111 protein-coding genes and 1 pseudogene (1 of these 112 cut by a window edge) are annotated in these 109,980 nt (G+C 66.4%); 59 read left to right on the top strand and 53 right to left on the bottom strand.

Annotated features, from left to right (window positions below; translation table 11 throughout):
• Positions 1-22 precede the first annotated feature (22 nt).
• The 3 genes from BPET_RS14920 (at position 23) to BPET_RS14930 (ending at position 2,624) form a co-directional block, all read left to right on the top strand.
• The gene (locus BPET_RS14920; protein ID WP_012249852.1) at positions 23-427 is read left to right on the top strand and encodes a DUF4168 domain-containing protein; all 405 of its coding nucleotides are present in this window, start codon (positions 23-25) and stop codon (positions 425-427) included.
• Positions 428-717: 290 nt separating this feature from the next.
• Entirely contained in the window at positions 718-1,623 is a 906-nt protein-coding gene (locus tag BPET_RS14925) for a motility protein A (protein WP_012249853.1), read from the top strand.
• Complete coding sequence (locus BPET_RS14930) at positions 1,620-2,624, top strand: OmpA family protein (RefSeq protein ID WP_012249854.1); 1,005 nt, start codon at positions 1,620-1,622, stop codon at positions 2,622-2,624. The genes BPET_RS14925 and BPET_RS14930 overlap by 4 nt, the downstream gene beginning before the upstream one ends.
• Here the strand turns inward: BPET_RS14930 and BPET_RS27335 are convergent.
• Entirely contained in the window at positions 2,621-3,829 is a 1,209-nt protein-coding gene (locus BPET_RS27335; RefSeq protein ID WP_012249855.1) for an ABA4-like family protein, read from the bottom strand. The genes BPET_RS14930 and BPET_RS27335 overlap by 4 nt on opposite strands.
• Before the next feature lie 69 nt (positions 3,830-3,898).
• Between BPET_RS27335 and BPET_RS14940 the strand changes: the two genes are divergently transcribed.
• The 3 genes from BPET_RS14940 (at position 3,899) to BPET_RS14950 (ending at position 6,443) form a co-directional block, all read left to right on the top strand.
• Positions 3,899-4,522: a TetR/AcrR family transcriptional regulator gene (locus tag BPET_RS14940; protein ID WP_012249856.1), complete on the top strand. Its 624-nt coding sequence runs from the start codon at positions 3,899-3,901 to the stop codon at positions 4,520-4,522.
• A 17-nt stretch (positions 4,523-4,539) separates the two neighbouring features.
• Positions 4,540-5,364: an AraC family transcriptional regulator gene (locus tag BPET_RS14945; protein ID WP_012249857.1), complete on the top strand. Its 825-nt coding sequence runs from the start codon at positions 4,540-4,542 to the stop codon at positions 5,362-5,364.
• A 110-nt stretch (positions 5,365-5,474) separates the two neighbouring features.
• Positions 5,475-6,443: a DMT family transporter gene (locus BPET_RS14950; protein WP_012249858.1), complete on the top strand. Its 969-nt coding sequence runs from the start codon at positions 5,475-5,477 to the stop codon at positions 6,441-6,443.
• Between the two features lies 1 nt (position 6,444).
• Here the strand turns inward: BPET_RS14950 and BPET_RS14955 are convergent, their stop codons facing one another.
• The 4 genes from BPET_RS14955 to garD are packed head-to-tail and all read right to left on the bottom strand — an operon-like array spanning position 6,445 to position 10,698.
• Positions 6,445-8,205, bottom strand: coding sequence for an ABC transporter ATP-binding protein (locus BPET_RS14955; protein ID WP_012249859.1), 1,761 nt, complete (start codon positions 8,203-8,205; stop codon positions 6,445-6,447).
• A 5-nt stretch (positions 8,206-8,210) separates the two neighbouring features.
• On the bottom strand, positions 8,211-8,429 hold the full coding sequence (locus tag BPET_RS14960; protein ID WP_041862951.1) for a SlyX family protein: 219 nt from the start codon (positions 8,427-8,429) through the stop codon (positions 8,211-8,213).
• A 23-nt stretch (positions 8,430-8,452) separates the two neighbouring features.
• Complete coding sequence (locus BPET_RS14965; protein WP_197535827.1) at positions 8,453-9,103, bottom strand: GNAT family N-acetyltransferase; 651 nt, start codon at positions 9,101-9,103, stop codon at positions 8,453-8,455.
• A 32-nt stretch (positions 9,104-9,135) separates the two neighbouring features.
• On the bottom strand, positions 9,136-10,698 hold the full coding sequence (garD, locus tag BPET_RS14970; RefSeq protein WP_012249862.1) for a galactarate dehydratase: 1,563 nt from the start codon (positions 10,696-10,698) through the stop codon (positions 9,136-9,138).
• Between the two features lie 131 nt (positions 10,699-10,829).
• Here garD and BPET_RS14975 point away from each other — a divergent pair, with 131 nt between their 5' ends.
• Complete coding sequence (locus tag BPET_RS14975; RefSeq protein ID WP_012249863.1) at positions 10,830-12,086, top strand: MFS transporter; 1,257 nt, start codon at positions 10,830-10,832, stop codon at positions 12,084-12,086.
• Here the strand turns inward: BPET_RS14975 and BPET_RS27450 are convergent.
• The 3 genes from BPET_RS27450 to BPET_RS14985 form a co-directional block, all read right to left on the bottom strand.
• Positions 12,083-12,217 (bottom strand): hypothetical protein, encoded by a 135-nt coding sequence (locus BPET_RS27450; protein WP_269446918.1) that lies wholly within the window; start codon positions 12,215-12,217, stop codon positions 12,083-12,085. The genes BPET_RS14975 and BPET_RS27450 overlap by 4 nt on opposite strands.
• Before the next feature lie 104 nt (positions 12,218-12,321).
• The gene (locus tag BPET_RS14980; RefSeq protein ID WP_231852601.1) at positions 12,322-13,560 is read right to left on the bottom strand and encodes an MFS transporter; all 1,239 of its coding nucleotides are present in this window, start codon (positions 13,558-13,560) and stop codon (positions 12,322-12,324) included.
• 138 nt (positions 13,561-13,698) lie between these two features.
• Complete coding sequence (locus BPET_RS14985) at positions 13,699-14,049, bottom strand: GFA family protein (protein WP_012249866.1); 351 nt, start codon at positions 14,047-14,049, stop codon at positions 13,699-13,701.
• A 165-nt stretch (positions 14,050-14,214) separates the two neighbouring features.
• Between BPET_RS14985 and BPET_RS14990 the strand changes: the two genes are divergently transcribed.
• Positions 14,215-15,480 (top strand): allantoate amidohydrolase, encoded by a 1,266-nt coding sequence (locus BPET_RS14990; RefSeq protein WP_012249867.1) that lies wholly within the window; start codon positions 14,215-14,217, stop codon positions 15,478-15,480.
• A 78-nt stretch (positions 15,481-15,558) separates the two neighbouring features.
• Here the strand turns inward: BPET_RS14990 and BPET_RS14995 are convergent, their stop codons facing one another.
• On the bottom strand, positions 15,559-16,482 hold the full coding sequence (locus BPET_RS14995; protein WP_012249868.1) for a LysR family transcriptional regulator: 924 nt from the start codon (positions 16,480-16,482) through the stop codon (positions 15,559-15,561).
• A gap of 141 nt (positions 16,483-16,623) precedes the next feature.
• Here BPET_RS14995 and BPET_RS15000 point away from each other — a divergent pair, with 141 nt between their 5' ends.
• The 8 genes from BPET_RS15000 to BPET_RS15035 all read left to right on the top strand — a co-directional run bounded on the left by BPET_RS15000 (position 16,624) and on the right by BPET_RS15035 (position 26,792).
• Positions 16,624-18,741: a 3-hydroxyacyl-CoA dehydrogenase NAD-binding domain-containing protein gene (locus BPET_RS15000; RefSeq protein WP_012249869.1), complete on the top strand. Its 2,118-nt coding sequence runs from the start codon at positions 16,624-16,626 to the stop codon at positions 18,739-18,741.
• 48 nt (positions 18,742-18,789) lie between these two features.
• A complete protein-coding gene (locus tag BPET_RS15005) occupies positions 18,790-19,971 on the top strand; it encodes an acetyl-CoA C-acyltransferase (RefSeq protein WP_012249870.1) in 1,182 nt (393 codons plus the stop codon).
• 14 nt (positions 19,972-19,985) lie between these two features.
• Complete coding sequence (locus BPET_RS15010) at positions 19,986-21,182, top strand: acyl-CoA dehydrogenase family protein (protein WP_012249871.1); 1,197 nt, start codon at positions 19,986-19,988, stop codon at positions 21,180-21,182.
• A 12-nt stretch (positions 21,183-21,194) separates the two neighbouring features.
• A complete protein-coding gene (locus BPET_RS15015; protein ID WP_012249872.1) occupies positions 21,195-22,331 on the top strand; it encodes an acyl-CoA dehydrogenase family protein in 1,137 nt (378 codons plus the stop codon).
• A 4-nt stretch (positions 22,332-22,335) separates the two neighbouring features.
• Positions 22,336-23,580: a CaiB/BaiF CoA transferase family protein gene (locus tag BPET_RS15020; RefSeq protein ID WP_012249873.1), complete on the top strand. Its 1,245-nt coding sequence runs from the start codon at positions 22,336-22,338 to the stop codon at positions 23,578-23,580.
• Between the two features lie 34 nt (positions 23,581-23,614).
• Positions 23,615-24,616, top strand: coding sequence for a Bug family tripartite tricarboxylate transporter substrate binding protein (locus BPET_RS15025; RefSeq protein WP_012249874.1), 1,002 nt, complete (start codon positions 23,615-23,617; stop codon positions 24,614-24,616).
• A 41-nt stretch (positions 24,617-24,657) separates the two neighbouring features.
• Positions 24,658-25,659 (top strand): Bug family tripartite tricarboxylate transporter substrate binding protein, encoded by a 1,002-nt coding sequence (locus BPET_RS15030; RefSeq protein ID WP_050978248.1) that lies wholly within the window; start codon positions 24,658-24,660, stop codon positions 25,657-25,659.
• Positions 25,660-25,805: 146 nt separating this feature from the next.
• Positions 25,806-26,792 carry a tripartite tricarboxylate transporter substrate binding protein gene (locus BPET_RS15035; RefSeq protein WP_012249876.1) on the top strand — a complete coding sequence of 329 codons (987 nt, stop codon included), beginning with the start codon at positions 25,806-25,808 and terminating at the stop codon, positions 26,790-26,792.
• 99 nt (positions 26,793-26,891) lie between these two features.
• Here the strand turns inward: BPET_RS15035 and BPET_RS15040 are convergent, their stop codons facing one another.
• Positions 26,892-27,137: a hypothetical protein gene (locus tag BPET_RS15040; protein WP_041862954.1), complete on the bottom strand. Its 246-nt coding sequence runs from the start codon at positions 27,135-27,137 to the stop codon at positions 26,892-26,894.
• 95 nt (positions 27,138-27,232) lie between these two features.
• Between BPET_RS15040 and BPET_RS15045 the strand changes: the two genes are divergently transcribed.
• Positions 27,233-28,051, top strand: coding sequence for a helix-turn-helix domain-containing protein (locus BPET_RS15045; protein ID WP_041862956.1), 819 nt, complete (start codon positions 27,233-27,235; stop codon positions 28,049-28,051).
• Positions 28,048-28,950: a DMT family transporter gene (locus BPET_RS15050; RefSeq protein ID WP_012249878.1), complete on the top strand. Its 903-nt coding sequence runs from the start codon at positions 28,048-28,050 to the stop codon at positions 28,948-28,950. The genes BPET_RS15045 and BPET_RS15050 overlap by 4 nt, the downstream gene beginning before the upstream one ends.
• A gap of 57 nt (positions 28,951-29,007) precedes the next feature.
• On the opposite strand, the gene BPET_RS15055 is transcribed toward BPET_RS15050, so the two are convergent.
• The 3 genes from BPET_RS15055 to BPET_RS15065 all read right to left on the bottom strand — a co-directional run bounded on the left by BPET_RS15055 (position 29,008) and on the right by BPET_RS15065 (position 31,390).
• A complete protein-coding gene (locus BPET_RS15055) occupies positions 29,008-30,234 on the bottom strand; it encodes a multidrug effflux MFS transporter (RefSeq protein ID WP_012249879.1) in 1,227 nt (408 codons plus the stop codon).
• On the bottom strand, positions 30,231-30,683 hold the full coding sequence (locus BPET_RS15060; protein ID WP_012249880.1) for a MarR family winged helix-turn-helix transcriptional regulator: 453 nt from the start codon (positions 30,681-30,683) through the stop codon (positions 30,231-30,233). Before BPET_RS15060 ends, BPET_RS15055 begins: the two co-directional genes overlap by 4 nt.
• Before the next feature lie 92 nt (positions 30,684-30,775).
• Entirely contained in the window at positions 30,776-31,390 is a 615-nt protein-coding gene (locus tag BPET_RS15065; RefSeq protein ID WP_012249881.1) for a UdgX family uracil-DNA binding protein, read from the bottom strand.
• A gap of 235 nt (positions 31,391-31,625) precedes the next feature.
• Between BPET_RS15065 and BPET_RS15070 the strand changes: the two genes are divergently transcribed.
• Both BPET_RS15070 and BPET_RS15075 read left to right on the top strand, forming a co-directional pair.
• Positions 31,626-31,829 carry a hypothetical protein gene (locus tag BPET_RS15070; RefSeq protein ID WP_041862958.1) on the top strand — a complete coding sequence of 68 codons (204 nt, stop codon included), beginning with the start codon at positions 31,626-31,628 and terminating at the stop codon, positions 31,827-31,829.
• A gap of 93 nt (positions 31,830-31,922) precedes the next feature.
• Positions 31,923-32,630: a glutathione S-transferase N-terminal domain-containing protein gene (locus BPET_RS15075; protein WP_012249883.1), complete on the top strand. Its 708-nt coding sequence runs from the start codon at positions 31,923-31,925 to the stop codon at positions 32,628-32,630.
• 5 nt (positions 32,631-32,635) lie between these two features.
• Here the strand turns inward: BPET_RS15075 and BPET_RS15080 are convergent, their stop codons facing one another.
• Positions 32,636-33,259 (bottom strand): hypothetical protein, encoded by a 624-nt coding sequence (locus BPET_RS15080; protein WP_050978249.1) that lies wholly within the window; start codon positions 33,257-33,259, stop codon positions 32,636-32,638.
• A gap of 133 nt (positions 33,260-33,392) precedes the next feature.
• Here BPET_RS15080 and BPET_RS15085 point away from each other — a divergent pair, with 133 nt between their 5' ends.
• The 3 genes from BPET_RS15085 (at position 33,393) to BPET_RS15095 (ending at position 34,916) form a co-directional block, all read left to right on the top strand.
• Positions 33,393-33,848 carry a MarR family winged helix-turn-helix transcriptional regulator gene (locus BPET_RS15085; protein WP_012249885.1) on the top strand — a complete coding sequence of 152 codons (456 nt, stop codon included), beginning with the start codon at positions 33,393-33,395 and terminating at the stop codon, positions 33,846-33,848.
• A 101-nt stretch (positions 33,849-33,949) separates the two neighbouring features.
• On the top strand, positions 33,950-34,591 hold the full coding sequence (locus BPET_RS15090; protein WP_012249886.1) for a glutathione S-transferase family protein: 642 nt from the start codon (positions 33,950-33,952) through the stop codon (positions 34,589-34,591).
• 1 nt (position 34,592) lies between these two features.
• On the top strand, positions 34,593-34,916 hold the full coding sequence (locus BPET_RS15095; protein ID WP_012249887.1) for a DMT family transporter: 324 nt from the start codon (positions 34,593-34,595) through the stop codon (positions 34,914-34,916).
• A gap of 58 nt (positions 34,917-34,974) precedes the next feature.
• Here BPET_RS15095 and BPET_RS15100 read toward each other — a convergent pair whose 3' ends face one another.
• Positions 34,975-35,379 (bottom strand): YbaN family protein, encoded by a 405-nt coding sequence (locus BPET_RS15100; RefSeq protein WP_012249888.1) that lies wholly within the window; start codon positions 35,377-35,379, stop codon positions 34,975-34,977.
• A 150-nt stretch (positions 35,380-35,529) separates the two neighbouring features.
• Between BPET_RS15100 and BPET_RS15105 the strand changes: the two genes are divergently transcribed.
• From BPET_RS15105 to BPET_RS15115, 3 genes are read left to right on the top strand one after another with little or no spacing between them, the layout of a single operon-like run.
• Positions 35,530-35,880, top strand: coding sequence for an ArsR/SmtB family transcription factor (locus BPET_RS15105; protein ID WP_041862959.1), 351 nt, complete (start codon positions 35,530-35,532; stop codon positions 35,878-35,880).
• Positions 35,877-36,302: an SRPBCC family protein gene (locus BPET_RS15110; protein ID WP_012249890.1), complete on the top strand. Its 426-nt coding sequence runs from the start codon at positions 35,877-35,879 to the stop codon at positions 36,300-36,302. Before BPET_RS15105 ends, BPET_RS15110 begins: the two co-directional genes overlap by 4 nt.
• Positions 36,303-36,314: 12 nt before the next feature.
• Positions 36,315-36,977 carry a glutathione S-transferase family protein gene (locus tag BPET_RS15115; protein WP_012249891.1) on the top strand — a complete coding sequence of 221 codons (663 nt, stop codon included), beginning with the start codon at positions 36,315-36,317 and terminating at the stop codon, positions 36,975-36,977.
• A 19-nt stretch (positions 36,978-36,996) separates the two neighbouring features.
• Here BPET_RS15115 and BPET_RS15120 read toward each other — a convergent pair whose 3' ends face one another.
• The 4 genes from BPET_RS15120 to BPET_RS15135 all read right to left on the bottom strand — a co-directional run bounded on the left by BPET_RS15120 (position 36,997) and on the right by BPET_RS15135 (position 42,968).
• Positions 36,997-37,884, bottom strand: coding sequence for an NAD(P)/FAD-dependent oxidoreductase (locus tag BPET_RS15120; RefSeq protein WP_012249892.1), 888 nt, complete (start codon positions 37,882-37,884; stop codon positions 36,997-36,999).
• Positions 37,885-38,002: 118 nt separating this feature from the next.
• Complete coding sequence (locus BPET_RS15125) at positions 38,003-38,449, bottom strand: Rrf2 family transcriptional regulator (RefSeq protein ID WP_012249893.1); 447 nt, start codon at positions 38,447-38,449, stop codon at positions 38,003-38,005.
• Positions 38,450-38,516: 67 nt separating this feature from the next.
• The gene (locus BPET_RS15130) at positions 38,517-41,858 is read right to left on the bottom strand and encodes an acetate--CoA ligase family protein (protein WP_012249894.1); all 3,342 of its coding nucleotides are present in this window, start codon (positions 41,856-41,858) and stop codon (positions 38,517-38,519) included.
• A gap of 144 nt (positions 41,859-42,002) precedes the next feature.
• Positions 42,003-42,968: a LysR family transcriptional regulator gene (locus BPET_RS15135; RefSeq protein ID WP_012249895.1), complete on the bottom strand. Its 966-nt coding sequence runs from the start codon at positions 42,966-42,968 to the stop codon at positions 42,003-42,005.
• A 192-nt stretch (positions 42,969-43,160) separates the two neighbouring features.
• On the opposite strand from BPET_RS15135, the gene BPET_RS15140 reads away from it, so the two are divergent.
• A complete protein-coding gene (locus tag BPET_RS15140) occupies positions 43,161-44,141 on the top strand; it encodes a Bug family tripartite tricarboxylate transporter substrate binding protein (protein ID WP_012249896.1) in 981 nt (326 codons plus the stop codon).
• A gap of 27 nt (positions 44,142-44,168) precedes the next feature.
• On the opposite strand, the gene BPET_RS15145 is transcribed toward BPET_RS15140, so the two are convergent.
• Positions 44,169-45,407, bottom strand: coding sequence for a YbfB/YjiJ family MFS transporter (locus tag BPET_RS15145; RefSeq protein ID WP_012249897.1), 1,239 nt, complete (start codon positions 45,405-45,407; stop codon positions 44,169-44,171).
• Between the two features lie 161 nt (positions 45,408-45,568).
• On the opposite strand from BPET_RS15145, the gene BPET_RS15150 reads away from it, so the two are divergent.
• Positions 45,569-46,153: a TetR/AcrR family transcriptional regulator gene (locus BPET_RS15150; protein ID WP_012249898.1), complete on the top strand. Its 585-nt coding sequence runs from the start codon at positions 45,569-45,571 to the stop codon at positions 46,151-46,153.
• Positions 46,154-46,205: 52 nt separating this feature from the next.
• Here BPET_RS15150 and BPET_RS15155 read toward each other — a convergent pair whose 3' ends face one another.
• From BPET_RS15155 to BPET_RS15175, 5 genes are all read right to left on the bottom strand, one after another.
• Positions 46,206-46,685 carry a nuclear transport factor 2 family protein gene (locus BPET_RS15155; protein ID WP_012249899.1) on the bottom strand — a complete coding sequence of 160 codons (480 nt, stop codon included), beginning with the start codon at positions 46,683-46,685 and terminating at the stop codon, positions 46,206-46,208.
• Positions 46,686-46,757: 72 nt separating this feature from the next.
• On the bottom strand, positions 46,758-47,741 hold the full coding sequence (locus tag BPET_RS15160) for a Bug family tripartite tricarboxylate transporter substrate binding protein (RefSeq protein WP_041862960.1): 984 nt from the start codon (positions 47,739-47,741) through the stop codon (positions 46,758-46,760).
• Between the two features lie 123 nt (positions 47,742-47,864).
• Positions 47,865-48,275 carry a MarR family winged helix-turn-helix transcriptional regulator gene (locus tag BPET_RS15165; RefSeq protein WP_012249901.1) on the bottom strand — a complete coding sequence of 137 codons (411 nt, stop codon included), beginning with the start codon at positions 48,273-48,275 and terminating at the stop codon, positions 47,865-47,867.
• A gap of 80 nt (positions 48,276-48,355) precedes the next feature.
• A complete protein-coding gene (locus tag BPET_RS15170) occupies positions 48,356-48,745 on the bottom strand; it encodes a DMT family transporter (RefSeq protein ID WP_012249902.1) in 390 nt (129 codons plus the stop codon).
• Positions 48,746-48,802: 57 nt separating this feature from the next.
• A complete protein-coding gene (locus tag BPET_RS15175) occupies positions 48,803-49,123 on the bottom strand; it encodes a DMT family transporter (protein ID WP_012249903.1) in 321 nt (106 codons plus the stop codon).
• Between the two features lie 258 nt (positions 49,124-49,381).
• On the opposite strand from BPET_RS15175, the gene BPET_RS15180 reads away from it, so the two are divergent.
• From BPET_RS15180 to BPET_RS15200, 5 genes are all read left to right on the top strand, one after another.
• A complete protein-coding gene (locus tag BPET_RS15180; RefSeq protein ID WP_012249904.1) occupies positions 49,382-50,317 on the top strand; it encodes a DnaJ C-terminal domain-containing protein in 936 nt (311 codons plus the stop codon).
• A 2-nt stretch (positions 50,318-50,319) separates the two neighbouring features.
• A complete protein-coding gene (locus BPET_RS15185; protein WP_012249905.1) occupies positions 50,320-50,640 on the top strand; it encodes a chaperone modulator CbpM in 321 nt (106 codons plus the stop codon).
• Positions 50,641-50,872: 232 nt separating this feature from the next.
• A complete protein-coding gene (locus BPET_RS15190) occupies positions 50,873-51,190 on the top strand; it encodes a DUF4148 domain-containing protein (RefSeq protein WP_012249906.1) in 318 nt (105 codons plus the stop codon).
• 108 nt (positions 51,191-51,298) lie between these two features.
• Entirely contained in the window at positions 51,299-51,637 is a 339-nt protein-coding gene (locus BPET_RS15195) for a DUF4148 domain-containing protein (protein WP_012249907.1), read from the top strand.
• A gap of 123 nt (positions 51,638-51,760) precedes the next feature.
• Positions 51,761-52,333, top strand: coding sequence for a TetR/AcrR family transcriptional regulator (locus BPET_RS15200; protein ID WP_012249908.1), 573 nt, complete (start codon positions 51,761-51,763; stop codon positions 52,331-52,333).
• 84 nt (positions 52,334-52,417) lie between these two features.
• On the opposite strand, the gene pdxR is transcribed toward BPET_RS15200, so the two are convergent.
• Complete coding sequence (pdxR, locus tag BPET_RS15205; RefSeq protein WP_012249909.1) at positions 52,418-53,851, bottom strand: MocR-like pyridoxine biosynthesis transcription factor PdxR; 1,434 nt, start codon at positions 53,849-53,851, stop codon at positions 52,418-52,420.
• Between the two features lie 80 nt (positions 53,852-53,931).
• Here pdxR and BPET_RS15210 point away from each other — a divergent pair, with 80 nt between their 5' ends.
• Genes BPET_RS15210 through BPET_RS15220 form a run of 3 tightly spaced genes read left to right on the top strand, consistent with a single transcriptional unit; the run spans position 53,932 to position 55,496 of the window.
• Complete coding sequence (locus BPET_RS15210; RefSeq protein ID WP_012249910.1) at positions 53,932-54,351, top strand: cupin domain-containing protein; 420 nt, start codon at positions 53,932-53,934, stop codon at positions 54,349-54,351.
• Between the two features lie 16 nt (positions 54,352-54,367).
• Positions 54,368-54,823 (top strand): carboxymuconolactone decarboxylase family protein, encoded by a 456-nt coding sequence (locus BPET_RS15215; RefSeq protein ID WP_012249911.1) that lies wholly within the window; start codon positions 54,368-54,370, stop codon positions 54,821-54,823.
• A gap of 13 nt (positions 54,824-54,836) precedes the next feature.
• Entirely contained in the window at positions 54,837-55,496 is a 660-nt protein-coding gene (locus BPET_RS15220; RefSeq protein WP_012249912.1) for an HD domain-containing protein, read from the top strand.
• 37 nt (positions 55,497-55,533) lie between these two features.
• Here the strand turns inward: BPET_RS15220 and BPET_RS15225 are convergent, their stop codons facing one another.
• The gene (locus tag BPET_RS15225) at positions 55,534-56,016 is read right to left on the bottom strand and encodes a winged helix-turn-helix transcriptional regulator (protein WP_012249913.1); all 483 of its coding nucleotides are present in this window, start codon (positions 56,014-56,016) and stop codon (positions 55,534-55,536) included.
• 86 nt (positions 56,017-56,102) lie between these two features.
• Between BPET_RS15225 and BPET_RS15230 the strand changes: the two genes are divergently transcribed.
• The gene (locus BPET_RS15230) at positions 56,103-56,552 is read left to right on the top strand and encodes a PaaI family thioesterase (protein WP_012249914.1); all 450 of its coding nucleotides are present in this window, start codon (positions 56,103-56,105) and stop codon (positions 56,550-56,552) included.
• Between the two features lie 135 nt (positions 56,553-56,687).
• Here the strand turns inward: BPET_RS15230 and BPET_RS15235 are convergent, their stop codons facing one another.
• Positions 56,688-57,545 carry a LysR substrate-binding domain-containing protein gene (locus BPET_RS15235; RefSeq protein WP_012249915.1) on the bottom strand — a complete coding sequence of 286 codons (858 nt, stop codon included), beginning with the start codon at positions 57,543-57,545 and terminating at the stop codon, positions 56,688-56,690.
• Between the two features lie 97 nt (positions 57,546-57,642).
• Here BPET_RS15235 and BPET_RS15240 point away from each other — a divergent pair, with 97 nt between their 5' ends.
• On the top strand, positions 57,643-58,023 hold the full coding sequence (locus tag BPET_RS15240; RefSeq protein WP_012249916.1) for a tautomerase family protein: 381 nt from the start codon (positions 57,643-57,645) through the stop codon (positions 58,021-58,023).
• A gap of 59 nt (positions 58,024-58,082) precedes the next feature.
• Here the strand turns inward: BPET_RS15240 and BPET_RS15245 are convergent, their stop codons facing one another.
• From BPET_RS15245 to BPET_RS15255, 3 genes are all read right to left on the bottom strand, one after another.
• Positions 58,083-58,538, bottom strand: a complete 456-nt coding sequence (locus BPET_RS15245; RefSeq protein WP_012249917.1) for a hypothetical protein — start codon at positions 58,536-58,538, stop codon at positions 58,083-58,085.
• 93 nt (positions 58,539-58,631) lie between these two features.
• Entirely contained in the window at positions 58,632-58,856 is a 225-nt protein-coding gene (locus BPET_RS15250; RefSeq protein WP_012249918.1) for a tautomerase family protein, read from the bottom strand.
• Between the two features lie 25 nt (positions 58,857-58,881).
• Positions 58,882-59,595 (bottom strand): SDR family NAD(P)-dependent oxidoreductase, encoded by a 714-nt coding sequence (locus tag BPET_RS15255; RefSeq protein ID WP_012249919.1) that lies wholly within the window; start codon positions 59,593-59,595, stop codon positions 58,882-58,884.
• Positions 59,596-59,791: 196 nt separating this feature from the next.
• Here BPET_RS15255 and BPET_RS15260 point away from each other — a divergent pair.
• The 3 genes and pseudogenes from BPET_RS15260 to BPET_RS15280 form a co-directional block, all read left to right on the top strand.
• Positions 59,792-60,022: pseudogene (locus BPET_RS15260) on the top strand (transposase); the annotation flags it as partial.
• 66 nt (positions 60,023-60,088) lie between these two features.
• Positions 60,089-61,263 (top strand): IS3 family transposase gene (locus tag BPET_RS15270; RefSeq protein ID WP_085970191.1). Its coding sequence is split into 2 segments (ribosomal slippage): positions 60,089-60,338 and positions 60,338-61,263, totalling 1,176 coding nucleotides; the frame shifts between segments, so codons are not numbered across the junction.
• A gap of 78 nt (positions 61,264-61,341) precedes the next feature.
• Positions 61,342-64,743, top strand: a complete 3,402-nt coding sequence (locus BPET_RS15280; protein WP_012249921.1) for an O-linked N-acetylglucosamine transferase family protein — start codon at positions 61,342-61,344, stop codon at positions 64,741-64,743.
• 89 nt (positions 64,744-64,832) lie between these two features.
• Here the strand turns inward: BPET_RS15280 and lpdA are convergent, their stop codons facing one another.
• The 3 genes from lpdA to aceE are packed head-to-tail and all read right to left on the bottom strand — an operon-like array spanning position 64,833 to position 71,047.
• Positions 64,833-66,623, bottom strand: a complete 1,791-nt coding sequence (gene lpdA / locus BPET_RS15285; RefSeq protein WP_012249922.1) for a dihydrolipoyl dehydrogenase — start codon at positions 66,621-66,623, stop codon at positions 64,833-64,835.
• An 11-nt stretch (positions 66,624-66,634) separates the two neighbouring features.
• Entirely contained in the window at positions 66,635-68,326 is a 1,692-nt protein-coding gene (gene aceF / locus BPET_RS15290; RefSeq protein ID WP_012249923.1) for a dihydrolipoyllysine-residue acetyltransferase, read from the bottom strand.
• Positions 68,327-68,338: 12 nt separating this feature from the next.
• Positions 68,339-71,047 (bottom strand): pyruvate dehydrogenase (acetyl-transferring), homodimeric type, encoded by a 2,709-nt coding sequence (gene aceE / locus BPET_RS15295; RefSeq protein ID WP_012249924.1) that lies wholly within the window; start codon positions 71,045-71,047, stop codon positions 68,339-68,341.
• 309 nt (positions 71,048-71,356) lie between these two features.
• Between aceE and BPET_RS15300 the strand changes: the two genes are divergently transcribed.
• From BPET_RS15300 to BPET_RS15325, 6 genes are all read left to right on the top strand, one after another.
• On the top strand, positions 71,357-73,111 hold the full coding sequence (locus BPET_RS15300) for a PAS domain-containing sensor histidine kinase (RefSeq protein WP_012249925.1): 1,755 nt from the start codon (positions 71,357-71,359) through the stop codon (positions 73,109-73,111).
• The gene (locus BPET_RS15305) at positions 73,108-73,734 is read left to right on the top strand and encodes a response regulator transcription factor (protein ID WP_012249926.1); all 627 of its coding nucleotides are present in this window, start codon (positions 73,108-73,110) and stop codon (positions 73,732-73,734) included. Before BPET_RS15300 ends, BPET_RS15305 begins: the two co-directional genes overlap by 4 nt.
• Positions 73,731-74,615 (top strand): bifunctional methylenetetrahydrofolate dehydrogenase/methenyltetrahydrofolate cyclohydrolase FolD, encoded by an 885-nt coding sequence (gene folD / locus BPET_RS15310; protein ID WP_012249927.1) that lies wholly within the window; start codon positions 73,731-73,733, stop codon positions 74,613-74,615. The genes BPET_RS15305 and folD overlap by 4 nt, the downstream gene beginning before the upstream one ends.
• 451 nt (positions 74,616-75,066) lie before the next feature.
• On the top strand, positions 75,067-77,124 hold the full coding sequence (locus BPET_RS15315) for a M3 family metallopeptidase (protein ID WP_012249928.1): 2,058 nt from the start codon (positions 75,067-75,069) through the stop codon (positions 77,122-77,124).
• Positions 77,125-77,750: 626 nt separating this feature from the next.
• Positions 77,751-78,365, top strand: a complete 615-nt coding sequence (locus BPET_RS15320; protein ID WP_012249929.1) for an SCO family protein — start codon at positions 77,751-77,753, stop codon at positions 78,363-78,365.
• Between the two features lie 149 nt (positions 78,366-78,514).
• Positions 78,515-78,766, top strand: a complete 252-nt coding sequence (locus BPET_RS15325) for a GlsB/YeaQ/YmgE family stress response membrane protein (protein ID WP_012249930.1) — start codon at positions 78,515-78,517, stop codon at positions 78,764-78,766.
• Between the two features lie 70 nt (positions 78,767-78,836).
• Here the strand turns inward: BPET_RS15325 and adeC are convergent, their stop codons facing one another.
• The 3 genes from adeC to BPET_RS15340 are packed head-to-tail and all read right to left on the bottom strand — an operon-like array spanning position 78,837 to position 84,709.
• The gene (gene adeC, locus BPET_RS15330) at positions 78,837-80,294 is read right to left on the bottom strand and encodes an AdeC/AdeK/OprM family multidrug efflux complex outer membrane factor (RefSeq protein ID WP_012249931.1); all 1,458 of its coding nucleotides are present in this window, start codon (positions 80,292-80,294) and stop codon (positions 78,837-78,839) included.
• Positions 80,291-83,509 (bottom strand): efflux RND transporter permease subunit, encoded by a 3,219-nt coding sequence (locus BPET_RS15335; protein WP_012249932.1) that lies wholly within the window; start codon positions 83,507-83,509, stop codon positions 80,291-80,293. Before BPET_RS15335 ends, adeC begins: the two co-directional genes overlap by 4 nt.
• A gap of 9 nt (positions 83,510-83,518) precedes the next feature.
• Positions 83,519-84,709 carry an efflux RND transporter periplasmic adaptor subunit gene (locus tag BPET_RS15340; protein ID WP_012249933.1) on the bottom strand — a complete coding sequence of 397 codons (1,191 nt, stop codon included), beginning with the start codon at positions 84,707-84,709 and terminating at the stop codon, positions 83,519-83,521.
• 224 nt (positions 84,710-84,933) lie between these two features.
• Here BPET_RS15340 and BPET_RS15345 point away from each other — a divergent pair, with 224 nt between their 5' ends.
• The gene (locus tag BPET_RS15345; protein WP_012249934.1) at positions 84,934-85,863 is read left to right on the top strand and encodes a LysR family transcriptional regulator; all 930 of its coding nucleotides are present in this window, start codon (positions 84,934-84,936) and stop codon (positions 85,861-85,863) included.
• Between the two features lie 55 nt (positions 85,864-85,918).
• Here the strand turns inward: BPET_RS15345 and BPET_RS15350 are convergent, their stop codons facing one another.
• Entirely contained in the window at positions 85,919-86,650 is a 732-nt protein-coding gene (locus tag BPET_RS15350; RefSeq protein ID WP_012249935.1) for a pseudouridine synthase, read from the bottom strand.
• 105 nt (positions 86,651-86,755) lie between these two features.
• Here BPET_RS15350 and BPET_RS15355 point away from each other — a divergent pair, with 105 nt between their 5' ends.
• On the top strand, positions 86,756-87,322 hold the full coding sequence (locus BPET_RS15355) for a chorismate--pyruvate lyase family protein (protein WP_012249936.1): 567 nt from the start codon (positions 86,756-86,758) through the stop codon (positions 87,320-87,322).
• 34 nt (positions 87,323-87,356) lie between these two features.
• On the opposite strand, the gene BPET_RS15360 is transcribed toward BPET_RS15355, so the two are convergent.
• Positions 87,357-87,893 (bottom strand): YaeQ family protein, encoded by a 537-nt coding sequence (locus tag BPET_RS15360; RefSeq protein ID WP_012249937.1) that lies wholly within the window; start codon positions 87,891-87,893, stop codon positions 87,357-87,359.
• Positions 87,894-87,999: 106 nt separating this feature from the next.
• Here BPET_RS15360 and BPET_RS27340 point away from each other — a divergent pair, with 106 nt between their 5' ends.
• Together BPET_RS27340 and BPET_RS27345 are read left to right on the top strand one after the other, a co-directional pair.
• Positions 88,000-88,248, top strand: a complete 249-nt coding sequence (locus BPET_RS27340; RefSeq protein ID WP_012249938.1) for a LysE family translocator — start codon at positions 88,000-88,002, stop codon at positions 88,246-88,248.
• Between the two features lie 45 nt (positions 88,249-88,293).
• Positions 88,294-88,713 (top strand): LysE family translocator, encoded by a 420-nt coding sequence (locus BPET_RS27345; RefSeq protein ID WP_012249939.1) that lies wholly within the window; start codon positions 88,294-88,296, stop codon positions 88,711-88,713.
• Between the two features lie 64 nt (positions 88,714-88,777).
• Here BPET_RS27345 and leuB read toward each other — a convergent pair whose 3' ends face one another.
• The 7 genes from leuB to BPET_RS15400 form a co-directional block, all read right to left on the bottom strand.
• Positions 88,778-89,854 (bottom strand): 3-isopropylmalate dehydrogenase, encoded by a 1,077-nt coding sequence (gene leuB, locus BPET_RS15370; RefSeq protein ID WP_012249940.1) that lies wholly within the window; start codon positions 89,852-89,854, stop codon positions 88,778-88,780.
• A gap of 39 nt (positions 89,855-89,893) precedes the next feature.
• A complete protein-coding gene (gene leuD, locus BPET_RS15375) occupies positions 89,894-90,544 on the bottom strand; it encodes a 3-isopropylmalate dehydratase small subunit (RefSeq protein ID WP_012249941.1) in 651 nt (216 codons plus the stop codon).
• A gap of 11 nt (positions 90,545-90,555) precedes the next feature.
• Positions 90,556-91,959 carry a 3-isopropylmalate dehydratase large subunit gene (gene leuC, locus BPET_RS15380; protein ID WP_012249942.1) on the bottom strand — a complete coding sequence of 468 codons (1,404 nt, stop codon included), beginning with the start codon at positions 91,957-91,959 and terminating at the stop codon, positions 90,556-90,558.
• A 151-nt stretch (positions 91,960-92,110) separates the two neighbouring features.
• A complete protein-coding gene (locus BPET_RS15385; protein ID WP_012249943.1) occupies positions 92,111-92,953 on the bottom strand; it encodes a M48 family metallopeptidase in 843 nt (280 codons plus the stop codon).
• A gap of 74 nt (positions 92,954-93,027) precedes the next feature.
• A complete protein-coding gene (gene aroC, locus BPET_RS15390) occupies positions 93,028-94,086 on the bottom strand; it encodes a chorismate synthase (protein WP_012249944.1) in 1,059 nt (352 codons plus the stop codon).
• A gap of 84 nt (positions 94,087-94,170) precedes the next feature.
• Positions 94,171-95,664 carry a protein adenylyltransferase SelO gene (locus tag BPET_RS15395; protein WP_012249945.1) on the bottom strand — a complete coding sequence of 498 codons (1,494 nt, stop codon included), beginning with the start codon at positions 95,662-95,664 and terminating at the stop codon, positions 94,171-94,173.
• Complete coding sequence (locus tag BPET_RS15400; RefSeq protein ID WP_012249946.1) at positions 95,661-96,044, bottom strand: DUF2069 domain-containing protein; 384 nt, start codon at positions 96,042-96,044, stop codon at positions 95,661-95,663. Before BPET_RS15400 ends, BPET_RS15395 begins: the two co-directional genes overlap by 4 nt.
• 17 nt (positions 96,045-96,061) lie before the next feature.
• Between BPET_RS15400 and BPET_RS15405 the strand changes: the two genes are divergently transcribed.
• Both BPET_RS15405 and BPET_RS15410 read left to right on the top strand, forming a co-directional pair.
• A complete protein-coding gene (locus BPET_RS15405; protein ID WP_012249947.1) occupies positions 96,062-97,420 on the top strand; it encodes a YihY family inner membrane protein in 1,359 nt (452 codons plus the stop codon).
• The gene (locus BPET_RS15410; RefSeq protein ID WP_012249948.1) at positions 97,414-97,872 is read left to right on the top strand and encodes a CBS domain-containing protein; all 459 of its coding nucleotides are present in this window, start codon (positions 97,414-97,416) and stop codon (positions 97,870-97,872) included. The genes BPET_RS15405 and BPET_RS15410 overlap by 7 nt, the downstream gene beginning before the upstream one ends.
• Before the next feature lie 33 nt (positions 97,873-97,905).
• Here the strand turns inward: BPET_RS15410 and dusA are convergent, their stop codons facing one another.
• Positions 97,906-98,883, bottom strand: coding sequence for a tRNA dihydrouridine(20/20a) synthase DusA (gene dusA, locus BPET_RS15415; protein WP_041862963.1), 978 nt, complete (start codon positions 98,881-98,883; stop codon positions 97,906-97,908).
• A 199-nt stretch (positions 98,884-99,082) separates the two neighbouring features.
• Between dusA and BPET_RS15420 the strand changes: the two genes are divergently transcribed.
• Together BPET_RS15420 and BPET_RS15425 are read left to right on the top strand one after the other, a co-directional pair.
• Positions 99,083-100,051, top strand: coding sequence for a homoserine kinase (locus BPET_RS15420; RefSeq protein ID WP_012249950.1), 969 nt, complete (start codon positions 99,083-99,085; stop codon positions 100,049-100,051).
• A gap of 56 nt (positions 100,052-100,107) precedes the next feature.
• Positions 100,108-100,923 carry a BPSS1780 family membrane protein gene (locus BPET_RS15425; protein WP_012249951.1) on the top strand — a complete coding sequence of 272 codons (816 nt, stop codon included), beginning with the start codon at positions 100,108-100,110 and terminating at the stop codon, positions 100,921-100,923.
• Between the two features lies 1 nt (position 100,924).
• Here the strand turns inward: BPET_RS15425 and BPET_RS15430 are convergent, their stop codons facing one another.
• Positions 100,925-101,812, bottom strand: coding sequence for a LysR family transcriptional regulator (locus BPET_RS15430; RefSeq protein ID WP_012249952.1), 888 nt, complete (start codon positions 101,810-101,812; stop codon positions 100,925-100,927).
• 197 nt (positions 101,813-102,009) lie between these two features.
• Here BPET_RS15430 and BPET_RS15435 point away from each other — a divergent pair, with 197 nt between their 5' ends.
• From BPET_RS15435 to BPET_RS15450, 4 genes are read left to right on the top strand one after another with little or no spacing between them, the layout of a single operon-like run.
• Positions 102,010-103,857, top strand: a complete 1,848-nt coding sequence (locus BPET_RS15435; protein ID WP_012249953.1) for an assimilatory sulfite reductase (NADPH) flavoprotein subunit — start codon at positions 102,010-102,012, stop codon at positions 103,855-103,857.
• Positions 103,858-103,909: 52 nt separating this feature from the next.
• Positions 103,910-105,673 (top strand): NADPH-dependent assimilatory sulfite reductase hemoprotein subunit, encoded by a 1,764-nt coding sequence (locus BPET_RS15440; protein WP_012249954.1) that lies wholly within the window; start codon positions 103,910-103,912, stop codon positions 105,671-105,673.
• A gap of 12 nt (positions 105,674-105,685) precedes the next feature.
• Positions 105,686-106,132 carry a DUF6306 domain-containing protein gene (locus tag BPET_RS15445; RefSeq protein WP_012249955.1) on the top strand — a complete coding sequence of 149 codons (447 nt, stop codon included), beginning with the start codon at positions 105,686-105,688 and terminating at the stop codon, positions 106,130-106,132.
• A 48-nt stretch (positions 106,133-106,180) separates the two neighbouring features.
• Entirely contained in the window at positions 106,181-106,822 is a 642-nt protein-coding gene (locus BPET_RS15450; protein ID WP_012249956.1) for a peroxiredoxin, read from the top strand.
• Between the two features lie 36 nt (positions 106,823-106,858).
• Here the strand turns inward: BPET_RS15450 and BPET_RS15455 are convergent, their stop codons facing one another.
• The 5 genes from BPET_RS15455 to priB form a co-directional block, all read right to left on the bottom strand.
• Positions 106,859-108,232 (bottom strand): replicative DNA helicase, encoded by a 1,374-nt coding sequence (locus BPET_RS15455; RefSeq protein ID WP_012249957.1) that lies wholly within the window; start codon positions 108,230-108,232, stop codon positions 106,859-106,861.
• An 8-nt stretch (positions 108,233-108,240) separates the two neighbouring features.
• Entirely contained in the window at positions 108,241-109,071 is an 831-nt protein-coding gene (locus BPET_RS15460) for a BUD32 family EKC/KEOPS complex subunit (protein ID WP_012249958.1), read from the bottom strand.
• Between the two features lie 88 nt (positions 109,072-109,159).
• Positions 109,160-109,615, bottom strand: coding sequence for a 50S ribosomal protein L9 (rplI, locus tag BPET_RS15465; RefSeq protein WP_012249959.1), 456 nt, complete (start codon positions 109,613-109,615; stop codon positions 109,160-109,162).
• Between the two features lie 15 nt (positions 109,616-109,630).
• Entirely contained in the window at positions 109,631-109,903 is a 273-nt protein-coding gene (gene rpsR / locus BPET_RS15470) for a 30S ribosomal protein S18 (RefSeq protein WP_012249960.1), read from the bottom strand.
• Between the two features lie 75 nt (positions 109,904-109,978).
• Positions 109,979-109,980: a 2-nt sliver of a primosomal replication protein N gene (gene priB, locus BPET_RS15475; RefSeq protein ID WP_012249961.1), read on the bottom strand. Its footprint extends 322 nt past the window's final position; a 2-nt sliver of its 324-nt coding sequence is all that appears in the window; the start codon falls outside the window, past its right edge; the stop codon is cut by the window's right edge — 2 of its three bases fall inside, at positions 109,979-109,980.

Here is a 109,980-nt window from a genome sequence, read left to right on the forward strand (position 1 = left end):
CAATTCGATTCAAGGAGGCCACATGCCGCGTTCGACCCATGCTTTCTTTGCCGCCGCCCTGCTGGCCGCGAGCCTGTCGCCCGTTGCGGCGCTGGCGCAGGCGGCTCCGGCCGCGCAACCCCCAACCCAGGCCCAGCCGGCCATCCAGCCGTCTGAAGAGCAATTGCAGAAATTTGCCAGCGCTTCGCAGAAGGTCGCCATGGTGGCCGACGAATACCGGCCCAAGCTGCAGGCCGCCAAAGACGACGCCGCGCGCGAACAGGTGTACCGCGAAGCCGATGAAAAAATGGTGCGCATGGTCAACGCCGACGGGCTGACCGTGGACGAATTCAACGGCATAGGCCAGGCGGTCGACCAAGACCCGCAACTGCGCCAGCGCGTCATCGCCATGGTGCAGAAAAAGGCCCCGGCGGCCCCGAAGCAGTAAGCGCGCGCCCCGACACAGACTTCAGGTCGGCGCCCCGCCACGCCGCCCGAGGCGTCCCCAGGTGTCTGACTCCCTCCAGGGTGTCAGACACCAAGGCGCGCAGAAGCGGTTTCCCAGTTGCCCGCCCCGTCTCAGTGGGTCAGACACCTGCCTGCCCCCTTCCCCCCCCATGTAACATCTTCCCACGCGCCGCAAACCGCCCTTTTTCGTCCCGTTCTCCGGCGATTGGGCGCGCGACCCGCTTTCTAGAATGAGCCATTACGCACCGGTTCCACGCGCAAGGCTCATTCATGAATCCATCCACCCTCATCGGCATCGTGGTCGCGCTCGCCACGCTGGCGACCGCGCTGGCTTTTTCCGCCACGGACCTGGCCCTGTACGTCAATCTGCCAGGGTTGGTGGTGGTGCTGGGGGGCACCTGCGCGGCGCTGTTCATCAGCTACCCGCTGCGCGAAGTCGTGCGCGTGTTCGCCCTGGTGCGCACGGTATTCCGTAGCGAACAACTCGATTCGCGCCGCGACATCGACGAGCTGGTCGCCATGGCGCAGCTCTGGATGAACGACGACGTGCACAAAGTCGAGCAGGCTTTACACAAGGTGTCGAACCCGTTCCTGCGCACCGGCGTGCAACTGGTCATCGACCACACGCCTGAAGACCAGATCATCGAACTGCTGCAATGGCGCATCGCCCGCCTGCGCGCCCGCGAACACGCCGAAGCGCAGATGTTCCGCATCATGGCCGGCTTCGCGCCGGCCTTCGGCATGCTGGGCACGCTGGTCGGGCTCATCAACCTGATGACGGTGCTGGGCAGCGGCGACATGGCGCTGATCGGCCAGCAACTCGCGGTAGCGCTGATGACCACGTTCTACGGCATCCTGCTGGCCAACCTGGTATGCAAGCCCATCGCCGTCAAGCTGGAACGCCGCACCGAACAGCGCCTGATGCTGATGAACATGGTGCTGCAGGGTATTGCGATGATGTGCGCGCGGCGCGGGCCGGCCGTGGTGCGCGAGACGCTGAACTCGTTCATGATGCACTTCGAAGACGAGGTCTATGACGGCGGCCCGGCTGCCAAGCCGACCAAGTCCGCTAAACCCGCCAAATCCGCCAAGCCGGCCGCGCCCAAGACTGCGGGCGGCGCCGGCAAGCCCGCCCCGGCCACGGCGCTGGGCCGCACCGCCGCCGCGCGCTCATGAGCCTGGCCGATCGCATCGACGCCCTGCGCAAGCAGCACGCGCAGCGCCGGCCCGGTCCGCGCGCCGCGCTGCCCGCGCGCCCGGCGCTGCACGCCGGCGGCCGCTTCGCGCGCTGGCACGTCGAGCCCACGGTCGAGCCGGAATCCGAAAGCTGGCTGCTCACCTACCTGGACCTGATCACCCTGCTGCTGGCCATGCTGGTGGTGCTGCTGGGCGTATCCCACTTGCCGCGCGCGTCGCAGGCGGCCGACCTGCCGGTAGAGCTGGTGGGTTCCATCGCGCGGGCCGGCGCGGCGCCCGCCGGACAAGCACCCGCGCATGCGTTGCTGGCCGCCCTGCTGCCGATGCCGGAGCTACCCGAGCAGGCCGAGCTGCCCGGCCTGGCGGCGGCCTTGCCGGTGCCGGCCACTGCACTGGCGCCCGCCGGCGACAGCCCCGCCGCACCTGCGGCGAACCTGCGGCAGACGTCCGACGACGCGGCCGGCGGCGAGCCACCCTCCGCCCCGAAGATCGAACCCGAACCCGAGCCAACACAACCCGAACCGCCCTCGATCGCCGAACTCGGCCTGGACGACCTGGGCGACGGCGTGGACGTGATCGTCAACGAGAAGTCCATCAGCTTTCGCATCAGCAACGAATTGCTGTTTCCCTCGGGCCAGGCCGTGCTCAGTCCCGCCGGCCTGGGCCTGATCAGCCGCATGGCCAAGGTCATCAACCGCAGCCAGGGCTACCCTGTCTCGGTCGAGGGGCACAGCGACCCCGTGCCGATCCAGACGCGCCAGTTCCCGTCGAACTGGGAGTTGTCGGCCGGCCGCGCCACCAGCGTCTTGCGCGAACTGGTGCGCGACGGCGTAGACCCGGGCCGGCTGCGCGCCGTGGGCTATGCAGACACGCACCCGATCGCCTCGAACGACACGCCGCAAGGCCGTGCCGCCAACCGTCGCGTGGAACTCATCATGGAAATCACGCCGGGACGCCTGGCGCCTGAAGACGGCGCCTAGTACAGCGGCAGCAGCGGCACGCCCGCATATGCCTGCGCCAGCGCCAGCGCCACCAGCCCGGCATAGGCCACGCAACCCAGCGCCATCGCCGGCACGGCGCCGCGCCAGCCAGTGCGCGCCAACAGGTAGCCGGCCAGCGGCAGCATCTGCTGCGCGTGTACCCCCAGGAAATGCGCCACCCGCAGGTCGCCGCCGGTGGCCGACCACCCCACCACCGGCAGGCCCTGCCCCGCCACGCCGCCCACCAGCGGCCCGCCGTGCATGCTGATGGCCACGCCCGCGCCGGCGCCCGCCACGAAGGTCAGCGCGAGGCCCGCGATGGCGCCCAGCCGGTAGGCAGGCGCCATGCCATGCGCGTGGCGCCACAACTGATGCGCCACCGGCAGCGCCGTGCCGGTGAACAGCAGCGCGGCGATGCCCATCAGGACGAACATTGCGGCATGGAACGGCGTGTCGGTGTTGAAGTGCGAGGCCTGCCCCAGCGCCCCCTGCCACGTGATGTAAACGGCCTCGAATCCGCCGGTTGCCAGCGCCGTCCATACCGTGGCGCGCAGCAGCCGGCTCTGGCGCCGCGCCTGCGGCAGTTCGCCGATCAACCAGGCCAGCGTCAGCGCGAACAAGCCAATGGCCGCCATGAACTTCATGGGCTTGGCCCATACGTCCACGCCAGCCAGCGTGCGCGGGTCCAGCCAGGCAGCCACGGCGGCCGGCAACAACGCGGCCAGCAGCGCCATGCCGAACATGGCCAGCAGCCGCTGGCGGTGCAACAGCAGGCGCGCGGCCCGCACCCCCCAGGGCGCGGCGCGCAGGCCGCAAAACGCCAGCAATCCCGCCGGACCGAACCAGAAAGCAAGCGCCAGGCACGGCGCCAGCAAGGGCCTGGGCAGGCCCAGGCGCAGCCCTTCGCGCACGATCCAGGTGCCCACGAACAGGTCGAACGCCAGGAAGTGATACCAGCCGGCCGTCAGCATGCCGGGGTGGCCGAACAGCGCCTGCACGGCGCCCAGCGAACCGTAGCCCCCGCCCGGCACGGGCCAGCTGGCCAGCACCAATGCCACATAGACGGCCGCCAACGCCAGGGGGATGGCCCGGCCCGTTGCTACCCAGACAGCCGCGCGCCAGCGGCCCAGCCAGGGCGATGCCGCCAGCGCCACCCAGGCAGGCAAGGCCAGCGCTCCGCCCGCGTCGAAAACTTCCTCGAACATGACCGCCCCTATCTAAACAATGTTTAGATAAAGTAGCATTGCTTTTGAACAGTGTAAAGATTCCACTTCATGCCCAGACAGAAAGCCGCCTCCGCCCACGACGCCTATCACCATGGCGCACTGCGCGACGCCCTGGTCGAGGCCACCGAGGCCATCCTGGCCGAGCGCGGCCTGGAAGGTTTCACCCTGCGCGAAGCCGCGCGCCGCGTCGGTGTGTCCGCGGCCGCGCCGCTGCACCATTTTGGCAGCGCCGCCGGCCTGCTGACCGAAGTGGCGATTCTAGGCTTCGAGGCATTGACCCGGCACCTGCGCGAAGGCGCGCGGTCCGGCGGCAATGATCCCGGCGCGCGGCTACGAGCGCAGGGCATGGGATACGTGCGCTTCGCGCTGGCCCACCCGGCCCGCTTCCAGCTGATGTTCCGCAAAGACCGCCTGACCGACGACGCGCGTCTGGCCGCCGCCAGCCAGGCCGCCTTCGCCGAGCTGGAACAGGCCATCCGCGACTACACCGATTTTCCGGCCGGGCAGCCGCTCGATGCCCCCACGCACGCCCGGCTGCTGGGCGCCTGGTCCACCGTGCATGGCTTTGCCCACCTGGCGCTGGACGGCAAGTTCGCCCCCCCGGACCAGCCGGCCGATCCGCAGGCCATGCAAGACACCTTGCGGCGCATCCTGGAGCAAGGCTGGCCCTAGCGGCCGGCCCGTTCGCCATGCAAGGCGTTCCCGCTCCGTTCGACGACCCGCGCGACCGCGCCGAGTTCCGCCATTGCGCCCAGCGCGCGGGCATCGAGCTCTACCGGGCCCACATCGTGCGCTATGCGTTCGAGCCACACACCCATGCCGCCTTCGGCCTGGGCGCCATCGAGGCCGGCGCCGAACGCTTCCGCTACTGCGGCGCTGAACACGTGGCGCCGCCGGACTCCATCGTGCTGATGAACCCGGACGAACTGCACACCGGGCGCGCGGAGACCACGGGCGGCTGGCGCTATCGCATGATCTACATCGACCCGGACGTGGTCGCCCGCGTCACCGGCGACCAGGGCTGGTGGTTCGATAGCGCCGTGCGCCATGCGCCGCACACCGCCCGCCGCATTGGCTGCCTGCTGGACGCGCTGTGGCAGGCGCGCGAGCCGCTGGCCTTCGACAGCCTGCTGCACACGCTGCTGGCCGAATTCCGCCCGCATGCCCGCATGGTCGCGCCCGCGCGAGCCGGCGCCGCGCCGCGCTTCGCGCCGGTGCTCGACTACCTGCACGCCCACCTGGCGCGCACACTGACGCTCGACGAACTGGCCGGCGTGGCGGGACTCAGCCCTTTTCACTTCTTGCGCAGCTTCCGGGCGCAGTACCACGCCACGCCCCAGCAGATGCTGATGGCATTGCGCCTGCACCGGGCCAAGTGCCTGCTGGCCGCCGGCGAGCCGCCCGCCCAGGTGGCCGCCGCCACCGGCCTGGCCGACCAGGCTCACCTGACGCGCGCCTTTGCGCGCCGCTACGGCGTCACCCCGGCGCGCTACCAGCGCCAGGTCCGCGCCTGAACCACGGGCGCGGACAGCCCGCCGCGCCATCCGCCCGCACACCGCAATCTGGTACAAGACCGCGCGCGGTCGGCCCGCATAGACTGGCCTGCCTTCAAAGCCGACCCGTCATGCTCACCGGAACCCTTTACGCGCTCGCTGCCGGCCTCATGTGGGGCCTGGTGTTCATCGGCCCGCTGTTGCTGCCCGACTACCCCGCCGCATTGCAATCGGTAGGCCGCTATCTGGCCTTCGGCGTGATCGCGCTGCCGCTGGCCTGGCTCGACCGCGGCGCTTTGCGGCAACTGGGCCGCGCCGACTGGCTCGAGGCCGTCAAGCTGGCCGCCATCGGCAACCTGCTGTACTACCTGTGCCTGGCCGGCGCCATCCAGCGCGCCGGCGGGCCGCTGCCCACCATGATCATCGGCACCTTGCCGGTGGTGATCGCCATCTCGGCCAACCTGCGCGACGCGCGGCGCGACGGCCGCCTGCCCTGGCGCCGCCTGGCGCCCTCGCTCGCGCTGATCGCGCTGGGCATCGCCTGCGTCAACCGGGCAGAGCTGCAAGCCCTGCGCGACGACCCGCACGCCGACGTGGCGCGCTACGCCACCGGCGCCGCGCTGGCGCTGGCGGCGGTGGCCTGCTGGACCTGGTATCCGCTGCGCAATGCCGACTGGCTGCGCAACCACCCCGGCCGCCGCCCCCACACCTGGGCCACCGCGCAAGGCCTGGCCACCCTGCCCCTGGCGCTGGCGGGCTACGGCGTGCTGTGGCTGGGCATGGCGCTGCTCGGCAGCCCGTATCCCATGCCGCTGGGGCCGCGCCCCGGCGTGTTCATCGGCCTCATGGCCGCCATCGGCCTGCTGGCCTCGTGGGTGGGCACGCTGTGCTGGAACCAGGCCAGCCAGCGGCTGCCCACTGCGCTGGCCGGCCAGTTGATCGTTTTCGAAACACTGGCCGCCCTGGCCTATGCGTTCATCCTGCGCGGCCAGGCGCCGCAGCCGCTGACGCAACTGGGTATCGCCCTGCTGGTGCTGGGGGTGCTGCGCGCCGCCCGCGTCAAGCCCGAGCCCGCGCCGGGACGACAGGCCGCCGGCTGACCTACGCGGCCGCGGCCGGCGGCGGCCGCTCGCCGATCTGCTGCCGCCACATGGCGTAGTACAGCCCGGTGCGCGCCAGCAGTTCGGCATGCGTGCCGCTTTCCACGATGCGCCCTTTTTCAAGCACGAAGATGGTGTCGGCGTGCATGATGGTCGACAGCCGGTGCGCAATCAGGATGGTGATCTGCGTGCGGCTGGCCGAAATGCGCCGCACCGTATCCGATATCTGTTCTTCGGTCAGCGAATCCAGGGCCGACGTGGCTTCGTCGAAGATCAGCAGGCGCGGCCGGCGTATCAGGGCGCGCGCGATCGACAACCGCTGCTTTTCGCCGCCCGACAGCTTCAGGCCCATTTCGCCGATATGCGTGCCCAGCCCGTCAGGCGACTTCTGCAACAGGTAGCCGCACGCCGCCTGTTCCATGGCCGCCACGATCTCGTCATCGGTAGCGTCGGACTTCACCAGCCGGATGTTGTCGCGCAGCGTGCCGGCGAACAGGTAGGGTTCCTGCGTCACCAGGCCCACCTGCCGGCGCGCGCGGTTGTAGCGCAGCGCCTTGGTGGAAATATCGTTGTAGAACACCTCGCCGACCGCTGGCGTGTACAAGCCCAGCAACAGCTTCACCAGGGTCGACTTGCCCGAGCCCGACGGCCCCACGAAGGCAATGGTGTCGCCCAGCCCCGCCGAAAACGAAACCCCGTCCAGCGCGTTGCTGGCCGCGCCCTTGTGGCGGAACGCCACATTGGCAAAGCGCACGTGCGTAATCGGGCCGCTGTCCTGCGGCGACTCGGGGCGCCGGTCGATGGGCTTTTTCATCAGCGCCTCGAAGCTCGACAGCGATGCATCGGCTTCGCGGTACGCCAGGATGATATTGCCCAGTTCTTGCAACGGCGCGAATATCGCCACCGAAATGAACTGCATGGCAATCAGCTCGCCAGTGCTCAGCACGTCGCGAAAAATCAGCCACAGCAGCGCGAACAGAATCGCCAGCTTCAGCATGCTGAGCGTCACGCCCTGCAGGAATGACAGTAGCCGGATGCGCTTGACCTTCTGCATTTCCAGCTCGAAGATGCGCACCGTCTGGGCCTGCAGCCGGCGGATCTCGGGAAAAGTCAGGCCCAGGCTCTTTATCAGTTCGATATTGCGCAGCGATTCGGCAATGAAACCCGAGCTGCGATTGGTTTCGCGCACGATGGAACGCTGCTGGCTCTTGATCTCGCGGCTCAACAGACCGGTCAGACCGCCCAGCACCAGCACCCCGATCAGGAACACTGGCACCAGCAGCCAGTGCCGCGTCACCGCGTACCAGACCAGGAAGCCCATGCCCACCGCCGCGGCGAACACGGTGTTGATGAACGAATTGATGAAACGCTCGCTGTCGCTGCGCACCTTCTGCAGCAGCGACAGCGTTTCGCCGCTGCGCAGGTCTTCGAATTCCTGGAATTTCAGGCGCAGCGCCTGGCGCAGGCCGTCGTTGAACAGCTGCGTGCCGAACTTCTGCACCACCAGGCGCGTCACGTATTCCTGCAGCGCCTTGGCCAGCCGCGACAGCACGGCAATCAGCACCGCCAGCGCCAGCAGGCCCAATACGCCCGACACCAGCTCGTCGTCGGTCTTGCCGCCGCGATTGATGGCGTATTCATCGATGATCTTGCCGAAAATAATCGGGTCGATCAGCGCCAGCACCTGGCTGGCGCCGGCCAGCAACAGGGCCAGCACGGCCAGCCGGCCATGCGGGCGCAGGTAGGCCCACAGTATCCGCATCGGGCTCAGTAATGCGGCGGCAGCTCGTCGCGCAGGCTGCGAAAGCCCGCGCCGGCGCTGTCCGGCATCTGCTGGCGCAGTTCGGCCAGCTCGCGCAGCAGGCGGTCGATCTGCTGCTGCTGGCGGAACAGCGCCTGGTTCAACTGGTCTAGCATGTCATCGGCCAGGCCCAGCTTGATCTCCAGGTCGGCCAGGCGTCGTTCGGTATCAACAGGTTCGGTCATCGATATGCGCATCCAAAGCGAAGTCAGTCGCGCGCCAGCCGGCTGCGCGGCCGGCCCTGCGCGTCGAAATTGCCGGGCGCCAGCCAGGCCTGCATTGCGGCCCGCCGCGCCGGCCACTCATCGGCCAGCAACGAATGCCAGGCCACGTCGCCGCGCCGGCCCTTCACGTTCACCGCCGAGCGCCACACGCCTTCGGGCTTGAACCCGTAGCGCCGCGCGGCGCCGGCGGAAGGCTGGTTATCGGCCATGCAGCGCCACACCATGCGCTGGTAGCCCAGTTCATCAAAAGCATAGCGCAGCAGCAGGAACACCGCCTCGGTCGCGGCGCGGCTGCGCTGCAGCGCGGGGCTGAACCAGATGCTGCCGATCTCGATGGCTGCGTCTTCGGGGTAGATGTCGCAAAGCGACACCCAGCCCAGCGCCGCCATGCCCGGGCGCGGGCACACCGCCCAAAACGGCTGGTGCGCGCGGCCGGCCAGCTCGCGCACCTGCGCCCGCAAAGCGTCGCGGCTGGCAAAGGGACCATAGCGCAGATAATGCCACGACGCCTCGGCGCCCTGAGCGGCCTGCCACAAGGCATCCACATGGGCGTCGCCCAGCGGCTCCAGCAGCGCCGCGTCGCCCTCGAAGCACAGACGCTCGGGAAACCGCGCGGCGGGCGTCGCAATAAGCACGCCGCCGCCAGGGCAACTTGCCGGCGCGGCGCTCATGTCACCGGGCCCGGGTTGAACAGCGCCAGCGCATTATGCAGCTTCAGCTTCTCGGCACAGGTCTGCCGCCGGCCGCTGGCCACGTCCAGCATCAGACGAAACAATTCCCAGCCCACATCCTCGATCGACGCCGCGCCAGTGGCGATGCGGCCGGCGTCCACATCCATCAGGTCGTGCCAGCGGCGCGCCAGGTCGCTGCGCGTGGCCACCTTGATCACCGGCACCTGCGCCAGGCCATAAGGCGTGCCGCGTCCGGTGGTAAAGACGTGCAGGTTCATGCCGGCCGCCAGTTGCAGCGTGCCGCAGATGAAATCGCTGGCCGGCGTGGCGCAGAACACCAGCCCCTTGCTGCTCAGTTTTTCACCTGGCGACAGCACGGCGGAAATCGGCGCGGAACCCGACTTCACGATCGAGCCCATGGCCTTCTCGACAATATTCGACAGCCCGCCCTTCTTGTTGCCCGGCGAGGTATTGGCGCTGCGGTCGGCCATGCCCAGGCTCAGGTAGCGGTCGTACCAGTCCATTTCGCGCACCAGCGCTTCGGCCACGGCCGGGGTCGCGGCGCGGGCGGTAAGCTGGTCGATGCCATCTCGCACTTCGGTGTTTTCCGAAAACATCACCGTACCGCCGGCGCGCACCACCAGGTCGGCTGCAAAGCCCACCGCCGGGTTGGCGGTCAGCCCCGAAAACGCATCGCTGCCGCCGCACTGCACGCCCACGACCAGGTCCGACACCGGACAGGGCTCGCGCCGCCGGCGATCCAGCACGGCCAGGTGCTTCTCGGCTGTCTGCATGATGGCGCGGATCATCGACTCGAAGCCGACGTTTTCTTCGTCTTGCAGGCAAACGGTATCCACTTCGCCGCCCGTGTCCGCGCCCGCGGCAATGGGTATGGCGCCGGCCGGCATCAGGCGGTCGGGCTGCAGCTTTTCGCAGCCCAGGCTTACCATCATGGCCGTGCCGCCGAAGTTGGGATTGCGGCTGATGTTGCGCAGCGTGCGTATAGGCACCGCCGCGCCCGGCGCGTCGATGGCCACGCCGCAACCGTAGGTGTGTTCCAGGCCCACCACGTCGTCCACATTGGGATAGCGGGGCAGCAGCTCGGCCTTGATGCGCTGCACGGCATGCTCGACCACGCCCTGCACGCATTGCACCGTAGTGGTAATGGCCAGAATGTTGCGCGTGCCCACCGACCCGTCGGCATTGCGATACCCCATGAAGGTATGGCCCTCCAGCGCAGGCATGGGCGGCGCTGCGCGTGTAGCCATGGGCAGGTCGTGCAGCGCGCGGGCCGTGGGCAGCGTGGTAACCCGCTCGTTGACCCAGCTGCCGCGCGGCAACGCCTTGGCCGCATAGCCCACGGTAACGTTGTAGCGCACCACCGGATCGCCCTCGGACAGGTCCGCCAACGCCACCTTGTGGCCCTGCGGAATCGCCTCGCGCAGCACCAGTCCGTCCGGCAGTTCAGCGCCGGCCGGCAGGCCGCCATCGTTGACGATGATGGCGACGTTGTCGGCATCGTGGACTTTGATGTACAGCGGGCGTGCGGCGACTGTCATGCGCGGGATCCTGGAAAACACAAGGCGGCACACGCCGCCAATGGCCCATTATCGCAGTTCCCGCCAGGCGGCCTTGCGGCGTGAATTACAGTGCAACGAACCGGAGGCGTGCCCGTGCGCCGGCCCCTAGCATGGCGGCTTCCCAGCCACCGGCCGCCTTCATGCCCGCGCCCCCGCTCCTGCCTTCCGCCTTCCGCCGCCTGGCGTGGTCCAACCTGTGCGCGCAGTTTTCCGAACAACTGGCCCTGGCGGCCGCGCCCCTGGTGGCCGTACTGGCGCTGGGCGCCAGCGCTGCGCAGACCGGCTACCTGCAAACCGCGCAGACCTTGCCTTTCCTGTTGCTGTCGTTGCCGGCCGGCGTGCTGGCCGACCGCGTTTCGCGGCGCGGCCTGATGACCGCCGCCGAGGCGCTCCGCGCCGCGGCACTGCTGGGCCTGCTGACATTGCTGTGGATGCGGGCGTTGAACCTTGCCTGGCTGGCGGCGCTGGGCTTCGCGGGCGCCATCGGCACCGTGGTCTACAACGTGGCCGCTCCGGCGCTGGTGCCCACGCTGGTGCCGGCCGCACGGCTGGGGGCCGCCAACCGCTGGCTCGAACTGGCGCGCAGCAGCGCCTTCGCCGCCGGCCCCGCGGTGGGCGGCGCATTGGTGGGCACCATGGGCGCGCCGGTCGCCTATATGCTGGCCGCCGCCCTCTCGCTACTAGCTGTCATGTGGCTGGCCGGCCTGCCCGCCAGCTCCGCGCCGGCGCGCCGCCACCAGCATCCACTGCGCGAGCTCGCAGAAGGCGCTCGCTACGTCGCCACGCATGCCTTGCTGCGGCCCATATTGATCACCGCGATCTTCTTCAACACCGCCTGGTTCATCCTGCAGGCCATCTACGTCGCCTACGCCATCGACGCCCTGGCCCTGGACGCTGGCCAGGTCGGGCTGACACTGGGCGTCTACGGCGCCGGCATGGTCGCGGGCGCGCTGGCCGCGCCGTGCCTGGCGCGCCGCCTGCCCTTTGGCGGCGTGATCGCCGCCGGCCCGCTGGCCGCGCTGGTGGCTGCCGCGCTCATGCTGGGCACCCTGGCCTGGCCTTCGGGCCTGCTGGCGGGCGCGGCGTTCTTCCTGTTCGGCGCGGGGCCCATCCTGTGGACCATCGCCACCACCACGCTGCGCCAGGCCGTCACGCCCAACGCCATGCTGGGGCGGGTATCGGCCATCATCGTCACGGCCACCTTCGGCGCCCGCCCGATCGGCGCGGCGCTGGGCGCCCTGCTGGCGGCGCGCTACGGCACTGCCGCCTGCCTATGGGCCATGGCGGCGGGGTTCGTGGTGCAATTCGGCGTGCTGTTCAGCTCGCCAGTGCGGCGCCTGCGGGAAGACGGCCTCCGGCTACGCTAGTCCCGGCTTTCCAGGCCCATGGCGATTCCCAGCGCCACGCCGATGCCGATGCCCATGGCAATGTTGTCCAGGGCGACGCCGATGGCCGCGCCTATGGCAATGCCTACGGCGAGTGACGTGCCTTTCTTCATCAGTGCAGAATAGCATTCGCGCGCGGCCCGACACCGCCCTGCCGCCATCACATTGCGGCGCCCGGCGTGAGCGCTTCCCACCAGCACCGCGGGGCCGTGGGCGCCTATGCTACCGCCTGCGCATGCCGGCGCTGCCGCCCCGCCAGCAGCACCGCCGCCGCGCCCAGCTGCATCAACGCCGCCGCTACGAACAGTAGCCCGTCCTGCCCGAACGCGGCGCCCCATTCGCGCAGCAGGCCAAACAAGGCCGGCGCGAAGGCGTAGCCGGCCTGGCCCGCCGCCGTCACCCAGGCCACCACCCGCGCCACGTCCGCCGGCCGGAAATCGGCCTGCGCAATCAAGGGCGGCAGCGAAGTCACATTGCCCAGACCCATGCCGAACAGGCAGCACCCCAGCACCATGCCGGCGCCCGACGTGCCCGCGCCCAGCAATACCATGGAACCCAGCGCCTGCAAGCCCAGGTTGAATGCCGCGGCCTTGCGGCGGTCCATCTGCGGCGACATCACCCGCCCCAGCACCAGGCGGCCGCCAATGGCGCAGGCGGTAGCCAGGCCCATGGCCGCCCCGGCCGGCCCGCTGCCCAGCACCGGTGCCAGCATCGAGAACAGATGCGCCACCAACCCAACCTGCGCGAACAGCCCCAGCGACGCGCCCAGCGCCAGGGTGCGCAGCCGCCTGTCGCGGCGCGGCGCGTCCAGGGCCGCCGCGTGCGCCACAGGCGCCGGGGTAGCGGCGCGGGCGGACTGCGCGGCATCGCCGTCGGGCGCCACGCCCAGCGCGGCGGGCGTCTGCCGCAGCATGCCCCAGGCCAGCCCGCCAATCACCACCAGCATGGCCGCCGCCACGGCCATCACCGCCGTGCCGAATCCCATGGCGGCGATCAGCGCCACCCATAAAGGCGAGAACACCACCCCGCCCAGGCTGGCGCCATTGAAAGCCATGCTCAGCGCCGCGGGCCGGCGGCGCTCGAACCATGGCGAGACCATGGCGTTGAGCGCCGCACCGCTGGTCATGGCCCAGCCCGCGCCGCTGAACAAGGCCGCCAGATACAGTTGCCAGGGTTCGCGCGCATGCCCCCAGCCCAGCAGGCCCACCGCCGTCAGCAGCGCGCCTGCGCCGGTGACCGCCGCCACGCCGTAGCGGCGATGCAGTGTGCCCAGGCTCGCCACCACGCCGGAACCGCACAGAAAGTGCACCGTAATGGCCGACGACACCAGCGCCACCGACCAGCCGCGCGTCGCATGCAGCACGCCCAGGAAGATGGGCGGCCCATAAAACCCGATACCCCAGGCGAACAGCGCAATGGTGAACGCGGCCGCCACCACCCGCCAGCCAAAGAACATGCGTGGTCGAACAGCCCGCGACATCGCCTGCCTGGATTTCTGCATCATTTTTTCCTGGTCACCCATACCAGGCCTGGAGTCTGCCCGCCCCCGGGCCGCCAATGCTGCGGCCCATGTCGAAACATCGCGCGTCCGGTTCTAGTGGGACGCGCCGTCATATTTCTGCAGCGCCAGGGCATCAAGGTCAATGCCCGGCACACAGCGCAGATTGACCGCCCGCACCGGCGAGCCATCGGGGTTCGCGCCATAAGCCACGGGCTCGGTGCCGCAATGGCGGCAGAACCGGTGGTCGATCTTGTGGGTATTGAACCGGTACGACTGCAGGTCGTCCGCGCCCGCGTCCAGCGTGAAAACGTCGGCCGGAAAAAAGCTCAGCAGAAAGCCTTTGCGGCGGCAGTGCGAACAGTTGCAACTGATGGCCGAACTGGGGAGATCGGCATCGACGGTAAAGCGCACAGCGCCGCAATGGCAGCTACCCTGGAACGGCATTTTGGTCTCCTGGTGTATGAAGAAACGGCCCGGTACTGCTGCCAGCCGCGCGGCGGCTCAAGCAGAAAGACAATCATCGTGCAGTCGCCCTGGCGCGTACCGGTATTCTACGGCGCGCACGCGATGGTATAAGCAAGAACTCATCCACCCACCCCTCGCGCGCCCATGCCCGACTCCACCGCCACCGCCGTATACGGCGACCCCGTCATGGCCCACGCCGACACGCTGGCGCAATGGTCCGATCACCCTGACAACCTGACCTGCACTTACCTCACGCCCGCGCACCGCGCCACCGCGCGCCAGCTGGAAACATGGATGCGCGAAGCCGGGTTCGACACGGTGCGGCAAGACGCGGTGGGCAACGTCATCGGCCGCTATCGCGCCGACCCCGTCGTCTCCGATCCGAAACTGGTGGCCACCGGCAGCCACTACGACACCGTGCGCAACGGCGGCCGGTACGACGGCCGGCTCGGCATCCTGCTGCCCATCGCGGTCGTGGCCGAACTGCACCGCAGCGCCCGGCGCCTGCCGTTCGACATCGAGGTCATCGGCTTTGCCGAAGAAGAAGGCGTGCGATACGGCGGCTCGTTCTTGGGCTCGTCGGCCTACATCGGCGAATTCGACGCGGCCCAGCTCGACCGCCGCGACGCCGACGGCATCACCTTGCGCCAGGCCATGCAGGACGCCGGGCTCGATCCCGCCCAGGCCGCCAGCCAGCGCGCCGATCCGCGCCTGCACCATTACTTCGAAGTGCACATCGAGCAAGGCCCGGTGCTGCACCAGCGCGGCCTGCCGCTGGGGGTGGTCACGTCCATCGCCGGTTGCGTGCGGCGCCAGCTGGTGCTGACCGGCGCGGCCGGCCACGCGGGCACCACGCCGATGGACCTGCGCCGCGACGCGGCCTGCGCGGCCGCCGAAATCGTGCTGGCGGTCGAAACGCGCTGCCGGCAGGAGCCCGGCCTGGTCGGCACAGTGGGCATGCTGCAAGTGCCTGACGGCTCGATCAATGTCATGCCCGGCGCCTGCCACCTGACCCTGGACGTGCGCGCCGCGCGCGACGCCGAGCGCAACCAGGCGCTGGCCGACATCGACGCGCGCATCCAGGAAATCTGCGCCCGCCGCGGCATCGACCATGCCTCGCAGGAACTGATGCGCGTGCCCGCCTCGCCCTGTTCGCCCGCCCACCAAGAACGATGGCGCCAAGCCGTGGCCGCGCAAGACCTGCCTGTGCTGGACCTGCCCTCCGGGGCCGGCCACGACGCCATGCTGCTGGGCCGCAAGGTGCCGGTCAGCATGCTGTTCGTGCGCTGCGGCAACGGCGGCGTCAGCCACAACCCGCAGGAAATCATGACCGCCGCCGACGCCCAGCTGGCCGGCCAGGCCGTCATGGACTTCCTCATCCGCTGCGCGTCCGATATCGAAGCAGCTTAGGTTCACCGCCCGTGGTGCCGCGCGGCCAGCCGCAGGCCGCGGCACCACGCAAGAAACAACCCACCCCGGCCGCCTCGCCTACCGCGGCGGCAACAATCCCGGCCGGCCTTCGTGCGCCGCATGCGCCTTGTCCACGATGAATTCAATCAGCATGGAGATCGCGCGCGGATGGTGGCGGCTGGGCATATACAGCAAATACATGCTGCGCCCGAAAATGCTCAGGCGCCAGTCGTTCAGCGCAGTCAGCAGCCGCCCCTGCGCCACATCTTCGTACACCACGTAATCGGGCACCACCGCCACCCCCAGCCCCGCCAGCGCGGCATCGCGCAGGAACGGGTAGTTGCGTGACGCGATGGTCGGGTCCAGCGTCACCTGCTGGCGCTGGCTGCCCTGGTACGCCGACAGCCGCAACGGGCGGCCGATGACGGCGGCGCTGATCACCGGCGCGCCGCAAAGGGCCTCGGGCCGCTGCGGCAACCCGCGCCGCGCGGCATAGGCGGGCGAGGCGCAAACCACGTAACGCACCCTGCCCAGCTCGCGCGCCACCAGGTGGCCTGGCGGTTCAGACGTGATGCGCACCGCAATGTCCACTTCTTCGCGCAGCAGGTCCTCTACGCTGTTCTCGAACAGCACGTCCAGCACAATGCCCGGGTAATTGCGCTTGAACTCCAGCAACCAGGGCGCCATGACGAACTGCCCGTAGCCGCTGGGCACGCTCAGGCGCACGCGGCCCTGCGGCGTCTTGCCCAGGGTTTCAACGGATTCGTGCGCCGCGGCCAGCTCGTCGCGGATGCTGCAGCCGTGCCGGTACAGCTTCAGGCCGATTTCGGTAGGTTCGACCCGGCGCGTCGTGCGCCGCACCAGCTGCATGCCCACCGCGCGTTCCAGCTGCCCCAGGTGGTAACTGACATTGGCGCGCGTCATTTTCAAACGGCGCGCGGCTTCGCTCAGGTTGCCCGCATCCAGGATTTCGACCAGCAAGGTCAACGCTTTCGTGTCCATAGCGCAAGATTGTCAAATTTTCTTGTACGCAGTGTCAACTCTTGATGCCATTGTCAAGATTAACTTGCTGATCAAGAATAAAGAGCTAATTACGCCCCACACCAGACAGGCCCCGCGGCCTGCATCCCGGAGACAGCATTTATGGCAGAAAGCGCGCCCCACGGCGCCGTTGCCTCGCAACGGCACGACGGCATCCTGGTTCTTACCATCGACCATCCCCCCGTAAATGCGCTCAGCGCCGACGTGCGCCGCGGCCTGGCCGACGCCATCCAGGCCGCGCAGTCCGACGCCGCCATCCAGGCCATCGTGCTGGTGGGCGCCGGACGCAACTTCATCGCCGGCGCCGATATCCGCGAATTCGGCAAGCCGCCCCAACCGCCCGCCCTGCCCGACGTCTGCAACGCCATCGAAGCCAGCGCCAAGCCGGTCATCGCCGCGCTGCATGGCGCCGCGCTCGGCGGCGGCCTGGAAATCGCCCTGGCGGCGCATTATCGCGTAGCCCTGCCGGGCGCCAGGCTCGGCCTGCCCGAGGTCAACCTGGGCCTGCTGCCTGGCGCCGGCGGCACGCAGCGCACGCCCCGCCTGGCCGGCGCCGCGGCTGCGCTCGACCTCATGCTCTCGGGCCGGCACGCCGGCACCGACGAGGCCCTGTCGTGGGGCCTGATCGACCGCATTGGCGCCGGCGCCGATGCGCAGGCCGCCGGCCTGGACTACGCCCGGGAACTGCTCGCCCAAGGCGCCGGCCCGCGCCGCACCCGCGACGCCGCCGGTCTGGCCGACCGCCCGGCCGCGCAGGCCGCCATCGACGCCGCGCGCGCCCAGGTCCAGTCGCGCCAGCGCGGCCTGTTCTCGCCCGCCAAGATCGTCGATGCCGTGCAGGCCGCGCTCGATCAGCCCTTCGACGAAGGTCTGCGCACCGAGCGCGCGCTGTTCCTGCAATGCCTCGACAGCCCGCAGCGCGCGGCGCTGGTCCATGCCTTCTTCGCCGAACGCGAAACCGCCAAGGCCCCCGAAACGCGCCAGGCCCGGCCCCGGCCGCTGGAACGCCTGGGCGTGATCGGCGGCGGCACCATGGGCGCCGGCATCGCGGTTGCCATGCTCGATGCAGGCTTGCCGGTCGTCATGGTCGAACAGAACGACGAAGCCCTGGCGCGCGGCCGCGCCCGGGTCGAGCAGGTGTACGACCTGCTGGTCAAGAAGGGCCGCCTGGACGCCGCCGGCAAGGCCGAGCGCATGGCGCGCTACACGGGCGCCACCCGCTACGAAGCCCTGGCCGACGCCGACCTCATCGTCGAAGCGGTATTCGAAGACATGGACGTCAAGCTGGCGGTATTTGCCGAACTCGACCGCATCGCCAAGCCAGGCGCGGTGCTCGCCACCAACACCTCGTACCTGGACATCAACCGCATTGCCGCCGCCACGAGCCGGCCGGGCGACGTGCTGGGCCTGCATTTCTTCTCGCCGGCCAACATCATGAAGCTGCTCGAGATCGTGGTGGGCGCGAACAGCGCGCCCGACACCGTGGCCACCGGCTTCGAACTGGCGCGCCGCCTGCGCAAGACGCCGGTGCGCGCCGGCGTGTGCGACGGCTTCATCGGCAACCGCATCCTGGCCGTGTACCGCCAGGCCGCCGACCTCATGCTGGAAGACGGCGCCTCGCCCTACCAGATCGACGACGCCGTGCGCGCCTTCGGCTACCCCATGGGGCCGTACCAGGTGGCCGACCTGGCCGGCGGCGACATCGGCTGGGCCACGCGCAAGCGCCGCGCCGCCACGCGCGACCCTCGGCTGCGCTACGTGCAAATTCCCGACCGCCTGTGCGAGCGCGGCTGGTTCGGGCAAAAAACCGGCCGCGGCTACTACCTGTACCCCGATGGCGCGCGCACCGGCACGCCCGACCCCGAAGTGCTGGCCATCATCGACGCCGAACGCCAGCGCGCAGGCGTCACGCCGCGACAGTTCACACAAGAAGACATCCTGCGCCGCTACCTCGCCGCCATGGTCAACGAAGCGGCCAACGTGCTGCGCGAAGGCATCGCACTGCGCCCCCTGGACATCGACGTGGTGTTTTTGTCGGGCTACGGTTTCCCGCGCTTTCGGGGCGGGCCGCTGCACTACGCCGACCAGGTCGGCCTGCCGCGCATCCTGGCCGACATCCGCGAGTTCGCCCAAGAAGACCCGCACTTCTGGCAGCCGTCGCCGCTACTGGTCGAGCTGGCCGATAGCGGTCGCGGCTTCGACAGCCTGAACCGCGCCTGACCCAAGCCTGAAGCGCCGCCCCGTCCTTTTCTTTCTGGAATTCACACCATGCGCGAAGCCGTCATTGTTTCCACCGCCCGCACGCCCATCACCAAGGCCCACCGCGGCGAATTCAACCAGACCCCAGGCCCCACGCTGGCCGCCTACGCCGTGCGCGCCGCCGTCGAGCGCGCCGGCATCGACCCGGCCCAGATCGAAGACGCCATCATCGGCTGCGGCTACCCCGAAGGCACCACCGGTCGCAACATCGGCCGCCAGGCCGTAATCCGCGCCGGCCTGCCCACCAGCGTGGCCGGCGCCACCGTCAACCGCTTCTGCGCGTCGGGCCTGCAGGCCATCGCCAGCGCCGCCGCGCGCATCGTCATGGACGGCGCGCCGGCCATGGTCGCTGGCGGCGTCGAATCGGTCTCGCACATCCGCACGCGCGACGACCCCAACGCCGGCATCGACCCCTGGATCCTGCAAAACAAGCCCGAGCTCTACCTGCCCATGATCGAAACGGCCGACATCGTGGCCGCGCGCTACGGCATCAGCCGCGAAGCCCAGGACCGCTACAGCGTGGAAAGCCAGCGGCGCACCGCCGAAGCCCAGGCGGCCGGGCGCTACCGCGACGAGATCATCGCCGTCACCACCACCATGGCCGTCACCGACAAGGCCACCGGCACGGTCACCCAGCGCGAAGTCACCATCGACGCCGACACCTGCAACCGGCCCGGCACCACCTATGAAAGCCTGGCCAAGCTGGAACCCGTGCGCGGCGCGGGCCAGTTTGTCACGGCCGGCAATGCCTCGCAGCTGTCGGATGGCGCCTCGGCCTGCGTGCTGATGGAAGCGCGCGACGCCGAGCGCGCCGGCCTGCAGCCATTGGGCGCCTTCCGCGGCCTGGCGGTGGCCGGCTGCGAGCCCGACGAAATGGGCATCGGCCCCATCTACGCCGTGCCGCGTCTGCTGGCCCGCCACGGCCTGAAAGTCGACGACATCGATCTCTGGGAACTGAACGAGGCCTTTGCCTCGCAAACGCTGTACTGCCAGCAGACCCTGGGCATTCCGCTGGAAAAGCTCAACGTCAATGGCGGCGCCATTTCACTGGGCCACCCGTTCGGCGTGACGGGCGCGCGGCTGGCCGGCCACATCCTCATCGAAGGCCGCCGGCGCGGCGCGCGCCACGCCGTGGTCACCATGTGCGTGGGCGGCGGCATGGGCGCGGCCGGCCTGTTCGAAATCTATTGAACACGAGAACTCCCATGGACCTGAATTTCACTCCCGAAGAAGAAGCCTTCCGCGCCGAAGTCCGCGCCTTCCTGGCCGCCGAGCTGCCGGCCGACCTGGCGCGCAAGGTGCGCGAGCACCGGCACCTGACCAAGGCCGACATGGAAGCCTGGCATGCCATCCTGAACGCGCGCGGCTGGCTGGCCAGCCATTGGCCGCGCGAATACGGCGGCACCGGCTGGAGCGCCGTACAGAAGTTCATTTTCGAAAACGAATGCGCGCTGGCGCACGCCCCGCGCATCGTGCCGTTTGGCCTCAGCATGCTGGGGCCGGTGCTGATCAAGTACGGCAACGAAGCGCAAAAGCGCTACTGGCTGCCGCGCATCCTGGACGGCTCCGACTGGTGGTGCCAGGGCTATTCCGAGCCCGGCGCCGGGTCCGACCTGGCCTCGCTCAAGACTACCGCGGTGCGCGATGGCGACCACTACATCGTCAATGGCCAGAAAACCTGGACCACGCTGGGCCAGCACGCCAACATGATCTTCTGCCTGGTGCGCACCCGCAGCGAAGGCAAGCCGCAGGAAGGCATCAGCTTCCTGCTCATCGACATGAACACCCCCGGCATCGAGGTGCGCCCCATCATCACCCTGGACGGCGAACACGAAGTCAACGAAGTGTTCTTCTCCGACGTGCGCGTGCCCGCCATCAACCTGGTGGGCGAAGAAAACCGCGGCTGGTCCTGCGCCAAGTACCTGCTGACCTACGAGCGCACCAACATCGCCGGCGTGGGGCTGTCCACCGCCGCGCTGCTGCAGCTCAAGGCCGTGGCCGCGCGCCAGGTCAGAAACGGCAAGCCGCTGGCGCAAGATCCGACCTTCGCGGCGCGGCTGGCGCGCGTGGAAATCGAGCTCGACAACATGCGCATCACCAATCTGCGCGTGCTGGCCGCGGCCGCCAACGGCGGCGCGCCCGGCGCCGAAAGCTCGATGCTGAAAATCCGCGGCACCCAGATCCGCCAGGAAATCACCGCCCTGAACCGCCGCGCCATGGGCGTCTACGCACGGCCGTATATCAAGCAGGCGCTCGAAGACGGCTACGCCGGCCCGCGCATCGGCCCCGAGGGCGCCGACAGCGCGGCCGCCCAGTATTTCAACTTCCGCAAGCTGTCGATCTTCGGCGGCTCGAACGAAATCCAGAAGAACATCATCTCGAAGATGATCCTCGGACTGTAAGGAACAAGCAGCATGAATTTCGACCATACCGAAGACCGGCGCATGCTGTCGGACATGTTGAAGCGCTTCGTGGCCGAGCAGTACGGGTTCGCGGTGCGCGACCGCATCGCCGGCTCGCCCGAAGGCTACAGCGCCGAATTCTGGCAGCGCTACGCTGAACTGGGCGCCATCGCCGCGCTGTTCGACGAGGCCGATGGCGGGCTGGGCGGCACCGGCTTCGATATCGCCGTGGTGTTCGAAGCCCTGGGCCGGGGCCTGGTGGTAGAGCCTTTCCTCGATGCCCTCATGGCGGGCGACGCCATCGCCGCCGCCGGTACGCCAGAGCAAAAACAGGTGCTTGAAGACCTGCTGGCCGGGTCCGTCATCGTGTCCCTGGCCCACGCCGAGCCGCAGGCGGGCTACGAGCTGGCCCATGTCGAGGCGCGCGCGCGGCCCGACGGCGACGGCTGGGTGCTCGACGGCGCCAAGGCCGTGGTCGCGCAGGCCGAACACGCCGGTCTGTTCGTGGTGTCGGCCCGCACCGGCGGCAATGCGGCCGATGCCGACGGCATTTCGTTGTTCATGGTGCCGGCCGGCACGCCCGGCCTGCAAGTGCAGGGCTATCCGCTGATCGATGGCGGCCGCGCCGGCGAACTGACGCTTGCCGGCGTGCGGGTCGGCGCCGATGCGCTGCTGGGCCAACCCGGCGCGGGGCATGCGGTGCTCGAGCGCAGCATCGGCAAGGGGCTGCTGGCGCTGTGCGCCGAAGCGGTCGGCGCCATGGACGCCGCGCGCGACGCCACGCTCGAATACCTGCAGACGCGCAAGCAGTTCGGCGTGCCCATCGGCCGCTTTCAGGCGCTGCAGCACCGCATGGCCGACGTGCTGCTCGAAATCGAACAGGCTCGTTCGGCCGTCATCAACGCCGCCGCGCAGCTCGGCCATGCCGACCGCGTCACCCGCGAACGCGCGCTGTCCGCCGCCAAGGCCACCATCGGCCGCGTGGGCATCCTGGTAGCCGAAGAGTGCATCCAGTTGCATGGCGGCATCGGCATGACCTGGGAGCTGCCCCTGGCGCACTACGCCAAGCGCCTGGTCATGATCGACCACCAGCTGGGCGACGAAGACCACCACCTGGCTCGCTACATCGCACTGGCCCCCCAGGACTGACGCCATGAGCACCGACACCCCGCCCCTGTCCGCCGACAGCCCTGACTTCCCTCTGGAAGGCGTCCGGGTCCTGGACTTGTCCCGCGTGTTCGCCGGCCCGCTGTGCGGCCAGGTGCTGGCCGATTTCGGCGCCGAGGTCGTCAAGGTCGAACATCCCGTGCGCGGCGACGATACGCGCGACTGGGGCATGCGCGTGGGCAAGACCGAAACCACCTACTACAACAGCATGAACCGCAACAAGCGGTCCATCACCCTGGACCTGCAATCCAAGGAAGGCGTGGAAATCGTCTACCGCCTGCTGCCGCAGTTCGACGTGGTCATCCACAACTTCAAGAGCGGCGGCGCGGAAAAACTGGGGCTGGGCTACGAACAGCTCAAGGCCATCAAGCCCGGCCTGATCTACTGCGCCATCTCGGGCTACAGCAGCGCCGGCCCGGAGGCCACGCGGCCGGGCTACGACCTGGTCATACAGGGCGAGTCGGGCATCATGGCGATCAACGGCGAAGCCAGCCAGCCGCCGTTGAAATTCGGCGTGGCCGCGGTCGACATGATGACCGGCATGTACGCCGCGCAGGCGGTGCTGGCCGCGCTGTTCCGCCGCGAACGCACCGGCCGCGGCCGGCTGATCGAAATGGCGCTGTACGACTGCGGCATCATGATCGCCAGCTATTACGGGCTGGACGCCATGCTGCTGGGGCGCGATCCGCAACGCTACGGCAACGCCCACCCTTCCATCGTGCCCTACGGCATGTTCGAGGCCGCCGATGGCCCGCTGATCATCGCCGTGGGCACCAACGCGCAGTTCGACAAGTTCTGCCGCAAGGTGGTCATGCGGCCCGACATCGTCGAAGACCCCCGCTATGCCAGCAACGTCGAGCGCGCCAAGAACCGCCTGACCCTGCTGCCCATGGTGACGGAGCTGCTGCGCGAGTTCCCGCGCGCCTTGCTGCTGCAACGCCTGTCCGACTGCGGCATTCCGTGCGGCGAAGTGCTGGGCCTGCACCAGGCGCTGACCAGCGAACGCACGCGCCAGGGAGGCCTGCTGCGGGAAATGCCCCACCCCGACGCCGGCACCACGCACGTCTATGCGCCACCGTACCGGCTGGACGGCCAGCGCCTGCCCATCCGCCGCCCGCCGCCCACCCTGGGCGAAGGCACGCGCGACGTGCTGCAGCAACTGCTGCAAATGAGCGACGCGCAGCTCGAAGCGCTGCAGGCGCAAGGCGTCCTGACACTGCCCCGAAGTTAAGCCCGCCGATCCCGCATCATTGAAGGAACACACCGTGAAAGCGTCACACATCGACCGCCGCAAAGCCTTGCAGGGTATCGCCGCCGCCGGCGCCTGCCTGCTGAGTGGGCGGATGGCCCTGGCCCAGGCGAACTATCCCGCCCGCCCCATCCGCTTCGTCGTGCCGTTCAATCCTGGCGGCGCCACCGACACCGTGGCGCGCGTGCTGGCCGCATCCATGTCCGCCACGCTCGGGCAGCCCATCCTGGTGGAAAACAAGAGCGGCGCCGCCGGCATGCTCGGAACGGATCATGTCGCCAAGTCCACCCCCGACGGCTACACGCTCACGGTATCGCTCAGCACTTCGCTGCTGATCAACCAGTTCCTGTACACCAAGATGGCCTACAACCCGCAGACCGACCTGCTCATGCTGTCGCAGATCGCCGCGGCGCCGGTCACGCTGGTCGCGCATCCCTCGGTGCCCGCCGCCAACATGCGGGAACTGCTCGCCTGGGTCCGGGCCAACCCCGGCCAAGTGTCGTACGGCAGTTGGGGGGTAGGCTCGTATGCCCACCTGGCCGGCGCCTACATGAGCAAGACCACCAACGCCGACATGGTCCATGTGGCCTACAAGGGCGAAGCGCCCATGATCCAGGACCTGATCGGCGGCCAGCTGCAGGTCTGTTTTTCCAGCGCCCAGAACACCCGGCCCTTCATCGAGAACGGCCGCCTCAAGGCCATCGGCGTCACGGGCACGCAGCGCATGGCCGTGCTGCCGAGCGTGCCCACCATTCATGAACAGGGCGTCACCGACGATGCCTACGCCATTTTCGGCTGGGTAGGCATGGCGGCGCCCGCCGGGACACCACAAGACATCGTCGACATCGTGCATGCCGCCCTGCTGAAGGCATCCCGGGACACGAAGGTGCAAGAGCACATCTCCGGCGCGGGCTTCATCCCCGTGTTCAACACCCCGGCAGAGTTTTCCCAAGCCTATGAGCGCGACATGCCCATATGGCAAGAGCTGATCAAGATCGCGGATGCGCGCATCGATTGATCATTCCAGGCCTACCACCCGCACAACAGACTGAACCACCCATGCGTACCTGCTTGCACTCCGTCCTGCCGGCCATGACCCGCCGCGCCGTACTGGCCCTCGCGGCCAGCCTCCTGGTGGCCGGCGCCGCCACGGCCCAGACTTACCCCAGCCAGCCCATCAGGCTGATCGTGCCCTTCCCGCCGGGCGGTCCCACCGACGTGGCCTCGCGCCTGGTCGGGCAGCAGCTCGAAACCCGCCTGGGCCAGCCCGTCGTCGTGGAAAACCGGCCCGGCGCCTCGGGGTCCATCGCCGCCAACCAGCTCAGGCGCGCGCCGGCCGACGGCCACACGCTGCTGATGCTGGCCACGCCCACCCTGTTCGCGCCCTTCTTCTACAAGAATGCCGGCTACGAAACGCCCAAAGACTTCCAGCCCGTCGCCACGGTGTACGACCTGCCCATCGTGGTGGTGGTCAACCCCCAGAAGCTGCCGGACATCACCAGCCTGACGCAATTGGCCGACTACGCCCGCGCCCACCCCGGCGAACTCAACTATGCCAGCTCGGGCGCCGGCAGCTTCGGCCACATGACCATGGAACTGCTGCAGGACGTGGGCGGCTTCAAGATGCAGCACGTGGCCTATAAAGGCGGCGTGCCGGCCATCACCGACACCATCGGCGGACAGGTACCCATGATGTACGCCGACCTGGTCGCGGCCCTGCCCCACATCCAGTCCGGCAAGCTGCGGGCGCTGGCCGTGGGTTCGCCCTCGCGCGTGTCCGTGCTGCCCGACGTGCCCACCATCGCGGAACAGGGGTTCGCCGGGTTCGACGCGGTGTCCTGGGGCGGCCTGCTGGCCCCGCTGGGCACGCCGGCCCCGGTGATCGAACGCCTGAACCGCGAGCTCGAAGCCGTTCTTGCCGACCCCGCGCTGCAAGAAAAACTGATCAACGCAGGCACCATTGCGCACTTCGAACCTGCGGCAGGCATGGCCAGCCGGATCGCCAACGATTACCAAAAATGGGGCGCGCTCGCGCGCGAAAAAGGCATGACGGCCGAGTAACGGCCGACCCCACCCGGACGCGTCCGCCACCCGCGGCGCGTTCCCACCGGAACCCCGCGCGCGGGACCCGGTTTCGCCGGCAAGGGGCGCCGCAACACAACGCCCCGGTCCCGGCAACCCACAAACCACAAAGGAGACAAACCACCATGCATCAAAAGCACCTCTCGCGCCGCGCCTGCCTGGGTGTGGCGCTGGCCGCCGCGCTGGGCACGGCACTGCCGCTGCCGGCGCTGGCGCAGGACACGTTCCCCACCAAGCCCATTACGCTGATCGTGCCCTTTCCGGCCGGCGGCTCCACCGACCGGCACTTGCGCGCAGTCGCCGAAGACGCCAGCAAGCACCTGGGGCAGAACGTAATCGTGGAAAACCGCCCCGGCGCGGGCGGCACGCTGGGGCCGTCCAACATGGCCAAGACCGCCAGGCCCGACGGTTACACCATCAGCCTGTATCCCCTGGGCATGCTGCGCATGCCCTACATGATGAAGACCGACTGGGACCCCATCAAAGACTTCACCTTCATCGTCGGCCTGTCGGGCTACACCTTCGGCTTCACGGTGCGCTCCGACTCGCCTTTCAAGACATTCAACGACTACATCGAGGCCGCGCGCGCCAAGCCCGGCACCATCGATTACGGCTCGACCGGCGTGGGCTCGTCGCCGCACCTGCTGATGGAAGAAATCGCCATCAACGCCAAGGTCAAGCTGAACCACGTGCCGTTCAAGGGCAACGCCGACATGCAGCAGGCGCTGCTGGGCGGGCACATCATGGCGCAAAGCGATGCCACCGGCTGGGACCAGTTCGTGGACTCGGGCAAGATGCGCCTGCTGGTCACCTTTGGCGAACAGCGCACCAAGCGCTGGCCCGACGTGCCCACCGCCGAGGAACTGGGCTACGGCGTGGTGTCGAGCTCGCCCTACGGGCTGGCCGGTCCCGCGGGCATGGACCCGAAAGTGGTGCGCATTTTGCACGACGCCTTCAAGCAAGCCCTGTTCTCGCCGCGCAGCATGGAAGTCATGCAGCAGCTGAACCAGGAACCCGCCTATCGCAGCAGCGAAGACTACCGCGAATGGGCAATCGCCACGTACGCCAAGGATAAGAAGCTCATCGAGCACCTGGGGCTCATGGCCAAGTAGCGGGCAAATAGCAGCCCCCCTGGAAAGTCCCCGAAAGGCCTCGAGAAGTCCTCGACAGGCCTTCACCCCCGCCCGGCATGCCGCGACATGCCGGGCGGCCTACTCCAGCAGCGTGCGCAGCGCCGGATCGCGCACGGTCAACACCTCGAACAAACCCAGCGCGCGCAGCGCCGGCAGCGCAGCCCTCATGTCGCGCAACGCGGCGTCGCGGGCGGATGCGTCCGCCTGTGGGTCGGCCCAAGCGCGTGCGTTGGCCAGAAACGCCGCCACCGTGCCTTTGCGCACGGGCATGCCGTTCAGGTCGGCCCAATCCTGGCGGCCGGGCAAAATGTCTTCTGCTTGCATATCCTGCTCCACGGAAAATGAGGGATGCGGCTACTGTAGACGGGGCGCGCGGGCCGCACTGCGGTATAACTGCCAATCCATACCGTATTTGCGCCATGCCCGAACCGCTGCTGCCACTTCATCGCGCACAATCACCCTGCGGCCCGCCGCTGATCGCCGTCGCGGCCTCCGGACCGCGGCCGCGCGCCACCGGCATGCATCACCATGCGCGCGGGCAACTGCTGGGCTCGCTGCGCGGCTTGCTGTCGGTGGGCACTGGCGATGGCCTGTGGGTCGTGCCGGCCGCGCAGGCCATCTGGATTCCTCCCGGCATGCCGCACAACCTGCGGTCGCATGGCCCCTTCGCCGGCTGGAGCGCCTACCTCGCGCCGCAGGCCTGCGCAGGCTTGCCCGATGCTGTCTGCGCCATGCCGTGTTCCGAATTGCTGCGCGCCACCGTGCTGCGCGCGGCCGCCGGCAACAGCCGTTCCGAGGCTGCGAACGAACGGCTGGCTGGCGTCATTCTGGATGAAATCCACGCACTGCCGCGCAGCGCGCCCGGGCTGCCCATGCCGCGCGACCCGCGCCTGCTGCGCATCGCCCAGGCGCTGGCCGACGAGCCCGGCAATCCGCGCCGCCTGGAAGACTGGGCACGTTGGGCCGCCATGGCCCCGCGCACGCTGATGCGGCGTCACCAGCAGGAAACCGGGTTGCCGTTCGGCGACTGGCGGCAACGCCTGCGCCTGATGCGCGCGCTGGAAATGCTGGCGGCTGGCCGGCCCGTCACCACCGTGGCGCTGGACCTGGGCTACGACAACGTCAGCGCCTTCATCGCCATGTTCCGGCGCGCCTACGGCACCACCCCGGCGCGCTACTTCGACCAATCCCGGCCGTTGCCGCCAGGCGCATCGGCCCCGGAGGCGGCCGGCGCATGACAAACCGCTCGATGGCCGATGGCGACCACTGCGCGCCCGCCTGGCTGAAATACGCGCCCGCGCTGTTCTTGCTGCTGTGGTCGTGCGGCTTCGTATTCCTGAAGCTCGGCCTGGCCTACGCCGACCCGCTGACTTTCCTGGCCCTGCGCTATGCCTGCGTGGTCGCGCTGGTGGGCGTGGCGTTTCTGTGGCTGCGGCCCGCGCTGCCTGCTACACCGGGCGCCTGGGCGCATCTGGCCATGGTGGGGTTGTTTCTGCAGGCGGGCTACTTTGCCTTCACCTATCTCAGTCTGAAATTCGGCCTGTCGGCCGGCGCAGTGGCCCTGATCACGTCGCAGCAGCCCATCCTGGTCGGCCTGCTGGCGCCGGCGCTGGCCGGCGAACGGGTCGGCCTGCGCCACTGGACCGGCCTGCTGCTGGGCGTAGCGGGCGCCGTGCTGGTGATCCTGGCGAAGTCCTCGATCGGCACGGCGTCGGCCGCGGGCCTGCTGTTCGCGGTGCTGGCGCTGCTGTCCATGGTGGCCGGCACCCTCTGGGAAAAGCGCCACGGCAGCGACACGCACCCGCTCACCGCCAACCTGGTGCAGTATTCCGTCGGCCTGGCCGTATCCGCGCCGCTGGCGCTGGCGCTCGAACCCATGCGCATCGACTGGACGCCCGCGCTGTTCGGTTCGCTGGCCTACCTCGTGCTGTGCAACTCGCTGATCGCCATCACGCTACTGCTGGCCATGATCCGGCACGGCAAGGCCTCGCGTGTGTCGGCGCTGTTCTTCCTGGTGCCGCCCACCACGGCCGTCATCGCGTTCCTGGTGCTGGGCGAGACCATTCCGCCATTGGCCTGGCCGGGCATGCTGTTGGCGGCCGCCGGCATCTACCTGGTAATGCGCAAGCCTTCCTGAAACCTCGCGCCCGCAGCTTGGCCCCGAACCGGCGAGGCGACCTGACGCCGCGCGCCGTCAACCCGCCGCACGGCTCGCGCGCGCAGCCATCCAGAACGACAGCTGGCCCAGCAGCCCCGCGCCGGACAACACCAGCGCGGTGGCGAGCGCGGGCGATGCGCCCAGGCCGGCCAGGGCCGTGCACAAAGCTCCCACCGCCATCTGCACCGCGCCGTACAGGCCCGAAGCGGAGCCGATGACCTGGGGACTCACGCTTACGGCCAGCGTCAACGCGGTGGGGCCGGCCACGCCAGCGCCTAGCGTATAGAAGAACATCGACACGATAATGGGCGCCACCGTGGCGTGGCCCGACAGCACTAGCGCCAGCAATACCAGCGCCGCCGCCGCACTGAGCAGGTTGCCGCCCACCAGCAGCCGCTCCAGCGGCACCTTGCCGATCAGGCGCGTCGTCAGCACGCTGCCCAGCCACACGCCGGACACCAGCACCGCCAGATACAGGCCCACCTCGTCGGCGGGACGATGCAGCTGGTCCACGAAAATGAACGGCGCCGAAGCCACGAACGCGAACATCGAAGTCGTGGCGCAGCCGCCCCCCACCGCATAGCCCAGGAACTGGCGGGACGCCAGCAGCTGACGATAGTGGCGCGCCAGCGCCGCTGCCGTCACGCGCGCCGCGCTCGCCCCGGTCTCGGGCAGCAGGCGCCATGCGAACATGAAATTCACGACGCCCAGCACGCACAACACGAATAGCACGGCCCGCCATCCCAGCGACGCGGCCAGCGCGCCGCCCACGATAGGCGCGACGCCGGGCGCCACCGTCACCATCAGGTTCATCAGCGCCAGGCGCTTGGCCGCCTCGGAGGGCGCTGCGGTATCGCGCACCATGGCGCGGCCCAGCACCAGCCCGGCACAGCCGCCCAGCGCCTGGAACAGGCGCGCGGCAATCAGGGCGTAGACCTGCGGCGCCAGCGCCGCGGCCAGGCCGGCCACGGTGTAGATGGCCAGTCCCACCATCAGCACTCTGCGCCGCCCGTAGCGGTCGGACAACGGGCCGTAGATCAGTTGGCCCACCGCCAGCCCGATGATGTACAGGCTGACTGTCATCTGCATGGCGCCGTTGCCCGCATTCAGGTCATGGCCCGCCATCGCCAGCGCCGGCACGAAGATGTGCATGGCCAGCGTGCCGCTGAAGGTGAACAGGGCCAGCAGCCACAGCGGCACGTGCGGCGGCGGCGCGCCTTCGTCGGAAAAACTGTCGGCCAGGGTCTGGGCGCTGCTCGTCATGGCGCGGCTCCTGCGCCGTCGGATTCCAGCGCCGCGCACAACTGCGTCACCAGGCGCAGCGCGCGCCGCAGTTCGGCATCGGGGATGTCGCTCATGGCGCTATCGCGCACTTCCTTGGCTACCCGCTCTACCTGGGCCACGGTGGACTGCCCGCGCGCGGTCAGCACAATGGCCTTGGCACGCCGGTCCTGGTCTTCCTCCTTGCGCTGCACCAGCCCCGCCGCCTGGAGGGCGTCGATCAGGCGCACCACCGATGAACTGTCCAGGCCCAGCGAGGCGGCCAGGTCTTTCTGCCGCATCGGCACGGCCGAGCGAGACAGGCGCAGCAGGGGCAGCCAGGTGGCTTCGGTCAGGCCATAGGGTTGCAGCCGCCGGTCGACGGCGCGGCGCATGCTGCGCGCCGCCTGCGCCAGGGACGAAGCAAATTCGGCGCGTAGTGAATCGGTCATGAAACGAACAACAAAATAAATGACATATCAATTAATTGTATATCATGTATTCTCGGGACGGCATGGCAGGCCGGCACTAAAGTCCGTCGGACCTACAGCCGGGCGGCCCGCTCCAACGCCTGGACGATGGCCTCGAACGCGCGCCGGCGCGCCTGGGTGTCGGGCGCGCGCAGGGCGAACGACGGATGATAGGCGGCGATCACGGCCATGCCATCGTGCTCCAGCGCGCGGCCCAGCACGGCTTTCAGGGCCGGCGGCTTGGCCTGCATCACGGACCGCAAGGCCGTGGCGCCCAGCGCCACCACGACGCGCGGCCGCACCGCGCGCAACTCGTCTTCCAGCCAGTAATGACAAGCCTCGATTTCGCGTTGCGCGGGCGTCTTGTGCATGCGTCGCTTGCCGCGCGCCTGCCATTTGAAGTGCTTGACCGCGTTGGTGACATACACCGCCTCGCGCGGCACTCCGGCTGCCTGCAAGGCGCGATCCAGCAACGCGCCCGCCGGCCCGACGAAAGGCTGGCCCGCCAGGTCTTCCTTGTCGCCGGGCTGTTCGCCCACCAGCATGATGCGGGCCGACCGCTTGCCTGCGCCCGCCACCGGCTGGGTGGCGTCACGCCATAAGCCGCAGCGGCGGCAGTCCTGCAAGCGCCGGGGCTGCTGGTCGGGATCAATGTCGTCGGACGCCTCGCGCCCGTCAGGTGCCTGCATGCGCGCCCTTGTGTTGCGACGGTCATCACGGCGACCGCCTCGCCTGGAAACGGGCCACTGCGCGCGCAAGCGGCATGCCGGGGCGTGTACAGCCAGCGCGGGCCATTCCCGCCCGGCGTGCCCGGTATTTACAAGTCCGGCAATTACTACCGCCGCGAGTCCTCATGCCCTCTACGCGCCCGGTCTGGCACGCCACATGCTGTCGAGACAGTGCCCTATTCAACAGGAGGTTGTTATGAAGCTCAGCATGCTTGCCCTGCCCGTCGTCGCCGCCAGTCTCGCCCTGGCGGGTTGCGGCGGTCACCGTAGTCACAGCGGCGACGCCACGTACGACCAATCGCAGACCCAGACCACGCCTGCCCCGCCGCCCGCCAGCATGCCCGACAACAACAGCAATACGCCGGGCTCGCAGTATCCCGCCACGGGCGGCAGCCGCTGACCCGCGTAGCGCACCGGCCGCCCGCGCGGCCGGCGCGCGGCGCCAGGTTCTTCAGCTACGATACGCAGGTCTTCCCTCCAACGAAGGACTGCAATGGCTGACCTTGGCGACTTTCCCATCACCCGCAAATGGCCGGCGCGCCATCCCGACCGCATCCAGCTGTATTCGCTGCCCACGCCCAATGGCGTCAAGGTTTCGATCATGCTCGAAGAAACGGGCCTGCCCTACGAGCCGCATCGTGTGTCGTTCGACACCCAGGATCAGCTCTCGACCGAATTCCTGTCTCTGAACCCCAACAACAAGATCCCGGCCATCATCGACCCGCAAGGCCCCGATGGCAAACCCCTGACGCTGTTCGAATCCGGCGCCATCCTGCTGTACCTGGCTGACAAGAGCGGCAAATTCATTCCCCAGGATCCGGCTCGCCGCTACCAGGCCATCCAGTGGCTCATGTTCCAGATGGCCGGCGTGGGCCCCATGTTCGGCCAGGTTGGCTTCTTCAATAAATTCGCCGGCAGAGACTACGAAGACAAGCGCCCGCGCGACCGCTACGTTGCCGAATCGAAACGCCTGCTGAAAGTTCTGGAAGGCCGGCTGGTGGACCGCGCCTGGATCATGGGCGACGACTACAGCATCGTCGATATCGCCACCTTCCCGTGGGTGCGCAATCTTATTGGCTTCTACGAAGCGGGCGACCTGGTAGGCATAGGCGACTATCCCAGCGTGCTGCGCGCGCTGGACGCCTTCCTGGCGCGCCCGGCCGTCAAGCGCGGCCTGGAAATCCCGGCCGCCAACAACTAGCCACCCTACGGCAGCAACTCGAACCCCGCGAGCCAGGCGCGCAGCTGCCGTAGCGCCTCCTCGCGGGTAAAGGGCGCCGTGGCTGGCGGGCTGTATACCTGCGGGTTCACGCCGTACACCATCAGGTCCAGCGCGTAGCAGCGATTGGCATGCACAGTGCGGTAGGCATCTACCACCAGGTAGTGGCTCATGGCCGCATCCTGGGCCTGGAACCGCGCATACGCTATGCCGTTCACCCACACCTTTTCCACCTTGCCCGCCATGCCCTGCGGCGGCTGGGCGCACTGCCGCACTTCCCGCACATCGTCGCTCACGCCGATGCGTAGCTCGGCCGAAGTAATGCGGTTCGACCCCGGCAGCACCAGGGCCAGGCGCGGCACGCCCCGGCTGTCGGGGCTGGCGTACGCTTTCCAACTGGTCGAAGCCAGGTAGCCGCCCGCGAAATCGGGCCGCGCGGTGACCCCCGGCGGTATTCGCATGCGAAAGCCATACTGGTTGTCGGTATGAACCTCGGTGGCAGGCGCGGCGGCGCTGGGCGGTGACTCCGGCGCATCGCGCTGCGCGGCGCAGCCAGCCAGGGCGGCGGCCAGCGCCATCGTCAGCAGGGTGAAAGCGGCACAGCGCGGCACGGCATTCTCCGTTCTAATCGTGTGCTTACAGCATACCGGACCGGTGCCGCGCGCCGGCATGGCTGGCGCCCCTGCCCGCAGGTTTGATACCCTCTTGCGGGCAACCCCGCGCCCGCCACAAGGAACCCCTGCCATGCCCTCCGACGCGCCCGATCTGTGGTTTTCGTTCGTCCGCGCCCATCGCCTGATGGTGCGCGAAGTCGACCGGCGACTGGCCGACGAGGGCCTGCCTACTTACGCCTGGTATGACGCGCTATGGGGCCTGGAGAGCGGCCCGGGCGGACGGCGTCGCATGCACGAACTGGCCGACGTGCTGGCCGTCGAACGCTACAACCTCACTCGCCTGATCGACCGCCTGGAGCAAGAAGGCCTGGTCACCCGCGCCCGCTCGGCGCAAGACGGCCGCGCCGCCTACGCCACCATCACCCGCGAAGGCCGCGCGCTGCGCAAGAAAATGTGGAAGGTCTACCAGGCCGCCGTGGCCGACCTTTTCCTGGCCCGCTTCGACGCCGGCGAACAGGCCCGTTTCGCCACCGCCCTGGACGGCGCCGCGGACGCCGCCCGGCAGTCTGCCCAGGCCGCCCGCTGACGCCTGTCCGCGCTTGCGCGGATTTTCTTTCGGCTATACAGTTGCAATTACAACGATTGCAATTGCAACTCTAATTGCGACCCAAACGAAAGGAATCCACGATGCCTGATCAACACCCGCTCACCTTCTACACTGCCAACACGCCCAACGGCCAGAAAGTCGCCATTTATCTGCACGAAGCGGCCCTGCCCCACCAGCAGATCACGTTGGACCTCGGCCGTGGCGACCAGCACCAGCCCGCTTATCTGGCCATCAACCCCAACGGCAAGATTCCCGCCATCGTCGACCATGCCAACGACATGACGGTGTTCGAATCCGGCGCCATCCTCAGCTATCTGTCGGCGCGCTACGGCCACCTGCATCCCGCCGAGCCGGCCGCGCAATGGCAGGTGCAGCAATGGCTGCACTTCCAGATCGGCGGCATCGGGCCCATGCTGGGGCAACTGTGGTGGTTCCTGCATGCGTCGCCCCAGCGCAACGAGGCCGCCATCGAGCGCTACGCCAAAGAGGCCCGCCGGCTATGCGGTGTCGTCGAGCGGCGCCTGGCCGAATCGGCGCACCTGGCGCTGGATCACTATTCCATCGCCGACATCGCCGCATTTCCCTGGCTGCGCACGCACGACGAGCTACAGCTCGACCTGGCGCCCTATCCGCGGCTGCGGCAATGGCTCGATCGAATCGAGTCGCGGCCCGCCGTGCAGCGGGCGCTGGCCGCCTCGCGCGCAACGCCCACAGGAGCCTGACATGGCCTGGACCTATCTGCTGGCCGCGGCCGCGCTGGAAGTCGTGATGGGACTGGGGCTGAAACTGAACCACGGCTGGACCCGCCCGCTACCCAGCGCGCTGGCCATCGTCGCGGGCCTGGGCAGCATTTACCTGCTGGCCAAGGCGCTGCAGACGCTGCCCGTGGGCACCGCCTATGCCATCTGGACCGGCCTCGGAGCCGTCGGCCTGGTCGTCATCGGCATCGCCGTGTTCGGTGAAAGCGCGCATTGGCCGCGCCTGCTGTTCCTGGCACTGACGGCGGCAGGGCTCATCGGCTTGCGCTACGTGGAAAGCGCCACGTGAAGCGCTGCATGCAAAGCGCGGCATGAAACGCCGCGCCGTCTCGCGCCACCGGCGCGGCTCAGTCTCGCGGCGCGGGGCGGCTGGCCAGCCACACCGCGCAGCTCACCATAAACGCGCTCACGAGCAGGCCCAGCCACAACACCGGGCGCACGGTATACCAGAACACCACCAGCCCCACCGCAATGCCGGCCAGCGCCAGCAGCTTGCCGCGCGCTGAAATGGCGCCCTGTTCCCGCCATGCCACCAGCGGCGGGCCAAAGCGCGGATGCTGCAGCAGGTAGGCTTCCCAGCGCGGCGAGGCACGGCCGAAGCAGGCCGCCGCCAGAATCACGAACACGGTCGTGGGCATGACGGGCAGCAAGGCGCCCACGACCGCCAGCGCCAGCATCAGCATGCCCAGCGCCCAATAGGCTCGGCGCTTCCAGCGCCCTTCCCGTCCGGTGTTGTCCTGCCTATCGGCCATGCGCACGACGATTTCCCTGCCCTCATGTGTCACCTGCCGGCCACGCGCCGGCCGAGCCCGTAGGCAATGGTACCGCGCGGCGCGCCAGCCCTATCGGCGCGTCATCCGCAAGGCTTGACAGGGAATGCTGGCCGGCAGATACTTTACCAAATGGTTAACTATAATCCGTCCCTCGACCAGACTTTCGCGGCCCTTGGCGACCCCACCCGGCGCGCCATCCTGGCGCGGCTCGAACGCGAAGGCAGCGCCACGGTCAGTCAGCTGGCGCAGCCCTTTTCCATCAAGCTGCCAGCCGTCATGAAGCACCTGGACGTCCTCCACAACGCCGGGCTCATTGTGCGCAGCAAGGCCGGGCGCACTGTCACCGTCCGCCTGTCGCCTGCCCCCATGCAGGCAGCCATGGACTGGCTGCGCCGCTACGAACACTTCTGGGCACATAGTCTCGACCGCCTGGCCGCCCACGCCGAAAGCCAGGAATCCCAACGGAGATCTGATCCATGACCAGTCTTACTCTGGTGCGACGCATCCGTGCGCAGCCTGCCACCGTCTTCGATGCCTTGACCACCCCCGATGGCATCGCCTGCTGGTGGGGGCCCGATGGCGGGCCGGTGCTGATTGCCGAGACCGATGTCCGGGTCGGCGGGCGCTTCCGGGTGCGCTTTCGCATGCTGGACGGCAGCGAACACGAAAGCAGCGGCGAGTACCTGCGCGTCGAGCCGCCCCACCACCTGGCCATGAGCTGGCACTGGTCCAACGACGAGGACGGCGGCGAATCGCGGGTCGAGTTCACCCTGCGCGCCATCGACACCGGCACCGAGCTCACGCTTACCCATGCCGGCCTGCAAGACGAAGCCACACAACGCGGCCACGCAGAAGGCTGGGGCGGCGCGCTGGATAAACTCGAGCGGCACTTCGCCGCCTGACCGGAGCCACACATGATCACCGTCACCGCATTCCGCTGGGTACCACCTCTGGCGCAAGGCCTGGTGCGCGACCTGCGCGTACGCTGGGCGCTCGAAGAAGCCGGCCTTCCCTATCGCGAAAAGCTCATCGGCGTGAAAGACCAGGCCAGCGCCGAATACCGCGGCCTGCAGCCCTTTGGCCAGGTGCCGGCCTTCGAGGAAGGCGACCTCAAGTTGTTCGAGTCTGGCGCCATCGTGCTGGAAATCGCCGAACGCAGCCCGGCTTTGCTGCCTGCCGACGCCCAGGGCCGCGCGCGCGCCCGCGCCTGGATGCTGGCGGCCCTGAACACGCTCGAGCCGCCCATTGCGCATTTCGCCGGGCTCGATTTCTTCCATGCCAATGAACCCTGGGCCGCCCAGGCCCGGCCCTCGGCCGAACAGGCGGCATGCAAGCGGCTGGATGAACTGGCGGCCTGGCTGGGAGACCGCGACTACCTGGAAGACCGCTTTACGGCGGGCGACCTGCTCATGACCACCGTGCTGCGCATCTTGCGCAACACGCCGCTGATCAACGACCGGCCCGCGCTGCGCGCCTACCAGGCGCGCTGCGAGGCGCGGCCCGCCTTCCGCAAGGCGCTGGCCGACCAGCTGCGGCCGTTTGCCGAATACGAAGCCGCCCGCGCGGCGCGCCAGTAACAGCGCACGCGGTGGGGCGTCATAGTCCGAACATCAGCGAGCGATGCGCGGCGGCGCCCGCCATGGCGCCATCGCCCACCGCCAGCGCCACTGACCCCGCCGGGCGCGCCAGGTCGCCGCACGCAAAAACCCCGGGCGCCGTAGTGGCCCGGGTAGCGTCGGCTTTCACGTAGGGCCCCATCGGGCCCTCTTCCAGCTCGCATCCCAACTGCGCGGCCAGCCCGCCCACCCGCACGCGCGTGGCCACGAACAACCCCGCCAATGCAAACACGCGCCCGTCTTCCATCACCACATCGATGGCCGCGCCATCCAGCCGAGCCACCCGGCCGGGCTCGACCCGCACACCGCGCGCCCGCAGTTGCGCCTGCTGTTCGGCATCTGGCGTAAAGGCGCCGTTCAAGAACAGCGTCGTCGCGCCCCAATCGGGCAGCATCAACGCCTGGTGCAGCGAAATCGCCGACACCGCCAGTACGCCGACGGGCCCTTGCTGCAATTCATAGCCGTGGCAATAAGGGCAATGAAACACGTGCGTGCCCCAGCGCGGCTCCAGACCGGGCAGGGCCGGCAGCTCATCTTCAACGCCCGCGGCCAGAATAAGGCGCTGCCCGGTGCGCACGCCGCCCTGCCGCAGCGTCACCTCGAACCCGCCGGCCACGGGCCGGGCCTGGTCGACCCGGTCATCGAGCCATTGCACGGTTTCGTAGCGCATGAGTTGCGCGCGGCCTTCGGCGGCGATCTGCGCGGGCGGCTTGCCATCCCGCGTCAGAAAGCCGTGCGAATGCGCCGCGTAGCGGTTGCGGCGTTGCCCCGCATCGACCACCAGTACGCGGCGCCGCGCGCGCGCCAACTGCAAACCGGCCGACATGCCGGCATAGCTGCCGCCGATGATGATCACGTCATGATCCATAGATATTCTCGCTTGGTGAATTTCATGTATCTTTTAATGATACATTAAAGCCGAACACTTAGCGATGCGCGCCAGGCGTCAGTAAAGAAACAGATATCCGCGGTGGCGGCCTGCCCGTTTAACGATGCCCTGCGCCGGCCGCCGCCCGGCACAGGGCGTCGAACTGCCCCGACAGGTCAGCCAGGGTGACCGCGCCCAGCCGCTGCACCAGCAAGGCTTCGGCCTGCCGCAAGGCGTCGGCGATGGCATCGTTGACCACCCGCTCGACAGCACAGTCGGGGTTTTCGCGGTCGGCCCCGATCGCGAAAATGCGCGGGCCGCCCACCGCACGATGCACATCGAGCAGCGTAATGCTGTCCAGCCCGCGCGCCATGCGCCAACCGCCATGATGCCCCTTGTCGGATTGCACATAGCCGACCTTGCGCAGGCCAGCCATCGTGCGGCGTACAACAGCGGCATTGGTGCCCAGCATGCGCGCGATTTCCTCCGACGTCATGGGCTGGTCGGCGCGGGCCATGTGCAGCAGCACATGCAGCATGCGGGAAAGACGGCTATCGGTTCTCATGGGCGCGCATCAGGGCCGAGGCCCAGATTGTCGGTCACCCCGCATTATCGGCCATATCCGCGCGAACTCACTCCACGCGCCGCACCGGCGGGTAATCGAAGCGGCCCTCGAGGTGGTCCGGCTCTGGCTGGTACAACCGCAGCGTCAGGTAGAAACCTTCGCCCGCGGGCGCGGGCAGCCAGTTCTTCGCGGCGCCAGGGTCATCCGCCTGGATCGAGATGCTCAGGCCGCCGTCCGCATCGTATTGCAGGCCCGGCGTGCGATCGCCGATAGAGTGGCGGCCGATGGGGTTGGCGGCCAGCAGGCAGTCGCTGCGGCGGTACAGGGTAATCGACCAGAACGCGCCCACCCGCGGCCCGCCTTGCGGCGGAAAGCGCAGCACGTAGCGCCGCGCCCCCGTCAGGGGTTCGCCCTGGGCGTCGACCTCGGCCATGATGTACATGGCTTCGTCGATTCCCAACGTGCCGATCCAGTTGCGCGCCACGCGCGCCCGCGTCAGGAAGTCGGCGCCGAAGCTGGTGCGCACCGCCACCGCCGTAGTCCAGCCCCCGCCCAGCTCGGAGGGCTGCGCCACATCGCGCAGTTCCGTGTAAACCTCGGCCAGGGCCGTCTGCAGTTCGGCGACGGCGGGCGGCCACCCCGGCAACGCAGCCGCAGGCGGGTTGCGTTCGAGCATGCTGCCCAGCACGCGCAGGTATTCACCAGCGTCCGGCACGCCGGTGTCGCGGTTATCGAGCAGCACGTCGATGCGCGACAGCGCGGGGGTTCCGTCCGGCCGCCGTATGGCGAACTGGTCCTGCAACGCGTGCACGCGCGCCAGGTCGGCCGGGTCGGCGTCCACCAGAATGCGGCCGATGACCCAGACATCGTCGCTGGGCGCAACGATGGGGTGCATGCCGGCCGGCACCGCGCCCCGCCAGCCAGGGCCATGCACGAACAGGCGCTGTGCGGCCCCGCCCGTAGTACGCCGCCCGGCATACGCCCATGGATTCGTCCAGGCATCCAGAAAGCCCAGCACCCAATAACGCGTTCCCATCTCGGGCACGTCGATGACCAGCGGGCCCGCCGACAAATCCAGCCAGGCGTTGGTGAACAGCGTGTCATTGTTCGGCGTGACGACTTCCTTGTCGTCCGGGCCACGCAACCGCCGCGTATGCGTGAACTGGTTCACCCAGCGCATGCGCGAAGCCGGACTATCGCCCGCATAGCCCGCCACGGCATGTTTGCGTGCGGTATTCGAGGCCCGCATGCGCGCCATCTCGAACAACGGCAAGGTGGCAATGACAGCCTGGCGGGCAGCGGACGCCGCCGTGGGCACGGCGCGCGCCAGCAGCACGGCATCCAGCGCAAGCGCGCCCTGGCCTTCGGGCAGCACCGCCAGCGGGTTAAGCTCTACCGAGTCGAGCGTGTCGCCGGCAGCCATGGCAAACCGGGACAGCCGCACGATGGCCTCGGCCAGAGCAGCCACGTCGGCCGCCGGCGCGCCGCGAAAGCCGCGCAGCAGCGCAGCGGCCTTCAATTCGCCGATCATCTCGCGCGCCTGCTCGATGGTCACCGGCGCCAGGCGCAACGCCACGTCCCCCAGCAGTTCGACGTTCACCCCGCCGGCGCCCACCATCACCACCGGTCCCAGCACGGGGTCGCGGCGCGCGCCCAGGATGCATTCCACGCCGCCCCGCACCATCGGCGCGACCAGCACGCCCTGGGTTCGCGCCTGTGGCGCCGCCTTGGCGACGGCCGCCAGGATGCGATCGTAAGCGTGCGCAGCCGCATCTTCGTCGCGGATATCCAGCACCACGCCGCCTACATCGCTCTTGTGCGTAATGTCGGCCGACACGACTTTCATGACCACCGGAAAGCCCAGCGCGCGCGCATGGCGCAACGCCTCGTCGCGCGATTGCGCATGACGCGCCGGCGTCACTGGCAGGCCGCTGTCGCGCAATACCTGCAGCGCCTCGGCTTCGTGGTAGGCACCCGGCCGCAGCGCCACGGGCGGCGCCGCCACTGCAAGTTCGGCGGCCGGCCGCTGCTGCCGGTCATGGAAGAACGCCAGCGCCGCCAGCACGCGAATGGCCCGGGCAGGATCGCCATAGCACAGGCAGCCTTGCGCCTCGAGCGCGCGCTGCTGCGCCGCGTCAGCCAGGGCGCTGAACATCACCAGGCGGCCGGGGAAGTCGCGCCGCAGGTCCCGCGCCAACTGCTGCTGCATCGCCTGCATGGCCGGCGTGCTGCCGAACGCCGCCAGGAAAATCAGCAGGCTGCCGTAGCCGCCCTGCTCCAGCATCGCGCGCGCCGCGGTTTCGAGCAGCGACGGATCGGCCGTCACCTGCCCGGTCAGGTCAACCGGATTCTGCGTGGCGGCAAAAGGCACCCGCGCCCGAATGATTGCTTGCGCGGCCGCCGGCAACTCGGCGACGTCCAGCCCCGCCTCGGCGGCATCGTCGGCCATCATCACGCCGACGCCGCCAGATACCGTCAGCAGGCCGACACGGGTATTGGCTGGCCGGCCCGAAACCGCCAGGCAATGGGCAATGTCAAAAAACTCCTCGATGGTGCGCGCCCGCCATGCGCCGTGTTGGCGAAACAAGGTCTGATAAACGGCGTCGTCCCCGGCCAACGCCGCGGTATGCGACGCGGCCGCCTGCGCGCCCAGCGCCGTGCGGCCCACCTTCACCGCCACCACCGGCTTGCCCGCGGCGCGCGCCAGCTCCAGCGCCTGCCGCAGTTTCGCGCCATCGCGGCATCCTTCCAGGTAGGCCATGATCACCCGCGTGGCAGGGTCGCGCGCCATCCAGGCGATGCAGTCGGCCACATCGATGTCCGACTCGTTTCCGGTCGTGACCCACATCGACAGGCCGACGCCGCGCTCGCGCGCCATAGCGTACGCATACGCACCGAACGCGCCGCTCTGGCTGACCAGCCCGACAGGGCCTGCCTCGACCCGTCCGGTCGACACCACCGGCGAGAATGTGGCATACACCGAACGCGCCACGTTCATGAAACCCAGGCAATTCGGTCCGAGCACCCGGATGCCAGCCGCGCGGGCCTTGGCGGCAAACGCGCTCTGCGCCGCCACGCCCTGCTCTCCCAGTTCCGCGAAGCCGGCCGAAAACATGACGATGTTGCGCACGCCGGCGGCGATTGCGTCATCCAGCGCGGCGTCCGCTCCCGACGCGGGAATGGCGAAAATCGCCAGGTCTATCGGCCGGCCCACGGCGCGCAATGAAGCAAATGCGGCAAGCCCCTGAACCTGCCGCGCACCCGCGTTAATGGGATACACCTCGCCGTGGTAGCCGTGCTCGACCAGATACCGGACGGGCACGGCGCCAACCTTGCCGGGCTGGCTCGAAGCGCCCACGATGGCGATGGAACGCGGCGACAGGAAAGAATCTAGGTCAGACAACATCATGGGCGGCCGGATCACACTTGGAAAGGCCCCTGCGAAACTGCAAGCGGCGTCCGCACGTCGCGAACGCCCGAGGCCGGCCGCCTAAGATACGCGTCCGCTTTTTATCGGACAAGACGAGATTTCTGAAGTTTTTATAAGCTTATCTTATTTATTGGCCATGCGCCGCGCGGACGCGCCGCGCACAGCCGCCGCGCGCCCGCGCGGCGCAGGGCTGTTGCCGTCGGTCTGCGCGGTGGCAAGCACGTAGTCCAGAAAACTCTCCACCGCTGGCGATAACGACGGCCGGCTGCGGGCAAACAGCGCAATGCGCCAGTTCACGGCGGGCTGGCACAGCGGCACGAACACCAGGCCGAACCCCTCGACCAGCGATCGCGCCATGGATGGGCAGATCACATAGCCGGGCCGCACATGCAGCAGCGACAGCGCCGTATTCACCCGGTGCACGGGCACGATCTGTTCGGGATGCAGCCGCGCCGGCACCTGGCCAAGCACATTGCGCGACAGGTTGGGCATGTAGTTGATCAAAGGCCGCTCGCGCAGGGCCTTCCAGCTCACCGACTTGCCCGCCGCCAGCGGATCGTCGGGACGCAGCGCGGCCCACAGCGGATCGACCCGCACCAGATGCGCCTGCACCGCCTCGTCAGCCAGCACGCCGGCGGGGCCGAAGCCGATGTCCGCGCTGCCATTGTGCAAATTCGCCAGCACCTGCTCGATGGGCACGTCATCGAAACGAATATCCACGCCCGGATGGCGTTCTCCATATCCCGCGATCAGTTCCGGCAACAGCGTGCACGACAAGGTCTCGGGCGCGGCCACGCGCACCAGCCCGCGGCGCAGTTCTTTCAGGTTGGTCACGTTCGCCAGGGCCTCGTCCAGGTCTGACAACACGCGTCGCACCATGGGCTCGAACGCTGTTCCCACCACCGATGCGCTGACGCTGCGCGTGTTGCGGTCCAGCAGGCGAACCCCCAGGCGGCTTTCCAGCTCCTTGACCAGCCCGCTCAGCGCCGCCTGCGAAAGATGCATCGTGTCGGCCGCCACCGAAAAGCTGCCGCACTCCAATACCGTGATGAACGCCCGCAACTGCCGCAGCGTGACTTCGATTGCCATGGTTGCCCCTCGCCGTCGCCGGAAGATCAAAATCGACTTATAACCTTAGCCTTTAAGTTATCAATAATTTGAAAATTGTCCTAATAGAACCGGACATCTATCATCGCCTCTCGAGGTTCGCGCGGGCCTGCGGTTTCTGGCGGATGCCCGGGCGAACACTCCTATTCCTATTCGAATATCAGGAGACAAACCATGAAGATGAGCCGAAGGACGCTGTTGAGCGCGGCCGCCGCGGCGGCTTGCGCGGGCGCCGTGCCGCGCGTGTTCGCGCAGCAAGCCTGGCCCGCCCGCACGGTGAAGATCATCGCCCCCTACGGAGCCGGCGGCCCCAGCGACCTGTCGGCGCGGCTGCTCGGCGACTACCTCGCCAAGCATCTGCAACAGTCCTTCGTGGTCGAGAACAAGGCCGGCGCGGGCACGCGGGTGGCCAACGAATACGTTGCCCAGGCGCCTGCCGACGGCTACACCGTCCTGTACGCCGCCGCCCCCTATTCCACCCTGGAAGCCCTGTACGGCAAGCTCGGCTACGACCCCAGGAAAGACCTCCAGCCCGTGGCCATGTCGGCCACGGTTCCGCTGTTCCTGATCGTCAATGCGCAGTCCCCCGCCAAGACCGCGCAGGAACTGATCGCCTACGGCAAATCCCAGGCCAACGGCCTGACCTTCGGTTCGCCCGGCAACGGTTCGCTGCCGCACCTGGCGGCGGAACTGTTCCTGCGCGACGCCGGCGTCAAGGGCCTGACGGTGCAGTATCGCGGCGATGTCATGGCCTACACCGACTTGCTGGCGGGCCGGGTCGACGCCACGCTTACCGCCATTACGGCCGCGCTGCCGCATATCCAGAGCGGCAAGTTGCGCGTGCTGGGCGTTGCGTCGGCCAACCCCAGCGCAATCTACCCAGAGGCTCCCACCCTGCGCAGCCAGGGCCTGCCCAGCGTCGTCGCGTCAGGCTGGTACGGATTCATGGTGCCGGCCGGCGTGCCCGCCGAAATCATCAATCGGCTGGACAAGGAAATCAACCAGGCGCTGGCCGACCCCGACATCAAGCAACGCTTCCTGGCCCAGGGCATGGAACCACACCCCGGCAACGCCGCCGCCTTCGGACAATTCATCGACGCCGAAATGTCCAAGTGGGCCGACGTCATCCAGAAGGCAGGCATACGCGGCTCTTGAGCAGCCGGCGGCCCGGACGGCCTGCGCTCAGCAGTGCCCCCGGGCCGCGCGCGGCGCCGCCGGCTTGCCGGTGGCGACCATGCCGATCACCAATACCGCCCCCAGCATCAGGGCCGCCACCAGGAACAACAGGCGGTAGTCGCCGCCCGTGGCGTTGAACAGCGCCGAAAATCCATAGGCGGCCACCGCCAGGCCGCCTGCCGAAATAAGGCTGGCGCGAGCCCAGGCCACATTCTGGCGCGGCGCGTTGTGGACGACGAGCTCGTGCACCCACGCGAGCGCCAGCGGCACCATGCCCGGCGCGAAGGTGCCGATGATGGCCGTCAGGATACCCAGCACGACCAGATTGTGGCTGGCTGAGAACCCCAGAAAAACCACCGCCATGACCAGTGCAATAGCCCTGGCCGCCCGCCTGGCGCCCAGCCTGTCGCCCAGGTAGCCGTATAGCGGCGGCCCGACAATCGCGCCCACCCCGTAGATCGCCCAGAACATGGCGCCCAGACGCGTGCCCTGCCCCAGGCCGCGAGCAACGAAATCCACCAGGAACACCATGGTCGGCACAGTCGACGCGGCCATGATCACATACTGCACATACAACAGCTTGACGTCCCAGCCGAAGCGCACCGCATGCGCACCGGCTGCGCCCTGGCTGCCGGCAACCGCGCCCAGCTTGCTGGCCGGCCAGGCAAACCAGCTGGCGGAGGTCAGAATCACCGAAATAATGCCCAGGCCCAGCCAGGTCTGCGCCAGCCCCAGCTGCAGCAACAACGGAATGACCGTGCCGGACGCGGCGATGCCCAGGCCCAGGCCAAGAAAAATGGCCCCGCCCGCCGCGCCTTTGCGGGCCGGGGGAACGTGCGGCAATATGGTCGCCGCCACCAGCACCATGACGACGCCGCCGGCAATGCCGGAAACAAAGCGCCAGCCGAAATACCACGAGAACGACAGCGGCACGGCACAGGCGAAGAACGACGCCGAGATCAGCACCATCATCAGGCGCAGCACGTGCTCGTTCGCCACGCGCGCAGCCAGCGGCCGGCCGATGAGGGCGCCAAGGACATAACCCGCCAGGTTGGCCGCGCCCAGGTAAATAACGGCGGACGTGGCGAACCAGTGCTCATGGATCAATTCGGGAAGCAGCGGGGTAAATGCAAAGCGCGCCAGCCCGATGCTGTCGAGGCTGGCGCACATGCCGGCAAATATGTACCGCCACACAAGAGCGCGGTCTATCTTTGCCGGGGTCAATGAAGATGGATGGGTAGCCATCGAAGTTCCATCAATAACAGTTGAAGGGGAACGCTACCGTGGCGGCAGTGTTCTTGACAGCCGTGTCAATGTTGACACTCTAGTCAAACTTGACTTGAGTGTCAATCATGCGCTTCAATGAGGCATCCTCAACATGTCCTGCACACACCGCGGAGCAAGCAATGGCTGGAGTACGCCAATTCGACGAGGCGCAGGCGCTCGACCAGGCGCTGGCGCTCTTTTGGCAACAGGGATATGCCAACACCACCATGCAGGAACTGGCCGAGGCCACCGGCGTTCAGCGCGGCTCGCTATACAACGCCTATGGCGACAAAGAAACCCTGTTCCTGCGGGTGTTCGACGTGTACCGGGAAAGATATATCGTCCAGATGCGGCAAGCCCTGGACAAGCCCGAGCTGGCGGCATCGCTGCGCAGCTTCCTGGGCTTCACGATCAAATCGATGACAACCGGCGCGCCCACGCGCGGCTGTCTCAGCACCAAGACCGCCCTGGGCGCCGAAGCGCACGACGAGCCCATCCGCTCTGCCCTGCGCGGCCTGCTGGATGAAATCGAAACGGTGCTCTACGAACGGCTGTCGCGCCCCGGCAAGCACGAACGGCTGACGATAGAGCCCCGGCAAGCCGCCCGGATGATACTCACCATGACGCGTGGGCTGGTCGTCATCGAGCGCGTCTACCAGGACGACAAGCGCATGCGCGCCACGGCCGATCACCTGGTTGCGCTGCTGGTGGCGCGGGATCAATAAGTCGCGCCCCACCCTCGACAAGCGGCTGAAGCCGCCCCCCAAGCCCGCGGGCTTACAGCCCCAATTCGGAAAGACCGGGATGGTCGTCAGGGCGGCGGCCCAGCGGCCAGCGGAATTTCCGGTCTGCTTCAGAAATGGGCAGGTCATTGATGGACGCATGGCGCGTCTGCATCAGCCCGTCCGGCCCGAATTCCCAGTTCTCGTTGCCGTACGAACGGAACCAGTTGCCCGAATCGTCATGCCACTCATAGGCATAGCGCACCGCGATCCGGTTTTCACCGTATGCCCATAGTTCCTTGATAAGCCGGTAATCGAGTTCCTTGGCCCATTTGCGCTCGAGAAACGCGCGCGCCTGGTCGCGATTGCTGACGAACTCGGCCCGGTTGCGCCACTTGGTGTCCAGGCTGTAGGCCAACGCGACTTTCGCGGGATCGCGGGAATTCCAACCGTCTTCGGCAAGCCGGACTTTCTGGATGGCCGTGGCTTCGGTAAACGGCGGCAGCGGCGGGCGGGGTTCCGTATTGGCAGGCATGAGTAGCTCCTCGGTAAGAAAACAGAACCGGGCCTCGGGCGGCCCGGTTCCGCGCCTGGCGAGCCAGGCGTCTTATTCCAGCTTGATCTTCCGGTCGCGGATAACGCGGCCCCACAAGGCGGATTCCTGGGCGATCTCGTCGGCGAGTTGCTGCCGGGTACCCGGCGCCGGCGGCATGCCATGCTTTTCAAGCGCGGCCACCACGGTAGGCGACTTCAGCGCCTTGACCAGCGCGGCGTTCCAGCCGTCGAGAACGGGCGCCGGCACCTTGGACGATGCCACGAAGGCGTACCAGTTGGTGGCGTTATAGCCCGGATAGGTTTCTGCAATGGTGGGCAGGTTGGGCAAGGCGGCCATGCGCTTGAGGCCCGTGGTCGCCAATGGCACCAGCTTGCCGGCATCGATGCCCGGCTGCGCCGTGTTCAGCGTAGAAAAATAAGATGCCACCCGGCCGCCCATCAGGTCCTGGAAAGCGGGCGCGCCGCCTTTGTATGGGATATGCACGATATCCACCTTGGCCATGTCGATCAGCAGTTCGCCCGCCATGTGCGAGGCCGACCCGTGCCCCGTGGACGCGAAGTCGATCTTGCCCGGATTGGCCTTGGCATACTCGATGAACTGGGCGAAAGTCTTGATGGGCAGGTTGCTGTTCACCACCAGCACATTGGGAAAATTAACCCCCATGGTGATGGGCGCCAGGTCTTTGACGGGATCGTACGGCAGCGACATCAGGTGCGGCGCGATCGCCAGGGGGCCGACCGAGCCGAACAAAATGGTGCTGCCATCGGTGGGACCCTGGTGCGCGGCGTACTGGTGGGCAATATTGCCTCCGGCGCCGGGCTTGTTCTCGACGACGACGCTGATGCCCAGATCTTCAGTAAGCTGCTTGGCGATGATGCGCGCGGCGGCATCCGAGGCGCCGCCAGCCGCGAAACCCACCACGATGGTGGCGGTCTTGAACGGCGGGAAGGCCTGGCCCTGCGCCTGGCCCAGGGCCGGCGCCAGGGCCAGTGCAAGCGTGCCCATGCAGGACATCAGGAATTGGCGTTTTTTCATTGCTGGTTTTCTCCTCATTTTTGTCTCCTGTTCCGGAGAACGACAAGTAAACCACCAATCCGGGCTTTCCGGCACGCCCATGCTCAATGAATGGACGCAATCGCGGACGGTTGCGGGCCCACGCTACCGGGCCTTGCGCCCCAGGGCCGCCAGCAGCTTGTCCCCGCCATGCGCTTTCAGCGCGGTCTCCAGCGCCTGCTCGTAGCCGGACTGGGCGTCCTCCAGGTGCGCCCGCCCCTGTTCCGTCAGTACGGTGTACACCCCGCGCTTGTCGTCCGGGCACAGGTCGCGCACGGTAAAGCCGCTGCGTTCCAGCCGCTCGACCATGCGCGAAACCGAGCTCTGGTTCAGACGCAGATGCGCGGCCAGTTCCTGCATGCGCAGTTCCGAATCGGGCGAGCGCGCCAGAACCTCCAGCGCGCGGTATTCCGACAGGCCCAAGCCATGCTGTGCCTGCAACACCCTGCCCACATCAGCCTCGACGTTGGCGGCCACCTGGATCAGCTTGAGCCATGCATCGCTTTTTTTCGACATGAGGGGCACGAACTCCGTAGGAACAATGGGCCGCGTATTTTCTCATATGCATGCCCATGCAAGTGAGTGCGGGCGCGGGCTCAGCCGTGCGCCGCGCGCGGACCGGCCTGCAACCTGACGCTGTCGGCCAGCTTGAGCCACACCACGCCGGCAATGATCACCGCCAGCCAGAACGCCTGGATCAACGTCAGCGGCTGGTCGAACAAAATGCTGCCGAACACTGCCGCCCCTACCGAACCGATGCCCGCCCAGGCGGCATAGCCGATGCCCACGTCTATCGAACGCAGCGCGACGCTAAGCGCATACAGCGTCAGCAGAAAGAATACCGCCGCGGAGATAGACCAGGCCGGCACGGTAAATGCCCTGCTGCCCGAAACGCTAAGCGCATAGCCGATCTCGAAAGCCCCCGCGAGCAGCAGCATCACCCACGCGCGCCCGTTACCCTGGTTTGTATCGCTAGTCTTGGTCATGTTGAATACCCTTTTGTTGATCAATGAAAGTGAAAGAGAACAACGGCCGCCGCCGCATCAGGCCGCGCCGCTCAAGCGCAAGCCGACCACCCCGCCGATGACCAGCAGGACACCCAGGATCTTCTGCCCGCTCAGCCGCTGGCCGAAAAACAGCGCTCCCAGGATCACGATGCCGACGCCGGCAACAGACGTCCAGATGGCGTAGCCCACGCCCACGTCGAAAGTCAGCAGCGCAAGGCTGAGGAAGAACGTGGCGATAGCGCCGCTGACCAGGGTGGCGACCGTCCACCAAAGCCGCGTGAATCCCTTTGCATTGCCCGCCGAAATAGCAACCGCGATCTCGAAGACCACGGCAACGCCCAAATAAAGCCAGTTCATGATTCAGGTTCCTGTCGTCAATTGGCCCGCATGCGAGCGGGTCGTGTAGAGGTTGGAAAAAGTCCGGGTACATGCATTTGTTTGCATGTGCATGCATATTAATAAGCAGAACCACGCTTGTCAATTTATTTGCATATGCATGCATTTAAGAAACCACGCCGGCCCCGGCGGGCCATCGGCTCTGGCGCTATGATGGAATCAGTCTCACGGGCCGCGCTGCCGTCAACGCCTGGCGCGGCCTACACGCGGGAGGGGTGAATGGAGTTCAAGGACTACTATCAGACGCTGGGCGTCAAGCAGGATGCCTCGGATGAAGACATCAAGCGCGCCTATCGGAAGCTTGCCCGCAAGTACCATCCCGACGTCAGCAAAGAAAGCAATGCCGAGGCGCGCATGCGCGACGTCAACGAGGCTTACGACGTACTGCGCGACGCGGAAAAGCGCCGGGCCTATGACGAGCTCGCCCGCGGTGCATCATCGGGCGAATCGTTCCAGCCGCCTCCGGGCTGGGAGGAAGGCTACGAATTCCGCCGCACCGCCACGCCGGGCGAGGAAGCGCAGTTCAGCGAATTCTTCTCGTCGCTGTTCGGCAGCCGCGGGCAGCGCGCGGCCCGCCCAGACTTCCGCGCACGCGGCGAAGACCACCACGCCGCCATCGAAATCGACCTCGAAGACGCCCTGAAAGGCGCCACGCGCGACATCAGCCTGCGCGCCGTCCACCTCGACGACCAGGGGCACCCGCAAATGCAGTCCCGCACGCTCAGCGTGCGTATTCCCGCGGGCGTGCGCGAAGGCCAGTTCATTCGCCTGGCCGGCCAGGGCATGCCCGGCCACGGAGGCGGCGAAAACGGCGATTTATATCTGGAAGTGCGCTTCAAGCCGCACCCACGCTACCAGGTCGAAGGGCGCGACCTCACCATGACGCTGCCGGTGGCGCCGTGGGAAGCGGCGCTGGGAGCCAACGTCAACGCTCCCACGCCGGCAGGCCCGGTAGAAGTCACCATTCCCCCCGGCTCGCGCGGCGGCCGCAAGCTGCGGCTGCGCGGCCGGGGCATACCCGGCGACCCGCCCGGAGACCTGTATCTGGTGCTTGACGTGGTATTGCCGCCGGCCGATACCGAGGCCGCGCGGGCCGCCTACCGCAAAATGCAGCAAGACCTGCCCTTCAACCCCCGACCCAATATGGAGGTGTGATCATGAAAACCGTAATCATCGCCGCCAGCGGCGCCGTTGCGAGCCAGGCGCAGTCACTCAGTGCCGAAGACCTGGCGCGGGCCTGCGGCGCAGAAGTCGAATGGGTCACACAACTGGTGGAAGTGGGCATCGTCGAAGCGGCCGGCCCCAGTCCGGCGGACTGGCGTTTTCACAGCGGCGACTTGCAACGCGCGCTGGCCACCCGCCGGCTCGAACGCGACTTCGGCGCTTGTCTGGACGCCGCCGCGCTGATCCTGGATCTCAGCCAGGAAGTACGGCAATTGCGCGCGCAGCTACGAGCCTTGGGCGCACACCAGCAATAAATAGCGGGCCTGCCCTTGACTGCGTAACGGTGGGACTCCGCGCAACGATACAAAAAGACACAAAATGCAGTTTGACTCATCTATCTAGTAGTAGATAAGATACGTCCCATGGTTGAGGAACACGCAGTCAGCCCCCAGCCACCCGCGCTACGGCGCGTTTTTATGAACCTCGTTATCTACCTATACATAGATAGTTAATTCCGACCTTCCCTTACCCGATCAGGAACCCATCATGAAAACCCTCGCTTCCCTGCTGCTGATTTCCGCCTCCTTCGCCGCCAACGCCGCCTACGCCCAGGAACCCTCGGGCGAACTCGACTACCCGCCCGCGGTCACCCAGACCAGCTCGCTGACCCGCGCCCAAGTCGTGGCCGAACTGCAAGCCGCCAAGGCCGCCGGCCAAGTCACCTTCGGTGAACTGGAACAGCCCGCCGCCCCCGTGGCCAGCTCCACCCTCACCCGCGCCCAAGTCCGGGCCGAAGCCGCCGCCGCCCGCCAAAACGGCGCCTACGCCTTCGGTGGCCAGGGCTACCCCAACACCGGCGCCTGAGCCGTTGCTTGAGTCGCTGCCTGAGTTGTTGAACCGCTTTTTATTTTATTCGTTCACCTATCTATAAATAGATAGTTAGACCTCACCCCCTATCCCTGGAGCATGACCATGAAGACCCTCGTTTCCGCCCTGATGCTGTCGATGACCGTGATCGGCTCGGCCGCCTACGCCGCCGAACCCTCCGGTGAACTGGACTACCCGCCCGTGCAACACACCGCCAGCACCGTCACCCGCGCCCAAGTGCAAGCCGAACTGCAAGCGGCCAAGGCCGCCGGCCAGGTCACCTTCGGCGAACTGGAGCAGCCCGCCGCCTACGCCGCAGGCTCGGCCCCGACCCGCGCCGAAGTGCGCGCCCAGGCCCAGGCCGCCCGCGACAACGGCGCCGACGCCTTCGGCGAGCTCGACTACCAAGCCAGCTACAACCCCCTGAACGCCTCGCACGGCTAAGGACGGCGCATGGCCCGCCCCGCGGCGCCGCCCTGCCCCCCCGGCACGGCGGCCCGCCTTGTTTCCCTCTTTTGCCTGACAGGAGCCCTTCAGCCCCTTTGACCACCCGGTAGCGTCCCCGCCATGAACACTGAAACCACCCGCACGCAGATCATGCAACACGCCCAGCGCCTGATCCAGGAGCGCGGCTGCAATGGCTTCAGCTACCGCGACCTGGCCGCGCTGATCGGCATCAAGACCTCCAGCATCCACTACTACTTCCCGCAGAAAGAAGACCTGCTGCTGGCCGTCGTGCAGCACTACCACGCCCGCTGGCAGGCCACCATCGCGGCCATCGACCCGGGGCTGCGCGCCGACGCCAAGCTGCGCGCCTATGTCCAGGTCCACCAGCAAGCCTTCTGTGGCACCGCCCGCATCTGCCTGGCCGCCACCCTGGCCGCCGAGCTGGCCTCATTGCCCCAGGCCGTGCGCCAGGCCGTGCAGGACTTCTACCGCGCCAACGAAGACTGGCTGGCCTGCGTGCTCGAACAGGGCGCCCGCGAAGGCAGCCTGCGCGTGCCCGGCGACCTGCGCAGCGCCGCGCAGGCCACCTTCGCCGCCCTGCAGGGCAGCCTGGTCAGCGCCCGCCTGTTCAACAACAGCGAACGCGTGCAAGACCTGTTGCCCGCCACCCTCAGCCTTCACGAATCAGCGTGAAAAAAGGCATCGCGGCCTCGCGGAACGGCGGGTAAAAGCCCGCAACCTCTCTCACGTGGAGCGCCTTTCGCGCCAGCGGCGGCCTCATCGCCGGGCAAGCCTGTCGATAGTCTCAAAAAGCCGCTCGCATGTGCGCGCAAGGTTCCTGGCGGGCACCGTCGCCACGCCCAGCAACAGCCCGGCTTCGGCCTCGCCAGGCGGCATGTACCAGGGCGACAGCGGCGCGGGATACACGCCAAAAGCCAGGGCCTGGCGCACAATGGCCACGTCCGGCGCGCCCTTCGGCAGCCTGATCAGCACGGCCAAGCCGGGAGACTCGACACGCTCCTTGCCAACGAAGCCCTCAATGGCATCCAGGATCGCCTTCCGCTTGGCTACGTAGGCGCGTTTGGTGCGCCGCAGGTGACGCATATAGTGCCCCTCATGAATGAATTCGGCGATCGCCAGCTGCACCGCGGGCCCTGGCGCCGGCGCCAGACACGCCGCCACCTCTGCAAACCGGGAAACAAGCTCGGGCGGCGCAACCAGAAAACCCAGCCGGATAGCCGGGCTGATTGTTTTACTGAATGACCCGATATGCACGACCCGGCCGTCGCGATCGAGCGATGCAAGCGCCGGAGCGGCTCTTCCGGTCAGTTGCAGCTCGCTCAGATAATCATCCTCGATGATCCAGGCGCGGTTTTCGCTTGCCCATTCGAGCAGGCGCAGGCGGCGTTCAAGCGACAAAGGGAATCCCAGCGGCGCCTGCTGGCCCGGCGTCACGACCACGAGTTTTGCATCGGGGTAATGACGCACCCCGTATTCGACATCCATTCCCGCCGCATCCACGGGAACCGGCGCAAGCGACAGATTCGCAAGCTCGAGCGCCTTTCTCGTCCATAAGAAACTCGGATTCTCGATCCATGCGGCATGGCCGCCCACGCCCAGAACCAGAAGCGTCAGGCCAAGCCCTGCGCCAAATCCCGCGGTAATGAAAATCTGTGAGGCCGTGCAATTAATGCCGCGCGCCACGGCAAGATACGCTGCGATCACCCGCCTCAATTCAAGTTCGCCACGGGGGTCCGGATAAAGGGGTGGCGCCCCCGACTCGGCCCGGATCGCGTGCCCGCGTATGCGCGACAACAATGTGGCCGGAAAGGTGTCGCTCGCCGGCACACCCATCTGGAAAAACGCCGGCCCCTGCGTCATTTCCAGATAAGTTTCCAAAAACGATCCCGTGGCCGGCGGCGGCTCGATCTTCATCACGGCGCGCGGGCGTTGGGCAACATGCGTGCCTGCCGACCGCGACGCTTCGATCAATTGAGCCGCGGCGAGCTTTTCGTAGGCCGTTCTTACCGTTCCCCGTGCGACGCCCAGCTGGGCCGCGAGGTCCTGCCACGATGGCAGCCGCGCCCCAGGCGGCAATAAACCCTCTTCAATCGCCTTGGCTACTCCTTTGCGGATCTGGTCCGACAAAGAAACCTTCGCCGAGCGGTCCACATGCAACTTCAGTGGTTTCAGGCTGGTCTTGTAGTACACGATTTTTTCTCGTTTTTGGTGCTTTTTTATGGCTCAGGCAAACGCATAATACCTCTCAAACATTGAAAGGAGAGAAATTCGTGAAGAGCAAAGCCATCCTTCCAGGCCTATGCATCGTGCTCGCCTCGGCCCTCGCCGGACCCGCCATGGCGCATGGCAGCCAAGCCGAAACCGTTACGCCCAAATTCGACCAGGCAATCCCGAATATTGCTGGCAAATCACTGGTAGTGGTAGAAGTCGAGTATGCGCCCGGCGCGGCGTCCCCTTCGCACCGGCATGCCCAATCGGCGTTCATCTACGCCTACGTACTCGCGGGCGCGATCGAATCAAAGGTCAACGACGGCGCGATCCGCGTCTACCAGGCTGGCGAAAGCTGGTCCGAACCTCCCGGCGCAACCCATTCGGTCAGCCGCAATGCAAGCAAGACCAAGCCGGCAAAGTTGCTGGCGGTTTTTGCTGTGGATTCCAACGACAAGCAACTCACCACCCCCATCCAGTGAACCCAGGAGCCCGACGATGAGCAGCAGGATCAACTACAACCAGGTTGCCCCCAACGGCGCAAAGGCGCTGGGCGGCGTGTACGGCTATGTCATGCAGTGCGGCCTGCCCGCCGAACTGATAGACCTCGTCTACCTGCGAATTTCGCAGATCAACAACTGCGCCTATTGTCTCGACATGCATACCCGCGATCTGATCAAGAAAGGGGTGAAAATCGAGAAAATCGCGCTGGTGCAGGCCTGGCAAGAAGGCGGCGCGCTTTTCAACGCAGCCGAACGCGCCGCGCTGGCATGGGCCGAAAACGTGACGCGCGTTGCCGAAACCGGGGTGCCCGATAGCGCGTACCAGGCGGCCCGCGAGGTTTTCGACGAAAAGCAGCTCGTCGATCTCACCATCGCCATTACCGTGATGAACAGCTACAACCGCATGGCCATCAGCTTCCGCAACACGCCGCAGGCCGTCCTGGAACACTAATGGAGCACCGATCATGGCCGCCGACATTTCCGGGGTACGCGTTCCCGACAGCGCACTGGCCCGGCAGGTAACCCAGTTCATCCGTGACACCGAAAGCGAGCTCCTGTATCAGCATTCAGCGCGCGTGTACTTCTGGGGTTCATTAGCCGGGCAACGAAAAGGCCTGAGCTTCGACCCGGAACTCTTCTACACGGCAACGATGTTCCATGACCTGGGCCTGACCTCCGCCTTCAGCGACAGCCGCCTGCGCTTCGAGATCGACGGCGCGAACGCCGCGCGTGACTTCCTGCGCAGCCACGGCATTCCAGAAGACGATATTCAGAAAGTCTGGCTTGCCATCGCGCTGCACACGACGCCGGGCATTTCCGCGCACCTGGATCCGATCGCGGCCCTTACCGCCGAAGGAGTCATGATGGACCTCGCGGGTATTGGATACGATCAATTCACCGAGGCCCAGCGCCAGGATGTAGAAAAAACCTATCCGCATCCTCCGCAGTTTGCCGAGGGCGTACTGCAGGCGCTTTACGATGGCCTTAAACACCGGCCCGAAGTCACCCAGGGCACGGGTCTTGCCGATGTCATGGCGGACAAGGAGCCTCATTTTCATCGCAGGAACTTCTGCAGCTTGATGCGAACCTCCCGCTGGGCCTGCCCCGACTGCGCCAACAGCTGACCGCAGCCAGTCCGCACAACTCTTTTTTATACGCCCGTCAGTCGCCGGACTGGAAACGTTCCTTGAGCACCGCGTCGGCCGCGGGCCCCGCCACCATTGCATGACTGCCCGGCGTGATGGGCTGCCCCGTTTCCAGGTCCACGAGTCCAATGCGCGCCGGGCGTCCACTGGCCTTATCGACCAGTTGAACGGCGCGTCCCGCCGGCGACAGATGCTTGCTGCCCCATTCCACCAGGGCCAGCATGACCGGGTGAAATGACCAGCCGAGTTCGGTCAGCACGTACTGGTAGCGCGGGGGCTTGCTGCTGTACGGGACGCGCTCCAGCAGGCCCGCGGCAACCAGATCGGTAAGCCGCCGGGCGAGCATGTTGGGTGCTATGCCCAGACTGCTTTCGAACTCGTCGAAACGAGTCAGCCCATGCATGGCATCGCGCAAGATCAGAATGCTCCACCATTCGCCCACGCGGCTGAGACTGCGCGCCACGGGACACGCCCAGGCGCTGAGATCAGTGCGTTTCATTTGACGCTTCCACTTCGCCGGAATTGACTTCCCATTGGAAAGCCATCATATACTATCATCTTGCAAGTTACTAATCAGGAGCCCCCATGAGCCTCGTTCAGGAAGTCGGCAAAGACCTTGACGGCCTGTCACAACTCCGCGCGTTAATGGCCTCAGGACGAAAGCCAGGCATACTGGTCTCGCTGGATTTCGACTTTGCCGAAGTCGAGAAAGGCTGGGCGCTCTTTGTGGGCACACCCGGCGAACATGCCTACAACCCCATAGGCACGGTGCATGGCGGCTATGCGGCCACCCTGCTCGACTCGGCATGCGGCTGCGCCGTGCACTCGCAGCTCTCCGCGCAGCAGGCATACACCACCGTGGAATTGAAGGTGGCCTATCACCGGCCAATCATGCGCGACACCGGGCCGCTGCGCGCGGAAGGCCGCGTCGTGTCCATGGGGCGCCGCGTCGCGTTCGCCAGCGCCGAATTGCTGGACGCAAACAAGCGGCTGTACGCCTCGGCAACGTCCACCCTGCTTGTCTTTGACCGATAGCCGTAACGCGCCTGAATCGGTTCCGCGACGGCGCCCCTGAAAGAACGTCGCACTGAAGCGGCCGTCGCCCAAAGTAAAGGCGACGGTTGATTTCCTGATTCAGCGCATCGAGGCAACCACCGGGTGACTTTGCCGCTATTCCCGGACGACGCTTCTGAACGCGGCCGCCAAGGCATCCAGCGCATCGCGCGACCGGCCTGTGCGCGCTCTGGCGTGCAGCAGGATCGGCAAACGGGGCAGTTCCGGAAGCCCAAGCCTGCGGCCGACTTCTTCCGCACCAAGCGGCAACATGCGAGGAGCCAGCGCGGCCACGCCCAGCCCCGCCATGACCGCGGCAGCGACAGCCGCAACCCCGCCGCCGACAAAGACCTCTCTCCAGGGCACGCCTGCCACATCCAGCGCCTGCTCAGCCATCGCTCGCACGCCACAAGGCTCGGCCATCGTGGCCAATGGCAGAGGTTCGCCCGTGCGATGCTGCCAACCGGGTGCGGCGAACCAGCCGAAGGGTTCGTCTACCAGCAATTCTCCATCGTTCCGACCTGTGTCCAGACGCACGATGGCGGCATCCAGCTCGCGCCGGTCAAAGCGCTGCAGCAAGTCTTCCGAGGTGGCGATACGAATTTCGATCAATAGTTGAGGCGCTTGGGCGTTCATGCGCGCGATCAGCGCAGGCAGCTCCGGCCCCGCCACATGGTCGCTGATGCCGAGCGCCAGACGCTGCCGCTGCCCGGCACACACAGCCAATGCTCGATCATGCACTTCCAGCAAGCCCCGGGCTTGCTCCAGAAAGGCGACGCCATGCGCCGAGAGTTGAACGTGCCGGGGGGTGCGCTCGACCAGCCGTACGCCCAATCGTTGCTCCAGCCGCTTGAGCTTCAGGCTGACTGCGGACTGGGTGGTGCGCATGCTATCGGCGGCGTGCGTGAAGCTGCCAAATTCGGCGATACGCACAAAAGCGCGGACAGCATCGATATCCAAAGGCCGCTCAGTCATTTCAAAGGCTCATTGCTGTTATATCTTTCTATATCTTGTTGAAATAGATGATAGACCATAAAGTCCAGGCCATGACACTCACACCGAAGGAATCGTCATGCCATTTGTCCAAATTTCCCTGTGCACTGGAAAGCCTTCCGCTTATCGGCAGGCGCTCTGCGACGGCGTGTATGAAGCAATGCGGGAAACGTTCAACGTGCCCGCGGATGACCAGTTCATGACCGTCTCTGAGCACGACGCTACAAACTTTCGCTATGGCGCGTCATACCTGGATGTGGCGCGCAGCGACAACCTGGTATTCATTCAAATTACTGCAAACGCCACGCGCAGCGCGGACCAGAAAAAGGCGCTGTATCAGTGCATCGCCGAGCGGCTTGGCGCAAACCCCGGTGTACGCCCTGAGGATGTGTTTGTGAACATTGTCGAGGTTGCCCCCGAGAACTGGTCCCTGGGTCATGGACTGGCCCAGTACGCATAATGCGAGACAGCGCAAGCCGTCGCATCAGCCCCAAGCCAGCGGGTCGACCATGGCTGCGACTACGCAGCCCACCAGCAAAGATAGGCGATCAAAATTACGGCAATACCAAGGTCTGAGACCATCGCCGCGATTTCGTGCCGCGTTGAAGCGCCGTTTCTGACGTGCTGTATGCCGGCCAGACCGAAGAAGATTGCGCCGGCCAGCGCCATGCCTGGTATCCACGCGGGAAAATACAGGCTCGCCACCGATGCAATACCGATGGCGAGGTTTCCGAAACCGATCTCCAGAACCAGCTTGCTGGCTTTGGGGTCAGCAATCTCGAAAATGTCTTTCGCGGTAAATGACGGCCTGAGCAATTGGTGCGCCGCAGCGACAGTAAGGCGCCAGCCGACGCCCCAGAAAACGAACCACTTGCCAATGGCCGGCATCAGCTCGGCATGATGAAGGATCACGTCCTGCGCAATGGAGATGATGGGCAGGAAAAGCATGAACAATAGGATGACAAATAGGTGCACGGCTTGCCTCCTGGCGTTGTCGAACCACCGCTCTGCGAAGCATGAAAGTTAACCGCACCTGATCCTCACCAGCAAGTCGCGTTCTTCCCGCACTCAGTCACCGTGCTTGCGGTACTCCGCTACCGTGACTCCCCCGACACCCCAGCTATCCATGTCGACTTCCTCAATCACGACAAAGGTGGAGTTGCGAGGTTTGCCCATGACTTCGAAAAGCAAATCGCTCACCCCCTTGATAAGCGCCTTTTTCTGTTCCGGCGTCGTCGCGCTTGCACCCGGCGCGGTTCCCTCACGGGTGACTTTGATGTTCACATAGGGCATCGCATTTCTCCTTGGCACGAGTCAATTACCAACGGCCAGCCTGTTGACCGCCATCCACGTTGAGCGTTTCGCCAGTAACGAAATCGGCCTCTTCCAGATACATCACTGCCTTCGCAATATCTGCGATTTCACCCATGCGGCCCATCGGATGCATGCCGCCGAGGAAATCATGCGCTTGCGGGTCATGCATTGGCGTGTTGATAATGCCGGGGGCCACCGCGTTGACGCGAATACCTTGCTTCGCATATTCGATCGCCAGGCCGCGCGTCACCGCCTCGAGACCGCCCTTGGTAAGCATGGTAAGGCCGACGTCGAGTCCGGCTATGGCTTGGCGCACCAGCGTGGTGGTGATCTGCACGATGTGTCCGCGCTCTTGTTTCAGCATTTGTTCCAAGGCGAATTGCGTGACGTGGAAAAAGCCGTGCAGGTTCGTTCTGAACACGCGGTCCATGTCTTCAACGGTGTACTGGGTGAACGGCTTGGCGATGAAAATGCCGGCGTTATTGATCAGGGTATCGACGCGGCCGTAGCGGCTGATTGCGGTTTCGACCAGTTGCTTGGCCACGTCGCGGTTGCCAATATCACCGGGAACCGCGACAACATCGGCATCGGACGATGGCTTGAGGTTGCGCGAGTTGGCGATGACGGCGAACCCGCGTTTACGGTAGGACTCGACGATCCCGGCGCCCAAACCTTGCGATGCGCCGGTGACGATGGCGACTTTTTGATCCTTGCTCATGACTTGCTCTCCTGATTGGGTTGAACCACGCAGAGGAAGATACGTCTGTTCGGGCCTGTTAAAAACCCGCTATTCTTTAACAATGGCTGATAAAAAACGCACAGAGGTCGATTGGCAGGATGTACGCGTGTGAGCTTGCCCGCAAAAAATGGATCCCTTGCTGAGTGTGTAAAACTCACGCAAGGAGGGAGGAAAGATGGGTAATCCGAGAGCTCGATATACGCAGGAATTCATGCTGGAAGCCGTGCGCATGGTCCGCGGCGGCCAGAGCATGGCGGCGGTGGCGAAGATACTGGGCATCAGCCCGAAGACGCTGCACAACTGGGTGAAGGCCGATGCCGCTGGGAAGCTGAACGGCGCAGGCAAACAGGTTTCTCCAGAACAGATGGAGATTGCCCGGCTGCGCGCGGAGTTGGCACGCGTGAAGTGAGCTTGCCCGCAAAAAATGGATCCCTTGCTGAGTGTGTAAAACTCACGCAAGGAGGGAGGAAAGATGGGTAATCCGAGAGCTCGATATACGCAGGAATTCATGCTGGAAGCCGTGCGCATGGTCCGCGGCGGCCAGAGCATGGCGGCGGTGGCGAAGATACTGGGCATCAGCCCGAAGACGCTGCACAACTGGGTGAAGGCCGATGCCGCTGGGAAGCTGAACGGCGCAGGCAAACAGGTTTCTCCAGAACAGATGGAGATTGCCCGGCTGCGCGCGGAGTTGGCACGCGTGAAGATGGAGCGCGACATATTGGGAAAAGCCACGGCGTACTTTGCGAAGGTGTCGGCATGAAGTACGCCTGGATCGAGCTTCACAGCCGACAATGGCCGGTGTCCCTGAGCTGCCAGGTGCTGGGTGTCAGCCCCAGCGGTTACCACGCGCGCAAGGTGCGGGATGTCGATACTGACCGACCGCGCCGACGCATCAGCAACGACGCTCTGCTGGTGCACATCAAGGCCGTGCACGCTGAATCCAAAGGCGAGTACGGCTGGCCGCGCGTGTGGAAGCAACTGCTGGTCCAGGGCATTCGCGTCAGCAAGGATCGTGTCCAGCGGCTCATGAAGCTGCACGGCATCAAGGCGAAGACCAAACGCCGGTTCAAGGTCACGACCGACAGCAAACACAGCCTGCCGGTCGCACCGGACCTGCTGCAACGAGACTTCTCTCCCGCGCGTCCCGACCAGGTCTGGACTACGGACATCACGTACATCTGGACGGACGAGGGTTGGCTGTTTCTGACCGTCATTCTCGACCTGTTCAGCCGTCAGGTGGTGGGCTGGTCGATGCAGCCGCACATGCGCACGGAGCTGGTGTCTGATGCGCTGCGTATGGCGTGGTTTCGCCGCCGTCCGCAAGCGGGCCTGATCCTCCACAGTGACCGTGGCAGCCAGTATTGCAGTCATGACTTCCAGGACCTGCTCAAGGGCTACGGCATGCGCAGTTCGATGAGCCGTCGAGGCAATTGCTGGGACAACGCACCGACCGAGAGCCTGTGGGGATCGCTCAAGCGTGCACGCATCCTCGGCCAGCGCTTTGCAACGCGTCGCGAAGCGATGGACGAGGTAATCGACTGGTTGAGCTTCTACAATCATTCGCGCTTGCACTCGACGTTGGGCTACGTCAGCCCGATGCAATTCGAGCGGGACTGGTACGCCGCCCAGAACCAACGGGTGGCATAATCTCGCTCAGTTAAGGGATCCGAAATTCGCGGGCAACGTCAGCCCGCCCTGCCCCCAACTCTGAAACGCACGCCGGCTATGCCGGGCGCAAAACTGCTTACGTTGCCTCAAGCCCAGGCCCGGACCAGGCGATTTCCGCTGGACCTACATGCCTGGAAAGAACTGGGCCGCAACCTGTGCAACGTCGGCGAACTCGATCAGGCGCGCGCCGCCGTTGAAAAGGCCCTTGAACTGGCCCCTGACGATCCGCAGATCTGGATCTTGCTGGGCCAGATCGAAACTCGGGCCGATCAGGACCGGAAGGCACGTGGCCACTTTGAACATGCTATTAGCCTGCAAGAGAAGTTGCCCGGCGCTCATCACGGTCTCGCTGCGGTTCTGCTGCGGCTCAATGATTGCGATGGCGCACTCAAGCACATCGAGCGCGCGCTGGAGTACTCGCCCGGGCAATCGGCCATCAAAGCACAGAAGTCCATCATCCTGAGTCGCAACTACCGTTACGAGGAGGCGGGCGCGCTACTGAAGGAATTGCTGGAGGAAGACCCCAAAAACGCATTCGCTCACTGGACGAACCTGGGTAACATCCAGCGCGACCTGGGAAAACTGGAACACGCTGAAGCGTCTTACCGCCAGGCCGTCGAACTGCAACCCGCCAGCCCCATCGCCCTGTCCAATCGGCTGACGCTCCTGCATTACATGCCCGAACGCACCTTGGCCGATATCAAGCAGGCTTGCATGGAATGGGGCTCGCTCTTCGCGAAGAGTGACGCGGGTCGGCGCCCTCGTCCGGCCAACATGTCGGCCAGTAAAAAGCTGCGTGTCGGGATGTTCTCTGACGGCTTCCGCCAACATCCGGTTGGCGCGATGACGACAACTGTGCTGGAACACTTGGTGAATCTTGGCATCGAGATCTATGCCTACACCACCACCCCCACGGCCGACTACATTACCCAGCGAATCAAGAAGGTTTCCGCCCGTTGGCAATCTATTGGCACGCTCAATGAGGAACAGTTCGCCCAGCGCATCCGCGACGATCAAATCGACATCCTGATCGACTTGGCTGGCCACAGTGCCGGCTCGCGCATGCGCACCATGGCGCTGGAACCCGCGCCGATACTGGTCAAATGGGTAGGTGGGTTGATCAACACCACAGGCGTGGAGAGCATCGACTACCTAATCACAGATAGCATAGAGTCGCCACCCGACAGTGACGGGCTATATACAGAAAAACTGATCCGTATGCCGGACGACTACATCTGCTACATGCCTCCCGCACGCGTGCCGGATGTGGGCCCCCTGCCTGCCCTGAAGAACGGGTACATCACCTTCGGATGCTTCAACAATCCGACCAAGGTAAACGACTTGGTGCTTGCGCAATGGGCCCGCCTGATGCAAGCCGTTCCTGGCTCACGCCTGTACTTGAAGGGCGGCCCCTACGAAAGCGCCGACCTGCGAACCCATATAGGGGAAGTCATGGAGCGGCACGGGATCACGGTAGACCGCATTCGTTTCGAGGGACAGTCGCTGCACTACAAGTTGTTCAAATGCTACAACGACGTCGATGTCGCATTGGACCCTTGGCCCTATTCCGGCGGATTGACAACATGCGAAGCCATGCTGATGGGCGTGCCTGTGGTCAGCCTACCCGGCCCCACGTTTGCGGGACGCCATTCGGCGACCCATCTGATCAATGCGGGAATGCCAGAGCTGGTCGTAGCAGACTGGGATGCGTACCATGCCCGTGCTTTGGAATTAGTGTCGGATCTGGACAGCCTGGCTGCCATTCGGGCCCATCTTCGCACTGTGTTGCTTAAGTCTTCGGTATGCGATGCGCCAAAATTTGCGTCCCATCTCGCCGATGCCTTGAGGGCGATCTGGCAACGCTTCTGCGCAAACAAGGCACCTGCCGCCTTAGCCTTCACGCCTGAAGGTCAGCCCTGGTTCGAAGATGAGCCGGCGCCCATGACGCTCGAGCATCCGGAGTTTGACCTGCCAGCGGACTCGACCAGCAAGACCGCGTTCAACTTCACCTTCGAAGGCAAGGTTATTGCCTTAGACCACGGCGGCTCACTTGTAAACAGTAGCAAGTTTACGGCGCTCGCTACGCTTGGCGCCTTCTCGATGATCGCCCTGGATCCAGCCAGCCGGGTGACAGATGCCAATGCACTAATGGCGCAGCAGCATTTGCAGCACTACCATCCCCTTTTGGCGCTTGGAGATGGCGCGCCGACTCAACTCCACGCATGTCTCGACCCGAAATACTCCGGGACACTCGAACCTCTGCCATCCGACGAGTTGCCGGTCTTTTCACGCCAAGGCGCATGCGTACTGGCGAAGCTGCCCATTGCCACCACCCGCCTGGATGCGATCAACGGCTTGGAGCACATTGACTGGCTGACGTTGGACGACGCCAACGATAACCTGTTAATCCTGGAGGGTGCCGGCGAGCTCCTGGCCAACATGCTGGTACTGCAGATCGGCGTGCGATTCGTCGATATTTACCGACGCCAATCCAGTCTGACTGAAATCAGCGAGAAGCTGGCGCAGTATGGATTCAGGCTGCTACGCCTGGGAAATGCCCAATACCACAGCTACTTTCCCGATACGTCAAGCTTCGCGCATCGCAGCGGCAGTCAACTGCTCTCTGCTACTGCAATCTTCGTGCCGGACGACAATCGCATCAAATTACTGAGTGTAAATCAGCAACGCAAACTTGCCTTCATTCTGGATACGGCATTCGGCTGCGTAGACCTTGCTTTCAACACGCTCAGGCACGTCGACGAAAGCTACGCCAGACAGTACCTGGAAAGCAACAGCAACCTGAATGCGCAGTATGCGACGCGAGAGGCGAGGCCCGCCCCCACGCCCCCGCAAATTGACGCATCAAATATTGACGTCCCGTCTGTTCCACATATGGAACCCGAAGGCCGGGCCCTGCTGATGGAACGTCTGGAGTCGGCGAGGGTCTTTCTAGAATACGGATCGGGAGGGAGCTCGGTTCTCGCCTCGAGAACTGGGATCAGGCGCATTTATTCTGTAGATTCGGACCAGGCCTTTCTGCAGGCCGTATCAAACAAAATACGCGCTAGCGGAGCGGGGGATAACAAGTACACCCCTCTGTACGCGGATATTGGCCCCACCGGCAGTTGGGGCCATCCGCAGTCGAACGAGAAGGCCGTGCTCTGGCCCCGCTACGTCGGCTTGCCCTGGAACGTAATGCTCGATCAGCAGGAAGCGCCGGATCTTATCTTGATCGATGGGCGTTTCCGGGTTGCGTCATTCTTGATCTCGGCTCTGCTCGCGCCGGCGGGTTGCGTCATCCTGTTCGACGATTATTTTGACCGACCTGCCTACCATGTCGTGGAAAAATTCCTCAAACCGAGGCGAGTGGCGGGCCGAATGGCGGAATTCGTTGTCGAGGCAAAGCGCGCGGAGGGCCTGGTCCCCGCCCTACTCAAATATTCGACCGTTCCTGCCTGATCCTGTAGTCGCCCCAGACCGCATCATCCCGGTGTCCGGCCCCATCCCGTGGAGCCGGACACCTACTCTGCGCTGCAGATACAACCGGTCTACTTCTTGCGCACCGGCGGCAAATCCGTGCAGACACCCTCGGCCACTTCCGCGGCCATCCCCACCGATTCTCCCAGCGTGGGATGCGGGTGGATGGTCTTGCCGATGTCGACCATATCGGCCCCCATTTCGATCGCCAGGGCGATCTCGCTGATCAGGTCGCCGGCATGGGTGCCCACGATGCCGCCGCCCAGAATGCGATGGCTTTCGGCGTCGAAAAGCAGCTTGGTGAAGCCTTCATCGCGGCCGTTGGCGATGGCGCGGCCCGAGGCGGCCCAGGGGAACAGGCCCTTCTCGACCTTGATGCCCTGCTTCTTTGCTTCGTCTTCGGTCAGGCCCACCCAGGCGACTTCGGGGTCGGTGTAGGCCACGGCCGGAATGACGCGCGCATCGAAGAACGACTTCTGGCCGGCAGCGGCTTCGGCAGCCACATGGCCTTCATGCACGGCCTTGTGCGCCAGCATGGGCTGGCCGACGATGTCGCCGATGGCGTAGATATGCGGCACATTGGTGCGCATCTGCTTGTCGACTTCGATGAAGCCGCGTTCGGTCACGGCCACGCCGGCCTTGTCGGCGCCGATTTTCTTGCCGTTGGGGCTGCGCCCCACGGCCTGCAGCACCAGGTCGTAGCGTTGCGGCTCTTTAGGCGCGCCCTCGCCTTCAAAACTGACGTAGATGCCGTCTTTCCGCGCCTCGGCGCCCACCGTCTTGGTCTTCAACATAATGTTGTCGAAGCGGCCGGCATTCATCTTCTGCCACACCTTGACCAGGTCGCGGTCGGCGCCCTGCATCAGGCCGTCCAGCATTTCCACCACGTCCAGGCGCGCGCCCAGGGTGGAATACACCGTGCCCATTTCCAGGCCGATGATGCCGCCGCCAATGATCAGCATCTTCTTCGGAATGGCGCGCAGCTGCAGCGCGCCGGTCGAGTCGACGATGCGTTCGTCGTCAGGCAGGAACGGCAGTTTCACCGACTGGCTGCCGGCGGCGATGATGGCGTTCTTGAAGCGGATGGTCTGCGTCTTGCCGTCCGCGCCCTTGACGGCCAGGTGGTGCGGGTCGGCGAACTCGCCCACGCCGGTCACCACCTTGACCTTGCGCGCGCGGGCCATGCCAGCCAGGCCGCCAGTCAGCTTGGCGACCACGCTGTCTTTGTAGCCACGCAGCTTGTCCAGGTCGATCTTGGGTTCGCCGAAGCTGATGCCGTGCGCGGCCAGGGCACGCGCCTCGTCGATGACGGCGGCATTGTGCAACAGGGCCTTGGACGGAATGCAGCCCACGTTCAGGCAGACGCCGCCCAGGGTGTCATAGCGCTCGACCAGCACCGTGGACAGGTCCAGGTCGGCGGCCCGGAAGGCGGCCGAGTAGCCGCCGGGGCCGGCGCCCAGCACCAGCACGTCGCATTCCACGTCGGCGGAGCCGCTGTATTGGGCGGCTGCGTTGACGGGTTGGCCTTTCTGCGGCGCCTTCTCCTTAGTGACGGTGTCTGACACCCGTTGGGAGTCAGACACCTGGGAGGCGGCTGGCGCCGGCTTGGCTTCCTTGGTTTCGCCGGCCTCGACCTGCAGGATCACCTTGCCTTCGGCAACCTTGTCGCCCACCTTCACCTTCACCGACTTCACCACACCACCCGACGACGCCGGAATCTCCATCGACGCCTTGTCGGACTCGACCGTGATCAGGCTTTGCTCGGCCTGGATCGTATCGCCCTCGGACACCAGCACCTCGATGACTTCCACTTCCTTGAAGTCGCCTATGTCCGGAACCTTGATTTCCACGAGTGTGCTCATAAGGCCCCCGGTTACAGCACGATGCGGCGGAAGTCGGCCAGCAGCTGGCCCAGGTATGCGTTAAAGCGCGCGGCGGCGGCGCCGTCGATGACCCGGTGGTCATACGACAGCGACAGCGGCACGATCAGGCGCGGCACGAACTGCTTGCCATCCCACACCGGCTTGTGCGCCGAGCGCGACACGCCCAGGATGGCCACTTCCGGCGCATTGATGATGGGCGTGAAGTGCGTGCCTCCGATGCCGCCCAGCGACGAGATCGAGAAGCAGCCGCCTTGCATTTCGGCGGGCGAGATCTTGCCGTCGCGGGCTTTCTTGGACAGCTCGCCCATTTCCTTGGCGATTTCCAGAATGCCCTTCTTGTCGGCGTCGCGGATCACCGGCACCACCAGCCCGTTGGGCGTGTCGGCCGCGAAGCCGATGTGGTAGTACTGCTTGTAGACCAGCTGGTCGCCATCGAGCGAGGCGTTGAATTCCGGGAACTTCTTCAGCGCCGCCACCACCGCCTTGATCAGGAAGGCCAGCATGGTGACCTTGATCCCGGCCTTCTCGTTCTCTTTGTTGAGCGTGACGCGCAAGGCCTCCAGGTCGGTGATGTCCGCTTCGTCGTTGTTGGTGACGTGCGGGATCATGACCCAGTTGCGGTGCAGGTTGGCGCCCGAAATCTTCTTGATGCGCGACAGCGGCTTGGCTTCGACCGGGCCGAACTTGGTGAAGTCGACCTTGGGCCAGGGCAGCAGCCCCAGCGCGGCGCCATCGGCCCCGCCCGCGGCGGCGGCCGGGGCGGCCAGCGCCTGCTTCACGAAGGCGCGCACATCGTCGGCGGTAATGCGGTCCTTCGGGCCCGAACCCTTGACCTTGCTGAGGTTCACGCCCAGTTCGCGTGCGAATTTGCGCACCGATGGCGAAGCATGCGGCAACTGGCCAGGCTTGAGGCCCGGATCTTCCAGCGCGGCGGCGGGCGCCGGCTTGGCGGCAGGAGCAGGGGCGGCGGCGGAAGCGCTGGCGGCGCCAGACGGCTGCTGTTCCTGCGCCTGGGCGGGCGCCTGGGCCTTTTGCGGTTCGGCCTGAGCGCCACCCTGGCCTTCCACCACGGCAATGGCGGTGCCCTTGGCAACCTTGTCGCCGACCTTGACCTTCACTTCCTTGACCACCCCGCCCGCCGACGCCGGAATTTCCATCGAGGCCTTGTCCGACTCGACCGTGATCAGGCTTTGCTCGGGCTTGATGGTGTCGCCCACGGCGATCATGACTTCAATGACTTCCACTTCCTTGAAGTCGCCAATGTCGGGCACTGTGATTTCGGCAATGCCGCCGGCGCCCTTGCCCGCGTCCGCGGCAGGTTTCACATCGGGGGCTTCCACCGTCTGGCCCTGGGTCTTGGGCGCGTCGCCCGAAGACGGCTGCTTGGCGGCCGCATCGGCTTTGTCTGGCGAGGCAGGCGCCTGGTCCGCGCCGGCGGCTTCGCCGGCCTCGACCTCCAGGATCACCTTGCCTTCGGCAACCTTGTCGCCCACCTTCACCTTTACCGACTTCACCACACCGCCCGACGACGCCGGAATCTCCATCGACGCCTTATCGGACTCGACCGTGATCAGGCTTTGCTCGGCCTGAATCGTATCGCCCTCGGACACCAGCACCTCGATGACTTCCACTTCCTTGAAGTCGCCTATGTCCGGAACCTTGATTTCCACGAGTTTGCTCATGTCTGTTTACCTTCAGGCGTGATGCGGGTTGGCTTTGGCGGGGTTGATGCCGTACTTCTTGATAGCCTCGGCCACCTTGGCCACAGGCACCTTGCCCTCGTCGGCCAGGGCGCGCAAGGCGGCCAGCACCACGAAATGGCGGTCGACCTCGAAATGCTCGCGCAGCTTGTAGCGGAAGTCGGAACGGCCGAAGCCGTCGGTGCCCAGCACGCGGTAGTTGCGGTCTTTCGGAACGAACGGACGGATCTGGTCGGCGAACAGCTTCATGTAGTCGGTCGACGCGATGATCGGGCCTTCGGTCTTTTCGAGTTGCGCAGTCACGTACGGCACCTGCGGCTTTTTCTGCTCCGGGTGCAGCAGGTTGTGGCGCTCGGCGTCCATGCCGTCGCGGCGCAGCTCGGTAAAGCTGGTGACGCTCCAGAGATCGGAGGCCACGCCCCAGTCGGCTTCCAGCAGTTCCTGAGCGGCCATGACTTCGCGCAGAATGGTGCCCGAGCCCATCAACTGCACGCGCAGCTTGCCCTTGCCGTGCGACTTGAGCTTGTACATACCCTTGATGATGCCTTCCTCGTCGCCCTTGGTCAGCCCGGGCTGCGGGTAGTTTTCGTTCATCACGGTCAGGTAGTAGTACACGTTTTCCTGGTCTTCGACCATGCGCTTGAGACCGTGCTGAATGATCACAGCCAGCTCATGCCCGAAGGTGGGGTCGTACGACACGCAATTCGGAATGGTGGAAGCCAGGATGTGGCTGTGGCCGTCTTCGTGCTGCAGGCCTTCGCCGTTGAGCGTGGTGCGCCCCGCCGTGCCGCCCAGCAGGAAGCCGCGCGCCTGCATGTCGCCGGCCGCCCAGGCCAGGTCGCCAACGCGCTGGAACCCGAACATCGAGTAATAGATGTAGAACGGGATCATGATGCGGTTGTTGGTGGAATACGACGTGGCCGCCGCGATCCACGAGCTCATGGCGCCCGCCTCGTTGATGCCTTCCTGCAACAGCTGGCCATCGGCCGATTCTTTGTAGTACATGACCTGGTCTTTATCGACCGGGGTGTACTTCTGCCCTTCGGGCGCATAGATGCCGATCTGGCGGAACAGGCCTTCCATGCCGAAGGTGCGCGATTCGTCGGCCAGGATGGGCACCACGCGCGGACCCAGGTCTTTGTCGCGCAGAATCTGGTTCAGCACGCGCACGAAAGCCTGGGTGGTAGAGATTTCGCGGCCTTCGGCCGTGGGTTCCAGCACGGCCTTGAAGGCGTCCAGCGACGGCGCCTTGAGCTGCTCGTCGGCCTTGGCGCGGCGCTTGGGCAGGTAGCCGCCCAGCGCTTGGCGCCGCTCGTGCAGGTACTTCATTTCGGGCGAATCGTCGGCCGGCTTGAAGTACGGCAGCTTTTCGAGCTGGTCGTCGGGAATGGGAATGGCGAAGCGGTCGCGGAATTCGCGAATCGAATCCAGCTCCAGCTTCTTCTGCTGGTGGGTGGGGTTCTTGGCCTGACCCACGTGGCCCATGCCGTAGCCCTTGATGGTCTTGGCCAGAATGACGGTGGGCTGGCCCTGGTGCGTGGCCGCCGCCTTGAAGGCCGCGTACACCTTGTGGGGGTCGTGGCCGCCGCGGTTCAGGCGCCAGACGTCTTCGTCGCTCATGCGCGAAACGGCCTCGAGCAGCTTGGGATGCTTGCCGAAGAAGTGCTCGCGCACGAACTTGCCGTCGTTGGCCTTGTACGCCTGGTACTCGCCGTCGACCGTCTCTTCCATGATCTGGCGCAGAATGCCTTCTTTGTCGTGCGCCAGCAGCGGATCCCAGTAACCGCCCCAGATCAGCTTGATAACGTTCCAGCCCGAACCACGGAAGTCGCCTTCGAGTTCCTGGATGATCTTGCCGTTGCCGCGCACCGGGCCGTCCAGGCGCTGCAGGTTGCAGTTGATGACGAAGATCAGGTTGTCCAGCTTTTCGCGCGCAGCCAGGGCGATGGCGCCCAGGGATTCGGGCTCGTCCATCTCGCCGTCGCCGCAGAATACCCACACCTTGCGCTTGCTGGTGTCGGCCAGGCCGCGGGCGTGCAAATATTTCAGGAAACGTGCCTGGTAAATGGCCATCAGGGGGCCCAGGCCCATCGACACCGTGGGGAACTGCCAGAATTCCGGCATCAGCTTGGGATGCGGATACGACGACAGGCCCTTGCCGTCGACTTCCTGGCGGAAGTGATCCAGCTGTTCAGCGGTGAGGCGGCCTTCGAGATAGGCGCGGCCGTACATGCCGGGCGAGGTGTGGCCCTGGAAATACACCAGGTCGCCGCCGTGCTCGGGCGTCTCGGCATGCCAGAAGTGGTTCTGGCCGCAGCCGATCATGGTGGCCAGCGACGCGAACGAGGCGATGTGGCCGCCCAGGTCGCCGCCGTCGGGCGGATTATGCTTGTTGGCCTTGACCACCATCGCCATGGCGTTCCAGCGCACGTACGAGCGAATGCGCGATTCCAGCTCGAGATTGCCAGGGTGCGCGGGCTCTAGCGCGGGCGGAATGGTGTTGACGTAGGCCGTATTGGGCGAAAATGGGATGTGCGCGCCAGAGCGGCGAGCCTCGTCGATCAGGCGTTCCAGCAGGTAATGGGCGCGCTCGGGGCCTTCGCGGTCGAGCACGGCAGCCAGGGCTTCGAGCCACTCCTGGGTTTCCAGGGTGTCTTCGTCGTTGGCGGCGGAAAGCGCGCTAGCCTGGGGATTAGAGGACATCGTGTGTCTCCTGTGGGAGTTCTGAGCACGCCCGTCCCGGGGATAGCGGGTCGGGCTGGCCAATGGTTCCGGCACCTGCCGGGATTATCCACTGCCTGGCGATCGATCCGATGGCGCACGGCAGGGACGCTAAACGCGAAGAGTAACCCGTCCCGGGGAAAATTTCATGTTGCGGTACGGCATTTTATAATGTGAAATATTGACAATAAGCTGAACAATATCGGGCAATCCGGCGGCCGCCACGCCGCCCTGCCCGCGCACCGGCCGGCAACACGCTCTAAAATGCCGGCTCTATACGGCCCGAACGTCATGTCCAGCCCGCACAAGTCAAATATTCCGAACTCGTTCCACGACCACGCCCGGCAACGCCGGCGCGGGGTCTACTGGGTGACGCCGGCCGTCGTGCTGATCCTGTACCTGTGCGTGATGGGCGCCTTCTTCTGGCTGCAGCGCCTGCACGACGACAGCGTCATGTTCGTGACCATCGACCAGGAAGTGCGCCAGCAGCGCCTCATCTGGGTGGTGCTGGCCCTCTCGTGCGTGATCATCATCAGCTTGCTGATGCTGTGGCGGTACACGCGCTTTCGCTCCAGCGCCGAGGCGGCCCTCATCGCCGAGACCGGCTTCCGGCGCGCCATGGAAAACTCCATGTCCACCGGCATGCGGGTGCTCGACATGGAAGGCCGCATCGCCTATGTGAACCCCGCTTTCTGCCGCATGATCGGCTGGAACGAGGCCGACCTGATCGGCCGCAGTCCGCCTTTCCCCTATTGGGTGCCGGGCCGCCACGAACAGCACCAGCATACGCTGGATGTGCTCACCTCGGGCAAGACGCCCAGCAGCGGGCTCGAAGTCGAGGCGCAGCGCCGCGACGGTTCCCGCTTCACGGCGCGCATGTATGTGTCGCCGCTGCTCGACCCTAACGGCACGCAGATCGGCTGGATGACATCCATGACCGACATCACCGAGCCCAAGCGCATCCGCGAGGCCCTGACGGCGGCGCACGAACGCTTCATGACCGTGCTGGAAGGCCTGGACGACGCCATCTCGGTCACGGCCGACACGCACGACGGCCTGGAACTGCTGTTCGCCAACCGCACCTACCGCCGCGTGTTCGGCGCCCAGACGGGCGGGCATGACGAATTGCTGGCCGGGCGCCGCGGCCGCTTCACGGACGAGTCAGTCGAGGTGTTCGCGCCCTCGGTGCAACGCTGGTTCGAGGTGCACCACCGCATGCTGGCCTGGACCGACGGCCGCCGCGTGCGCATGCAGGTGGCCCGCGACATCACCGAGCGCCGCAACCACGAAGAAGCCTCGCGCGTACAGCAGGAAAAAATCCAGCTCACCAGCCGCCTGACCACCATGGGCGAAATGGCCTCGTCGCTGGCCCACGAACTGAACCAGCCCCTGACCGCCATCGCCAACTACAGCATGGGCGCTGTGGCGCTGGTCAAGGCCGGCCACACCAGCCCCAACATGCTGCTGCCGGCGCTTGAAAAAGCGGCGTCGCAGGCCGAGCGCGCCGGCAAGATCATCAGCCGCATCCGCGAATTCGTGAAGCGCAGCGAGCCCCGCCGCCAGCGCGTGCCCATCAGCCGCATCGTCGACAACGCCATCGGCTTTGCCGAAATCGACGCGCGCAAACGCCGCATTCGCATCGAGCCGTTCGTGCCGTCCAATGCGCCCGACGTGCTGGCCGACCCCATTCTTATCGAGCAGGTGCTGCTGAACCTGCTGAAAAACGGCCTGGAAGCCATGGAAAAAAGCGAGTCCGACGAACTCAAGGTCGCCGTGATTCCGCACGAACAGCAGATCGAAGTGGCCGTGGTCGACCGCGGCCACGGACTGGCCGAGCCAGAGCGCCTGTTCGAGCCCTTCTTCAGCACCAAATCGCAGGGCCTGGGCATGGGCCTGAACATCTGCCGTACCATAATCGAGTCGCATCACGGCCGCCTGTGGGCCGACCCTAACCCCGCCGGCGGTACTATTTTCCGCTTTACCCTGCCCTGCGCCACGCCCGACAAGCAGGCGCAGAGTGATCAGCCCGAGGAGTTGCACGCATGAACACCCCCCCCCAGTCGAGCACGGTATTCATTGTCGATGACGACGAAGCGGTACGCGATTCACTGCGCTGGCTGCTGGAAGCCAACGGCTACCGCGTCCGCGCGTTCGCCAGCGGCGAGACGTTTCTTGAAGAATACGATCCCAGCCAGGTCGGCGTCCTGATCGCCGACGTGCGCATGCCCGGCATGAGCGGCCTCGAACTGCAGGAACAGATCCTGGCGCGCAACGCGCCGCTGCCCATCGTGTTCATCACGGGCCACGGCGACGTCCCCATGGCGGTGTCCACCATGAAGAAGGGCGCGGTCGACTTCCTGGAAAAACCTTTCAACGAATCCGATCTGCGCGAGATCGTGGCCCGCATGCTCGAACAGGCCACCCAGCGCGTCAGCCAGTTCCAGGCCCAGAAAGACCACGAAGCCATGCTGGCGCGCCTGACGGCCCGCGAACAGCAGGTGCTGGAACGCATCGTGGCGGGCCGGCTCAACAAGCAGATCGCCGACGACCTCGGCATCAGCATCAAGACTGTAGAGGCGCACCGCGCCAATATCATGGAAAAACTCGAAGTCACCACGGTCGCCGACCTGATGAAGGTTGCGCTGGCCAAACCCGAGGCACATGCATGACCCGGCAGGACGCATCCACCCCGGCGCCCTCGGGCGCGCGCATCATCGACGGCGCCGCCCTGGCGCAGCGTATTCGTGAAGACGTCGCCCGGCGCGTGCAGGCGCTGGCCGCCAAGGGCGTGCGCCCCGGCCTGGCCGTCGTGCTGGTGGGCGACGACCCTGCCTCGCAGGTATACGTGCGCAACAAGGTAGCAGCCTGCGAAAAAGCCGGGCTGTATTCCATTAAAGAACAGTACCCGGCCGACATGACCGAGGCCGAGCTGCTGGCGCGCATCGACACGCTCAATCGCGACCCTGCCATCCACGGCATCCTGGTGCAGTTGCCGTTGCCGCCCCACATGAGCAGCCACAAGGTCATCGAGGCGATCGCGGCCGAGAAAGACGTGGACGGCTTCCATATCAGCAACGCCGGCCTGCTCATGACCGGCCAGCCGCTGTTCCGGCCCTGCACGCCCTACGGCGTAATGAAGATGCTGGAAGCCGAAGGCGTGCCCCTGCGCGGCGCCGAGGCGGTCATCGTGGGGGCCAGCAACATCGTCGGCAAGCCCATGGCCATGCTGCTGCTGCAGGCCGGCGCCACCATCACCATCTGCAACTCCAAGACCCGCGACCTGGCCGCGCAGACGCGCCGCGCCGACGTGCTGGTGGTGGCCACTGGCAAACCGGGCATGATCGACGGCAGCATGATCAAGCCAGGCGCAGTGGTCATCGACGTGGGCATCAACCGCGGCGCCGACGGCAAGCTGTGCGGCGACGTAGACTTCGCCTCGGCCCGCGAAGTGGCCGGCGCCATCACCCCCGTGCCGGGCGGCGTAGGCCCCATGACGATCGCCATGCTACTGGTCAACACCGTCGAAGCAGCCGAACGAACCGCAGGTTAAAGGGCTGGCTCCCAAAGCCCGCGCGCTTCCCGCCGCCCATTGCCAATGCCCGGCGCGATGCCAGGTGTCTGACTCCCGCCAGGGTGTCAGACACCGTATGTCCGAGGCGATCGTTGCACACCTGGCGTGATGCCAGGTGTCTGACTCCCGCCAGGGTGTCAGACACCGTATGTTTGAGTTGATCGTTGCACACCTGGCGCGATGCCAGGTGTCTGACTCCCGCCAGGGTGTCAGACACCGTATGTTTGAGTTGATCGTTGCACACCTGGCGCGATGCCAGGTGTCTGACTCCCGCCAGGGTGTCAGACACCGTATGTCCGAGGCGATCGTTGCACACCGCGGTATCTGACATCCAGGCGGGAGTCAGGCACCTGGGTAAGTTTCCGCTTGATTTCCCGCCCTTCCGCCCTCATCTGCAGCCAGTACTGACTCTTTTCGCCGCAACCATCCCATGACCCAGAACCCCCTGCTCGCCCCCGTATCCGGCCTGATCGATTACGCCGCTGTCCGGCCCGCGCACATCGTGCCGGCCATCCAGGAATTGCTGGGCATCGCGCGCCAGGCGGTCGAGGCCGCGGCCGACCCGGCCTTGCCGGCCGAGTGGGACACGGTGGTGCAGCCACTGGACACCGCCACCGAGCAGTTGTGGCGTGCCTGGTCGGTGGCGGGCCATCTGAATGCCGTGGTCAATACCCCGGAACTGCGCGAAGCCTACAACACCGCCCTGCCCCTGGTCACCGAGTTCTCGACCTGGGTCGGCCTGCATGAAGGGCTGTACCGGCAGTACCAGCGCCTGCACGCCACGCCCGGCTTCGATGGCTGGGACCCGGTGCGCCGCCGGGTAGTGGAGCTGGCGCTGCGCGACTTCCGCTTGAGTGGGGTCGAGCTGCAGGGCGCGGCGCGCGAACGCTATGCCGCCATTTCCGACCGCGAGGCCCAGGTAACGCAGAAGTTCTCCGAAAACGTGCTCGACGCGCGCGATGCCTGGTCACTGTTCGTGGACGACGAAACACGCCTGGCCGGCCTGCCCGCCGACGTGCTGCAGGCCGCCCGGCAGGCCGCCCAGGAAGACAACAAGCCGGGCTGGAAGCTGACGCTGAAAATGCCCTGCTACCTGCCCGTCATGCAATACGCGCGCGACCGCGACCTGCGCGAACAGATGTACCGCGCCTACGGCACGGTGGCGTCTGAACAGGGCGACGCCCGCTACGATAATTCGCCCCTGATCGAAGAGCTGCTGGCGCTGCGCGCCGAAGAATCCGCGCTGCTCGGCTATGGCACCTTTGCGGCGCTGCGCCTGCAGACTCGCATGGCGCGCGATGCCGATGAGGTCGTCAAGTTCCTGCGCGACCTGGCCGCGCGCGCGCGGCCCTACGCCGAACGCGACCTGGCCGAACTGAAAACCTACGCGGCCGCCGAGTTGGGCCTGGACACGCTGCAACCCTGGGACGTGGCCTATGCGTCCGAGCGCCTGCGAGAAACGCGCTACGCGTATTCCGAGGACGAGATCAAACAGTATTTCACCGAGCCGCGTGTGCTCGAAGGGCTGTTTCAGGTCATCGAAACGCTGTTCGATGTGCGCTTGCGCGAAACGGAAGTCTCGCGCTGGCATGCCGATGTGCGGGGCGTGCGGGTGGAAACCCCGGACGGCGCGCTGGTGGGCCATTTGTACCTGGACCTGTACGCGCGTGCCGGCAAGCAAAGCGGCGCCTGGGTCGACAGCGAACGCAACCGCCGCCTTGCAGGCGGCGAGCTGCAGACGCCGGTGGTGTACCTGACCTGCAACTTCGCGCGCCCTGGCGATGGCAAGCCCGCCCTGCTGACCCACGACGATGTCATTACGCTGTTCCACGAAACCGGTCACGCGCTGCACGCGCTGCTGTCTGAAGTGGACGAGCCCGCGGCATCGGCGTTTGCGGCGGTAGAATGGGACGCCATCGAGCTGCCGTCGCAGTTCATGGAAAACTTCTGCTGGGAATGGACCGTGGTGCAGCGCCTGTCGGCACATGTCGACAGCGGCCAGCCGCTGCCGCGCGCGCTGTACGACAAGCTGGTGGCGGCCCGCAATTTCCAGAGCGGCATGCAGACGGTGCGGCAGATCGAGTTCGCGCTGTTCGACATGCTGCTGCACAATCGCGCACAAGGCGCGTCTATTGCCGACACGCTGGCGCTGCTGCAAGAGGTGCGCAACGAAGTGGCGGTGCTGTTCCCGCCGGCCTGGCACCGCCTGCCGCATAGTTTTTCGCACCTGTTCGCCGGCGGCTACGGGGCGGGATACTACAGCTACAAGTGGGCGGAAGTGCTGTCGGCCGATGCCTACGAGGCGTTCGAAGAGGCGGCGCAGGCTAACGGGCGCGACACACTGAATGCGGCGACCGGCGCGCGTTTCCGCAAAGAGATCCTTGCTGTGGGCGGCGCGCGCCCGGCCGCCGAGTCGTTCGAGGCTTTCCGCGGCCGCGCGCCGCGCATCGATGCGCTGCTGCGCCATAGTGGGATGGCGGCGGACTGACGGGGGCATGGTTTGTTCTCGCCATTGTTGTCGTTGCTGTTGAACTGAGTTCTTGAGGCGTCCCGGGGCCTCTGGCCGGATGGGGGGTGGCGCCCGTGCGTCGGGCTCGGGCGCAAGCAGGCGCCCTCGGCCTGCTGCGCAGGCTGCCCCGCCGCCCAACGCGCCACCCCCCATCCGGCCAGAGGCCCCGGGACTGGTTCAGTGAATTTCGTGAGTCCGTGAATTCCGCGTTTTGCACGACGCCATCTCTTCCCTGTTGGCCCACCGCCAACTAGTTGCCCTACCACCAAGCACCAGAGACCTGCGCGGCAGGACACCTGGATCAGCGCATCAGCCACAAAACTGCCGACAATGGCACGGCCATGTCATCGCCAGACTTTGCCAGCCGGGGCGCGGCAGGGTTGGGGTCGGGCGAGTTGACCGGCGGGGCAGCCTGCGCAGCAGGCCGAGGGCGCCTGGATGCGCCCGAGCCCGACGGGCTTCGCCCGGCCCCAACCCCGCCACGCCCCGGCGACTAAAGAACCCAAAGACAAAACAACTGCCCCAAAAACCCAACGTCACCAAAACGTTAGAATCGTGCCTGTTGCCATTCTGACTTGCCGCGCCCACGCGCTCGTGACACTGATATGCCTGGTTTCTTCTCCGGCCGCATTTGGCGCGCCCTGTTGCTGGCCTCTTGCACTCTGCTCGCCGCCTGCGGCGACAAGGCGGCGAACTGGACCCTGTACGACATCAAGGGCCACCTGCCCGACCTGTCATTCCAGCTCGATGGCGCCGGCGGCAAAAAGGTGTCCAGCGACGACCTCCAGGGCAAGACCGTGCTGCTGTTCTTCGGCTATGCCAGTTGCCCCGACATCTGCCCCACCACGATGGCGCAGCTGACCGCGGTGCTGCAGCAGTTGGGCGAGCAGGCCGACAAAGTGCGCATCGTGTTCGTCAGCGTAGACCCGCACCGCGATACGCCCGACATCTTGCAGGCGTATGTCGACGCATTCAACAACAAGGCCATCGGCGTCACCGGCAACGAAAAGCAGATTGCCGACCTGGCGCGCCGCTACCGCGTGGCCTACCAGATCGAAAAACCCCGTCCCGGCGACGCGGCCGATGTCTACGACGTCACGCACAGCCGCGGCGTGTATATTTTTGACAATGCGGGCAAAGCGCGCCTGCTCGCCTCGGATACCGACAGTATCGACGCCATCGTCAAGGATCTGCGCCAATTAATCGATATCACCAGCTAAGATTCCCCGATAAAGGCCACCCGCCCTGCCCGCCACCGGGGGCGGGTTTGTTGCGCAGATGCCCCAAATACGTGTTGTTACAGTCCCGGCCCGGGCACGGTGAGTATCATCCCAACGCTTACCCTACATCCTGAAAGAGGAGCATGCGCATGAGCATTATCATCATGATCATCGTCGGTTTTGTGGTCGGCCTCATCGCCCGCGCCATCATGCCCGGCGACCAGAACATGGGAATCATCATGACCACCATTCTGGGTATCGTCGGCGCGGTCGTGGCTGGCTTTCTGGGCCAGTCGCTGGGCTGGTACGCTCCCGGCGAGCCGGCGGGCTGGATAGGCTCGGTCGTTGGCGCCATCATCGTGCTGTTCGTGGTGGGCCTCATCACCAAAAAGCGCGCGTAGCGCAGCACATACTGCAAGCGAATAAAAAGGGCGGCCCCGGGGCCGCCCTTTTTTTTATTGACGCCGGCCCCTAGCGAGCGGCCACGCTGTGCTCGGTCCAACCGCCGCCCAGCGTCCGGTACAGGGTAACCAGGTTGGACAGCCGCGCCAACCGCGTTTCCACCAGCACCTGCTGCGACGAATACAGCGAGCGCTGCGCGTCCAGCACGCTCAGGTAGTTGTCGATACCTTGCTCGAAACGCTGCTGCGACAGGTCGTAAGCGCGCTGGCTGGCGTTGACCAGCAGGCGCTGCGCCTCGATCTGGGTTTCCAGCGTGGCGCGTCCGGCCAGCGCGTCCGAGACCTCGCGGAAGGCCGTCTGGATCGATTTTTCGTATTGCGCGACCTGGATGTTCTTGCGCACCTTGGAGGCATCCAGGCTGGCGCGCAAGGCGCCGCCCGCGAAGATGGGCACCGTGATGCTGGGCGCGAAGCTCCAGGCGCCGGAACCGGCGTCAAACAGCCCGCCCAGGCTGGCGCTGGCCGTTCCGGCGCTGCCGGTAAGGCTGATGGTGGGAAAAAACGCTGCGCGCGCGGCGCCGATGTTGGCATTGGCCGCCTTCAGCTGGTGCTCGGCCGCGCGGATATCCGGCCGCCGCGCCAGCAGGTCTGACGGCAGGCCCGCGGGCAGCATGCGCGGCATGATGCCATCGGGCAGGCTGGTGGCCTGGTCCAGCTGCGCCGCCACGTCGGCCGGCAGCGGCTGGCCCACCAGCAACACCAGCGCGTTGCGGTCCCGCGCCGCCAGGCGCGTGTATTGCGACAGGTTGCGCTGGGCGGTGCGCAGGGCGATCTCGGCCTGGCTCAGGTCGAGTTCGGTGGCCACGCCCAGGTCGTAGCTCTGCTTGGTGAGCCGGTAGGAATCCTGCTGGGCGGCCAGGGTGGATTGCGTCAGGCTCAGTAATTCCTGGTCGGCGCGCAGCGCCAGGTAGGCGCCGGCCGTTTCCGCGATCAAGGCCAATTGTGTGGCGGTGCGCGTTTCGTCCTGGGCCAGGTAAGTTTCCAGCGCCTGCTCGCTCAGGCTGCGGATGCGCCCGAACAGGTCCAGCTCCCACGACGAGATCGCGCCGCCCACCTGGTAGCTGCGGCTGATGCCGGGCTCGCCGCTCTGGGTCAGGTCGCCGGGCAGGCGCTGCACCGAGCCCTGGCCGGCGACGCCGACGCCGGGCAGCAGGTCGGCCCGTTGGATGCGGTACTGCGCCCGCGCCTCTTCGACGTTGAGCGCGGCCACACGCAGGTCGCGGTTGGCCTCCAGCGCCATGGAAATCAGACGCTGCAGCAAGGGGTCGGCGAAGAAGTCGCGCCAGCCGATGTCGGCCGCCACGACGTCCGGCGAGCCATCCTGCCCTTGCTGCCCGTAGGCCGGGCCGGAAGGATAGGCGCCACTGACCGGCGCCGCGGGGCGTTCATAAGTGGGCGCCAGCGTGCAGCCCGCCAGGGCGGCGGCCACCGCCAGTGTGAGGAAAGATCGATACATGGTCGGGTTCATTGCGGTTGCTCCCCCGGCTGCGCCGAAGGCGCGGGCGGCAGGGCGGCGACATCCTGCGGGTCGTCTTCGCCGTCTTCGCCGTCGTCGTCGTCATCGTGGCGTTCGCTGTAACGCTTGACCTTGAAGAGGCGCAGCATCACCACAAAGAAGGCCGGCACGAAGAAAATGGCCAGGAAGGTGCCGGCCAGCATGCCGCCGATCACCCCGGTGCCGATGGCGTGCTGGCTGCCCGAGCCCGCCCCGGACGAAATGGCCAGCGGCACCACGCCCAGGATGAACGCCATTGACGTCATCAGGATGGGCCGCAAGCGCTGGCGCGCCGCGTGCACGGCGGCCTCGACCAGGCTGGCGCCCTCTTCGTAGTGGGCCTTGGCGAATTCCACGATCAGGATCGCGTTCTTGGCGCTGAGCCCCACCGTGGTCAACAGACCCACCTGGAAATACACGTCATTGGACAGGCCGCGCAGCAGCGTGGCGGCCAGCACCCCGATAACGCCCAGCGGCACCACCAGCATGACGGAGGTCGGGATCGCCCAGCTTTCGTACAGAGCGGCCAGGCACAGGAACACCACGATCAGCGAAATCGCGTACAGCGCCGGGGCCTGCGAGCCGGACAGGCGCTCTTCGTACGACAGGCCGGTCCACTGAAAGCCCACGCCGGTCGGCATGGTGGCGGCGATGCGCTCCATCTCGGCCATGGCCTCGCCCGAGCTGTAGCCCGGCGCGGCCTGGCCCTGGATGTTGAATGAAGGCACGCCGTTGTAGCGGTCCAGCCGCTGCGGACCGTAGGTCCAGTGTGCCGAGGCGAAGGCCGAGAACGGCACCATGCCGCCGGACTGGTTGCGCACATACCATTTGTCGAGGTCCGACGGCAGCATGCGCGCCGCGGCTTCGCCCTGCACGTACACCTTCTTCACACGGCCGCGGTCGAGGAAATCGTTGGCGTACGATCCGCCCCACGCGGTGGACAGCGTGCTGTTGATGTCGGAAATCGACACGCCCAGCGCACGGGCCTTTTCGCGGTCGATGTCCAACTGGTACTGCGGCGCATCTTCCATGCCGTTGAGCCGCACGCCCACCAGCTTGGGGCTTTTCGAGGCCTCGGCCAGAAACTGGTCGCGCGCCTGGGCCAGGCGCTCGTGGCCCAGGCCGGCCTGGTCCATCAGCTGGAAGTCGAAGCCCAGCGCATTGCCCAGTTCCATGACGGCGGGCGGCGCAAAAGCGGTGACGCGGGCGTCATGCAGGTGCGTGGCGAAGTAGGCGTTGGCGCGCTGGGCCAGCGCGCCAACCTTCAGCGCGGCGTCGCCGCGCTCTTTCCAGTCGCGCAGCTTGATGAACAGGATGGCCGAATTCTGGCCGCGGCCGCCGAAACTGAAGCCGTGCACCGCGAAGACAGACGCCACCGCGTCTTTTTCGTCTTCGAGCAGATAGCGCGTGGCGGCCTCGACGGTGTGGCTGGTGCGCTCGGCCGTGGCGCCGGCCGGCGCCTGCACCTGGGCAAACAGAATGCCCTGGTCTTCATTGGGCAGGAACGACGTAGGGATGCGCGTGAACATCCAGCCCATGGCCACCAGCAGCACCAGGTAGATGAGCATCAGGCGCTTGGTGCGGCCAAGCCCGCGCGCCACCGAATTGGCGTAGCCGTGGGTAGAGCGTTCGAAGAAGCGGTTGAACCAGCCGAAAAAGCCCGTCCGGGCCGCGTGGTGCCCCTTCGGCACGCGCTTGAGCAGCGTGGCGCACAAGGCCGGCGTGAAAATGATGGCCACCAGCACCGACAGCACCATCGACGAGACGATGGTGATCGAGAACTGCCGGTAGATCACGCCGGTAGAGCCGCCGAAGAAGGCCATCGGCACGAACACGGCCGACAGCACCAGGGCAATGCCGATCAGCGCGCCGGTAATCTGGCCCATGGACTTGCGCGTGGCCTGCCGGGGCGACAGGCCCTCTTCGACCATGACGCGCTCGACGTTTTCCACCACCACGATAGCGTCGTCCACCAGCAGGCCAATGGCCAGCACCATGCCGAACATGGTCAGGGTGTTGATGGAATAACCGAAGGCGGCCAGCACGCCGAAGGTTCCCAGCAGCACGACTGGCACGGCCAGCGTGGGTATCAGCGTGGCCCGCAGATTCTGCAGGAACAGGTACATCACCAGGAACACCAGGATGATGGCCTCGATCAGCGTGTGGATCACGCTTTCGATCGACAAGGCCACGAACGGCGAGGTGTCGTACGGGTAGACCACGTCCATGCCGGGCGGGAAGAACGGCTTGAGCCGGTTGATGGTGTCGCGCACCGCGTCGACCGTGTCCAGCGCATTGGCGCCCGGCGCCAGCTTGATGGCCAGGCCCGACGCGGGCTTGCCGTTGTAGTAGCTGTCGATGGAATAGCTCTGAGCACCCAGCGAAACGCGCGCCACGTCGGACAAGCGCACCTGCGAGCCATCGGCGTTCACTTTGAGCAGTATCCTGCCGAACTCTTCGGGCGTCTGCAGGCGCGACGGGCCGATGATGGTGGCGTTGAGCTGCTGGCCGCGCATGGCCGGCAGCCCGCCCAGTTCACCGGACGACACCTGCACGTTCTGCTCTTTGACAGCGTTCATGACATCGACCGTGGTCAGGTCGAACGCCAGCAGCTTGTCGGGGTCGAGCCAGATGCGCATGGCGTACTGCGAGCCGAACAACTGGAAGTCGCCCACCCCGGCGGTGCGGCTGACCGGATCCTGCACGTTGGCCGCCACATAGTTGGCCAGGTCTTCCTTGGCCATGCTGCCGTCGGTGGAAATAAAGCCGGCCACGATCAGGAAGTTTTTGGTGGCCTTGCTGACGCGTATGCCCTGCTGCTGCACTTCGAGTGGCAGCAGCGGCTGCGCCACCGCCAGCTTGTTCTGCACCTGCACCTGGGCGGTATCCGGATCGGTGCCCTGCGCAAAGGTCAGCGTGATGGACATGCTGCCGTCGGAGTTGCTTTCCGACGAGATGTAGTTCAGGTTGTCGATGCCGTTCATCTGCTGCTCGATGACCTGCACCACGCTGTCCTGCACCGTCTGTGCCGACGCGCCCGGATAGTTGACCCGGATGCTGATGGCCGGCGAGGCGATGTTCGGATACTGCGCCACCGGCAATTGCAGGATCGCCAGCGCGCCCGCCATCATCAGCACGATGGCGACCACCCAGGCAAAAACCGGCCGGTCGATGAAAAACTTGGCCATGCGGGCTCCTTACCTGGCCGCGCCGGCGGCGGGCGCCTCGGCCGCAGCCGGGGCCTTGAACTCGGTGGCCGACACTTCCACGCCAGGGCGCACGTTCTGCAAACCCTGCACGATGACCTTGTCGCCCGCTTCCAGCCCGCCTGTCACCAGCCACTGGTCGCCGATGGCGCGATCGACTTTCAGCACGCGCAGCTCGACCTTGTTGTCGGCGTTGACCACCAGCGCGGTGGGCTGGCCGCGCTGGTCGCGGGTAATGCCGCGCTGCGGCGCCAGCAGGCCTTGCGGCACCATGCCTTCGATCACGCGGGCGCGCACGAACATGCCCGGCAGCAGCTTGTGGTCGGGATTGGGAAACACCGCGCGCAGCGTGACCGAGCCGGTGCCTTCGTCAACGGTGACTTCCGAGAACTGCAGCATGCCTTCCTGGCCGTATTGCGAGCCGTCGGCCAGGGTCAGCGACACCCGGGCGGCGTCCTTGCCGGCCTCGCGCCGCAGCAGGCCGCTTTCCAGCGCGCTTTTCAGGCGCAGCAGGTCGACGCTGGATTGGGTAACGTCGACGTAGATGGGGTCGATCTGCTGCACCGACGCCAGCGCCGCCGCCTGATTGGCCGTGACCAGCGCGCCTTCGGTAACCGACGAGCGGCCGATGATGCCGTCGATGGGCGACAGCACCTTGGTGTAGACCAGGTTGATGCGCGCGGTTTCGAGCGCGGCTTTGGCCGACTGCACATCGGCGGCGGCTTGGTCGCGGGACGCCACCGCGTCGTCGTAGGCCTGGCGGCTGACCGCGCGGCTCTCGGCCAGCGGCTTGTAGCGCTGCACCAGAAGGTTCGCCGTCTTCAGTTGCGCCTGGGCGCGCGCCAGGGCTGCCTTCTGGCTGTCGTAGCTGGCCTGGTACAGGGCGGGATCGATCTGGTAAAGCTGTTGCCCGGCCTGTACTTCACCGCCCTCGGTAAACAGGCGCTTCTTGACGATGCCGTTGACCTGCGGACGAACTTCGGCCACGCGATACGCCGCCGTACGGCCGGGCAATTCGGTGGTCAGCACGACCGGGCGGGTGGCCAGCGTCACTACGCCGACCTGCGGCTTGCCGGGGGCGGCTGCTTCCTGGCCCTTGCCGCAGCCGGCCAGCGCCAGGGCGACCCCGACCGCGGCCAACACCGCGGCGCCGCGCCGCGTTCCGTTGCTGTTGTTCTTCATATGATCCTTTCCGAGCAATGCAAAGCCGGCCGCGCCTTGTGCGGCGCCGCGCCGGCGGCTCTCTGTAATGAGTCACGCGCCCCGCGGCGCAGCATGCTGCACCGCGAAACTCGCAATTTTGCTTTATCCCAATTCAGAAACAAAGTAGCCGAAGATGAAAACATCATCCCATATATGGGATAATTACAGGCTTGGGCTATGGCCGTTTTTGCGGGGGCTGCGTCATGAAACGCCTGCAGGGCATGGAATTTTTCGTCGAGGTAGCCAAGACCTGCAATTTCGGCCGGGCGGCCGCCAACCTGGGCATGCCGAAATCGACCGTCTCGCGGCAGGTGGCCGAACTGGAGCGTTCGCTGGGATTGCAGTTGCTCAGCCGCACCACGCGCAAGGTCGAGCTCACCGAAGCCGGCAGGCTGTATTTCGAGCGCTGCCAGCGCATCGTGGCCGATGCGCAGATTGCCCACGAAGAACTGCAGAAGCTGGTGGAAATGCCCTCGGGGCCGCTGCGGGTGAACATGCCCGCCGACTTTGGCACGGATTTCCTGGCCGAGGCCTTTATGGAGTTTTCTCAACGCTATCCCGAAGTGACGTTCTACCTGGACCTGGCCAGCCCGGAACATGCCGGGCGGGTATTCCAGCGCTGCGATATATCGATCGAGATCGGCGCCCTGCCCGATTCGACCCAGATCGCCCGCTTGCTGGGCCGGCTTTCGGCATACCTGTACGCGTCGCCCGACTACCTGAAGCGCCACGGCACGCCGCAGCACCCCAGTGACCTGACCAGCCACGAATGCCTTGAGTTCCGCGCCGACAATGCCCGCGTCACGCGCTGGCCGCTGTCGCGCGGCGACGAACGCATCGAGGTCACGCCGGGTAACCGCTTTTCGGTCAATAGCGTGGCCATGGTGCGCAGTCTGGCCTCGCTGGGCGCCGGCATCGCCATTCTGGCGCCGGCGCAAAGCGTGCGCCAGGACGTCGAACAGCGACGCCTGCAGCGTGTACTACCCGAATGGCAGGCGGGGCCGTTTCCGGTATATGCCGTGACCGACACGCGGCTGCTGCCGGCCAAGACCCGGATATTCATCGAATTCCTGATGGAGCGGCTGCGCGACGGCAAGCTGGCGCCACAGGATAACTCGCCCTTGTTGATCTGATCTGGCGCTGGAAATAAACTGAAACAGCTAGTCTGTCTCCAGGGCTCGCGGCACGCTAGAAGCGCTCGTCGTCGCGCAGGTAACGCCACTGGCCCGGCGGCAGATCGCCCAGCTTGACCCGGCCGATGCGCACCCGCTTGAGCCCCACCACCTTCAGGCCCACCAATTCGCACATGCGGCGGATCTGCCGTTTCTTGCCTTCACGAAGCACGAAACAGAGTTGATCGGCATTCTGCCAACGCACCTGGGCGGGACGCAGCGGCTTGCCGTCGAGCGACAGGCCGTGGTTCAGCAAGGCCAACCCACCCGCATCGAGCCGGCCCTGCACGCGCACCAGGTATTCCTTGTCGACGCTGGAGTCTTCGCCAATCAGCTGGCGGGCGATGCGCCCGTCCTGGGTCAGCACCAGCAGGCCTTGCGAATCGATGTCGAGCCGGCCGGCCACGGCCAGGCCCTGCAGGTGCGCGCGCGTGAAGCGCAGCGGCGATCGGTCGCGGGCGTAGCGCGAACGCGCATCGACCAGCGCCGAGGCTGGGGTATAGCCTTTTTCGGCCTGGCCCGACACATACCCCACCGGCTTGTTGATCAGGATGGTCACCCGCGCGGTCTGGCGCGCCTGCGCGGCGCGCTCCAGGGTGATGACCTGGTCGGGAAAGGCGCGCGCGCCCAGTTCGGCCACCACCACGCCATCGACCTTGACCCAACCGCGCTCGATGTAGCTGTCAGCCTCGCGGCGCGAACACAGGCCGCGCTCGGCCATCAGTTTCGAGATTCGTATTTTTTCCATATGCCATCGTTGTCTGCCGTCCGGCGGCCATGCGGCCTGGCGGCTATTGCGCATTTTAGGCCCACGCGCCAGCGCCGTGCGCCAGCCTTGGCATAATAGGCACCCATGAAAGTTCCTGCTCCTCTGGCCCCCGGCTGGCTGTCCGCCGTTCCCCCTTCGTTGTCGCCCGCCCACAAATACTGGTTGATGCGCCCTGGTGCGTTGACGGCGGGTTTGCGCAAGCTCGGCAGCGTGCAGTTGCGCGTGCTGCGCGAATACGCCCAGGGCGCTCCGGTCGACGAAGCCCTGGGCATGGGCATCGTGCCGGCCAGCCCGGTGTGGGTGCGCGAGATCCTCATGTCTATCAACGGGGTAGATAGCGTCGTGGCGCGCAGCCTGACGCCGCTGGCGGCCTCGCACGGCATCTGGCAAGGCATGCGGCGGCTGCGCACGCGCCCGCTGGCCGATATGCTGTATCACGATCGCACCATCGAGCGCTCGGCGTTTGCCTGCCGGCGCCTGGCCTGGCCGGTGCCGTTCCACGCCACGGCGCGCGGCGTGCTGGCGCGGACCGATGCCGGCGCGCTATGGGCGCGCCGTTCGGCGTTCTGGCGCCACGGCCAGCCGCTGCTGGTGGCCGAATGTTTCCTGCCGGCGTTCTGGGCCGGTATCGAACGCCACCCGGCGCGCTAGCGCCAAGGCGCCCGCGCGACGCGAGCAGGCGGGTTCAGCGCCAGGCTTCTGGCTCGACGGTAACCTGCCCCAGGCCTGCCGACACATAGGCCGTGCCGTCCTGCACGTTCACGTGCAAATCCATGGTGCGCTCGGCCAGCAGGCCCAGCTCGCGGGTCTGGCCGGCCGGCAGGTTCACCACGCGCAGGTTGCGCGCCCGCGTCAACTTGCCGCGCACGCCTTCCCACCACACTGTGCTGGCATGGCCGCCGTAGCAGTACACCACCACCTGCGCGGCACGGCCGCAGGCCTTCAGAATGCGACGCTCGTCGGGCTGGCCGACTTCGATCCACAGATCGATGGCCCCGGTCAGGTCTTTCAGCCACAGGTCGGGCTCGTCGGTGTCGCTCAGGCCCTTGGTGAACGCCAGGCCTTCCTGCGCGTGCAGGGCATAAGCCAGCAGCCGCACCATCATGCGCTCGTCGGTTTCCGAGGGATGGCGCGCCACGGTCAGCCCATGGCTGCCGTAGTAGTGGCGATCGCCGTCGGCGACGTGCAGATCGGCTTTGTAGATGGTTGCGCGCAGGGCCATGAGAACGTCCAGCGGCGGCGGGCCGCAAAAAGCGGTAATGATACCCTTGGGTGCCCGCGTACGCGGCCGCGTACGGTATGCTGGCGCAACCACCCCGGAGACCGCCATGACGCCTACCGCCGCCCTGCTTGCCTTCTGTGTTGCCGCCGGCATCCTGACCCTGACACCGGGCCTGGATACCGCCCTGGTACTGCGCACCTCGGCCGTCGAAGGCGGCCGCCGCGCGTTGCTGGCCGGCCTGGGCATCTGCGCCGGCTGCCTGGCATGGGGCGTGGTGGTGGCGCTGGGCCTGGGATCGCTGCTGGCGGCCTCGCAAATGGCGTACGACATTCTGCGCATCTGCGGCGCTGTCTAATTGTTCTATCTGGGCGCCAGGCTGCTGTGGCGTACGCTGCGGCGCATGCCACCCGGAATGCAGGCGGACGCCGCCGCGCAGCCGGCGCCTGGCGAATCCGGGCAGACCACCCGCCCCGGCGCACATTACGTCCGGTCGCCGGAGAATCCGGCCGGAGTGTCGGGCACCGCCGCCCAGTGGTTCTGGCGCGGTTGCCTGACCAACGTGCTGAATCCCAAGGTGGGGGTGTTCTACGTGACCTTCCTGCCGCAGTTCATTCCCGCCGGCGTCAGTGTGCTGGGTTTCAGCCTGTTGCTGGCGGGGCTGCACGCCCTGATGGGCGTGCTGTGGTTCGCCGTGCTGGTGGCGGCCACCCGGCCGCTGGCGCGCTGGCTGCAGCGCCCCGCGGTCACGCGCGGGCTCGACGGCCTGACCGGCACGGTATTCCTGGCGTTCGGATTGAAGCTGGCGATGGAACGGCGCTGAATGCGCGGCCAGGCGTCAGGCGCCTGCGGCGCCTGACGCCTGAAGTTGCTTCACCGCGGCTTGCTCAGCCCAGCGCCTTCAGCACGGCGTCGCCCATCTGGCTGGTCGACACTTTGGTTGTGCCGGGCTCGTGGATGTCGGCGGTGCGCAGGCCTTCGGCCAGCACCGCGCGCACGGCCGCTTCGATGCGGTCCGCCTGCGGCGCGAGGTTCAGCGAATAGCGCAGCAGCATGGCGGCCGACAAAATAGTGGCCAGCGGGTTGGCGATGCCCTGGCCGGCGATGTCGGGCGCCGAGCCGTGGCTGGGTTCGTACAGCCCCTGCCCCGAGGCATTCAGCGACGCCGAGGGCAGCATGCCGATAGAGCCGGTCAGCATGGCCGCCTCGTCGGACAGGATGTCGCCGAACAGGTTGCCTGTGACGATCACGTCGAACTGGCGCGGATTGCGCACCAGCTGCATGGCGGCATTGTCGACATACATGTGCGACAGCTCCACGTCGGGATAGTCGCGCGCCACTTCGATGACGATATCGCGCCAGAACTGCGAGGTCTCCAGCACGTTGGCCTTGTCGACGCTGCACAGCTTCTTGCCGCGCTTGCGTGCCGATTCGAAGCCGATGCGCGCAATGCGGCGCACTTCGGAATCGGCGTAGCGCATGGTGTCGAAGCCTTCGCGTTCGCCGCTGAATGGACCGTCGGCCGCGTTGCGCACGCCGCGCGGCGTACCGAAGTAGATGTCGCCGGTAAGCTCGCGGATGATCAGGATATCCAGGCCAGACACGATCTCGGGCTTCAGCGACGAGGCGCTGGCCAGCTCGGGGTACAGAATGGCCGGGCGCAGGTTGGCGAACAGGCCCAGGGCCTTGCGCAGTCCCAGAATGGCTTGCTCGGGACGGAATTCGCGCGGCAGGCTGTCGTATTTCCAGTCGCCCACGGCGCCGAACAGCACGGCGTTCGAATTGCGCGCCAGGTCCAGCGTGGCGGGCGGCAGCGGATGCTCGAACTGGTCGTAGGCAGCGCCGCCCACCGGCGCTTGCTGGATCTGCAACGGCAAGTCCAGTGCGCCCAGGACGCGCACGGCCTGCTCAACGATCTCGGGCCCTATGCCGTCGCCGGGCAGCACTGCAATGTTATGCGTCATGAAAGAACCTATGAATGAATATCGAATACTTGAAACGGCTTACGCCACGGGCCGGCTTTCCAGCCACGGGTGGCGGGCCAGGCGCTCGGCCTCGAAGGCGCGGATCTTGTCGGACTGCCGCAGAGTCAGGCCAATGTCATCGAAACCGTTCAGCAGGCAGTACTTGCGGAACGGCTCGATGTCGAACTGCATCTCGCGGCCGTCGGCAGCCACTACCACCTGCCGTTCGAGGTCGATGCGCAGCTTGTAGCCGGCAAACGCCTTGACCTCATCGAACAGGCGCGCCACCTCGAGCTCGGACAGCACGATGGGCAGCAGGCCGTTCTTGAAACTGTTGTTGAAGAAAATATCGGCATACGACGGCGCGATGATGGCGCGAAAGCCGTACTGCGTCAGCGCCCACGGCGCGTGCTCGCGGCTGGACCCGCAGCCGAAGTTCTTGCGCGCCAGCAGCACCGACGCTCCCTGGTAGCGCGGCTGGTTCAGCACGAAATCGGGGTTCAGCGGACGCTTGCTGTTGTCCATGCCCGGCTCGCCGTGATCCAGGTAGCGCAGTTCGTCGAACAGGTTGGGGCCGAAGCCGGTGCGCTTGATCGACTTCAGGAATTGCTTGGGAATGATAAGGTCGGTGTCGACGTTCTCGCGGTCGAGCGGGGCCACCAGGCCTTCGTGAGTGGTAAATGCTTGCATGACGGTGACCTTTATCGGAAATTGCGGACGTCGACGAAATGGCCGGCCACGGCGGCCGCGGCGGCCATGGCCGGGCTGACCAGGTGCGTGCGCCCGCCCTGCCCCTGGCGGCCCTCGAAGTTGCGGTTCGAGGTCGAGGCGCAACGCTCTTCGGGCTCGAGGCGGTCGGCGTTCATGGCCAGGCACATCGAACAGCCGGGTTCGCGCCATTCGAAGCCCGCCTCGATGAAAATCTTGTCCAGCCCTTCGCGCTCGGCCTGCTGTTTGACCAGGCCCGAGCCCGGCACCACCATCGCCTGCCGCACATTGGAAGCCACGTGCTTGCCGCGCGCCACGGCGGCGGCGGCGCGCAGGTCTTCGATGCGCGAGTTGGTGCACGAGCCGATGAACACCCGGTCGATGCGGATGTCGGTCAGCGGCGTGTTGGGCTTCAGGCCCATGTACTGCAGCGCGCGCTCCATGCCGTTGCGGCGCACGTCGTCTTTCTCGCGGTCGGGATCGGGCACGCGCGCATCTACCGGCAGCACCATTTCGGGCGACGTGCCCCAGGTGACCTGCGGCTTGATGTCCTTGGCATTGATCTCGACCACGCGATCGAAGGCGGCGCCGGCATCGCTGTGCAGCGTACGCCAGTACGACACGGCCTGGTCCCACAGCACGCCGGTGGGCGAGAACGGGCGGCCCCGGAAATATTCGATGGTCTTGTCGTCCACCGCCACCATGCCCGAGCGCGCGCCCGCCTCGATGGCCATGTTGCAGACCGTCATGCGGCCTTCGACCGACAGGCTGCGGATGGTGCTGCCCGCGAACTCGATGGCATGGCCCGTGCCGCCGGCCGTGCCGATGATGCCGATAATGTGCAGCACCACGTCTTTGGCCGTACAGCCGAACGGCAGTTCGCCCTCGACCTTGATCAGCATGCTCTTGGCTTTTTTCATCAGCAGCGTCTGGGTGGCGAGCACGTGCTCGACCTCGGACGTGCCGATGCCGAAGGCCAGCGCGCCCAGCGCGCCGTGCGTGCTGGTGTGCGAATCGCCGCACACCACCGTCATGCCGGGCAGCGTGGCGCCCTGCTCGGGCCCGATGACGTGCACGATGCCTTGCCGCATATCAGCCATGCGGAATTCGGTGATGCCGTATTTGTCGCAGTTTTCGTCCAGCGTATCGACCTGCAGTTTCGAGACGGGGTCGTCGATGCCCTGGGCGCGGTTCAGCGTGGGCACGTTGTGGTCGGCCACCGCCAGGTTGGCGCTGATGCGCCAGGGTTTGCGGCCGGCCAGCTTCAGGCCTTCGAACGCCTGCGGGCTGGTGACTTCGTGCAGCAGGTGGCGGTCGATGTACAGCAGACAGGTGCCGTCGGATTCCTGGTGGACGACATGAGCGTCCCAGAGTTTGTCGTAAAGAGTTTGGGCCATGAGTAGACTCGCGCAATGTCCGGCCAGGCCGGACGGGACATCGAAAATCGATGCCCCGATTATGCCCACGCTCTGAACCTAGTACAACGGCAGCAGTTATCCTAGTATTGAGACCACCACCCTGCCCGGGCCGCCCCCGGCGGCGCGCGGCCTATTTGCTCTTGCCGGAGGCCTGTTCGTATAGCGGCATGACCCGTTGCGAAGCCGCCTGCAGGTCGGAAATGCGGGTGGCCGCCGACGGGTGGGTGGACATGAATTCGGGCGGCGCGTTGCCATTGTCGGCCGCCCCCATTTTCTGCCACAGGGTCACGGCGGCGCGCGGATCGTAGCCGGCCCGCGCGGCCAGTTCGACCCCCATCAGGTCAGCCTCGGTTTCGTGGGTGCGGCTGTTGGGCAGGGTAAACATGACGTCGGTGAGCTTGCTGCCCAGGTCGGTGGGCACGCCCGTGGCAATGGACAGCACCGACAGGCCCAGGTTGGTGACCATTTGCTGCGACACGCGCTCCCGCGCATGCTCGCGCAGGGCATGGGAGATTTCATGGCCCAGCACCGCCGCCAGCTCGGCGTCGGTGGGCTTGATCTGGTTCAGCAGCCCGGTGTAGACGGCGATCTTGCCGCCCGGCATGCACCACGCATTGACCTCGTTGAGCGACAGCACGTGCACTTCCCATTGCCAGTTGGCGGCATCGGGACGGAACGTGCCGACCTGGGCGATCAGGCGCTTGGAGATGGCGCGCACCCTTGCCACTTGACGGCTGTCGCGATCCAGCGCGCCTTGCGCGCGCGCCTTCTGGATGATGTCGGCATACTGCTGGCCGGCTTCCTGTTCGAGCGCCTGTTCGGGCACCATGCTCGACATGTACTGGGTTCGCTCGATGCCGATCGCCCCCGACTGCGTGGTGTTGACACTGGCGCATGCCGCCAGCGCCAGGCTGCCGGCGACCGCCGCCGCCCGTAGCGCCCCCCGCAATACCGTTCGAATTCCAGCGTTCATGAAGCCTCCTCGCATCGCAAACATTGTCGAACCGGCGCGGCGCGCCGCGAAAAAAGCGGGGCTCGCCAGCGAGCCTAGCCGCACTGCGCCCGATGGCGCAGGGCATGATCGATGAGCACCAGCGCCAGCATGGCCTCGGCGATGGGCGTGGCGCGAATGCCCACGCAGGGATCGTGGCGCCCCAAGGTCTGCACCATGACGGGCTCGCCCGCGCTGTTGACGGAGCGGCGCTCGACGCGGATGCTGGATGTGGGCTTGATGGCCAGCGATACCGTGACCGGCTGGCCGGTGGATATGCCCCCCAGCACGCCGCCCGCGTTGTTGCCGACAAAACCGTCGGGCGTGATTTCGTCGCCGTGTTCGGAGCCGCGCTGCGCGATGCAGCCGAAGCCCGCCCCGATGGATACGCCCTTGACCGCATTCAGGCCCATCATGACGTGGGCGATGTCGGCGTCCAGCCGGTCGTATAGCGGTTCGCCCCAACCCGCCGGCAGATTTTCGGCCACGACCTCGATACGCGCGCCGACCGAATCGCCATCGCGGCGCAACTGGTCCATGTAGGCCTCGAGCTCGGGCACGATGGCGGCATTGGGCGCATAAAACGGGTTGGCCGGCACATCGTCCCAGGACACGAACGGAATGGCGATGGGACCCAGCTGGCTCATGTAGCCGCGCACCCGCACCCCATGGTGTTCGGCCAGCCATTTCTTGGCAATGGCGCCGGCCGCCACGGTGGGCGCGGTCAGGCGGGCGGACGAACGGCCGCCGCCGCGCGGATCGCGCAGGCCATACTTGCGCGTGTAGGTGAAGTCGGCGTGGCCGGGCCGGAAAGTGTCGGCAATATTGGAATAGTCTTTGCTGCGCGCGTCGGTGTTGCGGATCAGCAGCGCGATGGGCGTGCCGGTGGTTACGCCCTGGTAGACGCCCGACAGGATCTCGACCTGGTCGGCCTCCTGGCGCTGCGTGACGTGGCGCGAAGTGCCCGGGCGGCGGCGGTCGAGTTCGGCCTGGATGTCGGCGGCGTCCAGCGCCAGTCCGGGCGGGCAGCCATCGACCACGCAGCCGATGGCCGGCCCGTGCGATTCGCCGAAATTAGTAACGCAGAAAAGAGTACCTAAGGTGTTGCCGGACATAGACAGGGCGGGAAAGGCGTTGGAAGCAAGCTCGATTATGACACCGACCGGCCCCCGCGCCGTTGCCGGACACGTAAGACGGCCTCAGGACGAGCAACTGACCTCGATGCCGCCTGCCCAGTCGGGCGGCAGCGCGGCGTAGGCGTCGCGGCCGGGTTGCTCGACGCAGGGGTCGCGCAGCAGGGCCAGCAGGGTGTCGATTTCTCCCGCGTCGCCCGCCTTGGCGGCCCGGATCGCCTGCTCGGCCAGGTGGTTGCGCAGCACATACAACGGGTTGACGGCGTCCATGCCGGCGGCGCGCGCCTGCGCGTCGTTGCCGGCTCCCTCCTGGGCATGGCGGGCCGCCAGGCGTTCGAACCAGGCCAGCGCGGCGTCGCGGTCGATGAACAGGTCCTGCAAGCCCTGCGGCCTCCCGCGCACCGCGTCGGCCAGCCGGCGGAACGTCAGGGTGAAATCGGCGCGGTTGTCGTGCATGAGCCGCAGCAGATCGTCGAGCAGGGGTTCGTCGTCGGCGCGCCACTCGCGCAGGCCCAGTTTGGCCGCCATGCGCTGGTGGAAGGCGCGGGTGAAGATGACTTCGTAACTGTCGAGCACGGCGCGCAAGGCTTCGACGTCGGGCACCAGCGCGTGCAGGCTGCCGCCCAGGCGATACAAGTTCCACAGGGCCACCGACGGCTGGCGGTTCCAGGCGTAGCGCCCCTCGCTGTCGGAATGGTTGCAGATATGGTCGAGCCGGAAGGCGTCCATGAACCCGTAGGGGCCGTAATCGAGCGTCAGCCCCAGAATCGACATGTTGTCGGTATTCATGACGCCGTGGCAGAACCCCACCGCCTGCCACCCGGCCATCAGCTCGGCGGTGCGGCGCGTGACTTCGGCCAGCATGCGCAGCAGGGCGCCGTCGGGGCCGGGCGCTTCGCCGGGCCGGGGTTCGCGGCACTCGGGGTAGAACTTGTCGATGACGTAGTCGGCCAGGATGCGCAGCTCGTCCGGTTGGCGGCGCGACGACCAGTGCTCGAACGAACCGAACCGCACGAAACTGGGCGACATGCGCGTCACGATGGCGGCCGTTTCTACCGTTTCGCGCATGACCGGGTCGTCGGACACCACCAGCGCCAGCGAACGCGTGGTGGGAATGCCCAGGCCGTGCATGGCCTCGCTGGCCAGGTATTCGCGCACCGAAGAGCGCAGCACCGCCCGGCCATCGCCCATGCGCGAATACGGGGTCATGCCGGCCCCTTTCAGCTGCAATTCCCAGTTGCCATCAGGGCCCGCCACCTCGCCCAGCAGGTGCGCGCGGCCGTCGCCCAGCTGGCCCGCCCAGACGCCGAACTGGTGGCCGCTATAGACCGCCGCCAGCGTCTGGCCTCCCGGCAGCGGCTGCTGGCCCGAGAACACGCGCAGGAATTCGTCGGACCGCAATGCGTCGGCAGACAGGCCGATCAGGGCGGCGGCCTGCTCGTTGGCATGCAGCAGGCGCGGCGCGGTCAGCGGCTGCGGCGCCAGCCGGGTGTAGAAGGCCGCCGGCAAGGCCGCGAAGGAATTGTCGACCCGCAATTGTGCAAGCGTGGCGGCGGTCATGGCGCGCTCCTGGGGCGGCGAGCGCGCGCGGCGCGCTTGGCGGGCCGCACATACAAAATGGCCGACAGGAAGAACACCACCGACAGCGCGATTTCCAGGCCGGCCAGCGCCGCCGACAGCGGCGCCGGGTCGGACATGGCGCGCACCACGCCTTCCATCAGGTACAGCAGCACCAGCATGGCGGCCCACTGGAAAGTGTAGAGGCTGCCGCGCAGAATGCCGCGCAGCGGAAACGCCAGCGGCAGCGCCTTCAGGAACAGCCACGAGCCACCCGGGCGGATCGGGGCCAGGAAGGTTTCCCAAGCGACGCACAACACGATGAGGGCCAGCAACGAGGCCGCAGCCAGACGCCGCAAACGGGGGTTGAGTTCAGGGTTCATACTGCTATTATCGCCTCATGAGCCATTCTGCCGGGCCCGGTGCCGCCCAGCCGGCAACGGCCGCCGCCCCTCGACAGCGCACGCCCTGGATCACCCGCGTGGGCCGGGTGTTCCGTTTCGCGGCGCAGCGCGCCGACGAAGAAAAGCTGCTGCAGGTCGCTTCCAGCCTCACTTTCACTACCGTGCTGGGCATTGTGCCCATGCTGGCGGTGGTGCTGTCGCTATTCACGGCCTTTCCTGTCTTCCAGGACTTCCGCCTGGCCCTCGAAGACTTCCTGGCAAACAGCCTGATGCCGCCGGCCGTGTCCGACAACATCATGGACTACCTCAACCAGTTCGCGTACCAGGCCTCGCGCCTGACCGCCATCGGCGGGGCGTTCCTGGTGGTCACGTCGCTGTTGCTCATCATGACCATCGACAAGACCTTCAACGACATCTGGCACGTCACGCGGCAGCGCCCCCTGCCCCAGCGCGCGCTGGTGTACTGGGCGGTGGTGACGCTGGGACCGGTGGTGGCTGGCGCCAGTTTGTGGGCGACATCGTTCCTGGCGCGCGAATCGTTGGGCCTGGTGCGCGACGTGCCCGAGATCGTCAGCCTGGCGATTTCGTTTTTGCCACTGATACTTACCGGGCTGGGCTTCGCCGCCTTGTTCGTGGTGGTGCCCAACCGCCATGTGTACTGGCGCGATGCCCTGGTCGGCGGGTTCGGCACGGCCATCGTGCTGGAACTGATGAAAGCGGCGTTCGCCTATTACCTGACGCGCTTTCCCACCTACACGGTCATCTACGGCGCATTCGCCACCTTGCCGATCTTCCTGCTGTGGATCTACCTGTCGTGGCTGGCGGTGCTGTTCGGCGCCACTGTGGCCGCCAGCGCGCCGCTGATCCGGCTGGGGCGCTGGGAAATCAACCGCAGCCCCGGCGCGCCCTTCATCGACGCCCTGGCAGTGCTGCGCGCACTGCACGCCGCCCAGGGCATGCGGCCCGCGGGGCGTAGCGCCAGCGCGCTGGCCAAGCGCCTGCACCTGCACCACGACGAATTGAATGCCGTGCTTGAAAAACTGGAAAACCTGGGGCTGGCGGCCCGCACCGCCGAACAGCGCTGGATACTGGCATGCGATCCGCGCAGCACGACGCTGGAGCCGGTTTTCGATAATTTCCTGCTCGACCGCCACCAGCCCCGCCTGCGCGACGATCCCCAGGTGGTCCAGGCTGCCGCGGCCGTGCTGGGCCAGGACGGCGGCCAGGCCCCCACGCTGGAAGAACTGGCCGGGCTGGCGCACAATACGCCCGTGGGACTCGCGGCGATCGTGCCGCTCGAGGCAGGGAAGAATAGTAGAAGGGGGCCGCACGCCCCGGGAGAATCATCATGCTGAAAGTCAGTGAAATCCTTCGCGTAAAGGGCGACACGCTCTATACAGCCTCGCCGGATATGCCGGTGGCCATGGCGGTCCAAACCATGAGCGAGCAGGATATCGGCTCGCTGGTCATCATGGAGTCGGGCATGCTGGCCGGCATGCTGACTTTCCGCGAAATCATCCGTCACCTGCACGACCACGACGGCCAGCTGGGGCAGACCACCATCCGCGCCATCATGGACGACGCCCCGGTCAGCGTGTCGCCCAACACCAGCGCCGACGAAGTGCAGCGGCTGATGCTCGAAAAGCACGCGCGCTACATCCCTGTCATGGACGGCCCCACCCTGATGGGCGTGATTTCGTTCTACGACATGGCGCAGGCCATCGTGGCAGCTCAGCAGTTCGAAAACAACATGCTCAAGGCTTACATTCGCGACTGGCCCATGGACGGCGACACCGCGAAATCCTGAGTGCCCCCCGGACGCGGCCTCGCCGCGTTCCGTTCAGCCTGCCGCGGGCAGGGCCTCGGCCGGCGCGTGGTCGCGCGGCGCGCCCTGCAGGCTGCGCCAGGCCTCGTAGATCAGCCCGGCATCGTTGGCCGCCAGGCGCGCCGGGTCGGACAACATGCGCCGCCAGCGGCGCGCCCCCGATTGCCCGTTCACCAGCCCCAGCAGCGGGCGCACGATCACCCGCAACGGCACGCCCTGGGCCACCTGCCCGGCGGCGTAGCGCACCATGGCATCCACCACCTGCGCATCAGTGGGCAGGCGCACCGAGGGCCATAGCTGCATTGACACCTCGGACAGCACGCGCGGCGTGTGCCAGGCCGCGCGGCCCAGCATGACGCCGTCGAATTCGCCCGCGGCGCCCACGGCCTGGGCCGCGTCGGCCAGGCCGCCGTTGAGCACGATGACGCTGTCGGGAAAGTCGGCCTTGAGCTGCCGCGCCACGTCATAGCGCAACGGCGGGATCTCGCGATTGTCTTTCGGCGACAGGCCCTTGAGCACGGCATTGCGGGCGTGCACGATGAACACGCGGCAACCGGTGGCGTGAATGGCCCCGACGAAATCGCGCACGAAACTGTACGATTCATCGTAATCCAGCCCCAGCCGATGCTTGATGGTGACGGGCAGGTCGACGGCATCTTGCATGGCTTTCATGCAGTCGGCCACCAGCGCGGGCTCGGCCATCAGGCATGCGCCAAAGGCGCCGCGCTGCACCCGCTCGGACGGGCAGCCGCAATTCAGGTTGATTTCGTCGTAGCCCCACTGGCGGCCCAGGCGCGCCGCATGCGCCAGCGCATCGGGCTCGCTGCCGCCCAACTGCAACGCCACGGGATGCTCGGCGGCGTCGAAGTCCAGATGGCGCCCGACATTGCCATGCAACAGCGCCCCAGTGGTGATCATCTCGGTGTACAGGCGCGCGCGCGGCGCCAGCAGCCGATGGAAATAGCGGCAGTGCCGGTCGGTCACGTCGATCATGGGGGCGACGCACAGCCGCCAGTCTGGGGAACTCAACATGGCTCGCAAACAGTAGAGAATCGCCCATTTTACGGCTGTGGGACCGGCGCCGCCCGCCATGGGGGCCGGGCCCGCCGCGCGCGTAGACTAAAATTGCCAGCGCCGCCCGGGCCGCGACGCCCGCGGCCATTGCCCGCCGTCCCAACTTACTCGCTGATCCATGGCCGTTTTCACCCCTGTTTCCGACGACGACGCCCGAACCCTGCTGGCGCATTTCGATCTGGGCGACCTGGTGTCGCTGCGCGGCATTACCGCCGGCATCGAAAACACCAATTACTTCCTGGCCACGACCCGCGGCGAGTACGTACTGACGCTGTTCGAAGTGCTGACCCAGGCGCAACTGCCCTTCTACATCGAGCTGATGCATCATCTGGCCTCGCGCGGCGTGCCCGTGCCGCAGCCCCAGACGCTGCGCGACGGCACCCGCCTGACCACCCTGCACGGCAAGCCCTGCGCCATCGTGACGCGCCTGCCGGGGGGCTACGAACCCGCGCCGGGTCCGGCTCACTGTGCGTTGGCTGGCGCCACGCTGGCGCGCGCCCACCTGGCCGCGCGCGATTTCCCGTTGCAGCAGCCCAACCTGCGCGGCCTGGCCTGGTGGACGGCCACCGCACCCAAGGTGCTGCCGTTTCTGGATGCCGCCCAGGCGCAACTACTGACCAGCGAGCTCGACGAACAGCAGCGCGTGGCCGCCACACCGCTGTGGCAGGCGCTGCCGTCCGGGCCGGCCCACTGCGACCTGTTCCGCGACAACGTGCTGTTTGCGGGCACCTTCGAAGATCCGCTGATGGGCGGCATTATCGATTTCTATTTCGCCGGCTGCGATACCTGGCTGTTCGACGTGGCGGTCAGCGTCAATGACTGGTGCATCGAGCGCGATAGCGGCGTATTCGTGCCCGCGCTGGCGCAGTCCTGGCTGCAGGCCTACGCGGCTGTGCGGCCATTCACCGCCGGCGAGCGCCAGGCCTGGCCGGCCATGCTGCGCGCGGCGGCGCTACGCTTCTGGCTTTCGCGCCTGTACGATTATTTCCTGCCACGTCCGGCGCAGACGCTCAAGCCGCATGATCCGCGCCATTTTGAAAGAGTGTTGCAAGCGCGCCACCGCGACGACCTGCCAGCCTTGCCCTAGGCGCCGTGGTCCGCATAATTGAGTGTAGCTACCTCTTACAACCCCGACGGAAACCTATGCAAGCAGCATCCCTACCCGCATCCTACGGTTGGCAATGGGTACGCGACGGCCTGCGGCTGTTCACGAAGCAGCCGCTGGCCGTCTTTACCTGGGCCCTGGCCATCAGCCTGCTGGTGCTGTTCGCGACCTTCACTCCGCCGGTGGGGCCGCTGCTGTTCGTGGCGCTGATGCCCGTGGTCACGCTGATGACGCTGTCGGCATGCAAGCACATCGAAGCCGGCCGCATCATGCTGCCGTCGATGTGGCCCCAACCGCTGATGCGGCCGGGCGTCTTCAAGAAGATGCTGATCCTCGGCGCCATGTATGCCGCGCTGTGCATAGCAGCCGGGCTGGTGTCGTTTGTGCCGTTCTCCAGCGCGCTCACCGAAGGCGTGCGGGCCGCGTCGGTCGAGCAAGACCTCGGCCCGTTCATTAGCGCCATGCGCGTGCCGCTGGCGCTGTTCGGCCTGCTGTACGTCATTATCGCCGCCCTCTTCTGGCATGCCCCCGTACTGATCGCCTGGCATGGGCTGCGCATCGGCCAGGCGCTGTTTTTCTCGGGCATCGCCTGTTGGCGCAATAAGTGGCCGTTCCTGGTCTACGGCACGGCCTGGATACTCGTATTCCTGTTCATCGACCTGTGCGCCGGCCTGCTGGTCAGCGCCGGCGTGCCCTCGCAACTGGCCGGCACGCTGCAGATTCCGTTCAACATCGCGGCCGGCGGGGTGCTGTACTGCAGCTTCTACCCCGCGTACACCTCGGTGTTCGGCATCGAAGACACGCACGCGCACCTCGACGACGGCTCCAGCGGCCAGCCGCAATCCCAGCCTTGAATCACAAGCCCGCGCTGTCGGGCGTCTGCGTGGGCACTTGCGGACGATGCAGGCCGGCCGCCACGGCGTGCAAACCCTGGCGCACCTGTTCCATGACCCCGCTGCGCTGCTGCGTGGCATACAGCGCGTAGGCCGAATACGAGAATTCAGGCGCGCCGGCCACGCGCCGCAGGCGGCCGCTGTCCAGGAACGGCCGCGCCGCGCCCACCCGGAAATAACCCGACCCTCCTACCGATAGCAGGTAGCCAAGCGCCAGGGGCCCCAGCGAAATCGACACGGGCGGACTGCTGAGCTCGGGGAACGCCGCGTTGTGATTGGCGGCGAATGCCTGGCCCCAATCGACCTGCACATACTGCTCTGGCAGCAGCGCCCCGCCGGGATCGGTGGTCACCAGGATAAGTTTTTCCTCGGCCAGCAATTCGGCCACCAGCCCCGGCCGCTCGGCCGGGCTGTACAGCACGGCCAGATCCAGCGACCCGTCCTGCACCCCCTGCAGCAGCCGCGCCGGGCTGTCCACGTCGGCGCGCAACGCCACCTGGGGGCAATGCGCGTGCATCCATACCATCCAATCGGCCAGCAGCGGATGCCACAGGCTGAGCTCGGCGCCGATGCTGATGCCGTCTTCACGTCCTGGCGGCAGCGCGACCTGTTGGCAGGCCCTTTCCCATACCTGCACCAACGTGCTGGCGTGGCGCGCAAAGCGTTCGCCCGCGGCGGTCAGCCGCGCGCCGGCCTTGTTGCGCACGAACAGGCGCCGCCCCAACTGGTCTTCCAGGGTGCGCACACGCGCGCTCACCGCGGTCTGGGTGATGTCGAGCCGCTCGGCGGCCGCCATGAAACTGCCGCTGTCCGCCACAGCTAGGAAGGTCTTGGCTAAATCGATATCCATCTTTGTTTATATCAATATTTTTGGTCTTATATTAAATAAAATTAGTTTGATTGCATTAAACATGCAGACAAAATCTAAGAGATGAACCACTGACGCATTGCGAAAGTGCAAGCACGGGCGCATAGGCACATGCCATCTATCGCGCCATCTATCGCGCCGCGCCTGGCCCAGGATCGCTTTCGGAACTCTCCCTTCTCATGCTCATCTCTGAATTTCGCGGCCCCGGATTCACCGAGGTCCAATGGCAGTACATCAACTCGCTGGCCACTTCACTGGACGCGCGCCAGCTCATGTGGGCCAGCGGCTTCCTGGCGGGCGCCGAACTGCTGCGTTCCAACGGGGCCGCCGCCGTGGCGCCGAGCAGCCCCGCGCCGGCTCTAGCGCCGGCTACCCCAGCCGTCCAACCGGCGCAGCGCCGCCTGACCGTACTTTACGCCAGCGAAACTGGCAACAGTGCCGCGCTGGCCGCCACACTGGCCGACCAGGCCACGGCCAAAGGCCTGCAGGCGGCCGCGCACGACCTGGCCAGCTACAAGACCCGCAACCTGGCCAGCGAGCAAGATGTGCTCATCATCACCAGCACCTACGGCGAGGGCGACCCGCCCCAGCCCGCCGCCGGCTTCTTCGAATTCATCGAAGGGCGCAAGGCGCCCAAGCTGGGGGGGCTGCGTTTCGCTGTGCTGGCGCTGGGCGACTCGACCTACGAGCATTTCTGCGAGGCCGGCAAGCGCCTGGACCGGCGCTTCGAAGAACTGGGCGCGACCCGCCTGCAGCCGCGCATCGACTGCGACGTCGATTACGACCAACCCGCGCAGGCCTGGGCAGACCGCCTGCTGGCCGCCCTGGAACCAGCGAGCGGGCAAGACGCGCCGCCCGCGGCCCATGCTACCGTCGCCGCCGCCACACCCGTCGCGGCCCGCTACGACAAGCGCCATCCCTATGCGGCGAACGTGATCGACAACCTGCTGCTCACCGGGCGCGGCTCCTCGAAAGAAACCCGCCATATCGAGTTATCGCTGGCAGGCTCGGGCCTGAGCTACGAGCCGGGTGACGCGCTGGGCATCATGCCGTCCAACGATCCGGCGCTGGTGCGCGACATCCTGGCCGAACTCGGCGCGGCGGCCGAGGCGCCGGTCAGCGTGCTGGGCGACTTCCTGCCGCTGGGGCGCGCCCTGCAAGAGCGCCTGGAGATCACCGCCATTACGCCTCGCTTCCTGGAACACTGGGGCAAGCTGGCTCAGGCGCCGCGCCTGCAGGCGTTGGCGCAGCCCGACCAGGCCGAGGCCCGCGCCGATTTTGCGCGCCACCACCATATTGTTGACGTGCTGCGCCAGTTTCCAGCCAAGGGCCTGGATCCGCAGGACGTACTGGCCGCCTTGCGGCCCTTGCAGCCGCGCCTGTATTCCATCGCATCGAGCCCGCTGGCCGCGCCCGATGAGGCCCACCTGACGGTTTCCGTAGTGCGCTATGACTTGCAGGGCGCCGCGCGCACCGGGGTGGCGTCCGGTCACCTGGCCGAACGCGCCCTGCCGGATGCGGCGCTGCCCGTCTACATCCATTCCAACCCGCATTTCCGGCTGCCCGCAGACGATGTGCCCATCATCATGATAGGCGCGGGCACCGGCGTGGCGCCCTACCGCGCGTTCCTGCAGGAACGCGAGGCGCGCGGCGCCGCCGGGCGTTCCTGGTTGTTTTTCGGCGACCGTAATTTCCGCAGCGACTTCCTGTACCAGACCGAATGGCAGGGACTGCTGAAAGACGGCGTACTGACGCGCATGGACGTGGCGTTCTCGCGCGACCGCCAGGCCGCGGGCGGCAAGACCTACGTGCAGCACCGACTGCAGGAACAGGCCCAGGACGTCTACGCCTGGCTCGAAGAAGGCGCCCATGTATACCTGTGCGGCGACGCCACCCGCCTGGCTCCCGACGTGCACCAGGCGCTGGAGGGCGTGATCGCCTCGCAAGGCCGCCTGGCCCCGGAAGCGGCACACGACTATCTGCGCCGCCTGCAGCGCGACAACCGTTACCAGCGCGACGTTTACTGACCTGCCCGCGAATCGACCTACCCGCGAATCGACCTGCCCGCGAACCAACCTCATGCAATCCACCGACAACGACCTTTCCCAATCGCCGCCGAAGCTCAGCGCCGACGAGCAACTGAAGGCCGCCAGCGACCAGCTGCGCGGCACCATCCTGCGCAGCCTGGCCGACCCGCTGACCGGCGCGGTATCGGACAGCGACGCCAAGCTGCTGAAGTTCCACGGCATCTACCAGCAAGACGACCGCGAACAGCGCGACGAACGCCGCCGCCAGAAACTCGAGCCGGCCTACCAGTTCATGATCCGCGTGCGCCTGCCGGGCGGCGTATGCAGCGCCGCGCAATGGCTCAAGCTCGACGAACTGGCCCGCGCGTATGGCGGCGATTCGCTGCGGCTTACCACGCGGCAGACGTTCCAGTTTCATTGGGTGCTCAAGCACAACCTGCAGGCCACGCTGCAGGGCCTGCATGAAGTGCTGCTGGACACCATCGCGGCCTGCGGCGACGACGCGCGCGGCGTAATGTGTACGGCCGACCCGCGGCTGTCGGCGCTGCACGCGGCCGTGTACGACATCGCGCGCCAGGCCAGCGACCACGCAATTCCGCGCATGCGCGCCTATCATGAGATCTGGTGGGGCGAGCAACGCGTCGCCTCGTCAGACGCCGGGCCCGAAGAGCCGTTCTACGGCCAGACGTATCTGCCGCGCAAATTCAAGATCGGCTTTGTCATCCCGCCGGTCAATGACATTGACGTTTACGCGCAGGATCTCGGCTTCATCGCGATCGCCGGCGACGATGGCGCGCTGCAGGGTTTCAATGTCGCCATCGGCGGCGGCATGGGCCGCACCGATCAGGCGCCCGCCACCTACCCTCGGCTGGCCGACGTGATAGGTTTCGTCCCGCCCGAAGCCGTCATTGCCACCTGCGACGCGGTAATGGGCGTGCAGCGCGACTACGGCAACCGCAAAGACCGCGCCCGCGCGCGCTTCAAGTACACCATCGACGAACACGGACTGGATGCCGTGAAAGCCGAGATCGAGCGCCGCCTGGGCTTCGCGCTGCAGCCGGCGCGTCCCTTCCGGTTCGATTCCAACGGCGACGCCCTGGGCTGGCAAACCGGTGAAGACGGCCGCCACCATGTGACCCTGTTCATCCAGAATGGCCGCCTGGTGAACCTGCCGGGCCTGCCGCTGCTCGAAGGCTTGCGCGAGATTGCCCGCGTGCACACGGGTTCATTTCGCATCACGCCAAACCAGAACGTGGTGATTGCCGACATCGGCGACGCCGAGCGGCCGCGCATCGAAGCCCTATTGCGCCAATACCAGCTGGAAGCCGGCCCGTCGACCAGCGCGTTGCGGTTGAACTCGATGGCTTGCGTGGCGCTGCCCACTTGCGGCCTGGCCATGGCGGAAAGCGAACGCTATTTGCCCGAGCTGGTCGGCAAGATCGAAGCGCTGCTGCGCACGCACGGCCTGGAACGCGAACCCATCACCATACGCATGAGCGGCTGTCCCAACGGTTGTTCGCGGCCCTACATCGCGGAAATCGGATTGACCGGCCGCGCGCCCGGCAAGTACAACTTGTATCTGGGCGGCGGCTTCCACGGGCAGCGCCTGAACCGCATGGTGCTGGAAAACGCCGCCGAGGCGGCGATTCTGGCACTGCTGGACACCACGCTGGCCCACTATGCCCGCGATCGCCACGAGGGCGAACACTTCGGCGATTTTGCCGTGCGCGCCGGCTACGTCGAAGCCGTAACCGCCGGACGCGACTTCAATCAGCGGCGCGCGCCCGGCGCGGGCGCCACCGCGCCACACGCCTGAGGCCTGAACACCATGACACCCGATTCCGCCTTGCCCGTGGCCCAGCGCAACGCGCTGCTCGCCGAACTGAACACCCTGCTGGAAGCCGAGCGCGCCGGCGCGCGCGTGGCGCTGGAAACCGGCCGCGCGCTCGACGAGCCGCGCATGGCGGAGCTGGTAGAGCGCATCCGCCTGGACGAAGTGCGTTGGTGCGGCATGCTGCTGCGCGCCATCCGCGCGCTGGACGCCACGCCGTCGGACCTGACCGGCGCGTTCCACGGCAAGGCCATGGCCATCGCGGACGTCGAACAGCGCCTGGCCTTCTTGAACCGCGGCCAGGCCTGGGTGGTGCGCAAGCTGCAAAGCCTGCTGCAAGGCCCCCTGCCCGATTTCCTGCGCGCCGACCTGGCCGACATGCTGGCGGCCCACGAGTCGAACATCGGCCTGGTCGAGGCCGCCCTGCCGCCCAAGGCTTCCTGATTTTTTCCCGGCCCGCGCTGCGGGCACTCTTCAGAAGGTACGCAAGCTATGAGCAAAATCCATCTGGGCGATACCGTGCCCGACTTCGAACAGGACAGCTCCATCGGCACGATCCGGTTCCATGAATGGGCCGACGATTCGTGGGTCGTGCTGTTTTCGCATCCGGCCGACTTCACGCCGGTCTGCACCACCGAACTGGGCCTGACCGGCAAGCTGCAAGGCGAGTTCGAAAAACGCAATGTGAAGGCGATTGCCCTGTCGGTCGACGACGCCGATTCGCACCGCGCCTGGACCAAGGACATCGAAGATACCCAGAACACCGTGGTCAAGTTTCCCATCATCGCCGACCGCGACAAGAAAGTGGCCGGCCTGTACGACATGATTCACCCGAATCAGTCGGGCACCGCCACGGTGCGCTCGGTGTTCATCATCGACCCGGACAAGAAGCTGCGCCTGACCCTTACCTATCCGCTGAGCATCGGCCGCAATTTCGACGAGATCCTGCGCGTCATCGACGCGCTGCAGGTCAGCGACAAATATGGCGTGGCCACGCCGGGCAACTGGAAGAACGGCGACGATGTGATCATTCCGCCCGCGCTGCAGGACGAAGCGCAGATCAAGGCGAAATTCCCGCAAGGCTACCGGGCGCCCCGCCCCTACCTGCGCTTCACGCCGCAACCAGGCAAGTGAAGGTGTAGCGGCCGCCGCGCAGGCGTGCGGCGCGCCCTAGTACTGCGGCGCGGCCGTGAAATTCAGGAAGCGCGTGCTGGAACCCTGGAAGGTCAGGCGCACGGTGCCGATGGGGCCGTTACGCTGCTTGCCCACGATGATCTCGGCGGTGCCCTTGTCGGGAGAATCGGGGTTGTAGACTTCGTCGCGGTAAATGAACAGGATCAAGTCGGCGTCCTGTTCGATGGCGCCCGATTCGCGCAAGTCGCTCATCACGGGGCGCTTGTTGGGGCGCTGTTCCAGACTGCGGTTAAGCTGCGACAGCGCGATCAGCGGACAGTTCAGTTCTTTGGCCAGGCCTTTCAGCGAGCGGCTGATTTCCGAGATTTCAGTCGCGCGGTTCTCGCCCCCGCCATTGCCGGCCATCAGCTGCAGGTAGTCGATGATGATCAGGCCCAGCTGGCCGCACTGGCGCGCCAGGCGGCGCGAGCGCGCCCGCACTTCCATGGCGCTGAGCGCGGGCGTTTCGTCAATGTACACCTGGGCGTCCTGCATGAGCTGTACCGCGTGCGTCACGCGCGGCCAGTCGTCGGCCACCAGCTTGCCTGTACGCATGCGATGCTGGTCGAGCATGCCCACCGAACCCAGCATACGCATGGCCAGCTGCACGGCACCCATTTCCATCGAGAACACGGCTACCGGCAACCCCTGTTCAATGGCCACGTGTTCGCCTATGTTCATCGAGAACGAGGTCTTGCCCATCGAGGGGCGGCCGGCCACGATGACCAGGTCGCCCGGCTGCAGGCCCGACGTCATTTTGTCGAGGTCGGAAAACCCGGTGGGAACGCCGGTTACGTCGGAATCGCCTTCGCGATGGTATAGCTCGTCGATGCGCTCGACCACTTGCGTCAGCAGGGGCTGGATTTCCTGGAAACCCACCGAGCCTTTCTCGCCCTCCTGGGCAATTTTGAATACCTTGGATTCAGCCTCGTCGAGTAACTGGCGGGCTTCTTTGCCCTGCGGATTCAGCGCGGCCGAAGATATCTCGTCGGCAATCGTCACCAGCTTGCGCAGCATGGCGCGTTCGCGCACGATCTCGGCGTAGCGGCGGATGTTGGCGGCCGAGGGGGTGTTGTGGGCCAGCGCGTTCAGGTAGGCCAGCCCTCCCGTTTCTTCGGCTTTGCCGGCGCTGACCAGCGATTCATTCACCGTAATGACATCGGCTGGCCGCGCCAGCCCGACCAGCCTGGCGATGTGGTGCCAGATCAGGCGGTGGTCATGGCGGTAGAAGTCTTCCTCGCCCAGCACGTCGGCAATGCGGTCCCAGGCGCTGTTGTCCAGCAGCAGCCCTCCCAGCACCGACTGCTCGGCCTCGATGGAATGCGGCGGCACGCGCAGGTAATCTAGCTGGGAATCGGCGGGATTGTTCATCGAATGGACTAGTAAAGAGTACGCAGGGTGTCGGCCACCCGGAAGAAACCCTGGACGTCACGGCCCGGCAGCCGGCCAAGCAAGGGACGCAGCGCGGCGGCGCAACCGCACACCACGCGCGCCAGCCGCTGCAGCCGGGCGCGCACGGCGGGGGCCGGATGGGTGTCGAAATAAACATCCAGCATCAGTTTACCCAGCCCTGGCAGATTGTCATCTTCGAGCTTGCGCAGCCCCAGCAGCGACGATACCAGTTGGAACAGATCGTAGGCCTGGGCCATGGGCAGCGACAAGGCGCCGCCAATATTTTCTTCGAAATCGATGCGCCACAGCTCGCCGTCGCGCAGGGTGATGTTGCGCAGCTGAGCTCCGCCGTGCCAGTGCCCGTGGGCGTGAAACGCCGCCAGGTCGGCAGCCAGGTCGCACACCCATTGGCGGCGCTGCGCCGCATCGGCATGCCGGACCAACTCGGCGAAGTCCACGCCCACGTGCTCCAGCACCAGCAGGCCGGGCGCCTGCCACCATACGTCGGGCACGCGGCAGCCGGCCTGAGACAGCCGGCGCAAGCGCTCGGCCTCGTGCGCCAGGCCATTGCGCAGCAAGACGCCGGGACGCGGGAATTCGCCCAGGAACAAGCGGCACCCGACGGCCAGCGCCAACGCTCGCGCGTAGCGCAGCACATAGCTGGCGCCCTGCAGCAACCCCGCGCGGCGCCGCTTCACTACGCAGGCGACGCCGTCAATGACGACTTCCCGCACGGCAGGCTCGCGCGCGGCGTCGACGCCGTCGAGCCAGGCGCGCAGGCCGGCGGGAGCTGAGTGGTGCTGGGGTGGTGGATTCAAGCAGGCATCCTGGGGACTTTGGGGCGGCCTGATAGCAAAAAAGCCGGCACGGCCGCCGGCTTTTTTGCTTGGCGTGGAACGCGGGAACTTAGGCGATGTCGCCTTCGACCACCACGGTCACGTCCACGGTCACGTCGGCGTGCAGCGCGACCTGGATGGGGTATTCACCCACGGCCTTCAGCGGGCCATTGGGCAGGCGCACCTGGGCCTTTTCCACGGCTTCGAAGCCGGCCTTCTTCAGGCCTTCGGCCACGTCGGCGTTGGTAACCGAGCCGAACAGGCGGCCATCGACACCGGCCTTTTGCACGATCTTGAGCTGGTACCCGGCCAGGCGGCCACCCAGCGCTTCGGCGGCGGCCAGTTTCTCAGCCTGGATTTTTTCCAGTTCAGCGCGGCGGGCTTCGAATTCCTTCAGGGCGGCGTCGGTAGCGCGACGAGCCTTTTTCTGGGGAATCAGGAAGTTGCGGGCGTAACCATCGCGCACGCGGACGATTTCGCCCAGGTTGCCGAGGTTGACGACTTTTTCGAGCAGGATGACTTGCATTTCAGTGACCCCGGATCAGTTGTGGTTGTCGGTGTAAGGCAACAGGGCCAGGAAGCGCGCGCGCTTGATGGCGGTGTCCAGCTGGCGCTGGTAGTGTGCCTTCGTGCCGGTCAGGCGGGCCGGGATGATCTTGCCGTTTTCTTGCACGAAATCGCGCAGGGTATCGAGATCTTTGTAATCGATCTCTTCGACGCCGGCGGCGGTGAAGCGGCAGAACTTGCGGCGCTTGAACAGCGGGTTCTGCTGCGTGAATTTGCGTTTCTCTTTGCGTTTTCCGAAGAAAGCCATGATGTGCCTCTTAGTCTAGTCGGGCCGGGGGTTCATTCCGCGTGCCCGGAATCTGTGTCTGGTTCCGGTTGCCTGTC

Source organism: Bordetella petrii (genome assembly GCF_000067205.1).
GTDB lineage: Bacteria > Pseudomonadota > Gammaproteobacteria > Burkholderiales > Burkholderiaceae_B > Bordetella_A > Bordetella_A petrii.

Bases quoted from the DNA above. Each gene is read 5' to 3' on its own strand.
- BPET_RS15315 (WP_012249928.1), top strand. From the start codon at position 75,067: ATGACCCAGAACCCCCTGCTCGCCCCCGTATCCGGCCTGATCGATTAC.
- BPET_RS15125 (WP_012249893.1), bottom strand. From the start codon at position 38,449: ATGAGAACCGATAGCCGTCTTTCCCGCATGCTGCATGTGCTGCTGCAC.
- BPET_RS15120 (WP_012249892.1), bottom strand. From the start codon at position 37,884: ATGGATCATGACGTGATCATCATCGGCGGCAGCTATGCCGGCATGTCG.
- BPET_RS15425 (WP_012249951.1), top strand. From the start codon at position 100,108: ATGCAAGCAGCATCCCTACCCGCATCCTACGGTTGGCAATGGGTACGC.
- BPET_RS15115 (WP_012249891.1), top strand. From the start codon at position 36,315: ATGATCACCGTCACCGCATTCCGCTGGGTACCACCTCTGGCGCAAGGC.
- BPET_RS14955 (WP_012249859.1), bottom strand. From the start codon at position 8,205: ATGCGGATACTGTGGGCCTACCTGCGCCCGCATGGCCGGCTGGCCGTG.
- BPET_RS15185 (WP_012249905.1), top strand. From the start codon at position 50,320: ATGAAAACCGTAATCATCGCCGCCAGCGGCGCCGTTGCGAGCCAGGCG.
- BPET_RS15300 (WP_012249925.1), top strand. From the start codon at position 71,357: ATGTCCAGCCCGCACAAGTCAAATATTCCGAACTCGTTCCACGACCAC.
- folD (WP_012249927.1), top strand. From the start codon at position 73,731: ATGACCCGGCAGGACGCATCCACCCCGGCGCCCTCGGGCGCGCGCATC.
- BPET_RS15110 (WP_012249890.1), top strand. From the start codon at position 35,877: ATGACCAGTCTTACTCTGGTGCGACGCATCCGTGCGCAGCCTGCCACC.
- BPET_RS15430 (WP_012249952.1), bottom strand. From the start codon at position 101,812: ATGGATATCGATTTAGCCAAGACCTTCCTAGCTGTGGCGGACAGCGGC.
- BPET_RS27450 (WP_269446918.1), bottom strand. From the start codon at position 12,217: ATGAAGAAAGGCACGTCACTCGCCGTAGGCATTGCCATAGGCGCGGCC.
- BPET_RS15075 (WP_012249883.1), top strand. From the start codon at position 31,923: ATGGCTGACCTTGGCGACTTTCCCATCACCCGCAAATGGCCGGCGCGC.
- BPET_RS15435 (WP_012249953.1), top strand. From the start codon at position 102,010: ATGCTCATCTCTGAATTTCGCGGCCCCGGATTCACCGAGGTCCAATGG.
- BPET_RS15095 (WP_012249887.1), top strand. From the start codon at position 34,593: ATGGCCTGGACCTATCTGCTGGCCGCGGCCGCGCTGGAAGTCGTGATG.
- BPET_RS14960 (WP_041862951.1), bottom strand. From the start codon at position 8,429: ATGACCGAACCTGTTGATACCGAACGACGCCTGGCCGACCTGGAGATC.
- BPET_RS15225 (WP_012249913.1), bottom strand. From the start codon at position 56,016: ATGAAACGCACTGATCTCAGCGCCTGGGCGTGTCCCGTGGCGCGCAGT.
- BPET_RS14940 (WP_012249856.1), top strand. From the start codon at position 3,899: ATGCCCAGACAGAAAGCCGCCTCCGCCCACGACGCCTATCACCATGGC.
- BPET_RS15340 (WP_012249933.1), bottom strand. From the start codon at position 84,709: ATGAAGAACAACAGCAACGGAACGCGGCGCGGCGCCGCGGTGTTGGCC.
- BPET_RS15020 (WP_012249873.1), top strand. From the start codon at position 22,336: ATGAGCACCGACACCCCGCCCCTGTCCGCCGACAGCCCTGACTTCCCT.
- BPET_RS15230 (WP_012249914.1), top strand. From the start codon at position 56,103: ATGAGCCTCGTTCAGGAAGTCGGCAAAGACCTTGACGGCCTGTCACAA.
- BPET_RS27335 (WP_012249855.1), bottom strand. From the start codon at position 3,829: ATGTTCGAGGAAGTTTTCGACGCGGGCGGAGCGCTGGCCTTGCCTGCC.
- aceF (WP_012249923.1), bottom strand. From the start codon at position 68,326: ATGAGCAAACTCGTGGAAATCAAGGTTCCGGACATAGGCGACTTCAAG.
- BPET_RS14995 (WP_012249868.1), bottom strand. From the start codon at position 16,482: ATGGACACGAAAGCGTTGACCTTGCTGGTCGAAATCCTGGATGCGGGC.
- BPET_RS14950 (WP_012249858.1), top strand. From the start codon at position 5,475: ATGCTCACCGGAACCCTTTACGCGCTCGCTGCCGGCCTCATGTGGGGC.
- BPET_RS14980 (WP_231852601.1), bottom strand. From the start codon at position 13,560: ATGTTCTTTGGCTGGCGGGTGGTGGCGGCCGCGTTCACCATTGCGCTG.
- BPET_RS15150 (WP_012249898.1), top strand. From the start codon at position 45,569: ATGGCTGGAGTACGCCAATTCGACGAGGCGCAGGCGCTCGACCAGGCG.
- BPET_RS15250 (WP_012249918.1), bottom strand. From the start codon at position 58,856: ATGCCCTATGTGAACATCAAAGTCACCCGTGAGGGAACCGCGCCGGGT.
- BPET_RS15085 (WP_012249885.1), top strand. From the start codon at position 33,393: ATGCCCTCCGACGCGCCCGATCTGTGGTTTTCGTTCGTCCGCGCCCAT.
- dusA (WP_041862963.1), bottom strand. From the start codon at position 98,883: ATGATCGACGTGACCGACCGGCACTGCCGCTATTTCCATCGGCTGCTG.
- BPET_RS15050 (WP_012249878.1), top strand. From the start codon at position 28,048: ATGACAAACCGCTCGATGGCCGATGGCGACCACTGCGCGCCCGCCTGG.
- BPET_RS15240 (WP_012249916.1), top strand. From the start codon at position 57,643: ATGCCATTTGTCCAAATTTCCCTGTGCACTGGAAAGCCTTCCGCTTAT.
- BPET_RS15135 (WP_012249895.1), bottom strand. From the start codon at position 42,968: ATGGCAATCGAAGTCACGCTGCGGCAGTTGCGGGCGTTCATCACGGTA.
- BPET_RS14930 (WP_012249854.1), top strand. From the start codon at position 1,620: ATGAGCCTGGCCGATCGCATCGACGCCCTGCGCAAGCAGCACGCGCAG.
- aroC (WP_012249944.1), bottom strand. From the start codon at position 94,086: ATGTCCGGCAACACCTTAGGTACTCTTTTCTGCGTTACTAATTTCGGC.
- BPET_RS15325 (WP_012249930.1), top strand. From the start codon at position 78,515: ATGAGCATTATCATCATGATCATCGTCGGTTTTGTGGTCGGCCTCATC.
- BPET_RS15420 (WP_012249950.1), top strand. From the start codon at position 99,083: ATGGCCGTTTTCACCCCTGTTTCCGACGACGACGCCCGAACCCTGCTG.
- BPET_RS15200 (WP_012249908.1), top strand. From the start codon at position 51,761: ATGAACACTGAAACCACCCGCACGCAGATCATGCAACACGCCCAGCGC.
- leuD (WP_012249941.1), bottom strand. From the start codon at position 90,544: ATGCAAGCATTTACCACTCACGAAGGCCTGGTGGCCCCGCTCGACCGC.
- BPET_RS14945 (WP_012249857.1), top strand. From the start codon at position 4,540: ATGCAAGGCGTTCCCGCTCCGTTCGACGACCCGCGCGACCGCGCCGAG.
- BPET_RS15220 (WP_012249912.1), top strand. From the start codon at position 54,837: ATGGCCGCCGACATTTCCGGGGTACGCGTTCCCGACAGCGCACTGGCC.
- aceE (WP_012249924.1), bottom strand. From the start codon at position 71,047: ATGTCCTCTAATCCCCAGGCTAGCGCGCTTTCCGCCGCCAACGACGAA.
- BPET_RS15040 (WP_041862954.1), bottom strand. From the start codon at position 27,137: ATGCAAGCAGAAGACATTTTGCCCGGCCGCCAGGATTGGGCCGACCTG.
- BPET_RS15355 (WP_012249936.1), top strand. From the start codon at position 86,756: ATGAAAGTTCCTGCTCCTCTGGCCCCCGGCTGGCTGTCCGCCGTTCCC.
- BPET_RS15395 (WP_012249945.1), bottom strand. From the start codon at position 95,664: ATGACCGCCGCCACGCTTGCACAATTGCGGGTCGACAATTCCTTCGCG.
- BPET_RS15045 (WP_041862956.1), top strand. From the start codon at position 27,233: ATGCCCGAACCGCTGCTGCCACTTCATCGCGCACAATCACCCTGCGGC.
- BPET_RS14925 (WP_012249853.1), top strand. From the start codon at position 718: ATGAATCCATCCACCCTCATCGGCATCGTGGTCGCGCTCGCCACGCTG.
- BPET_RS15215 (WP_012249911.1), top strand. From the start codon at position 54,368: ATGAGCAGCAGGATCAACTACAACCAGGTTGCCCCCAACGGCGCAAAG.
- BPET_RS15195 (WP_012249907.1), top strand. From the start codon at position 51,299: ATGAAGACCCTCGTTTCCGCCCTGATGCTGTCGATGACCGTGATCGGC.
- BPET_RS15360 (WP_012249937.1), bottom strand. From the start codon at position 87,893: ATGGCCCTGCGCGCAACCATCTACAAAGCCGATCTGCACGTCGCCGAC.
- BPET_RS15175 (WP_012249903.1), bottom strand. From the start codon at position 49,123: ATGAACTGGCTTTATTTGGGCGTTGCCGTGGTCTTCGAGATCGCGGTT.
- garD (WP_012249862.1), bottom strand. From the start codon at position 10,698: ATGACAGTCGCCGCACGCCCGCTGTACATCAAAGTCCACGATGCCGAC.
- BPET_RS15400 (WP_012249946.1), bottom strand. From the start codon at position 96,044: ATGAACCCTGAACTCAACCCCCGTTTGCGGCGTCTGGCTGCGGCCTCG.
- BPET_RS15235 (WP_012249915.1), bottom strand. From the start codon at position 57,545: ATGACTGAGCGGCCTTTGGATATCGATGCTGTCCGCGCTTTTGTGCGT.
- BPET_RS14985 (WP_012249866.1), bottom strand. From the start codon at position 14,049: ATGCCGTTCCAGGGTAGCTGCCATTGCGGCGCTGTGCGCTTTACCGTC.
- BPET_RS15060 (WP_012249880.1), bottom strand. From the start codon at position 30,683: ATGACCGATTCACTACGCGCCGAATTTGCTTCGTCCCTGGCGCAGGCG.
- BPET_RS14920 (WP_012249852.1), top strand. From the start codon at position 23: ATGCCGCGTTCGACCCATGCTTTCTTTGCCGCCGCCCTGCTGGCCGCG.
- BPET_RS15140 (WP_012249896.1), top strand. From the start codon at position 43,161: ATGAAGATGAGCCGAAGGACGCTGTTGAGCGCGGCCGCCGCGGCGGCT.
- rplI (WP_012249959.1), bottom strand. From the start codon at position 109,615: ATGCAAGTCATCCTGCTCGAAAAAGTCGTCAACCTCGGCAACCTGGGC.
- adeC (WP_012249931.1), bottom strand. From the start codon at position 80,294: ATGAACCCGACCATGTATCGATCTTTCCTCACACTGGCGGTGGCCGCC.
- BPET_RS15280 (WP_012249921.1), top strand. From the start codon at position 61,342: ATGCCGGGCGCAAAACTGCTTACGTTGCCTCAAGCCCAGGCCCGGACC.
- BPET_RS15345 (WP_012249934.1), top strand. From the start codon at position 84,934: ATGAAACGCCTGCAGGGCATGGAATTTTTCGTCGAGGTAGCCAAGACC.
- BPET_RS15165 (WP_012249901.1), bottom strand. From the start codon at position 48,275: ATGTCGAAAAAAAGCGATGCATGGCTCAAGCTGATCCAGGTGGCCGCC.
- BPET_RS15180 (WP_012249904.1), top strand. From the start codon at position 49,382: ATGGAGTTCAAGGACTACTATCAGACGCTGGGCGTCAAGCAGGATGCC.
- BPET_RS15385 (WP_012249943.1), bottom strand. From the start codon at position 92,953: ATGAACGCTGGAATTCGAACGGTATTGCGGGGGGCGCTACGGGCGGCG.
- rpsR (WP_012249960.1), bottom strand. From the start codon at position 109,903: ATGGCTTTCTTCGGAAAACGCAAAGAGAAACGCAAATTCACGCAGCAG.
- BPET_RS15190 (WP_012249906.1), top strand. From the start codon at position 50,873: ATGAAAACCCTCGCTTCCCTGCTGCTGATTTCCGCCTCCTTCGCCGCC.
- BPET_RS15440 (WP_012249954.1), top strand. From the start codon at position 103,910: ATGCAATCCACCGACAACGACCTTTCCCAATCGCCGCCGAAGCTCAGC.
- BPET_RS15170 (WP_012249902.1), bottom strand. From the start codon at position 48,745: ATGACCAAGACTAGCGATACAAACCAGGGTAACGGGCGCGCGTGGGTG.
- BPET_RS15455 (WP_012249957.1), bottom strand. From the start codon at position 108,232: ATGAACAATCCCGCCGATTCCCAGCTAGATTACCTGCGCGTGCCGCCG.
- BPET_RS14975 (WP_012249863.1), top strand. From the start codon at position 10,830: ATGGCGGCTTCCCAGCCACCGGCCGCCTTCATGCCCGCGCCCCCGCTC.
- lpdA (WP_012249922.1), bottom strand. From the start codon at position 66,623: ATGAGCACACTCGTGGAAATCAAGGTTCCGGACATAGGCGACTTCAAG.
- BPET_RS15305 (WP_012249926.1), top strand. From the start codon at position 73,108: ATGAACACCCCCCCCCAGTCGAGCACGGTATTCATTGTCGATGACGAC.
- BPET_RS15350 (WP_012249935.1), bottom strand. From the start codon at position 86,650: ATGGAAAAAATACGAATCTCGAAACTGATGGCCGAGCGCGGCCTGTGT.
- BPET_RS15010 (WP_012249871.1), top strand. From the start codon at position 19,986: ATGGACCTGAATTTCACTCCCGAAGAAGAAGCCTTCCGCGCCGAAGTC.
- BPET_RS15100 (WP_012249888.1), bottom strand. From the start codon at position 35,379: ATGGCCGATAGGCAGGACAACACCGGACGGGAAGGGCGCTGGAAGCGC.
- BPET_RS15035 (WP_012249876.1), top strand. From the start codon at position 25,806: ATGCATCAAAAGCACCTCTCGCGCCGCGCCTGCCTGGGTGTGGCGCTG.
- BPET_RS15255 (WP_012249919.1), bottom strand. From the start codon at position 59,595: ATGAGCAAGGATCAAAAAGTCGCCATCGTCACCGGCGCATCGCAAGGT.
- BPET_RS15000 (WP_012249869.1), top strand. From the start codon at position 16,624: ATGGCAGAAAGCGCGCCCCACGGCGCCGTTGCCTCGCAACGGCACGAC.
- BPET_RS15005 (WP_012249870.1), top strand. From the start codon at position 18,790: ATGCGCGAAGCCGTCATTGTTTCCACCGCCCGCACGCCCATCACCAAG.
- BPET_RS27345 (WP_012249939.1), top strand. From the start codon at position 88,294: ATGCCACCCGGAATGCAGGCGGACGCCGCCGCGCAGCCGGCGCCTGGC.
- BPET_RS15105 (WP_041862959.1), top strand. From the start codon at position 35,530: ATGGTTAACTATAATCCGTCCCTCGACCAGACTTTCGCGGCCCTTGGC.
- BPET_RS15065 (WP_012249881.1), bottom strand. From the start codon at position 31,390: ATGCAGGCACCTGACGGGCGCGAGGCGTCCGACGACATTGATCCCGAC.
- BPET_RS27340 (WP_012249938.1), top strand. From the start codon at position 88,000: ATGACGCCTACCGCCGCCCTGCTTGCCTTCTGTGTTGCCGCCGGCATC.
- BPET_RS15145 (WP_012249897.1), bottom strand. From the start codon at position 45,407: ATGGCTACCCATCCATCTTCATTGACCCCGGCAAAGATAGACCGCGCT.
- BPET_RS14990 (WP_012249867.1), top strand. From the start codon at position 14,215: ATGCCCGACTCCACCGCCACCGCCGTATACGGCGACCCCGTCATGGCC.
- BPET_RS15090 (WP_012249886.1), top strand. From the start codon at position 33,950: ATGCCTGATCAACACCCGCTCACCTTCTACACTGCCAACACGCCCAAC.
- BPET_RS15445 (WP_012249955.1), top strand. From the start codon at position 105,686: ATGACACCCGATTCCGCCTTGCCCGTGGCCCAGCGCAACGCGCTGCTC.
- BPET_RS15030 (WP_050978248.1), top strand. From the start codon at position 24,658: ATGCGTACCTGCTTGCACTCCGTCCTGCCGGCCATGACCCGCCGCGCC.
- BPET_RS15015 (WP_012249872.1), top strand. From the start codon at position 21,195: ATGAATTTCGACCATACCGAAGACCGGCGCATGCTGTCGGACATGTTG.
- leuB (WP_012249940.1), bottom strand. From the start codon at position 89,854: ATGACGCATAACATTGCAGTGCTGCCCGGCGACGGCATAGGGCCCGAG.
- BPET_RS15160 (WP_041862960.1), bottom strand. From the start codon at position 47,741: ATGAAAAAACGCCAATTCCTGATGTCCTGCATGGGCACGCTTGCACTG.
- BPET_RS15335 (WP_012249932.1), bottom strand. From the start codon at position 83,509: ATGGCCAAGTTTTTCATCGACCGGCCGGTTTTTGCCTGGGTGGTCGCC.
- BPET_RS15450 (WP_012249956.1), top strand. From the start codon at position 106,181: ATGAGCAAAATCCATCTGGGCGATACCGTGCCCGACTTCGAACAGGAC.
- BPET_RS15320 (WP_012249929.1), top strand. From the start codon at position 77,751: ATGCCTGGTTTCTTCTCCGGCCGCATTTGGCGCGCCCTGTTGCTGGCC.
- BPET_RS15410 (WP_012249948.1), top strand. From the start codon at position 97,414: ATGCTGAAAGTCAGTGAAATCCTTCGCGTAAAGGGCGACACGCTCTAT.
- BPET_RS15155 (WP_012249899.1), bottom strand. From the start codon at position 46,685: ATGCCTGCCAATACGGAACCCCGCCCGCCGCTGCCGCCGTTTACCGAA.
- leuC (WP_012249942.1), bottom strand. From the start codon at position 91,959: ATGGCCCAAACTCTTTACGACAAACTCTGGGACGCTCATGTCGTCCAC.
- BPET_RS15070 (WP_041862958.1), top strand. From the start codon at position 31,626: ATGAAGCTCAGCATGCTTGCCCTGCCCGTCGTCGCCGCCAGTCTCGCC.
- BPET_RS15405 (WP_012249947.1), top strand. From the start codon at position 96,062: ATGAGCCATTCTGCCGGGCCCGGTGCCGCCCAGCCGGCAACGGCCGCC.
- BPET_RS15055 (WP_012249879.1), bottom strand. From the start codon at position 30,234: ATGACGAGCAGCGCCCAGACCCTGGCCGACAGTTTTTCCGACGAAGGC.
- BPET_RS15130 (WP_012249894.1), bottom strand. From the start codon at position 41,858: ATGATGTTGTCTGACCTAGATTCTTTCCTGTCGCCGCGTTCCATCGCC.